This is a genomic window from Staphylococcus sp. ACRSN (genome assembly GCF_022346615.1).
GTDB lineage: Bacteria > Bacillota > Bacilli > Staphylococcales > Staphylococcaceae > Staphylococcus.
Map to the genome: position 1 here is coordinate 1 of NZ_JAKRNS010000009.1, position 115343 is coordinate 115343.

At 31.7% G+C, this 115343-nt stretch carries 100 protein-coding genes and 6 pseudogenes (1 of these 106 running past the window's edge); 20 read left to right on the forward strand and 86 right to left on the reverse strand.

Annotated elements, in window-relative coordinates; translation table 11 throughout:
- Positions 1–11: 11 nt before the first annotated feature.
- From MHZ36_RS09400 to MHZ36_RS09445, 10 genes are all read right to left on the reverse strand, one after another.
- Entirely contained in the window at positions 12–194 is a 183-nt protein-coding gene (locus tag MHZ36_RS09400; RefSeq protein ID WP_239231234.1) for a hypothetical protein, read from the reverse strand.
- 662 nt (positions 195–856) lie between these two features.
- Positions 857–1009: a hypothetical protein gene (locus MHZ36_RS09405; RefSeq protein WP_239231235.1), complete on the reverse strand. Its 153-nt coding sequence runs from the start codon at positions 1007–1009 to the stop codon at positions 857–859.
- 225 nt (positions 1010–1234) lie between these two features.
- Positions 1235–1471 (reverse strand): hypothetical protein, encoded by a 237-nt coding sequence (locus MHZ36_RS09410; protein ID WP_239231236.1) that lies wholly within the window; start codon positions 1469–1471, stop codon positions 1235–1237.
- A 701-nt stretch (positions 1472–2172) separates the two neighbouring features.
- Positions 2173–2370, reverse strand: a complete 198-nt coding sequence (locus tag MHZ36_RS09415) for an ABC transporter permease family protein (protein WP_239231237.1) — start codon at positions 2368–2370, stop codon at positions 2173–2175.
- Positions 2371–2415: 45 nt separating this feature from the next.
- Positions 2416–2691 carry a hypothetical protein gene (locus MHZ36_RS09420; protein ID WP_239231238.1) on the reverse strand — a complete coding sequence of 92 codons (276 nt, stop codon included), beginning with the start codon at positions 2689–2691 and terminating at the stop codon, positions 2416–2418.
- Positions 2692–2827: 136 nt separating this feature from the next.
- The gene (locus tag MHZ36_RS09425) at positions 2828–3001 is read right to left on the reverse strand and encodes a VraH family peptide resistance protein (RefSeq protein WP_239231239.1); all 174 of its coding nucleotides are present in this window, start codon (positions 2999–3001) and stop codon (positions 2828–2830) included.
- A 442-nt stretch (positions 3002–3443) separates the two neighbouring features.
- Positions 3444–4472 carry a M42 family metallopeptidase gene (locus MHZ36_RS09430; RefSeq protein WP_239231240.1) on the reverse strand — a complete coding sequence of 343 codons (1029 nt, stop codon included), beginning with the start codon at positions 4470–4472 and terminating at the stop codon, positions 3444–3446.
- A 20-nt stretch (positions 4473–4492) separates the two neighbouring features.
- The gene (locus MHZ36_RS09435; RefSeq protein ID WP_239231241.1) at positions 4493–4807 is read right to left on the reverse strand and encodes an SdpI family protein; all 315 of its coding nucleotides are present in this window, start codon (positions 4805–4807) and stop codon (positions 4493–4495) included.
- A 260-nt stretch (positions 4808–5067) separates the two neighbouring features.
- Entirely contained in the window at positions 5068–5886 is an 819-nt protein-coding gene (locus MHZ36_RS09440) for a squalene/phytoene synthase family protein (protein ID WP_239231242.1), read from the reverse strand.
- A gap of 176 nt (positions 5887–6062) precedes the next feature.
- A complete protein-coding gene (locus MHZ36_RS09445) occupies positions 6063–6995 on the reverse strand; it encodes a D-2-hydroxyacid dehydrogenase (RefSeq protein WP_239231243.1) in 933 nt (310 codons plus the stop codon).
- 176 nt (positions 6996–7171) lie between these two features.
- On the opposite strand from MHZ36_RS09445, the gene MHZ36_RS09450 reads away from it, so the two are divergent.
- Positions 7172–8263 (forward strand): prephenate dehydrogenase, encoded by a 1092-nt coding sequence (locus MHZ36_RS09450; RefSeq protein ID WP_239231244.1) that lies wholly within the window; start codon positions 7172–7174, stop codon positions 8261–8263.
- A gap of 78 nt (positions 8264–8341) precedes the next feature.
- Here the strand turns inward: MHZ36_RS09450 and MHZ36_RS09455 are convergent, their stop codons facing one another.
- From MHZ36_RS09455 to MHZ36_RS09465, 3 genes are all read right to left on the reverse strand, one after another.
- Positions 8342–9367, reverse strand: coding sequence for a threonine aldolase family protein (locus MHZ36_RS09455; protein ID WP_239231245.1), 1026 nt, complete (start codon positions 9365–9367; stop codon positions 8342–8344).
- A complete protein-coding gene (locus MHZ36_RS09460) occupies positions 9368–9814 on the reverse strand; it encodes a MarR family winged helix-turn-helix transcriptional regulator (RefSeq protein WP_239231246.1) in 447 nt (148 codons plus the stop codon).
- A 97-nt stretch (positions 9815–9911) separates the two neighbouring features.
- Complete coding sequence (locus MHZ36_RS09465; protein ID WP_239231349.1) at positions 9912–11174, reverse strand: Y-family DNA polymerase; 1263 nt, start codon at positions 11172–11174, stop codon at positions 9912–9914.
- A 164-nt stretch (positions 11175–11338) separates the two neighbouring features.
- Between MHZ36_RS09465 and MHZ36_RS09470 the strand changes: the two genes are divergently transcribed.
- Positions 11339–11524: a 2-hydroxymuconate tautomerase gene (locus MHZ36_RS09470; protein ID WP_239231247.1), complete on the forward strand. Its 186-nt coding sequence runs from the start codon at positions 11339–11341 to the stop codon at positions 11522–11524.
- Positions 11525–11739: 215 nt separating this feature from the next.
- Here MHZ36_RS09470 and MHZ36_RS09475 read toward each other — a convergent pair whose 3' ends face one another.
- Positions 11740–12720, reverse strand: coding sequence for an LCP family protein (locus MHZ36_RS09475; protein WP_239231248.1), 981 nt, complete (start codon positions 12718–12720; stop codon positions 11740–11742).
- A 138-nt stretch (positions 12721–12858) separates the two neighbouring features.
- Here MHZ36_RS09475 and msrA point away from each other — a divergent pair, with 138 nt between their 5' ends.
- Positions 12859–13374, forward strand: coding sequence for a peptide-methionine (S)-S-oxide reductase MsrA (gene msrA, locus MHZ36_RS09480; RefSeq protein WP_239231249.1), 516 nt, complete (start codon positions 12859–12861; stop codon positions 13372–13374).
- Between the two features lie 151 nt (positions 13375–13525).
- On the opposite strand, the gene MHZ36_RS09485 is transcribed toward msrA, so the two are convergent.
- The 8 genes and pseudogenes from MHZ36_RS09485 to MHZ36_RS14430 form a co-directional block, all read right to left on the reverse strand.
- Positions 13526–14440 carry a D-ribose ABC transporter substrate-binding protein gene (locus tag MHZ36_RS09485; RefSeq protein WP_239231250.1) on the reverse strand — a complete coding sequence of 305 codons (915 nt, stop codon included), beginning with the start codon at positions 14438–14440 and terminating at the stop codon, positions 13526–13528.
- Between the two features lie 15 nt (positions 14441–14455).
- A complete protein-coding gene (locus MHZ36_RS09490; RefSeq protein WP_239231251.1) occupies positions 14456–15397 on the reverse strand; it encodes an ABC transporter permease subunit in 942 nt (313 codons plus the stop codon).
- The gene (locus MHZ36_RS09495) at positions 15384–16874 is read right to left on the reverse strand and encodes a sugar ABC transporter ATP-binding protein (RefSeq protein ID WP_239231252.1); all 1491 of its coding nucleotides are present in this window, start codon (positions 16872–16874) and stop codon (positions 15384–15386) included. Before MHZ36_RS09495 ends, MHZ36_RS09490 begins: the two co-directional genes overlap by 14 nt.
- An 11-nt stretch (positions 16875–16885) precedes the next feature.
- Complete coding sequence (gene rbsD, locus MHZ36_RS09500; RefSeq protein WP_239231253.1) at positions 16886–17275, reverse strand: D-ribose pyranase; 390 nt, start codon at positions 17273–17275, stop codon at positions 16886–16888.
- 54 nt (positions 17276–17329) lie between these two features.
- Positions 17330–18283, reverse strand: coding sequence for a LacI family DNA-binding transcriptional regulator (locus MHZ36_RS09505; protein ID WP_239231254.1), 954 nt, complete (start codon positions 18281–18283; stop codon positions 17330–17332).
- Positions 18284–18799: 516 nt separating this feature from the next.
- Complete coding sequence (gene mprF / locus MHZ36_RS09510; protein WP_239231255.1) at positions 18800–21325, reverse strand: bifunctional lysylphosphatidylglycerol flippase/synthetase MprF; 2526 nt, start codon at positions 21323–21325, stop codon at positions 18800–18802.
- 452 nt (positions 21326–21777) lie between these two features.
- Complete coding sequence (locus tag MHZ36_RS09515; protein ID WP_239231256.1) at positions 21778–23007, reverse strand: AI-2E family transporter; 1230 nt, start codon at positions 23005–23007, stop codon at positions 21778–21780.
- Between the two features lie 306 nt (positions 23008–23313).
- Positions 23314–23578 (reverse strand): annotated as a pseudogene (locus MHZ36_RS14430) (recombinase family protein); the annotation flags it as partial.
- Between the two features lie 294 nt (positions 23579–23872).
- Between MHZ36_RS14430 and MHZ36_RS09520 the strand changes: the two are divergent.
- The 4 genes and pseudogenes from MHZ36_RS09520 (at position 23873) to MHZ36_RS09535 (ending at position 27404) form a co-directional block, all read left to right on the forward strand.
- Positions 23873–24343, forward strand: a complete 471-nt coding sequence (locus MHZ36_RS09520) for a MarR family winged helix-turn-helix transcriptional regulator (RefSeq protein ID WP_107591404.1) — start codon at positions 23873–23875, stop codon at positions 24341–24343.
- The gene (locus tag MHZ36_RS09525; RefSeq protein ID WP_239231257.1) at positions 24333–25718 is read left to right on the forward strand and encodes an alpha/beta hydrolase; all 1386 of its coding nucleotides are present in this window, start codon (positions 24333–24335) and stop codon (positions 25716–25718) included. The genes MHZ36_RS09520 and MHZ36_RS09525 overlap by 11 nt, the downstream gene beginning before the upstream one ends.
- Before the next feature lie 293 nt (positions 25719–26011).
- Positions 26012–26887: an NmrA family NAD(P)-binding protein gene (locus MHZ36_RS09530; protein WP_239231258.1), complete on the forward strand. Its 876-nt coding sequence runs from the start codon at positions 26012–26014 to the stop codon at positions 26885–26887.
- Between the two features lie 148 nt (positions 26888–27035).
- A pseudogene (locus MHZ36_RS09535) lies at positions 27036–27404 on the forward strand (winged helix-turn-helix transcriptional regulator).
- A gap of 178 nt (positions 27405–27582) precedes the next feature.
- On the opposite strand, the gene glcT reads toward MHZ36_RS09535, so the two are convergent.
- The 4 genes from glcT to parE all read right to left on the reverse strand — a co-directional run bounded on the left by glcT (position 27583) and on the right by parE (position 34643).
- A complete protein-coding gene (glcT, locus tag MHZ36_RS09540) occupies positions 27583–28425 on the reverse strand; it encodes a glucose PTS transporter transcription antiterminator GlcT (protein WP_239231259.1) in 843 nt (280 codons plus the stop codon).
- A 136-nt stretch (positions 28426–28561) separates the two neighbouring features.
- On the reverse strand, positions 28562–30004 hold the full coding sequence (alsT, locus tag MHZ36_RS09545) for a glutamine transporter AlsT (protein WP_239231260.1): 1443 nt from the start codon (positions 30002–30004) through the stop codon (positions 28562–28564).
- 245 nt (positions 30005–30249) lie between these two features.
- A complete protein-coding gene (parC, locus tag MHZ36_RS09550; RefSeq protein WP_239231261.1) occupies positions 30250–32652 on the reverse strand; it encodes a DNA topoisomerase IV subunit A in 2403 nt (800 codons plus the stop codon).
- Entirely contained in the window at positions 32649–34643 is a 1995-nt protein-coding gene (gene parE, locus MHZ36_RS09555) for a DNA topoisomerase IV subunit B (protein ID WP_239231350.1), read from the reverse strand. The genes parC and parE overlap by 4 nt, the downstream gene beginning before the upstream one ends.
- 202 nt (positions 34644–34845) lie before the next feature.
- On the opposite strand from parE, the gene plsY reads away from it, so the two are divergent.
- Both plsY and MHZ36_RS09565 read left to right on the forward strand, forming a co-directional pair.
- Positions 34846–35454, forward strand: coding sequence for a glycerol-3-phosphate 1-O-acyltransferase PlsY (gene plsY / locus MHZ36_RS09560; RefSeq protein ID WP_239231358.1), 609 nt, complete (start codon positions 34846–34848; stop codon positions 35452–35454).
- A 453-nt stretch (positions 35455–35907) separates the two neighbouring features.
- Complete coding sequence (locus MHZ36_RS09565) at positions 35908–36204, forward strand: HesB/YadR/YfhF family protein (RefSeq protein ID WP_239231262.1); 297 nt, start codon at positions 35908–35910, stop codon at positions 36202–36204.
- Positions 36205–36448: 244 nt separating this feature from the next.
- Here MHZ36_RS09565 and menI read toward each other — a convergent pair whose 3' ends face one another.
- From menI to MHZ36_RS09580, 3 genes are all read right to left on the reverse strand, one after another.
- A complete protein-coding gene (menI, locus tag MHZ36_RS09570) occupies positions 36449–36895 on the reverse strand; it encodes a 1,4-dihydroxy-2-naphthoyl-CoA hydrolase MenI (RefSeq protein WP_239231263.1) in 447 nt (148 codons plus the stop codon).
- Positions 36896–37014: 119 nt separating this feature from the next.
- Positions 37015–39717, reverse strand: coding sequence for an aconitate hydratase AcnA (gene acnA, locus MHZ36_RS09575; RefSeq protein WP_239231264.1), 2703 nt, complete (start codon positions 39715–39717; stop codon positions 37015–37017).
- A gap of 354 nt (positions 39718–40071) precedes the next feature.
- The gene (locus tag MHZ36_RS09580) at positions 40072–41715 is read right to left on the reverse strand and encodes a glycine betaine uptake BCCT transporter (RefSeq protein WP_239231265.1); all 1644 of its coding nucleotides are present in this window, start codon (positions 41713–41715) and stop codon (positions 40072–40074) included.
- A 207-nt stretch (positions 41716–41922) separates the two neighbouring features.
- On the opposite strand from MHZ36_RS09580, the gene mscL reads away from it, so the two are divergent.
- A complete protein-coding gene (gene mscL / locus MHZ36_RS09585) occupies positions 41923–42276 on the forward strand; it encodes a large conductance mechanosensitive channel protein MscL (RefSeq protein ID WP_239231266.1) in 354 nt (117 codons plus the stop codon).
- A 288-nt stretch (positions 42277–42564) separates the two neighbouring features.
- Here the strand turns inward: mscL and sbcC are convergent, their stop codons facing one another.
- The 8 genes from sbcC to sosA all read right to left on the reverse strand — a co-directional run bounded on the left by sbcC (position 42565) and on the right by sosA (position 51231).
- Positions 42565–45594, reverse strand: coding sequence for an exonuclease subunit SbcC (gene sbcC, locus MHZ36_RS09590; protein ID WP_239231267.1), 3030 nt, complete (start codon positions 45592–45594; stop codon positions 42565–42567).
- Positions 45591–46727 (reverse strand): exonuclease subunit SbcD, encoded by a 1137-nt coding sequence (gene sbcD / locus MHZ36_RS09595; protein ID WP_239231268.1) that lies wholly within the window; start codon positions 46725–46727, stop codon positions 45591–45593. The genes sbcC and sbcD overlap by 4 nt, the downstream gene beginning before the upstream one ends.
- Before the next feature lie 109 nt (positions 46728–46836).
- Positions 46837–47304, reverse strand: coding sequence for a CcdC family protein (locus MHZ36_RS09600; protein WP_239231269.1), 468 nt, complete (start codon positions 47302–47304; stop codon positions 46837–46839).
- A gap of 255 nt (positions 47305–47559) precedes the next feature.
- Positions 47560–47745, reverse strand: a complete 186-nt coding sequence (locus MHZ36_RS09605; RefSeq protein WP_239231270.1) for a hypothetical protein — start codon at positions 47743–47745, stop codon at positions 47560–47562.
- Between the two features lie 351 nt (positions 47746–48096).
- On the reverse strand, positions 48097–48336 hold the full coding sequence (locus MHZ36_RS09610) for a YneF family protein (protein WP_042738778.1): 240 nt from the start codon (positions 48334–48336) through the stop codon (positions 48097–48099).
- Between the two features lie 215 nt (positions 48337–48551).
- Positions 48552–50540, reverse strand: a complete 1989-nt coding sequence (gene tkt, locus MHZ36_RS09615) for a transketolase (RefSeq protein WP_239231271.1) — start codon at positions 50538–50540, stop codon at positions 48552–48554.
- Between the two features lie 78 nt (positions 50541–50618).
- Positions 50619–50867 carry a DUF896 domain-containing protein gene (locus MHZ36_RS09620; protein ID WP_239231272.1) on the reverse strand — a complete coding sequence of 83 codons (249 nt, stop codon included), beginning with the start codon at positions 50865–50867 and terminating at the stop codon, positions 50619–50621.
- 121 nt (positions 50868–50988) lie between these two features.
- Positions 50989–51231 (reverse strand): DNA damage-induced cell division inhibitor SosA, encoded by a 243-nt coding sequence (sosA, locus tag MHZ36_RS09625; RefSeq protein ID WP_239231273.1) that lies wholly within the window; start codon positions 51229–51231, stop codon positions 50989–50991.
- A 144-nt stretch (positions 51232–51375) separates the two neighbouring features.
- Between sosA and lexA the strand changes: the two genes are divergently transcribed.
- The gene (gene lexA / locus MHZ36_RS09630; protein WP_239231274.1) at positions 51376–51999 is read left to right on the forward strand and encodes a transcriptional repressor LexA; all 624 of its coding nucleotides are present in this window, start codon (positions 51376–51378) and stop codon (positions 51997–51999) included.
- Between the two features lie 196 nt (positions 52000–52195).
- On the opposite strand, the gene MHZ36_RS09635 is transcribed toward lexA, so the two are convergent.
- The 3 genes from MHZ36_RS09635 to rpsN all read right to left on the reverse strand — a co-directional run bounded on the left by MHZ36_RS09635 (position 52196) and on the right by rpsN (position 54676).
- Positions 52196–53218, reverse strand: a complete 1023-nt coding sequence (locus MHZ36_RS09635) for a CAP domain-containing protein (protein WP_239231275.1) — start codon at positions 53216–53218, stop codon at positions 52196–52198.
- Positions 53219–53230: 12 nt separating this feature from the next.
- Positions 53231–54208: a GMP reductase gene (guaC, locus tag MHZ36_RS09640; RefSeq protein ID WP_239231276.1), complete on the reverse strand. Its 978-nt coding sequence runs from the start codon at positions 54206–54208 to the stop codon at positions 53231–53233.
- Between the two features lie 198 nt (positions 54209–54406).
- Positions 54407–54676, reverse strand: a complete 270-nt coding sequence (gene rpsN / locus MHZ36_RS09645; protein ID WP_239231277.1) for a 30S ribosomal protein S14 — start codon at positions 54674–54676, stop codon at positions 54407–54409.
- Positions 54677–54912: 236 nt separating this feature from the next.
- Between rpsN and rpmG the strand changes: the two genes are divergently transcribed.
- Positions 54913–55062, forward strand: a complete 150-nt coding sequence (rpmG, locus tag MHZ36_RS09650) for a 50S ribosomal protein L33 (protein ID WP_119485786.1) — start codon at positions 54913–54915, stop codon at positions 55060–55062.
- A 545-nt stretch (positions 55063–55607) separates the two neighbouring features.
- On the opposite strand, the gene MHZ36_RS09655 is transcribed toward rpmG, so the two are convergent.
- On the reverse strand, positions 55608–57095 hold the full coding sequence (locus tag MHZ36_RS09655) for a catalase (RefSeq protein WP_239231278.1): 1488 nt from the start codon (positions 57093–57095) through the stop codon (positions 55608–55610).
- A 222-nt stretch (positions 57096–57317) separates the two neighbouring features.
- Between MHZ36_RS09655 and MHZ36_RS09660 the strand changes: the two genes are divergently transcribed.
- Positions 57318–58763 carry an amino acid permease gene (locus tag MHZ36_RS09660; protein WP_239231279.1) on the forward strand — a complete coding sequence of 482 codons (1446 nt, stop codon included), beginning with the start codon at positions 57318–57320 and terminating at the stop codon, positions 58761–58763.
- 394 nt (positions 58764–59157) lie between these two features.
- Here MHZ36_RS09660 and MHZ36_RS09665 read toward each other — a convergent pair whose 3' ends face one another.
- On the reverse strand, positions 59158–59568 hold the full coding sequence (locus tag MHZ36_RS09665; protein WP_239231280.1) for an Lrp/AsnC family transcriptional regulator: 411 nt from the start codon (positions 59566–59568) through the stop codon (positions 59158–59160).
- A gap of 102 nt (positions 59569–59670) precedes the next feature.
- Here MHZ36_RS09665 and MHZ36_RS09670 point away from each other — a divergent pair, with 102 nt between their 5' ends.
- Positions 59671–60009 (forward strand): carboxymuconolactone decarboxylase family protein, encoded by a 339-nt coding sequence (locus MHZ36_RS09670; protein WP_239231281.1) that lies wholly within the window; start codon positions 59671–59673, stop codon positions 60007–60009.
- Positions 60010–60178: 169 nt separating this feature from the next.
- Positions 60179–60493: a hypothetical protein gene (locus MHZ36_RS09675; RefSeq protein WP_239231282.1), complete on the forward strand. Its 315-nt coding sequence runs from the start codon at positions 60179–60181 to the stop codon at positions 60491–60493.
- A 37-nt stretch (positions 60494–60530) separates the two neighbouring features.
- Here MHZ36_RS09675 and MHZ36_RS09680 read toward each other — a convergent pair.
- The 5 genes and pseudogenes from MHZ36_RS09680 to MHZ36_RS09700 form a co-directional block, all read right to left on the reverse strand.
- Positions 60531–60719, reverse strand: a pseudogene (locus MHZ36_RS09680) (transposase); the annotation flags it as partial.
- A 254-nt stretch (positions 60720–60973) separates the two neighbouring features.
- On the reverse strand, positions 60974–61777 hold the full coding sequence (locus MHZ36_RS09685; protein ID WP_239231283.1) for a Cof-type HAD-IIB family hydrolase: 804 nt from the start codon (positions 61775–61777) through the stop codon (positions 60974–60976).
- Between the two features lie 43 nt (positions 61778–61820).
- Positions 61821–62741, reverse strand: a complete 921-nt coding sequence (gene thrB, locus MHZ36_RS09690; protein WP_239231284.1) for a homoserine kinase — start codon at positions 62739–62741, stop codon at positions 61821–61823.
- A 1-nt stretch (position 62742) separates the two neighbouring features.
- On the reverse strand, positions 62743–63804 hold the full coding sequence (thrC, locus tag MHZ36_RS09695; protein WP_239231285.1) for a threonine synthase: 1062 nt from the start codon (positions 63802–63804) through the stop codon (positions 62743–62745).
- 5 nt (positions 63805–63809) lie between these two features.
- The gene (locus MHZ36_RS09700) at positions 63810–65090 is read right to left on the reverse strand and encodes a homoserine dehydrogenase (protein WP_239231359.1); all 1281 of its coding nucleotides are present in this window, start codon (positions 65088–65090) and stop codon (positions 63810–63812) included.
- A 190-nt stretch (positions 65091–65280) separates the two neighbouring features.
- Here MHZ36_RS09700 and MHZ36_RS09705 point away from each other — a divergent pair, with 190 nt between their 5' ends.
- Entirely contained in the window at positions 65281–66648 is a 1368-nt protein-coding gene (locus tag MHZ36_RS09705) for an aspartate kinase (protein ID WP_239231286.1), read from the forward strand.
- Positions 66649–66706: 58 nt separating this feature from the next.
- Here MHZ36_RS09705 and MHZ36_RS09710 read toward each other — a convergent pair whose 3' ends face one another.
- Both MHZ36_RS09710 and MHZ36_RS09715 read right to left on the reverse strand, forming a co-directional pair.
- Positions 66707–67288 carry a hypothetical protein gene (locus MHZ36_RS09710; RefSeq protein ID WP_239231287.1) on the reverse strand — a complete coding sequence of 194 codons (582 nt, stop codon included), beginning with the start codon at positions 67286–67288 and terminating at the stop codon, positions 66707–66709.
- Between the two features lie 108 nt (positions 67289–67396).
- The gene (locus tag MHZ36_RS09715) at positions 67397–67852 is read right to left on the reverse strand and encodes a sugar phosphate isomerase family (protein ID WP_239231288.1); all 456 of its coding nucleotides are present in this window, start codon (positions 67850–67852) and stop codon (positions 67397–67399) included.
- 486 nt (positions 67853–68338) lie between these two features.
- Here MHZ36_RS09715 and MHZ36_RS09720 point away from each other — a divergent pair, with 486 nt between their 5' ends.
- On the forward strand, positions 68339–69202 hold the full coding sequence (locus MHZ36_RS09720; protein ID WP_239231289.1) for a hypothetical protein: 864 nt from the start codon (positions 68339–68341) through the stop codon (positions 69200–69202).
- A gap of 105 nt (positions 69203–69307) precedes the next feature.
- On the opposite strand, the gene nucI is transcribed toward MHZ36_RS09720, so the two are convergent.
- Positions 69308–69838 carry a thermonuclease NucI gene (gene nucI, locus MHZ36_RS09725; protein WP_239231290.1) on the reverse strand — a complete coding sequence of 177 codons (531 nt, stop codon included), beginning with the start codon at positions 69836–69838 and terminating at the stop codon, positions 69308–69310.
- A gap of 210 nt (positions 69839–70048) precedes the next feature.
- On the opposite strand from nucI, the gene MHZ36_RS09730 reads away from it, so the two are divergent.
- Positions 70049–70243 (forward strand): LapA family protein, encoded by a 195-nt coding sequence (locus MHZ36_RS09730; RefSeq protein ID WP_239231291.1) that lies wholly within the window; start codon positions 70049–70051, stop codon positions 70241–70243.
- A gap of 251 nt (positions 70244–70494) precedes the next feature.
- Here MHZ36_RS09730 and glnA read toward each other — a convergent pair whose 3' ends face one another.
- From glnA to hflX, 4 genes are all read right to left on the reverse strand, one after another.
- Complete coding sequence (glnA, locus tag MHZ36_RS09735) at positions 70495–71835, reverse strand: type I glutamate--ammonia ligase (protein ID WP_239231292.1); 1341 nt, start codon at positions 71833–71835, stop codon at positions 70495–70497.
- Between the two features lie 21 nt (positions 71836–71856).
- On the reverse strand, positions 71857–72225 hold the full coding sequence (locus MHZ36_RS09740) for a MerR family transcriptional regulator (protein ID WP_239231293.1): 369 nt from the start codon (positions 72223–72225) through the stop codon (positions 71857–71859).
- A 244-nt stretch (positions 72226–72469) separates the two neighbouring features.
- Positions 72470–73708 (reverse strand): methionine gamma-lyase family protein, encoded by a 1239-nt coding sequence (locus MHZ36_RS09745; protein WP_239231294.1) that lies wholly within the window; start codon positions 73706–73708, stop codon positions 72470–72472.
- A 15-nt stretch (positions 73709–73723) separates the two neighbouring features.
- Positions 73724–74959, reverse strand: coding sequence for a GTPase HflX (gene hflX, locus MHZ36_RS09750; RefSeq protein WP_239231295.1), 1236 nt, complete (start codon positions 74957–74959; stop codon positions 73724–73726).
- Positions 74960–75063: 104 nt separating this feature from the next.
- Here hflX and MHZ36_RS09755 point away from each other — a divergent pair, with 104 nt between their 5' ends.
- The gene (locus tag MHZ36_RS09755) at positions 75064–75537 is read left to right on the forward strand and encodes a glutathione peroxidase (protein WP_239231296.1); all 474 of its coding nucleotides are present in this window, start codon (positions 75064–75066) and stop codon (positions 75535–75537) included.
- A gap of 620 nt (positions 75538–76157) precedes the next feature.
- On the opposite strand, the gene hfq is transcribed toward MHZ36_RS09755, so the two are convergent.
- The 18 genes and pseudogenes from hfq to MHZ36_RS09845 form a co-directional block, all read right to left on the reverse strand.
- Entirely contained in the window at positions 76158–76370 is a 213-nt protein-coding gene (gene hfq / locus MHZ36_RS09760; protein WP_239231297.1) for an RNA chaperone Hfq, read from the reverse strand.
- 1 nt (position 76371) lies between these two features.
- Positions 76372–77322 (reverse strand): tRNA (adenosine(37)-N6)-dimethylallyltransferase MiaA, encoded by a 951-nt coding sequence (gene miaA / locus MHZ36_RS09765; RefSeq protein ID WP_239231298.1) that lies wholly within the window; start codon positions 77320–77322, stop codon positions 76372–76374.
- Positions 77323–77348: 26 nt separating this feature from the next.
- On the reverse strand, positions 77349–78281 hold the full coding sequence (locus tag MHZ36_RS09770; RefSeq protein WP_239231299.1) for an alpha/beta fold hydrolase: 933 nt from the start codon (positions 78279–78281) through the stop codon (positions 77349–77351).
- A 400-nt stretch (positions 78282–78681) separates the two neighbouring features.
- On the reverse strand, positions 78682–80355 hold the full coding sequence (locus tag MHZ36_RS09775) for a glycerol-3-phosphate dehydrogenase/oxidase (RefSeq protein WP_239231300.1): 1674 nt from the start codon (positions 80353–80355) through the stop codon (positions 78682–78684).
- A 146-nt stretch (positions 80356–80501) separates the two neighbouring features.
- Positions 80502–82004 (reverse strand): glycerol kinase GlpK, encoded by a 1503-nt coding sequence (gene glpK, locus MHZ36_RS09780; protein WP_239231301.1) that lies wholly within the window; start codon positions 82002–82004, stop codon positions 80502–80504.
- 181 nt (positions 82005–82185) lie between these two features.
- On the reverse strand, positions 82186–83004 hold the full coding sequence (locus MHZ36_RS09785; protein ID WP_239231302.1) for an MIP/aquaporin family protein: 819 nt from the start codon (positions 83002–83004) through the stop codon (positions 82186–82188).
- A gap of 172 nt (positions 83005–83176) precedes the next feature.
- Positions 83177–84211 (reverse strand): S66 family peptidase, encoded by a 1035-nt coding sequence (locus tag MHZ36_RS09790; RefSeq protein ID WP_239231303.1) that lies wholly within the window; start codon positions 84209–84211, stop codon positions 83177–83179.
- 140 nt (positions 84212–84351) lie between these two features.
- A complete protein-coding gene (locus MHZ36_RS09795) occupies positions 84352–84885 on the reverse strand; it encodes a glycerol-3-phosphate responsive antiterminator (RefSeq protein ID WP_239231304.1) in 534 nt (177 codons plus the stop codon).
- 12 nt (positions 84886–84897) lie between these two features.
- Positions 84898–86940 (reverse strand): DNA mismatch repair endonuclease MutL, encoded by a 2043-nt coding sequence (gene mutL / locus MHZ36_RS09800; RefSeq protein WP_239231305.1) that lies wholly within the window; start codon positions 86938–86940, stop codon positions 84898–84900.
- A gap of 347 nt (positions 86941–87287) precedes the next feature.
- Positions 87288–89646: pseudogene (gene mutS / locus MHZ36_RS09805) on the reverse strand (DNA mismatch repair protein MutS); the annotation flags it as partial.
- Positions 89647–90053: 407 nt separating this feature from the next.
- Positions 90054–90551: an energy coupling factor transporter S component ThiW gene (thiW, locus tag MHZ36_RS09810; RefSeq protein ID WP_239231307.1), complete on the reverse strand. Its 498-nt coding sequence runs from the start codon at positions 90549–90551 to the stop codon at positions 90054–90056.
- Positions 90552–90578: 27 nt separating this feature from the next.
- Positions 90579–90935, reverse strand: a complete 357-nt coding sequence (locus tag MHZ36_RS09815; protein ID WP_239231308.1) for a YlbF/YmcA family competence regulator — start codon at positions 90933–90935, stop codon at positions 90579–90581.
- Complete coding sequence (miaB, locus tag MHZ36_RS09820) at positions 90935–92476, reverse strand: tRNA (N6-isopentenyl adenosine(37)-C2)-methylthiotransferase MiaB (protein ID WP_239231309.1); 1542 nt, start codon at positions 92474–92476, stop codon at positions 90935–90937. Before miaB ends, MHZ36_RS09815 begins: the two co-directional genes overlap by 1 nt.
- A gap of 194 nt (positions 92477–92670) precedes the next feature.
- The gene (locus MHZ36_RS09825) at positions 92671–92967 is read right to left on the reverse strand and encodes a thiamine-binding protein (RefSeq protein ID WP_239231310.1); all 297 of its coding nucleotides are present in this window, start codon (positions 92965–92967) and stop codon (positions 92671–92673) included.
- A gap of 144 nt (positions 92968–93111) precedes the next feature.
- Positions 93112–93732 (reverse strand): poly-gamma-glutamate hydrolase family protein, encoded by a 621-nt coding sequence (locus MHZ36_RS09830; protein ID WP_239231312.1) that lies wholly within the window; start codon positions 93730–93732, stop codon positions 93112–93114.
- 118 nt (positions 93733–93850) lie between these two features.
- The gene (locus MHZ36_RS09835; RefSeq protein ID WP_239231313.1) at positions 93851–94717 is read right to left on the reverse strand and encodes a 2-oxoacid:ferredoxin oxidoreductase subunit beta; all 867 of its coding nucleotides are present in this window, start codon (positions 94715–94717) and stop codon (positions 93851–93853) included.
- Entirely contained in the window at positions 94718–96478 is a 1761-nt protein-coding gene (locus MHZ36_RS09840; RefSeq protein ID WP_239231315.1) for a 2-oxoacid:acceptor oxidoreductase subunit alpha, read from the reverse strand.
- Positions 96479–96593: 115 nt separating this feature from the next.
- On the reverse strand, positions 96594–97382 hold the full coding sequence (locus MHZ36_RS09845; RefSeq protein WP_239231316.1) for a TIGR00282 family metallophosphoesterase: 789 nt from the start codon (positions 97380–97382) through the stop codon (positions 96594–96596).
- Positions 97383–97543: 161 nt separating this feature from the next.
- Between MHZ36_RS09845 and MHZ36_RS09850 the strand changes: the two genes are divergently transcribed.
- Complete coding sequence (locus MHZ36_RS09850; RefSeq protein WP_239231317.1) at positions 97544–97759, forward strand: hypothetical protein; 216 nt, start codon at positions 97544–97546, stop codon at positions 97757–97759.
- Positions 97760–97933: 174 nt separating this feature from the next.
- On the opposite strand, the gene rny is transcribed toward MHZ36_RS09850, so the two are convergent.
- The 14 genes and pseudogenes from rny to pnp all read right to left on the reverse strand — a co-directional run.
- On the reverse strand, positions 97934–99493 hold the full coding sequence (rny, locus tag MHZ36_RS09855; RefSeq protein WP_239231319.1) for a ribonuclease Y: 1560 nt from the start codon (positions 99491–99493) through the stop codon (positions 97934–97936).
- A 382-nt stretch (positions 99494–99875) separates the two neighbouring features.
- Positions 99876–100922: a recombinase RecA gene (recA, locus tag MHZ36_RS09860; protein WP_239231321.1), complete on the reverse strand. Its 1047-nt coding sequence runs from the start codon at positions 100920–100922 to the stop codon at positions 99876–99878.
- Between the two features lie 168 nt (positions 100923–101090).
- Entirely contained in the window at positions 101091–102239 is a 1149-nt protein-coding gene (locus tag MHZ36_RS09865; protein ID WP_239231322.1) for a CinA family nicotinamide mononucleotide deamidase-related protein, read from the reverse strand.
- An 882-nt stretch (positions 102240–103121) separates the two neighbouring features.
- The gene (pgsA, locus tag MHZ36_RS09870) at positions 103122–103700 is read right to left on the reverse strand and encodes a CDP-diacylglycerol--glycerol-3-phosphate 3-phosphatidyltransferase (RefSeq protein WP_239231323.1); all 579 of its coding nucleotides are present in this window, start codon (positions 103698–103700) and stop codon (positions 103122–103124) included.
- Positions 103701–103737: 37 nt separating this feature from the next.
- Complete coding sequence (locus tag MHZ36_RS09875) at positions 103738–104130, reverse strand: helix-turn-helix domain-containing protein (RefSeq protein ID WP_239231325.1); 393 nt, start codon at positions 104128–104130, stop codon at positions 103738–103740.
- 39 nt (positions 104131–104169) lie between these two features.
- Positions 104170–105000 carry a DUF3388 domain-containing protein gene (locus MHZ36_RS09880; protein WP_239231327.1) on the reverse strand — a complete coding sequence of 277 codons (831 nt, stop codon included), beginning with the start codon at positions 104998–105000 and terminating at the stop codon, positions 104170–104172.
- Between the two features lie 187 nt (positions 105001–105187).
- Positions 105188–105892 (reverse strand): elongation factor P 5-aminopentanone reductase, encoded by a 705-nt coding sequence (gene ymfI / locus MHZ36_RS09885; protein ID WP_239231328.1) that lies wholly within the window; start codon positions 105890–105892, stop codon positions 105188–105190.
- 3 nt (positions 105893–105895) lie between these two features.
- Positions 105896–107182, reverse strand: coding sequence for an EF-P 5-aminopentanol modification-associated protein YfmH (gene yfmH, locus MHZ36_RS09890; RefSeq protein WP_239231333.1), 1287 nt, complete (start codon positions 107180–107182; stop codon positions 105896–105898).
- Positions 107179–108450: an EF-P 5-aminopentanol modification-associated protein YfmF gene (gene yfmF, locus MHZ36_RS09895; RefSeq protein ID WP_481867133.1), complete on the reverse strand. Its 1272-nt coding sequence runs from the start codon at positions 108448–108450 to the stop codon at positions 107179–107181. Before yfmF ends, yfmH begins: the two co-directional genes overlap by 4 nt.
- A gap of 28 nt (positions 108451–108478) precedes the next feature.
- Positions 108479–109195 (reverse strand): GntR family transcriptional regulator, encoded by a 717-nt coding sequence (locus tag MHZ36_RS09900; protein ID WP_239231336.1) that lies wholly within the window; start codon positions 109193–109195, stop codon positions 108479–108481.
- A gap of 2 nt (positions 109196–109197) precedes the next feature.
- Positions 109198–110649: pseudogene (locus MHZ36_RS14435) on the reverse strand (DNA translocase FtsK); the annotation flags it as partial.
- 113 nt (positions 110650–110762) lie between these two features.
- Positions 110763–111633 (reverse strand): annotated as a pseudogene (locus MHZ36_RS14440) (DNA translocase FtsK 4TM domain-containing protein); the annotation flags it as partial.
- 307 nt (positions 111634–111940) lie between these two features.
- A complete protein-coding gene (rnjB, locus tag MHZ36_RS09910; protein WP_239231338.1) occupies positions 111941–113614 on the reverse strand; it encodes a ribonuclease J2 in 1674 nt (557 codons plus the stop codon).
- 331 nt (positions 113615–113945) lie between these two features.
- Positions 113946–115343, reverse strand: partial view of a polyribonucleotide nucleotidyltransferase gene (gene pnp, locus MHZ36_RS09915; RefSeq protein WP_239231340.1) — the 3' portion only. It continues 708 nt past the right edge of the window; 1398 of the gene's 2106 nt are visible here — the last part of the coding sequence; its start codon lies off the right edge, out of view — the gene reads right to left on this strand; the stop codon is at positions 113946–113948.

The following is a 115343-nucleotide window of genomic DNA, read 5'->3' on the forward strand; positions in this document are numbered from 1 at the left end:
TCATAAAATTACTATGAGTCATTTTTCTTAATTTTTAGAACTTTAACTATATAAGTAACAATTAAAATTACAGGTAATGCTGATGTTACTACTGTTATATAATTACCATTATTAAATAAAAACGGAACACAAAGTATTGTTACTACAATATAGATGAGTGCAACAAGAAATAAAAGTATTGTCGAATTTTTCATTTCACTCCACTCCTACGTTTCATTATTATGTAAAAGTTAATATAATTTCACTTGTTTCTAAAGGAAATAATAACACGTTGCTTAATATAAATTTATTGTACTTTCGCACAAGCAATATTTTGTAAATAAATTTTATATTTTTTAATATAAAAACATTTTGACATTTATGCATTATTATATCATATTGGTAAGTGTGTTTATTAGATTCTTATTAAGAATGAAAGCGTGGATAATTATGAAAGATGTGAGAAATCAGAAAAGTACAGTGAAATTTTTCTTATTGATAATATGTTTGCTTTTCTATTCATTGACAGAAATGTATGAAAAATATAACTTAGTTTTATTGATCATATTAGCTGGTATTGCTGGTATAGCGATACATTATGTTGTTGAATTCATATTTTATATATTTTTGAAATTAAAGCATAAAGGCAATAAATAATCTTATAAAAGTTACTTTTGTTATTTTTTCAAATCTATTACTAGTGTATTTATAAAGATATAAAAATTAACAAGTACTAATTATTAATATAACAATGCCCCCATTCCAATGTTGATGGGGGCATTGTTATAAAATAGGTGTTTTATTACTACCTTGTTGCCAATATTGAATGATTTACTAATAAATTGATATGAAATTATGTATTAAAAGTAAGAAGAAACTAATTATCTTGATATATAACGGTAGCTGTAATAAACAACCACGTACTATTAGCTTGAATCTCTAAAACCTCAACGCTCGATTGGGAACAAAATTCATTAACTACTTTGTCCAAACCACCACAAGTAATTCTTGCAAAGGTTTTTATCTTCATAATTTTCACTCCTTATTTTTAAATTACAGAAACAATAATTACTTTATTGACGTTGAGCCTGGGAACCCTTAACTTCAATAAAATTTATCAGCATATATACTTGGTCTATTTTTTATTTTTCTCTTTAAACTTAGCTAATAATTTAGCTGTTTCTTCTTGAAAAATGGAAACTATTCCCACACTTCCAAATTATAAATACTCCTTTGAGCTTATAAATAATTTAAATTAAATATTAATAATTCCGTTTCTAATATAAGCTTTCACACTTTCTTCTATTGTTTCTTTAGTAGTATGTTTGGGTTTATAATTAATTAATTTTTTTGCATTTTCTATACTATAATGACCACTTCTAGCTATATGGTAATAAGTATGAGAAACTTCCTCATCATTATCGATATACTTTTTCCATTCTTCCCATTGTAAAAAACCAATATTCGGTTCATGATTAAATAATTCATACATAAATTTGGCATAACCATAAAGAGTTAAGGACTCCTCAGCTACAGCATGAAATATTCCACCTAAACATTGGTTACGATTGACAATAGATAAATAAAACATATTATCACTAAAAATTTAGTGTTCTTTAAATAATAATTTTATTTTTCAAACTCCCAAATTGTATTAAATGAATATGTTTTTCTTTTTAGTCAGTTGTTTTATCGTCCTTGAATGATTAAAAAATAAGGCATCGTAAAACTAAATAATAATAAAGCAATAACCATAGTTACCCAAAAGGAATCTAAATAATATTTACCAAAGTTCAAAACAAACTCTCCTTTTTATTATATTATATAACTAATGAATCATCGCATTTATGATTATAAATATACTTGTAATCATCATTATGAATTGAACTGATATAATTACAAAACTATCTTGAAATTTACTTGTGACTTTTCCATTTTCTACTTTTGGTAATAAGCATAATATGTATATTAAGAATGCAATTATAATTGATATGAATGCTGCAATAAATTTATAAAAAGTATAAGAAGTAGTTCCATCTTCCCTTTTTTTACATCACGATATCATTAGGTAAAAAGAATAACATGATTAACCATATTAAAATATGTAATATAAACAGTCCTGTTGCTACTTTTTCTTCTCTTAAACGCTTCTTTAAAATAGTTGAAATTCACCCTTTTCTTATCCATTTATATTTATATATCATTCTTAGATTTCCAGTTTTTACTTGTTTTAACAACTAAATAAATAGCGTTTATCACCATCAAAATGACATAAGCTATTAATAGAAATAAATTTCCTGTTTGAAAAATAAAAGTCAGTCCAATTAAGAATAAAATATTTAGTATAGTTGATATAAAAAATCCTTTGTCCAACTCAGTTTTAGTATTCAAGGTTTCACCTCCTATTTTGATCATGTTTAATATGACGTTTTATACTTAGTATTTAACTAAAAAAAATAAGAATATTATTATAGAAATAAACAGCAACTCTACTATCAAACGCTTATAATTCTTTTCTAAAATAGTTGGTATAGTACCAATCACTAAGCTCAGTATAAATATTACTGACAAAATAGCATTTATGTAATCCAAAAAAGCCCAACTAAAAATAACTTTTACAATTAAATTTAATATTAAACATGTTATTGATGTAACCATGATGACCAATGATAATGTATCACATTTTTTGTAATTTTTAAGTGCAGTCAACACAAATATGCCTCCTAGAAACCTATGTTTAGTCTTAAGATGATATGTAATTATTTAGATTTCCTTTTATAATAAATAATTATGTATATAAACTACAAATTAAGATAAATAGAAATATAGCTATATTCTTATCAACTCTTTAATCATTATCTCCATCAAAGAATAGATAGAAATATGCTATTATGCCTATAGGTACACCAATAAATGGCGTTGTAAAAATGCACCCTAAAACAATACATAACACTAGATACATGACATCTGTAGAATCCCATCGGTAATTCATTAACATTTCTTTTATCTCTTTAAAATTCATCTGTGCACCTCCTCTATTGAATTTTCAAAATATAAATAGTATCTTCCAAAACATTACAATTATTAATTAAATATTTACTAGAAATTTATAAGCAGACACAATATTAAACACCTAAATTTTATTGTATTATATTTATAAATGTTTTCCAATATAATAATATAAATAATGTGACAAAATTAATTTAACTATGTTTTATATTTTAGTAGGATTAATTGTTATTTTGAGGTGTGAATACTTATAAGAAGAATTTCTATTTTAAATCATGAACTAGCTTTGTATTCTATAACTACATAAAAAAACTAGAGTTCTAAAATACTTTGAGGGTATTTTCAACTCTAGTCATCTCTTTTTCAACTCTGATTAAGATGGAAAACATTTACTATTTTAAGTTTTTTTATAATTCATAATGAAGTAGCTTCATATTATACAGCCATTTCATCATTTACAAAGCTGTTAAGCAATATGCCTTTAATAGTGTCGCAGTGGCAACTAATGAGTCTACATGCGTTCTTTCAAGTGCATGTGACGATTCTATGCCGGCACCAAATAGACCATGTCGCACATCGGCACCAGCCTTAAGTGCTGCTGATGCATCAGAGCTATAATAAGGATATATATCAATTTTGTATGGTATTTTGTTTATCTTACAAAGATTTACGAGTTGCTCTTTTAATTCTTTGTGATATGGACCTGATGCATCTTTCGCGCAAATTGAAACTGTATATTCGTCGGAAGATTGCCCATCACCTAAGGCTCCCATATCTAAAGCAATATATTCAACAACTTTCGGTGATATAGAAGCGTTAGCGCCATAACCAATTTCTTCATTATTTGAAATATAAAATTGTGTTGTTTGAGGCAAGGTTAATTGTTTGTCTTTAATATCTTTTAACAACTCAATAATGATTGCAACACTTGCTTTATCATCTAAATGACGTGATTTGATAAATCCTGATTTCGTTATTTGTGTTCTAGGATCAAAACTTATAAAATCTCCTACTTCGATACCTAAACTCTCTGTATCTGCTTTGGACATTACTTTTTCATCTAAACGGACTTCCATGTGGTCTATATCCCTAGGAAGTTGATGATTATCACGATATACGTGTACACTTGTTTCATGCATACAAATTGTACCACTATATATTTGTCCCGATGCAGTTTCTATTTCACAGTATTCGCCTTCGATTGCATTATAATGAAAACCACCTATTAACGTTAGAGCTAAGCGTCCATCTTCCTTGATTTCTTTCACCATTGCACCTAATGTATCAACATGTGCAGTTATACATTTATATTGTGTCTGCTTTTGCCCCTCTACTGTAATTAATAAAGCACCTTTATTTGTGATTTCAGTATCATATCCTAATTGCTTTGCTTGTTGCTCAACGTATTCTATCGCACGTGTTGTATGCCCTGAAGGGCTATTAATTTCTGTAAGTTCTTTAATTGTTTTAAATATAGGTTCCATTTATCGTTACCCCACTTATCTTATTTTAGATTCGATTTTACTTTTATACATATTTCTGTTTTGATGATTAGATATAACATTCCAATAAAAAATATTATTGCTTGAATTATTAAAGATAATGGAATTATCCATGTGACGATATCAAAAACGAGCCATAATACACCTATAGTAATCTCTTTTTTATTTACCTGTTCACTGTTTTTTAAAAACATCTGTTGTGCAAAAATCCATATATCATCATTTTTTAAAGCATTAAAACTTCTATAGCCCATAAATAAATTTGGTTTGTCTGCCACATTTTGACCTATAGATTTCTTGAAAGATTTTATTATCATATAATGTAAAAATCCCAAAATAAGTAAAAGCATATTGTCACCTGTTTTCTACTCATATTACTTATAACAAAACCACCTATTTTACTAGGTGGTTTTAGTGTAAAAAGCCGTTATCTATAACCAATAACCTTTAATATTCTTTAAGCCATTCAACTTAATCATAGCAATGTATTTCATCAATTGTTCAATTAGAATTTTTGAATCATTTTAATACATTGCTTTGCTTTTTCGTTGCAATTACTTATATAAGATTATCTTTGTTAATCCTTCTGGATTTCTTCTACTGTTTCTTCTACTTCTTTACGTGAAATTTTTTCTCGCCCATTTTTCATTGCTTTTAAACTTTTATGTGCAAGTGCAAGAGGTAGACGACAGAATAATAAAATTGTTTTTTTATTTATATCTTTCATATATTCGTCTGCTTTTGCTAAATTTTCTTCAGCATATTCAAATAAATCATCGCGCGTCCAATCATCTGGTACAAAGCTTACACCACGTTCTTTTAGATCTTCATCTTCATTTCGTAATATATTAACAGCTTGTAAACCACGACCATAACCAATTGCTAAATCGCGATCCGTTTTAACATCTGCGCAAATATACCAAATATCTGATAGCATTACACCAACGAGTCCCGCAACATAATATGTATAATCATCTAAGTCTTCACGTGTATGGATATTCCAATTTGCTTTTGCCCATTTTGCCATACCAAATGCCATTTCACTTGATGATTCCATCACAACATTTAAAGTTTTTTCAGGGCAAGCTTGTAACCAATCACCTAAACGACGTGTAACCTCTGGCATATCGTTATGCACAGGTTCTAATATTTGAAAATATTTAGCTTCGTCAAATGGTTGTTTTAACAGTTCGCTCACTTGCATTAATAGTGAATATTTTAAATCATTATCAATTGTTTCATGATCCTCAATTTCATCTATTGCTCTCATCACTAAATAAGCAGACGCAACTGTATATTTAATTTCCTTATCTAAAAACGTAATTGGTATATAGAAAGTACGGCTTGTTTCTTTTAAGACACGCATTGCATCTTTTGGGAAATTCTTTTCTGTCATTTTCATGTTACCTCCCTTTTGTAAAATACTATCATATTATTGCGAAATAAAACATTATTCAAAAGTAATTAAGCTAGCTACTATCAATTTATTAGTGTATTTAATACTTTCCTTAGCTACTTTAGCACCCATCCGTCATTTGAATTCACATAATTTTTCACTTTTGTCATTGATTATTAGTAACCCTTTGAGAAATCAACTTTATTATCTAGTTGATATCCTCGTTCTATTTTTTGCAAAGTTTCATAAAAACATGCGATTGCATCATCAATATCTGTTAAAGCCGATATATGTGGTGTAATAGTTACATCATCTCTCTCCCATAATTTTGAATTTATGGATAACGGTTCGCTTTCAAATACATCTAATATCGCATGTCGAACATGTTTATTATTTAATGCAGTTATCAAACTCTCTGTGTCAACAACCTTTCCTCTTCCAAGATTTATAAACACAGTGTTGTTCATCTTCTCGAATAGTGTGTAATTAAATAAATATTCGCTGGATTTGGTTAAGGGTAATGTGCTAATAACATAATCTGCATCGGCAATTTTACTTTCCGAATGCGTAACATTAGTTACACTATGAAAAAATGGTTTTTTCATTCCACTATTGGATACACCATGTACTGTAATTCCAAATACGGAAAATATTTCTGCCATTTTTTGGCCAATTGCACCTGTTCCAAATAAAGTGATTGTAATATCTTTTAATGGCTTTGGAGAAATAGCTTTCCATTGCTTGTTTTTTTGTTGCTCATTAAATGCTGTATGTTGTTGTGTATCCCTCAATATATAGCTTAAACAATATTCAGCCATCTTCACACCAAAATCAGTTACGGTTCTCGTCATTAAAGTCTGTGATGTCTGCCAACCCTCTATTTCTAAATAATTATTTACACCAGCATTAAATGTATGCACCCACTTTACTTTGTTAGGATGAAATTGCTCACAAGGTTCAAAACCTACATAGGCATCTGCCCAGTTTAAATCATCTTCTGTAATATGCGCTAATTTTTTAATTAATATATGGTATTGTTCTAATTTAGATAAATCTTTCTTAATTGATGCTTTATAGTCTCCTACTATCAATATGTTTTGAATATGCATTATTTTCCCCTTTTTTATATATTTAATACGTATATACTTATTAAATTCTTTATTGAAACTTTTATTTTGCCTAAGACATTTATTCAGTATGAAATACTCGTATACATATTGCTTAATACTAGTTGCTACTATACAATATTACTATTCTGAAAATTTTGATAGAGGTGATTCGCTTTATGAAACAAATTCTTTTCGTCGGATTAGGTTTAATTGGCGGAAGTTTAGCAAGTAATCTTCGGTACTATCATGATGATATTGAAATAACGGCATTTGATGCTGATTCATCACAACTTGAAAAGGCGTATTCTATCGGCATTATTGATTATAAATCTACTGATTATCAATCTAGTGTCGAAAATGCAGATATCATCATTTATGCCACGCCTGTACAACAAACAATTAAATATTTACAAGAATTACCTAACTATCATACCAAAAAACACGTCATTGTTTCTGATACTGGTAGTACAAAATCAACGATTCAACAATACGAAAGTAATTTATTAGAACATGATATTCACTTAATTGGTGGTCATCCAATGGCAGGCAGCCATAAATCTGGTGTCTTAAATGCTAAGAAACATTTATTTGAAAATGCATTTTACATTCTGGTCCATAATGAAACTGCTAATGATAATGCATTCGAAACAATTCAATCTTTATTGAAAACAACAGATGCTAAATTTATTTCTACTACAGCTAAAGAACATGATTTTGTGACAGGTATTGTTAGTCATGTGCCGCATATCATTGCTTCTAGTTTAGTGCATTTAAATTCAGATCACGTCAAAGATTCTTCTTTAGTTAAAACATTAGCTGCAGGAGGCTTTAGAGATATTACTCGTATCGCTAGTAGTAACCCGGTTATGTGGAGAGATATTACATTAGAGAATAAAGATACCATTTTAAATATCTTGAAAGAATGGAAACATCAAATGTCTGATGTAATTGATTTAATTGAAAGTAATAATCCCGAAGACCTTTATGATTTTTTCAATGACGCAAAGGTTTATCGTGATAAGCTTCCCCTTAAATCACAAGGTGCACTATCTGTCGAGTATGATCTTTACGTGGATATTCCGGATAAACCAGGTATGATAAGCAAAGTTACTCACATACTAAGTTTACATAACATTTCTATAAGTAACTTAAGAATACTCGAAGTACGTGAAGATATTTATGGTGCTTTACGTATCAGTTTTAAAAATCCTGAAGATCGTAAACATGGTGCTGAAGTTTTAAGTGATTTCGATACATATATTGACTAACTATGTTTCACTTACTTTTAATTGCTTTTTACATAAAAACAGCCCTTTCTTAATTTACAGAAAGAGCTGTTTTTATATTTATATTAAAGATTCTAATTGTTCTATATTTTCTTCCAATGTGGCCCAATTTGTTACAAAACGTACAATTGTATGTGTATCGTCATATTTTTCCCATAATGAAAATTTCACTTTTCCTTGAAGCGTTTGTACTGTGTCATTGTCTATTATGAAAAATTGTTGGTTTGTCGGTGAATCTATATAGAGTTGATAACCTTTTTCTATAAATACTGTTTTAAGCCTTTCAGCCATTTGAATGGCATGTGTACTGATTTCGAAATACAAATCATTTGTAAACAACTCTAGAAACTGTACTCCTAATAATCGGCCTTTTGCTAGCAATGCCCCATGTTGTTTCACTTGTGTTGTAAAATGCTTTGGCATATTAGATTTTGTGAAAACAACCGCTTCACCACACAATGCACCTATTTTTGTTCCTCCAATGTAAAATACATCACACAATGTAGCAATATCTTTAATTGTCACATCTGATTGTGGACTTGCCAAACCATAACCGAGTCTTGCACCATCTATAAATAATGGTATCTGATATGCTTTACATACGATTGAAAGTTGCTCTAACTCTGCTTTAGAATATAGTGTTCCGTATTCTGTTGGGAATGAAATATAAACCATCCCAGGAAAGACCATATGCTCATGGTTGGCATCCTTATAAAATGTTTCAATATATGCCTTTACTGACTTAGCAGATAGTTTCCCATCATTTGTAGGTAATGCTAATATCTTTTTCCCTGTATATTCTATAGCTCCCGCTTCATGCGTACTAATATGCCCTGTATCAGCAGCAATTACACCTTCATATGCTGTTAATATAGTATCAACAATGATTTGATTCGTCTGTGTACCACCTGTTAAGAATCGCACTTCTGCTGTTGGCATATCAATTACTTCTTTAATTCGTTCTTCAGCTTGTTTTGTAAATGAATCATTGCCATATCCCGACTCCTGGATCATATTTGTTTCAATAAGACGTGATAACACTTTACTATGCGCACCTTCTAAGTAATCATTCTCAAACGAAATCATTTATTGTTCCTCCTCTAAGTCAGTATTTACAACTTTACCTAATATGGTTTCAATTGTATTCATCGCTTCTGTTAAATCCTTTACTTCTTCAGGTGACATATCAGTAAGCAACCTTTCCACCTTCTTATCAGAGGCAACCTCTACATATTCATTTAACTTTTGACCCTCATCTGTTAAATAAATATGCAACTTTCTACTATCCGTTTGATCTTTTTCTCGATAAATATAATTTGCTTTTAATAATTTATCAAGAATCCTACTTAAGTAACTCTTATCAATATCTAAATATTGCGTTAATGCATTAGCCGTAACACCTTTATATCTACCTATTTCTCCTAATATTCTCATTTCTAGCATAGAATAGTTTAAGTTAAAAACACTTTTATCAAATACGCCTAGTATCCTTGTATAATACCTATTGAATCTTCTGATTGCTTGTATGCTCAAAATCCACACCTCGTTAGTTTACTTTGTCAACTAAATTAAATATACATTTGATAGTTGATTTAGTCAACTAAATATCATTTAGGTTATTCTAAGCACACTATAGCTTATGCCCCGCCATTAATCCTAAGCGTCCATTTTTAGTTCCCGCTGTAGTATATGACACTGCTCTAGAAACAACTCCCCTGCCATATTTCCTTTGTAATTCATCAATTGCCTTTGCTAACCGTTCTTGACGCTTTCTCTCATATTCATCGACGAATAAATTCAATTGTCGCTCTCTTTCATTAATAAACTGTGTTAGTGAGACACTTAATGTACGATATCGTGCTGATGGATCACATAATTTATCTGCAAAGTGTTCAATAACTTGGAAAATTTGGTTATCTAAATTGGTTGGATTATCTAAAGTATATTGTTTGCTCACACCACCTTCATCACTATAACCGAATGAAAAGTGAATTGTCTTAGCTAACTTATTTCTCGCTCTTACACGACTCGCTACATCTTCTATTAATTCACGCATAACTACTTTTGTTTCTTCGTACCGATAATCTCGCATCAATATTTGACTCTTACAAATAGATGGATTCATAACTTCATATTTATCTCTCACTCTACTCATATCTATGCCATTAGCATGTAGATGTAAATCTACGCCAATAATCCCTAGGTCCCTTTTTAAATATTGATAAGGATACTTTGCTAAGTCACCAATCGAAAAAATGCCTCGTTTATTCAATTTAACTTCGGTACGTTTACTAATCCCCCAAAATTTATTCAATGGTTTAATTGGCCATAGCTTTTGAGGTATATCATGATAACGCCACTCAGCTATTAAACTTGGACTATGTTTAGCTTCGATATCCATAGCCACTTTACTTAGTAACATATTGGATCCAATCCCTATACTACAATCAATTCCTGTTTCTTCTTTAATTTCACATTGCAATCTTTCACAAAACGAATGTAATGTCGCGCTAAATCTATGATAACTGTCTGTAACATCCATAAAGAATTCATCTACACTATATTGATGTATATCTTCTGGAGCAACATAACGCAATGCAATTTTAGAAATAGCTATAGATACTTCTAAATATTTACGCATACTTGGATTAATAATGTATATGTCATTTCTATGTGGTATTTCAAATAACCTAGATCCTGTCTTAATTCCTAAATCTTTTAATGGCCCTGTTGCAGCTAATACGACAGAGCCTTGTCTTTTAGTATCTGCGACGACTGCCAGTTTAACCTCATTTGGATCTAACCCCTTCTGTATACAAGAGACACTCGCGAAAAAGCTCTTTTGATCTATACATAGTACATCTCTTTCTTCCACTAGATTATAATCATACAATATATCCATATTACATAACCTCCTTCATAAAACATTATATACGAACAAATGTTCCCTTTCAATGTTTTACGAACAAATGTTCCCCAACACTAAAATTTATAATTTTTGGAATTTTCATGTTATAATTAATTCAATTAATATATTTAAATAGTAGGAGGAACATCATGCCAATTGTAAACGTAAAACTATTAGAAGGCCGTACAGATGACCAACTAAAAGCCCTTGTGTCTGAAGTTACACAAGCTGTGGAAAAAACTACAGGTGCTAATAAAGAAGCCATTCAAGTAGTCATTGAAGAAATGAACCCTGCACACTATGGTGTTGCTGGCGTAAGAAAATCTGATCAATAGTCATTCAAATAGATATGGCTTAGGTATATCTATTTGAATAGAACAAAAAACAGGTTGAGACGTTACTTATGTCTCAACCTGTTTTTTAGTTTTCACAACAACTAACTCCATTGAGCAAGCATTTTAATTTAAAACACTTTTAATTCTAGTCATTGTGGCTAATATTAACCAACAAAATCTTTTTAAATACATGTTTTGTTGACCAACTTTTAAACTTATTCATTTAAAAACTTTTTGACTTCTTCTTTGTTCTTAGCTTTATCTATTTGTAATGCACTACCATCTACAGGTGTTTGAAGATCTTGATATGTACCTTTAATAGGTAAAGTTACAGAATCAATATTCTTATCACCACGTAGACCAAAGTTAAGACCACTTTGAATCAACGCTGAGTCTGGCATGTTCGTATTTAAGTATCCTCTTAAAATACCAGCTACTTTTGGTAATTTAGGTAATGTATCTAAACTCACTAATTCTTTCTTAAGTGATTGCATCACTTGTTGCTGTCTTCTCACACGTCCGAAGTCACCTTCTGCGTCATGTCTGAATCGTGCATAGCCTAAAAGTTCCTTACCATTCAATCGATGATTACCTTTTTTAAGTGAAACACCAATATTTGCAGACATATCTTTTTCAACATCAATTGGGACACCATCCGGTTCTAATTCATCAATCATTTTTTCAAAACCAGTAAAATCTAAAATTGCGTAATATTCAGGATCAATATCCAGGTTTTTCTTCAAGGTCTGTCTCAATAATTCTGGACCACCGATAGAATATGCTGAATTAATCTTATGTTGTCCATTGCCCGGAATATCAGCATATATATCACGCATGACGGACATCATTTTCATCTTCTTATGAATGTAATCATATTGAGCAATCATAATTGAATCGGTACGAGATATACCACCTTGTTCTTTATCTGCTCCTAATACCATGATGGTGATTTTCCCATCGTTCTTAGAAGCACCATTAAACTTATGAGCTTTAAGTGTCTTACCATGATCTTTTGCGTAATCTATTCCTGAATTATAACCATGCACACAATAGCCGATTAAAATTGCCAAAATAACTACAAAAATCAAAATAATAAATGGTAATTTTCTTATTTTCTTTTTTTTCACTCTTCGCATAGAACCTTCTGCTGTTCTTTTTTCTGTAAATTCATTGTTGCTTTGTTTGTCTTCAGTCATTAGTATCAACCTTATATCTTCAAAATTGCACATTTATGTACTATAATTAATATATACTAACTTATATAAAAAGTGTATAAAAATCAAGGAAAAACTTAATAAATGGTACTAAGGTCTAATACAGAAAGGATGTTAATCATGAATATAAACAAAGCATACTTCGCTGGAGGTTGCTTTTGGTGCATGGTCAAACCATTTGACACATTTGAAGGAATCGAAAAAGTAACCTCAGGTTATATGGGAGGTCATGTAGATAATCCAACTTATGAGCAGGTGAAGACCGGCGAAACTGGACATCTTGAAACTGTTGAAATTGAATATGATGTAGCATTATTTTCATATAATAAATTATTAGAGATTTTCTTTTCTGTAATAGATCCAACAGATGCAGGTGGCCAATTCCAAGACAGAGGCACGCAATATCAAACTGCTATATTCTATACAAATGAAGACCAAAAGGAATTGGCAGAAGATTATATAGAAAAATTAAAAAATACAATCGACAAAGAGAAAGCTGTCGCAACACAAATCCTACCCGCTTCAACATTCTATGAAGCAGAAGAAGAGCATCAAGATTTCTACAAAAAGAATCCTGAGCGTTATAACAAAGAACAACAAGAGCGCAATCAATATAAGTCAACTTTTGAAAGCTAAATTCGCAATTCTCTCAAAGGAAACATAACGCTTAACATAATAGCCCTGAAATGAATTCAAAAGTTCATCTCAGGGCTTCTTTGTTTAATTTCCAAATATACTATATCTTCTTTGCTAAAAGCTTCATGCTACTAAAAAGTTCTTACAATCGTTATTTTTGTTTTTTCATTTTCAACGGGATTTTATGCTTTGCGTCTACCTTTTTACCCTCATATAATTTCATAACTGTCTTGATACTCTCTTCTCCCATCAAACTTGGTTGTTGTGCAACAGTCGCAAACAATTTTTTATTATCCACCGATTTTAATGCATCTTCATTGCCATCAAATCCTACAACTTTAATATCTTTATTACCAACCGCTTCAACTGCACCTAATGCCATTTCATCATTTTGTGCAAAAATTGCTTTAATATCTGGATGTGCTTGAATGATATTTTGCGTAACATTCAATCCTTCAGTTCTATTAAATTTAGCACTTTGTTTAGAAACAACATCTAAAGATTTGTCAGCAATGTTATGGAATCCTTTTCCACGTTCTCTGGTTGCACTCGCACCTGGAATTCCTTCCAATTCTGCCACTTTTGCATCTTTTCCTAATTCATCAACAAGTAGTTGACCACCCATTTCTCCACCTTTAACATTGTCAGAGGCAATAAACGATGCCACTTTACCTTTAGACACTTCACGGTCTAAAGTAATGACTGGAATATTTTGATCGTTAGCAATTTGTATACTACCAGAAATAGCATCTGAATCAGTAGGGTTTACAATTAAATAATCTACATTTTGTTGAATTAAATCATCTATATCATTCGCTTGTTTTGCAGCATCATCTTGAGCATCTGCAAATTTAACTTTAACACCTTGTTTTTTTGCTTCATCTTCAATACCTTGTTTTATCTTAACGAAAAATGGATTATTTAACGTAGAAATACTGACACCTATAACAATATCAGACTTTTTCTTATCCGATTTCTGAGTACTTTTATTTTCTAATGGTGATTCAAGAGAACAACCTGTTAAAAACAATAGTATTGCAATTAAACTTATTAGTAATTTTTTCATTCTGACACCATCCCCTTACTTATTCTTTCTATCAATGAGTACTGCAATAATAATAACGACACCTTTGACAACCTGTTGATAGAAAGAGGAAACGCCCAATAAATTTAAACCGTTATTCAATACACCGATAATTAAGACACCAATAAGTGTACCGATGATTCTACCTTTGCCACCTGTTAATGAAGTACCACCTAATACAACAGCAGCAATGGCATCTAACTCATACGACATACCTGCAGTGGGCTGAGCAGAATTTAGTCTTGATGTTAATATTGCTCCTGCCAATGCTGACATTAAACCTGCTAATCCATAAATGAACACCTTTAGTTTATTAACTTTGATACCTGAGATAAATGCAGCTTTCTCATTACCACCCATAGCATATGTTTGTCTACCAAATACTGTTTTGTGTAAAATTATATATAAAATAATAAATGTGATAAACATAGTAATTGCTGGTACTGGTATACCTAAAAAATATCCTCTTCCAAATAACTGAAATGCATAACTTCCATTTAGATTTGTGATTGGGTTCCCATCCGTTATAACTAATGTTACGCCTCTAAATACAGTCATTGTAGCTAAAGTTGCAATAAAGGGAGCCATTTTCCCTAAAGTAATCAAGAATCCATTAATCGCACCTAATACTGCTCCAAAAATACATCCAATAATAATTGCGATAATACCATCAACGCCTGAAACCATCAGTATAGCAACCAGCGCGCTGGATAAAGCTAAGGTCGAACCGACCGACAAATCGATACCACCCGTTAAAATTACAAAAGTCATACCAAAGGCAATCAAACCATTAATTGACACTTGTCTTAATAAGTTAAATAGGTTAGAAGGCTCCAAAAAAGCGCTATTCAAAACGCTTATAATAATTACAAGTAATATTAATCCAATAAATGGAATGACCTTTTCTAAATAGGATAATGATATCTTAGATTGCTTCATTTAAATTCCCTCCTGTAGCTAGCGTCATAATATTTTCTTCAGTTAATTCTGTCTTATCTAATACGCCTGATATATGTCCTTCGTGAACAACAACAACTCGGTCGCTCATACCAATGACTTCAGGAAGTTCAGATGAAATCATAATAATCGACATACCACGCTCCGTTAATTCATTCATTAAGTGATAAATTTCTCTTTTAGCACCTACATCAATACCTCTTGTAGGCTCGTCTAAAATTAGAACTTTGGGCGCAGTTGCAATCCACTTTGCCAATACAACCTTCTGTTGATTTCCACCAGAAAGATCAATACAACTATCCTCTTTACGTCCTTTAATGTTTAACCTCTGTATCATTTGTTCAGTGTAATCATTCATCGATGATTGAGTTAACATTCCAGCTTTGGAAAAACTTTTGAGTGCTGGAAGCGCAGTATTCTCAACAATACTATCTTGTAACACTAATCCTTCATCTTTTCTGTTCTCAGTTATAAAAGCCAATCCCTGTTGAATTGCTTGATAAGGGTTTTTAATTTGAAGCGGTTGGTTATTCATCATAACTTGCATTTGACCTTTATCTAACCCAAATAGGACTCTCATGATTTCTGAACGTCCTGCCCCCATCAAACCACTAAAACCTAATATTTCACCTTTATGTAAATCAAAGTTGACATTTTCAATCCCCTGATCTTTACTACTCAAATTTTTAACAGATAACAAAATCTCATTTTTTGTATAATTTCGATCTGGATATTGATTATTAAGATCTCTACCAATCATTGCTTTAATAATTTGCTGTTGTGTCGTTTCATTTGTTTTAGCCGTCAATATTGAACTACCGTCACGCATAACTGTAATCCGATCAGCAATTTCAAATATTTCCTCCATTCGATGTGAAATATATACAAATGAAACCCCTTCATGTTTTAATTGGTTGATTTGTTCAAACAACACATCAATCTCACTATTTGTTAATGCTGCAGTGGGTTCATCCATAATAATCACTTTTGCATCTTGCATTAATGCTTTGCTAATTTCAAGCATCTGTTGCATACCAACTGATAGATTTCCTGCTAATTCATTTAATTCCAGGTTTAAATTTAATTTTTCAAAAAGTGCTAACGCTTCTTTACGCATTGATTTATTATCAATAATACCGAATTTTTTCAATTTTTCTTTTCCTAAAAATAAATTTTCAAGCACTGTTAGATTTGGCCAAATATTCAATTCTTGTTGTATAAATGCAACACCATTTTGTTCTGCATCTTTTGTATTTTTATATTGTATCTCTTTATCGTTTTCTAAAATTTCTCCACGATCAGCTTTATATACGCCAGTCAATATTTTCATCAAAGTACTTTTTCCAGCGCCATTTTCTCCCATTAATGCAAGGACTTCTGATTCACGAATTTCTATATCAACACCTAATAACACATCATTCTGTCCAAAAGACTTAAAAATTTGCTTCATGCTAATCATGACTTCACCTCCTAAAATATAACACCACTCGTTAAAATCACATTGGCATAAGGTGTTGCTTCACCTGTCCTTATAACCGCTTTGACATCGTTACTCAATACTTTTAATCTTTCATGGCTTACTGTTTCAATTGCTATATTTGTTGCTTTTAACTTATCTAGCAATATTTCATTATCATTTTCAATTTCATGTGCCACAGTCATCGTTTCAATAACCATATGTTGTTGTATTACATTGAAAACATCTAAAAATGAAGGTTGACCTAGTGTAAGTGCAATATCTATTTTTTTAACATATTCTGGAATTGGCAGACCACAATCTGCAATTATAATTTTATCTGTATGACCCAAATCACTTAAAATCTTTGAAACTTCACTATTCAAAACACCTGTTTTATACATCCTTTTAACTCCTTTCTCCTAATCGCCAATATGTAACCCGTTACATAATATGCATTAATTTCTAGTACTTTGTCTTTTTTTTATAATTAATTCAATTTCTTCAAATGGTTTATCATCTATATTTAATAATTTGGAAACAGCTTTTGTACCTAAATGGTACGCTGATTGATCAATTGTTGTTATTTGTGGAAACGTCATTTCTGAAAATGGAATGTTATCGTATCCAACTATTTGAATATCATTAGGTACGTTATAATTTAATTGTTGTACCATTCCTAATACTTTAATTGCCAAAACATCGTTACTACAAATAATCGTATCTATACTACTACCACTTATCATGCGTTCAAACTGAGTTTCATCTTCAATCTGTGTAGCTAAACAACTATGAAAAGATATATGTTCTTGAGTTAGCATGTTTTTAGTTCCTTCATATCTTAGTTTAAATGCTTCGATACTCAAATCCTCATGTATAATGAGTACATGTTTCGCATTACCTTTAATCACTATATTGGCTTGCAATTGTCCACCTTGATAATGATTCGTCGAAACCCCATGTTGTTTCTCACTTAGCCTATCAACATATACAAAAGGGATATGTTGATAGGCTATCAATTCAGTTATTGTATGATGATCAAATGCAGTAGAAATGACACCAATACAATTATGAGAATTAAAAATACTAATATAATCCTTAGCTTTATCTAATGTGTTGTCGCTATTCCCAATCAATACTTGATAACCATGCTTTAATGCAATATCTTCTACGCCACGCGCAATTAACATAAAAAATGGATTGCTAATATCAGGTAATAGTAAGCCTATAATTTTTGATTTCTTCTTAAAAAGCGTTCTTGCTGCTTCGTTCGGCATATAATTCAATTGTTTAATTACTTCTTCTATATGCTTTTTAGTAGATTCTTTTACATAGCCATTGTCATTAATCACCCTAGATACAGTTGCCACAGAAACGCCTGCCATTTTAGCAACTTCTTTAATTGTAGTCATTGTTCAGTCACTCCTGCCTTTATATGTAACCGTTTTCATAATAGCATATTTATTATTCATTGAATAGATATTACATAAAATTTTTATATCCTGCTCTGCTCCCTTTCCTATAAATGTATAAATCTAAAAAGAACAAAATTAAAAGCATAAATTGTAAAATGATACTATGAAATTAATTTGATTTAATGAGAGTATAATGTAAACTTTAATTTTTAATAATATCTAGCTCAATATTGAAAGCGCTTACTAATGATGTTATATTATATACATACCTTCGGCAAAGGGGTAATGAACGTCATATAGAGTTAGAATAAAATGACATTTTTAGTATTCAAGTTAGTTTATTAAGTAGCTAATTACTTCTCCAATTATTAGCTATACAAACCATTAAGCACTACACTTAAACTCCTAAAAGCTTAAAGTGCTAGACTTTTAAGCTATAAAAAAGGACAAATCTTCAATTGAAGATTTGTCCTTTTTTTGTGTGCACTTTGTTATATATAAAGCGTATTTGTATTACTTTTTCTTTCTAATAACGCGCATGACCTTAATCATGCTTAGCCAAAGTGAATGGTGTTTTCTATAAACAAGAAATCGCGGTTCCCAATCCGGTTTGAATTTTTCCTTGTACCTTCTTAGACCTTGAAATCTATAAAGACCATTAAAATGCTCGAACACTCTACCTGCAATACGTTCACCATAAAATGAAAACTGTACTTGTCCTACATTTGATAATGTTGCCATACCCATATTAAATTTGTGGTAACCACATGTTTTTGCCCACAATAAAATTTTTAGATAAAGTCCATCCATTAAAGGTAATTCACTATCTAACTTCCAACGGATTAAATCAACTGAGATGATTTCCTTATCAACAACTGGCATAATTGAAGAAAATGCAATAACCTGTTCATCCTTATCCTTTATCAATGCAATCGGTGCTTGGTTAAGATAAAAAGTGTCAAATTGACCTACAGAAAAATGCATTTCATTTTTATCACCTAACCATTCATCGCTTACATCTTTCAATTCTTTTAAAAGTGAATCAGAAAAAGGCGGTTGTATAACTTCAAATGTCATACCACTCTCTTCAAGTTTATTGAGTGTCGCTCTTAGACCACGTTTCTTTTTCCCAGAAGTTGTAAAATTGTCTAAGTCTATTACCGCTTCTTCACCCAGTTTGAAAAATTGATTTCCAAAATTATGGTATAAAGACATATATTTATCAGTGACTTGATAGAAAATAATATCGTATCCTAAAAATTTGGCTTCTGTATAAAATTCTTCTAATAAATTGTTAAACGAATTAGAATTACCAACTGGATCTCCTAATACAATGTAGGCATTATTTTTATATCTATACATGATAAACGCATCGTGTTGTTTATTTACGAAAAACTTTTTATCACCACTATACATTAAATGACTTAAGAAATGGCCTCCATATTCACTAACAATATCCTGACAAATTTCTAATGCTTCATCCGTTCTTAATACACGATAACGATGTTCAAACCACCATACAATAAAACCAACAACTACTGCTACCAATATGATTGTAATCCAAAAATAGTACCGTAATATAGAAGTATCTACTTCTACATGAAATATATCTAATGTTCTAAAAGTACTCGTAATAATGATATGATTAATTAATAATATCATTGCACCAATTACGATACTAACTAACAATTTGCTTAACCTAAATGGCCTTTTAATAATTGTAGCTCTTCGATAAAATATACCAAGTAATATTATAATGATAATTAACCATCCTAATAATATATACGAGACATACGTATACGCTGTCACACCAAAAATTAAAATGACAGAAGTAATTGAAAATAAAATAGCTCTTTTTGAGCCACAATAAACACCATATGCATTTAATAGTAATAGTAAGCAAGCACACGTATGTATCGCCACTATGACGTAATACAAATTGTGATTTGGTGCATATAGTCCATCATAAATAATTGTTATATTATTTAAGAAAAAGACAAGACTCGTGAATATTAATAGCATAGCAATAGAAAATGAAGGGATTCTACCTAAAACATCCTTTTGATATGATGCTAATAATGACGACATATCTTTCATTGGCACACTGAACTTTGAATCTTCCCAATAACGTTTTGCTGTACCTTTAAATTCAAAAGTAGATAAAATAAGTGCCACAAGAAGTGGAAATAAATAATATGCAAAACGATATAATAAAACTGCTAAAACAATTTTCTCTTCAGGTATATTTAAACCTTTCATACCTAAAATTACCACTAAATCAAATGATCCGAAACCACCTGGAATAAAGCTAATTAATCCTGATAGTGCAGCAATGATAAAGATGCCTATAAATGTCGGAAATGCAATATGAATACCAACAATATAAGCAGCTAGATATAATACCAAGGCTGCTACAAACCATTCCACAGCCGATACAAGTGTACAATATACACCAAGATATTTCGCACTTTGTTGAACAGGTTTTACAATGGTAATTATAATAAAAATAGGTAAAAACAATGCAACACCATATAATAACCATTTAATCCAAGGAAATGGACTAAAGATATGTGAAACATCAAACACATGTAACACAACTAAAATAGACAATAAACTTAATCCCGTTAACATTGAAATTAAAACAATAGATATTGTATGCACTAAAGCCTTCTTATCATTAGTGGTATCTTTATAAAATAAAAATCTTACACTCGCTCCAATAAATCCACCAAAACCAACGACTGAATTAAGCGCATTTACGATATATCCAATACGTACAGTTCTCAAAATGGATATACGTAGTTTTAATGTTTTTGCTAATATCACATCATATAAAGACATGACAACAATTGAAGCCCCTCCACTTAAGAACAATCCCACTAACCATAAACTATTGATTTTACCAAAAGACTTGATTGTTTCCTTTAGATTGATATGAGAAAGCTCACGATACAACGTAAATATTACAAAAATTAATAAAGCAACTGCAAATACTATTTTTAAGGTTGATAGCAGCTTACTTCTTAGTTCTTTCGACATTTTTCCACTTCATTTCTCCTAGTTTCATATATTCATAAAAAATATACCACAATATAAATCTCAAAGAAATATAATTTAACAAACATGAACTAACAATAATGTCATATCAATTATTGATAAAAACTATAGTTGTAAATGTAATTTCATTCGTTTTACTATACTCTTTCTAATTCAAATTATTTTTTCAAGTTAAATTTTTACATAATTTTTATTTCAACATATATGAATAATATACTTTCAAAATTGTTAATAAACCAACTATCACTATTCAAATTCAAATGATCTATCATCACCTTACACAATTAAAATACACAGCAAAAAAAGCGTTAATTTCTAATATAAATTAGTAGAAATTAACGCTTTTATACAACAACTATTTTAAACTTATCTAGTTAACAAACTTAAAACTCTATATTTTCAAATAAAACCAAAGACGTCCGCTTCAAGCACGATTAACGATTGAGTTCTTCATCTTTAATTTCATATTTACCGGCATCATCGCCATAATATTTATTGTATCTACGTTTATATAAGTAAAATAAATGTGATACTAATACTTTTAATATAGCATAAGCTGGTATACCTAAAATCACACCAACGACACCAAGTAAATTACCTGCACTTAATAAAATGAAAATAATTGTCAATGGGTGAATTTTCAATGTTTTACCCATAATATTAGGTGAAATAAAGTGACCTTCAATAAACTGTACAGCAGTCCAGACTACAATTAATTTTAATAACATAATCGGCGAAGTGATTAAAGCAATGATAATTGCTGGCGATATTGCAATTGTCGGACCGATATATGGAACAACACTTGTCACCGCTGCGATACAGGCAAGAATTAAACTATAGTCCAACCCAATAATGCTATAACCGATAAATAATAATATACCAATACAGAATGAAACAATAATTTGACCTTGGATATAAGAACCAACTTGTTCACTCATTTTATCTAATAAATCATGGAAGTCTTTTCTAAATTTTGGAGCCATCAAATTAGTTGAAAATTCTTTGAAGCGATGACCGTCCTTTAACATAAAGAATAAGACAAATGGCGTTGTCGCAATCACTACACCAACATTAACTAAAGCTTCTGCTACATTTTTTACTTTTGTACCAAAACCGTTAAAGTAATCAGAAATCATAGAAGGAATTTTCTTAGATAATGTATCAAGTTGGTCTTGGATTTGACTATACGAATTAGATATCAATGAATACTTGGTTATGCTATCAATTAAACCATTTACTTTATCAACATAATTTGGGAAATTATGTCCAAAACTTTTTATTTGTGTGCCTATTACAGGAATTAATAAGTTAATTGCTAAAGAAATAACCCCTACAATAAGTAAAAAGAGGATAATAACGCCCCAAGCACGTCCAATATTATATCGCTCCATTAAATTAACTAATGGATTTAATAGGTAATATAAAATAATAGAAACTATGATTGGTGCTGCTATTGTATTAAACACAATAATAAATGGCTTAAATATATACGATACTTGATCAAAAATAAATATAGAAAAACCAACCAAAATAAGTACAATGAGTCCAAAAATTAAATCTTTACCACCAAAAAATTTCATAAAGCGTGTCTCAGGAAAACTTAATCTGAGCCTGTCTTTTTTTTGCTTCGTTGTTTCTTGCTTAGTGTTTGTTTCTTGATTCATTTACTTCACCATACCTTAATTTAATTCTTAAAGCAGTCTTAATAGCAATGTTTATGTAGAATGAGCAACTTCAGATAATAATATAAAACATTACATATTTGCTTTAGCTCATATTATACTTTATAAACTGTATAATAATTTAATTAAGACCTTTTCATACGAAGTAATAACATACATTTATCAGTCAATCTCATAAATGCTTGGTTATTAAATTCATAATAACATATAAGCATTGCTCTAAACATATATTTCACTACATTATGTTTATTAAGTATAAATTTTAAAATTTATACACTAACCATATATTCAGATGTAACGATAAATTGTTGTGTTTGAAATTGCCATTTTTTCATTTGTCTTAATTGGTGTGCCATTATCATAAAGCGTTTTGAGTAGACTCAAATCTTACTTATTCAATTCTTCAAATCCCCTATCATACTGTATCATGAACTACCATTCAATCAGCTGAAGAATGCTCTAAAATTATATTAAGTTCAAATTCTGCAAACGTTGTGAATAAATGTAATACTAATTGTCCTGTAGCACATAATTTATCTATAATTATATTTTCTTATAATCCTATGTAACATCACAAATCGTTCGTTAACTCATGTGATTAACTCCTCCTTGCTTCGTACCAGGCTACTTGATTTTCAAACAACAATGGTCTCTTCTGATTCTCAAATTTTATTGTTTATTAATACCAAGATTTTCACTTTTTGAACTACTGATGGACAATTTCGACTGGTAAAGTTATAAGCACTATTTGGTTTGTCTATTATTGACACTTTTAAATATATAGATTAAACTAGTTTCATAGTCTAATAGTTAGACAATGAAACTATTTTATAAAAGGAGTTCTCAAATGGATATAAAAACTTTAGAACAATACATTGATAAGTATAGTCAAATTTCACAATCAATGATGAATAGCATGTACGTTATTCAAAAAGATGCCTTTGCCAATAGTCCTATTACATCAGATCAATTCAATTTAATGAACGCAATAAATTCAAGAGAAGATTGTACTTCTAGTTTATTGGCAAAAGAGTTTAATGTTAAAAAAAGTTCTATCACAGCTATTGTCAGTAGATTAGTAGATAAAGGATATATTGAGCGAATATATAATAAAAAAGATCGTAGAGTTGTTTTTATTAAATTAACAAAATATGGTCATGAACTGTTAAATACTAAGAGAAATGAATTAATAAATACATTAATGCCCATTGGACACGGCTTCGATGGTAAAGATTGGGATAAAGTTATCGAAAGTTTAACAACAATAGCAAAACAACTTAAAATTATCGAAAAGGAAATATTAGAAAATGAGAAATAAATTCAAAATATACAGTAGTATCATGGGTTTGCTTTTTATTTTGTTAAATTGGTCACAGGCATTTTTTATCAATTATCTTATACCACTAGGTGTCATATCAATTATTGCACTCATAATTAATATGGTAATCACAAAACAGCTTACTCATAGAAAAATATTTGCTGTAATTATGTTATTGTCAACATTTTTCATTTTAATTGAAATTACTTGCATGTTATTTAATAAAATAGCCCTATTTTTAGCCGCTCAAGTCACACTATCTATTACAGGATTTATCTTATTAAGTATTGGTTTAGGAATTAGAAGGAAATTCAAGCATGCTATATTGACTATATTAGTTACAGGGCTAAAACTGATTACACTATTAGTTTTAACATTCATTACAATACTATTAATCATCTGTATAATTTCACCTAAACCAGTTACTTTATTTTTACAAAATTCTACAGGTGCTAAAAACAGCTATAATGCTCCTCCATCTAAAACTATGATAATCGATAAAAAATACCAATTAACTACAAATATTAAATATGGTGATAAATATCCAAGAAGTTATTTAAATATCATTACACCAACTGGACATTTTGATAAAAATCGACCAACGTATTTTTATGTTCATGGGGGAGGCTTTATCCAAGGCGACTCTATGGGTGGTGATCCTAACGCAAGCACATCTCAAAATACAACTTTAAAGCAATATGAAAAAATGATAGACCATGGGTATAATGTAGTAACAATAAACTATGCATTGGCACCTCAATATGTACATCCGACCCCAGTTAATCAATTATCAGAAGCTGTAAATTTCATGAAAAAAAATGATGAGAAGTATAAAATAAACATGGATTCAGTAGTTTTTGCAGGTGGGAGCTCAGGTGGATTTATAGCTGCCGATTTTACAACAATTCAAACAAATCCACAGTATTCCAAAGAATCAGGTATTAAGCCTGTCATTAAATCTAAAAACATAAAAGCTTTAGTTTTAGAGTCCCCAGCACTTGATGCATCACGTGGTCACAAGACAAAAAAAGAAAATTTAATAACAGATTATATCTTTGGTCAAAGTATGGCTGCTTATTTCGATATGCCTGTTGTAAGTGGAAATGAAAATAAAATCAATAAAATAAATTTGATAAAAAAAGTTACTAGTGAATCTCCACCTACTTATATTAGTGACGGGAACACAGGTACATTCGCAGATCAAGCTAGAGATTATTATCATATATTAAAAGAACACAATGTTAAATCAGAATTGTATATACCAGATATAAAGAAAAGTGAACAAGGTCATGGATTCATGTTCCATAATATGGGTTCAAAAGCTTCTCATATTTATTTGGAAAAGAAATTTGAGTTCTTAAAAAGTTTAAATTAATATTTCTAAAGTTATACGAATTACTATATTTTACTCATTATTTTAGATTTAAGAAAAGAAGTCGTCATTTTATATGTAAAACCAACAAAAGTAATAATATTTAAAATCCTAATTAATGATTATTTATAAAACCAATTTATACTCATAATTCTTTATATGTCACAATAGTACTTTTTTTAGTACTATCTCTATTTTTATTGCCTACTTTTAAAATTGTAGTGAAATTTATATAATTAGTGATTAAGAAATAGTTTTCAACTGAATATTAGAATTATAAAGAAAGGAAGTTATATATGGATGAAAGAATATTGGTTATTGGTGCCTCGGGAAGAGTCGGTTCAAAAGTAGTTAAATATTTGGACAAAAATAATGAAGGAATCATAATTCGTCTTGCAACAAGTCGCCTAGAAACAGCTGAAAGATGGAGTAATGAAGGTAGAGAGGCCGTTATACTCGATCTTAATAAATCAGAAACATTTCCAAAAGCATTAGAAAATGTTGATCGTGTATTTTTATTAACAGGCTATACTTCTGATATGTTACATCAAAGTAAAAGATTAGTAGACGCCGCAGTGGAAGCAGGAGTAAACCATATCGTTCATTTAGGTGTGTTTACTTCTCGTCGTGATATGATACCGCATTTTAATTGGCATGACCTTGTAGAAACTTATATAGAAGCAAGTGGTATTAATTGGACACATATTCACCCAAATGTCATTGCTGATACTACTTTAATTATAGACCCTCCATTAACAGAAACAAAATCATTTACAGTCAATTGGGGTAATGCCTCACAGGGTTGGGTATTTGCAGATGATATAGGTGCTGTAAGTGCTAAAGTTTTAAAAGAAGGTCCTGATAAACATGGGAGTGCTAATTATTGGTTGAGTACTGAAGTACTTACAAGCTTAGAAGTTGCAGATATTTTATCTGAAGTATCTGGCCAAAATATAGAAGTCAATATAGGCAGTCCAGAAACTTTAGAAGCCTATATTTCTCAAATTGAATCACCTTCAATTCGGGCTTATATGGAAAGTGCTGTTATTACTATGAAATTAGGTTCAGAAAACAAAATATGGAACCAAAATATAGTTCATGACGATGTAAAAACAGTAGTTGGACGTCCAGGTATTACTATGAAAGAATGGGCAAAAGATTATTTTAAATAGCAATTAGTACTAACTAAAGAACAACAAGGATTAACAATTAAAAAAGCTGTTAATCCTATTTTTAATTTTAGCTAGTATATGATGGAATAGATAATCGAGATGTATTGAACAATACAGAAAGCACGCTGTTTTATATTGGAGGAATTTTATGGTTAAAATTTGTAATTATGGTTTTGACAGAAGACTTATAGAAGAAGGACGAGATATCTATGGTATTGCCTATACTCAAAACATTTTGTCAGGTCGTTATAAAAATTTAATTATATGGTATTTGAAAGAAAAAGATAGACGTTATAATCAAATCAAAAAATTTTTGGAAAGTATTTCTCAAGGGTCATTAACTAAGTAACTTAGAGAGTTAGAAGCGGATAACATTATAAGTAGAACTGTTTATCCAGAGGTTCCTCCAAAAGTTATATATGCTTTAACAGATAAAGGAAAAGACTTAGTTCCTATCATAGATATGATGGAAAATTACGGAAAAAAATATGGAGAGCAGTTAAACAAAGATGATTAAATGAAAAGCAACGTACACCTTTATCACAGTACGTTGCTTTTTCTCATTTATTGATTAAATTCATTTTCATATATCAAGTAAAGTGACTCCCTTCAAAGATTTCACTTTTTAAGTGCCTACTTTAAAGGAAGCATATAATATAATGCAACAATTGTTATTAAAAAATAGCAACCGTCACTTATTTCTTATTTGCCATAAAGTGATATACATGTAATGTAAGATAAGTAATTTCCGCCTCATATATTTCAACTTTCAATTCTTGTTGTAACATCTTCATAATCTTTAAAGCGATATTATAGCATAATGGGTATTGCGCTTTTAAAAGTGCTTCAAAGGCTTCATTAGGTTGAAGGTTCTCTCCATGACTCAACCTTTTAATTAAAAATTGAATATGTCTAATAAAACGTTGATAATGTACAGATTCTTTATCTATATTATTTTTTAAATCATGTTCTAATATAAAAATACATTTATTTATAAGGCGATTAATAAATTTCATCTCGTCTATCGATACAGTTTCGGTATTTGATGCAATGTGAAGTGCAATAAATCCAATTTCATCTTCAGGAAAGTTCGCATCCAATACATGATTAAGTTTGTGAATAACTTTTTCCGCAATGATATAAGCTCTATTATACAATTGCTTTGTTTCTACAACGAATGGATTATTGATAATTTGACCTTGTTTCAGACGTTTATATGCAAATATAATATGATCTGTAACCGAAACTACAAGTTGCTGATTATCGATTTTTAATTCAGAATTGGTAATGATATTAACCGCATCAATAACCGCTTGGATAAGTTGGTCATCGGCATATGCAATGATTGATTTATAATATTCTTGTTGAGATTTTTGATCCAAAATATATACTTTTTCAATCGTTTGATTTTTTTGCAATGTCATACCTGCTTTTTTATTAAAACCAATCCCTTTAGCAATCAGAACATATTCATGCGTATCTTTTGTGCAAATGATGACATTATTATTTAAAACTTTCGTAACTAAGTAATCATTCATTTTTTTCATCCTTATTTATATGTCAATAAAATTATATATTGAAAACAAAAAAATGGGAAGTAATAGATCGAAAAATTACATATTAAAAAAGCTATGTAACAATTATAATGAATTGCACGTAGCTTTTTATAAATACTTATTTTTTCATGCCCCAACTTTCAATACCGAATAAATTTATTTCTAATTGTTCTGGCCTGAAAACTGGTTTTCTACCTGCTTTGCGTTGTTTTTGATAGTCATTCATTACTGCAAACGCAATATTTGAAAGACCAATGATAGCTACTAAGTTTACAATTGCCATTAAGCCCATAAATAGATCAGCGGTACTCCAAACAACATCCGTCTTAGCGACAGCACCAACAAATACTAATACCACAACTAGACATCTGAAAATAAATAAAATAACCTTGTTTTTAGATAAAAATTCAATGTTGGATTGGCCATAGTAATAATTACCTACAACAGATGAAAATGCAAAAAGCCCAATAGCGACCGTAAGGAAAATACCACCAATACTGCCAATATGCTCATTTAATGCTGCTTGTGTAACTGCAACACCCTGTGGTGCATTTTCGCCAAATTTTAAACCTGAATATAGCAAAATCATAATTGCTGTCGAAGTACAAACGAGCATTGTATCAAAGAACACTCCTAGAGACTGAATAAGTCCTTGCTTTACAGGATGAGGCGCAGCAGCTGTGGCAGCAGCATTAGGTGCAGAACCCATACCTGCTTCATTTGAGAACAGTCCACGTTTTACACCTTGTAGAATAGTTGCACCAATTGTTCCACCAGTGACTTGCTCAAGACCAAATGCACTTTTAATGATCGTTGTAATCATCGGTATAATTTGATCAAAATTCATAATTAAAATTATTACAACAGTTAAAATATATAAAATTGCCATAATTGGTACGATTACAGATGACATTGTTGCAATACTACGTACACCACCAAAAATAATAATTGCTGTTAAAATTGCTAATACAATCCCTGTAATTACAGGACTTACATTGTATTGTGTTTTTAAAGATTCTGCGATTGTATTAGACTGCACAGTATTAAATACAAATGCAAATGTTACCGTTATTAATATCGCAAAAAGAATACCTAGCCATTTTTGGTTTAGACCTTTAGTTATGTAATAAGCTGGACCGCCACGATATCCACCTTCTTTATCTGGCACCTTATATACTTGTGCAAGTGTTGCTTCTATAAATGCACTTGCTGCACCGATGAATGCGATAATCCACATCCAAAATACTGCACCTGGTCCACCAAGAACGATAGCTGTGGCTACACCTGCGATATTTCCTGTACCAACACGTGATGCTGCACTAATGGCAAATGCTTGGAATGGTGCGATACCCTTCTTACCATTGTCTAATGTTTCTGGTTTTTCACCAATTGCTCGAAACATTTCTGGTATCCAACGTAATTGAACAAATTTGGACCCAATCGTAAAGAAAATACCGGCTGTTATGAGTAGTCCAATTAAATATTGAGACCATATCAAATCATTACCAACTTGTACGAAATCTTTGAACCAATCTGGTATTAAACCATCAAAATCTCTCACTTTCATCCCTCAAATCTAATAAGTTAAATTTCATAATAAAATCAAGAGACCCATAGTATTATCGCAATAACTTACTCAATAACTAAAATATTGAGCGAGCATTTACGAAGTTAAAGATCATAAACTATAAACGCATTGTTATATTTATAATCTTCAACTAACTACAAATCCCTTGAGTTCAATTATATTGTACATATTATTATTTTATCAATATATAGACAATTTTACTAATAAATTTTAAAAATTTAATCTAAATCTAGTGCGATAACCTCACCAAATTCATTAATATCTACGATAAAGCTTCCGTTAGTATACTGTTCTGAAAGATGTATATCTTTAATACTTCCTAACTCTTGTTGGCTTTCTGAATAAATCGTATATTGTGTTTGGTTTGGTTGTACAATTTGAGCATCCACAATTCGATGTGGTGTCTTTTTAAGCTCTTTCAACAATGTAATACCACGTTGTGCACGCTTCGCTTCTTGTAATATCTTGAAGCTAATTCGTTTCAATGAACCACGTTGTGTTGCCATTAAAATTGTATTTTCCTCAGAAATCGTTTGCGTCAATACTACAAAGTCTTCAGGTTTCAAATTGATAGATTTTACACCTGCAGCTCTTAAGCCAGTATCTGATAATTCCTCACTATTATAAGTTAATGACATACCTTTATTAGTGATAACCGTTAATAACTGATCTTTCGTTATACGCATTACGTCAATAATTTGATCGTTATCTCTTAATTTCATTGATACGAGTGGCTTGTTATAACGTGATGTTTTAAACATCGATACATTACTTTTCTTAACCATACCATGCTTGGTAGCTAATATATAATAAGCATCCGGTTTAAAATCACTCTCACCAAAGGCATCGATGATGTATTCACCTTCGTCAATTGGTACAATTTGCGACACATGTTGACCTAAATCTTTCCACTTAATGTCAGATAATTTATGAACTGGAATAAACAAATAGCGTCCTTTATTAGTGAAAGCTAACACGGTATCTAACGTATTCATCTCTTGTTGTTTCAAGAGCGCATCGCCATCTTTGACGCCAATCTCATCTACGCCACTTGCATTAAAACTACGTAGCGAAGTACGTTTAATATAACCATGTTTCGTAATACTCATCACTACTGTTTCACTTGGAATCATTACTTCTTTGTCTATTTTAATTTCTGTAATTTCCGCTTCAATTTTAGAAAGTCGTTCTTGCTTAAATCGTTTACGAATATCTGTAAGTTCTTCTTTAATCACATTCAATAATGCATCATGATTATCTAAAATATTAGTCAATTTATTAATCAGTGCCTTTAACTCATCATGTTCTTCTTGCAATTGCACAATATCTGTATTTGTTAATCTATATAATTGCAGTGTAACAATAGCTTCTGCTTGAGCTTCAGTAAATGCATATTTTTCAACAAGATTTTCTTTAGCATCTTTTTTATTCTTAGAATTACGAATTAATTGAATAACCTCATCCAATATTGACAGTGCTTTCATTAAACCTTCAACAATATGCATACGACTCTCAGCATGATTTAATTCAAAACGTGTTCGCTTGGTAACAACATCGATTTGATGGTTTAAATAGCTATCAATAATTTCACGGATTCCCATCAATTTAGGTCTACCTTCACTAATTGCTACCATATTAAAATTATAAGCAACTTGTAAATCTGTATTTTTATATAGGTAGTTAGCTACAGCTTCACTATTTACATCTTTTTTTAATTCAATAGCAATACGCAATCCTGTTCTATCGGTTTCATCTCGAACTTCAACAATACCATCAACTTTTTTATCTGCGCGCAGTTCGTCCATCTTTTTCACTAATGCACTTTTATTTACTTCATATGGCACTTCAGTAACAATAAGTTCCTTTCGACCGTTTCTAAGTTCTTCAACATCAACTTTAGAACGCACGATAATTTTACCTTTACCTGATTCATATGCTTTTTTAATTCCATCAACACCCTGAATGATGCCACCTGTTGGAAAGTCCGGTCCTTTTATATATTTCATAAGTTGACTCACAGTGATATCAGGATTATCAATATATTTTAATGTTGCTTGAATCACTTCACCTAAATTGTGTGGTGGAATGTCCGTTGCATATCCAGAAGAAATTCCTGTACTACCATTAATTAATAAGTTTGGCAACCTAGCCGGTAATACCATTGGTTCTGTTGTTGTATCATCATAGTTTGGCATAAATGGTACGGTTTCTTTATTAATATCTCTGAGTAACTCTTCAGAAATACGACTTAACTTTGCTTCTGTATAACGCATTGCTGCTGCAGGATCGTTGTCTATACTACCATTATTACCTTGCATTTCAATCAATACATGACGCAGTTTCCAATCTTGACTCAAACGTACCATCGCATCATAAACAGATGTATCACCGTGTGGGTGAAACTGTCCAATTACATCACCGACTGTTTTAGCACTCTTACGGAAATTTTTATCATAAGTATTTCCACTAGAATACATTGCATATAATATACGTCTTTGAACAGGTTTAAGTCCATCTCGAACGTCTGGCAAAGCACGCTCTTGAATGATGTATTTACTGTATCTACCGAAGCGATCCCCAATAACATCTTCAAGTGATAAATCTTGGATTATTTCACTCAATTTACTTCCTCCTCATTAGGATTTTCCTGTTCTAGAATTTGGATTTCATTATTATCTAATATACTTTGATCTTCTTGTAATCCAAACTCAACATGTTTTTCTATCCATTCTCGACGTGGTGCTACTTTGTCACCCATTAATGTTGTGACACGTTTTGATGAACGTAATTCATCTTCAACTTGTACTCTAATTAATGTTCGCGTTTCTGGATTCATTGTTGTTTCCCAAAGTTGATCAGCATTCATTTCACCAAGACCTTTATATCGTTGCAACATAAAACCTTTTCCAAGTTTCTTTTGTAACTTTTCAAGTTCTTCGTCTGTCCACGCATATTCTACTTTCTTAGATGCGCCTTTACCTTTTTCTAATTTATATAATGGTGGTAATGCGATAAATACTTTACCAGCTTCTACTAATGGCTTCATATATTTGAAGAAGAATGTCAATAATAAGACTTGAATATGTGCGCCATCGGTATCAGCATCAGTCATGATAATGACACGATTATAGTTACTGTCTTCTATTTTAAATTCAGTACCAACACCTGCACCGATTGTATGGATGATTGTGTTGATTTCCTCATTTTTAAAGATGTCTTCTAATCTTGCCTTCTCAGTATTGATTACTTTCCCTCTCAGAGGTAAAATTGCTTGATACTTTCGGTCTCTACCTAATTTAGCTGAACCTCCAGCAGAATCACCCTCAACAAGATACAGTTCTTTTTTCTCTGTATTTTTGCTTTGCGCAGGTGTTAATTTACCTGATAACAATGTGTCTTTACGCTTATTTTTCTTACCTGAACGCGCATCTTCTCTCGCTTTACGTGCAGCTTCACGCGCTTGTTGCGCTTTAACTGCTTTTTTAACTAAAGCTTTTGAAAGTTGGCCTTTTTCTTCTAAATAATAAGGTAGTTTTTCTGCAACAACTGAATCTACAGCACTTCTCGCTTCATTTGTACCTAATTTAGACTTAGTTTGTCCTTCAAATTGTAATAATTCTTCTGGAATACGAATTGAAATAATCGCTGTTAAGCCTTCTCTGATATCATTTCCATCTAAATTTTTATCTTTAGCTTTTAATTCATTGATTCTACGTGCATATTCATTAAAAACGCGTGTCATAGCAGTTTTGAATCCTACTTCATGTGTTCCGCCATCTTTTGTACGCACATTGTTTACAAAGCTCAAGATACTTTCTGAATATTGATCATTATATTGAAACGCAACTTCAACTTCAATATTGTTAGCAACACCACTAAATAGCGTAACATCATGTAAGATTTCTTTTCCTTCGTTGACATAGGCAACAAATTCTTTAATACCTTCTTCGTAATGATAGAAATCTTCACGTTCTTTACCCACACGCATATCTTTGAGATGTATTCTTAAATTTTTCAACAAGAATGCAGATTCTTGTAAACGTTCACTCAACACATCGTAATTAAATGAAGTAGATGCTTTGAAAATTTCTGGATCTGGTTTAAACGTTACCTTCGTACCCGTTTTTTTTGTTTTCCCTTTTTTGACTAATCCAGATGCTGGTATGCCACCATTTTTAAAACTTTGTTGGTAAATCATGCCATCTCTATGAATTTCAACCTCTAACCATTCACTTAATGCATTTACAACAGATGCACCTACACCATGCAAACCACCTGAAGTTTTATATCCGCCTTGTCCAAATTTACCGCCTGCATGAAGTACCGTGAAAATAACTTCAACTGTCGGTTTGCCTGATGCATGAATCCCAGTAGGCATTCCTCTACCGTCATCTTCAATTGTAATACTTTCGTCTTTGTTTATCGTAACAGCGATTTCATTACCAAAACCGTTTAATACTTCATCGACGGAATTATCGACAACTTCATACACCAAATGATGTAAACCACGTTTATCGGTAGAACCAATATACATCCCAGGTCTTTTTCTAACGGCCTCTAATCCCTCAAGCACCTGAATGGAATCATCCGAGTAATTATTTTGTTTGTTCATTGCCAATCGTTTCGCCCTCCTACAAACGTACGTTCGTTATTAAAACTATACAATAGTTATTTTTATATAAATCTTGATAAAATGCAAGCACCAAATAAATTTTTAAATGTTAATTCATTTCTTTTTAATTTTTATTCGTCTTATTGTCCCCTTATGTGATAAAATGTTTTTAATGTCATTAAAGGATGTGTAATTGAATATGATAATGATAATAATCATGTTAATTCTAAGTTACCTTATCGGTGCTTTTCCAAGTGGCTATGTAATAGGAAAATTATTTTTCAAAAAAGATATTAGACAATTTGGTAGTGGTAACACTGGCGCGACAAATAGTTTTAGAGTTTTAGGAAAGCCAGCTGGATTTTTAGTTACTTTCTTAGATATTTTCAAGGGATTTATTGTCGTTTTCTTTCCATTGTGGTTACCAGTACATGCAGATGGTGCAATTAGCACATTCTTCACAAACGGTCTAATTGTTGGTGCTTTTGCAATTTTGGGTCATGTATATCCAATATATTTAGGATTTAAGGGTGGAAAAGCAGTTGCCACGAGCGCAGGTGTTATACTTGGTATCAATCCCGTCTTATTATTAATATTAGCAGCAATATTCTTCGGAATCTTGTATTTAACAAAATATGTTTCGCTATCAAGTATAATCGCATCAATTTGTTGTATTATTGGCGCCTTAGTCATTCGAGACTATATCTTGCTTGTCGTAAGCATAGGTGTTGGCGTTCTACTGATTATAAGACACCGTTCAAACATTGTACGCATATTTAAAGGTGAAGAACCTAAGATAAAATGGATGTAACTATTACAAAACCACATGAATTTTAAAAACTGAATTAATTTTTATTGACAGGCTGAGGCATTTTTAATGTTTTAGCCTGTTTTATTATTTATTTAACAACGCGCTGTATTAAAATGGCTTGTTCCTTGCTTTTCTTAAAGTACGTTATCATAGCCACCTATCTGTATGAAGTACTTTTAGAAAAATAAGGTATTGCCCTGATTCATTTTTCAATATTACAACTACAACATCTTTTTCCTCATTAATCTATTATACTATTAATATAGGTCAATAGCATGATTTTTGAAAAATTAAGTGAAACGAGCAGTATTATAGGATATTTTATTAAAAAATTATGTTATACTGCTTTTAACATTATCCAAAATGGGTAATGAATATAATACTAATTTAAAAATAAATTAGTAATAAATTGTCATAAGTGAACCACTTGTGAACCGAAAGGGGACTTTAATTATGGGTATAGAACTTTCAGACAATGCTGTATCTTGGTTTAAAGAAGAACTAGATTTACCAGAAGATGATAAAGTCTTACAATTCTTCGTTCGTTACGGTGGAGAATTCCAATTGAAACAAGGATTTAGTCCTGCATTTAGTGTTGATCGAAAGAATGACTTAGAAATTGGTTATGAAAATAATTACCAAGGTTTAAATGTCGTTATAGCCGAGAAAGACTTATGGTATTTCCAAGATGATAATTTATTCATCGATGTAAATGACGGTATTGATGAAATCTCTTATACAAAACAATAAGAGGCTAATGAAATACATTTGCGCACTGTGTAATAGTTCAATACATTATAACTAGATAGATGTTTTAATGTACCTACTCAAACAAGTGATATTCATTTTTTACCTTACATTGATTGCAATTTTTATTAATATCTCATTCAAGTACAATAATTAATGCAAATTTATTTGCAAAACACATAAAAGATGGTCGTTCATTGAAATAATGAACGACCATCTCTTAATTGGAATATAAATAATACGCAGTTTATATTTCCAAGGCTTCCCCTGCTTTATTTCTTTCTTCAACATTTTGGTATGTTTGATGCCATTCTGGAAATGCTCTGTCTAAACGAACAGGTTTAAAATCCTCTTTCGTGATACAAGTTAAAACGGTTGAACCCGTTGTCGCTAATTCACCTAATTCATTATAAATTTCATAACGATAAAGCGAACGCAACCTTGTGTATTTTTCTACCCATGTTTTAATTGTTACCTTTTCCGGATAAAATATCGACTTAATATACTTAATTTCAATATCGGTTACAGGTGATATCACACCAGCGTCTTCCATTTCCTTATAACTAAACCCTAATTTATTAATATAATCAGTACGCGCTACTTCAAACCATGTCGGATAGTTTCCATGATAAATCACGCCCATTTGATCCGTTTCTTGATATCGTGATTCTATTTCAGTTAAACTGTAAATCATCTTTAAATAGCCTCTTTTCAATTGTTCATATAATTTAATGTTAACATAAATAAGCCGTACTAGCATATTGCTAATACAGCTTATTCTAACGTATTCAATACTTTGAATATGTTGTTATTTTATTGTGCTAATTTGTTTCTTAATACAAGTTGTAAGATACCACCGTTACGGTAGTAGTCTAGTTCAACATTAGAATCGAAACGAGCAATAGCTTCAAATTCGATTACTTTACCATTTTCTTTTTTAGCTTGAACTTTAACTAAATCATGTGGTTTTACATCTTCATTTACTTCTACAGAAATAATTTCAGTACCATCGATACCTAAACTATCAGCAGATTCGCCTTCTTGGAATTGTAGAGGTAATACACCCATCATAACTAAGTTTGAACGGTGAATTCTTTCATAACTTTGTGCAATAACAGTTTTAACGCCTAATAGGTTTGTACCTTTTGCCGCCCAGTCACGAGAAGAACCCATACCATAGTCACTACCTGCTAATACAACTAATCCTGTACCATCTTCACGGTATTTCATTGCTGCATCAAAGATTGACATTTGTTCACCAGTTGGCCAATAAGTTGTATAACCGCCTTCAGTTCCTGGTGCTAATTGGTTTTTAATTCGAATATTTGCGAATGTACCACGAACCATTACCTCATGGTTACCACGACGAGAACCATATGAGTTAAATTCGCGAATAGGAACATTATGTTCAAGTAAATATCTACCTGCTGGTGTATCTTTACCAATCGCACCTGCTGGAGAAATATGGTCAGTAGTTACTGAATCACCAAATTTACCCATTACTCTTAATTGATTTAATGGTTCAATTTTTCCTGGTTCTTTAGATAAGTTTTGGAAGAATGATGGATTTTGAATATATGTTGAATCAGGATTAAAGTCATATAACGGTTGATCTGTTACATCAATTTCATTCCACATTTCATTGTTGTTATAAACCGTTTCATATTCTTCTTTAAACAATGCCGGTGTAACAACACTATCAACAGTATCTGCAACTTCTTTAATTGTTGGCCAGATATCATTTAAATATACATCTTCGCCATCTTTACCTTTACCTAATGGTTCGTTTTGTAAGTCGATATCCACTGTACCTGCTAATGCATATGCCACTACAAGTTGAGGAGATGCCAAATAGTTCGCCTTAACTAATGGATGAATACGACCTTCAAAGTTACGGTTACCAGAAAGCACTGAAGTTACCAATAAGTCTTCTTCAGCAATTGCTTTTTCAATTTCTTCAAGTAATGGACCTGAGTTACCAATACATGTTGTACAACCGTAACCTACCAAATTGAAGCCTAACTCGTCTAAATAAGATTGTAATCCTGCATCTCTTAGATAACCTGTTACAACTTTAGAACCTGGAGCTAGTGATGTTTTTACAAAATCAGGTACTTTCAAACCTTTTTCAATTGCTTTTTTAGCAACCAAACCAGCACCCAACATTACATATGGATTAGACGTATTTGTACATGATGTAATTGCAGCAATTGCAATATCACCTGTTTTCATTTCTGAAGTAGTACCATCATTGAAGTTGATAGTCGCCTTCTTATCAAATTCGCTTTCATCAAATCCGTGACCTTGGTTACCAGCAGGAGCAGTAACTGATTTTTCAAATTCTTTTTTCATATCACTTAAGAAAATTAAATCTTGTGGTCGTTTAGGGCCTGATAATGATGCTTCAACAGTTGATAAATCTAATTCTACAACTTCTGTATATTCTGGTTCATCTTTATCAACAGTAAAGAACATGCTGTTTTCTTCTAAATATTTTTTAACTAAATCAATTTGATCATCAGCGCGCCCTGTCAATCTTAAATATTTCAATGCTTCTTCATCAACTGGGAAGAAACCACAAGTCGCACCATACTCAGGTGCCATGTTTGCAATTGTTGCACGGTCAGCTAATGGTAAATGTTGTACCCCTGGTCCGAAGAACTCAACAAATTTACCAACCACACCTTTTTTACGTAGTTCTTGAGTAACACGTAATGCTAAGTCAGTTGCAGTTGAACCTTGTGGTAATGCATTTGAAAGTCTAACACCAACTACTTCTGGAATAGGGAAATATGATGGTTGACCAAGCATACCAGCTTCGGCTTCTATACCACCTACACCCCAACCTAATACGCCAAGTCCATTAATCATTGTCGTATGTGAGTCAGTACCAACTAATGTATCTGGGAATGTAACTGTTTCTCCATCAATTTCACGTGCATGTACTACATTTGCCAAGTACTCTAAGTTAACTTGGTGTACGATACCAGTTGCTGGTGGTACAGCACTGTAGTTATTAAACGCTTTTGTAGCCCAATTTAAGAATTGATAACGCTCGTAGTTACGTTCAAATTCTAATTTCATATTACGTTCTAATGCATCTGGATTGGCATAACTATCTACTTGTACTGAGTGGTCGATAACTAAATCAACCGGTACTTCTGGATTAATTTTGTTTAAATCTCCACCTACGTCATTCATCGCTTTACGTAATGAAGCCAAGTCAACAACAGCAGGAACACCTGTGAAGTCTTGTAAGATAACACGAGACGGTTTGAATGGAACTTCACCATCAGCACCTTCTGTAAATTCAGATAATGCTTTAATGTGTTCGTCTGTAATAACAAATCCATCTTCTTGTCTCAATACTGATTCTAATAATACTCTAATTGAATATGGCAATTTCGATACTTTAGTAAAACCTTGTTCTTCTAAAGTGTTCAAATCATAGTACGTATACGTTTTCCCATTAAGATCAAACGATTTTTTAGCTTGTTGCTTAATATTTGAAGCCATATAAATCCCCCCTGAAAGTTTTTTAATATATGCCGTTACTTAAATTGTATAATTATATGTAATTTAAAACAACTGGATAAAGGTAGAAAACCTTATAAATTAGTTTTGAATTTTCAATCAGTATGTATAAGTTATACTTATGATAAAGTGCTAGTGTAATAAGTTATTTTTATCAATTGAGAATCATTATCACTTTTTATTACATATATTCTCTCTTTTTTAATAGTTTATCTAGCATACAAATAAAACAAAAAACCCTCGTTTTAAGGTGTCGAAAAAGCTAACAAAATTCTGTCTAGTTTTTCAACGTACCTCAACGAGGGATAGTTGTTATTTTATATAATTAACTTACAATTATTGTTCTGTTTTTTCAGCTTCTCTCAATGAACTTCTACGATTTATAATATCATCTTCGAAATCATCTTGTTGATGTTGAACATATTCTTGCAAACGATGTTTATTAGGCGTTAAAGTTAAGCCTAAGAATTTACGTTCTTTGTTTGCATCTTTGTAGAATGAGATCATCATCATTATAACTACAAAGGAGAATGGTAGCGCACTAATTATGGCAGCACTTTGTATCGCATTTAATGCTTCTGCACCATTTCCTCCACCAGCAAATAATAATACGAATGCGATAAGTGATTGGGCAACACCCCATGTCACTTTAACTACATTAGATGGTTCTAATGAACCGTATGTTGTTTGCATACCTAACACGAAAGTTGCTGAGTCGGCTGAAGTAATAAAGAATGAAGCAATTAAAACAAGTGCTATTATTGATAAAATCATTCCTAACGGTAAATGATTAAACACTCCGAATAGTTGTGTTTCGGCAGACATTTTAAATAATTCTTCATGTTTCTTACCAGTTTCAATACCTAAAACACCAAATACACTAAACCATACGAAACTTACAATTGCTGGAACTAATAAAACACCTGCAATGAATTCTCGGATTGAACGTCCTTTTGATACACGAGCTATAAATATACCTACGAAAGGACTCCAACTCAACCACCAACCCCAATAGTATAATGTCCAACTTGACATCCATTCACGCTTTTGTGGATTTTGAGCTGCAGTATCAAATGAATTTAATAAAAATGAGTTTAACAAGCTACCAGTTGAGCTTGTCATCATATTTAAAATTAAAACTGTAGGCCCTATAATTAACACTACAATCATTAATAATGCACCAAGAGATATATTTAAATTACTCAAATATTGAATACCTTTACTTAATCCAGACCAAGCACTCATAATAAATAAAATTGTAACAACTATAATAATAACTGCTTGAACCCAAACGTTATTTGGTATTCCAAACAAGTAGTTAAGTCCTCCATTGATTTGTAGTGCACCCATACCTAATGACACGGCTACACCAACAACTGTAGCAAATACAGCCAATACATCAATGATTGTCCCAATAGGACCTTCCACTTTATTACCCAATAAAGGACGTAATGTTCTAGAAATTAGCCCAGGCTCACCTTTTCTAAATTGTGCATATGCTAAAGCTAATGCCACTACGCCATAAATCGCCCATGCATGAAATCCCCAATGGAAAAATGTAGACCGTAATGCTTCTGTGTAAGCAGCATTCGTTTTAGGATCTGCATTAGGTGGGGAAGCAAAATCAGCCATAGGTTCAGCTGCACCATAGAATACTAAACCAATTCCCATACCAGCACTAAATAACATCGCAAACCATGAAACAGTATTGAATTCAGGTTTATCATTTGGTTTGCCCAGTTTCAATTTTCCAATAGGACTGAAAATCAAGAAAATACAAAAGAAGACGATAAACGTTGTAAGAATGAGATAGTACCAACCTAGCTTTTCAGTTATCCATAGTTTAATGCCATTCGTAACCGTATCAAATTGTTCAGGCAAAATAGCACCAATGAGCACAACTATCGCAACAAGAATTGCACTATAGATAAAAACTGGAGAAATCTTCCTACCATTTGCATGTTTTTCAGAAGAATTCATAAATAATTACTCCCTTTCTAGTCAAATTTAAATACAAAAACTAACGTAGAATTTTAAACAACTTAATAAATCTACATTAGTTTCATCATTTATTAGAATAACAAACACATGTATTATTATCAAATTCAACTAAAAAAAGTATGTTCTATTTATAAATTATCTTGTATAATAATTTTTATGTTTTAAAAAATAAGTGAGGTTAATTAAATGTTAAAAGAATTTAAGGAATTTGCTTTAAAAGGTAATGTATTAGATTTAGCTGTTGCAGTAGTAATGGGGGCAGCATTTAATAAAATCGTAACTGCTTTAGTTACATTTATTATTATGCCATTAATCGGTTTAATCTTTGGTACAGTTGATTTCGCTAAGAGTTGGTCGTTCATGGGTATTAAATATGGTATGTTCGTACAATCTATTATCGACTTTATCATTATCGCTTTTGCTTTATTCATTTTTGTAAAAATCGCTAACACTTTGTTGAGAAATGAAGAAGAAGAAGAAATAGAAGAAAATACCGTATTACTAACTGAAATCCGTGATTTATTACGTGAAAAAAATTAAAATTATTTAATGCTACTAATTATGAGTTAGGGTGTAAACGCCCATTCTCAATTAAAAAGAGCTAATCCAATAGGATTAGCTCTTTTTAATTTAATAATTAGCTAAGGTTTGAGTTGAGAACGTTTTCGTCCATTTATCTTAACAACACTGTATTTACATGGAATTGAAGTTAACGTTATATAAATCAAAGCCATTGTTTAATCCAGTAATACATTTTATATATCATGATATAGCCCCAAACCTATTAATCTGCTGACTTAAAACGAATTCACTGTTGAGTCAACCTGATTATTGTCTTTTAAAATTAGTCGTACTTTGATATGAATCTGATTGAATTTCTAGTATAAGTGGTATACGCTGTTTTAATTCACTAACATGAGAAATTATACCTACCATTCGTCCTGTTGATTTTAAGCTCATCAAGGTATCAAGTGCTGTTTCTAAGGTTTCTTGATCTAACGTTCCAAATCCTTCATCAACAAACATAGATTCTAATGTAATACCACCAGATTCTTCTTGAACGACCTCGCTTAACCCTAAAGCCAGAGCAAGAGAAGCTTGGAAAGTTTCACCACCTGACAAGGATGTAATATGCCTTGTTTGATTGGAATGAGTATCGAAGACTTCTATTTCTAAACCACTATATCCTTTTGATACTTGTTGTCTTCTTGATAGTTGATAACGCTGCCCAGTCATTAAAGCTAGTCGTTGATTTGCTTGTGTTAGTATTCTTTCTAAATAATAAATTAACACATAATTTTCTAACGTTAATTTTAAATTATTTTGACCAGAAAGGATTTCAGAAAGTTGAAATATTTCTTGTTGTTCTTTCAATTCTTCTTCTAATTGGTCTATTGTTTCAATAATTTCGTTTATTTTCTTTTGATTAAATTCCATTTTGTATTCATGTTTACTTAATTCACTAGCTATGTTTTCATAATTTAATTGTTCCAATTTAGATTGTTCACGAATAGTTGGAATATCTTCAAGTACACGATCTTGAGTCTGTTCAATATATTGAGCAATAGCCAATTCAATTGCTTGTTTATCTTTATTATATTTTGTGATTTCATCTTCTAATTGCTCTTTATCTGAAATTTTAGCTACTATTTCTTGTACCTCGTTTATTGTTGAAAAACCGAGGTTAGACATTTCTTCATCTATTTTTAGGCTTAATAATCTAGCTTCATTAATTAATTCATCTAAGCTATTTTGTAAATATTGAATGCTATTTTTTTCGACAGAAATTTTGTTTTTATCATTTTGTATATTATTTTCTAATTGATAAATTCTTTTATCAAATGCTTCAATTTCATGCATCATACGCTGATAGTCTGAAACAAAAGTTTCAACGGATTGATATGCAGTAGTAGATTCAAAATCATTGATTGCAACTTCATCAGTTTTCACTTGATGTTCTATCTTATTTTGCTCTAACTCCAAGCGATGTAAGTCAGATTGCTTTTTATTCAGTTGTTCTAGTAAATTTTCAATTTGTTTATTCTCTTCTGAGATTGATTGTTTTTCTTTTTCTTTATCGCTTAATTCCTGTTCAAATAATTCATAGTTTGTTTGTTTTAATTTGTCAGTATCAAATTTCCCTATTTGTTCTTCAATTGCACGTAAGTCACTCTCTAAATTAATTCTTATTTCATTTTGTTTATTTTTTTCTTGTTCAATTTCTGTTAATTGCTTGTGTCTAAACGTAATTTCGTCAAAATCAAGGTGCTCATCTAGAACATCTATTTCGTGGCCGCATACTGGACAAGTGTCACCTTTTTGTAATGCTGCTTGTATAGTAGCTATAATATTTTGTTTATCTTTTAAATCAATATTAGACTTATCTATATCCTGATACTTCTTTTCAAGTAATTGAAACGCTTCTTTAACACCTTTTAATTTATTAGTAACATTACTTTTTTTATCTAAAAGTTGATTATATTCAACCTTATTCAGTTCATTGCTTTTTAGTTCTTTGATTTTCATATTAAGTTCAAATATTGATGCAGTAACTTCATCTAATTTCGAATAATTTGGTTTTCGTTGATTAAGTTGTTTCTTTATTTCTTCAACTTCAGATTGTTGCATTTCAAATTGCTTTGATATTTGATTTAATTTTTCTTTAGAATTAGTAAATTGATTATAAGCCTTCTGATACTTCTCTTTCTTTTCAAAAAACAAATTACATTTTTCAACAAATTTACGTTTGCTATCTATAGCTTGTTGATTTTCATTATAGTTAGACAGTTGATTTTCAAAGTCGACTACACTTTTATTAATTTTATCTAATAAAATCTCTTTCTCTGCAATATCCGATTCTATATTTGCTTTTTTGCTATGTAAGCCTTCTTGAGTTTCAATTAAATTTAATAAAGGTTTTACTTCATTGAGTTCTTTTAAAAATTGGACTTTACGATTAATTTCAGGCTCATTTTCCTTTAATATTTCTAATTCTTTTTGTTTGTTTTTTAAAATGGCTAAATCATTTTCTAATTTAATGTTTGTTTCTAGTTTATCTTTTAATTTTTTTGTGACAATATCTTGCTTCTCTTTTTTAGATTTTAATTCCTGAAGAATTACTTTTCCTTTATCTCTAAATACATCTAAAATTTCAGACAATCTGCTGGTTTGTCTCGTGCTAATCTCTTTATATTGACTTAATTCATCATCTTCAAAAGTGTTAATATCTTGCCAATTATTCTCTAATGTATTATATCTCTGCTCTATTATATTTCTTACTTCTGATACATCATCATTTAACCGTTTTTGAATATTTTCAAATCGCTCACTATTAAACAACGTTCTTAGTATTGACTGTTTTTCTTTACTTTTAGATAGTAAAAAACGTTTAAATTCACCTTGCGGTAAAATAAACAACTGTCTAAATTGTTCTGCATTAACTCCCAATATACTTTCAAGGTAATGATTACCTTGTGTTATCTTACTTTCTCTTAAAGTAAATTCATCATTTTCCAATTGATATATCGCCAATTGACCAAGTGTTTTATTTTTATTACCTTCTTTAATAAATGCACCTTGTCGTACAATTTTAAAAATTGATTCCCTAAGTTTGAATTCAAATTCCACAGACATTGGTAATTTGCCATCAGCAAAGTGACTTCTCAAATCCCCTTCTTGCCTATCTTTCGTTGAAGCTTCTCCAAACAAGGCATACACCATAGCATCGAAAATCATTGTCTTGCCAGATCCAGTCTTTCCACTAATTAGAAATAATTGATTTTCATTTATATTATCAAAATTAATTGTTTCATTTAAGAAAGGTCCAAAATTATTTAATTTTAAAGTTAAAGGTCTCATTTTTCCGAACCTCCTTGTAACATGTCGTTTAATATTGAATTGAGTTTACTATTTTGAGTTTCAGACAAGGATTCATCTGTAATATATTCATAAAAATGTGATATTATTTCTTCATCATTCATTTTTTGAATTTCTTCATTTCGTTCATGTAATGGCGTCTCAAAGTCAAATGTTTGATTAGTTAATGCTAGTGTATTTGGATAAATTTGTTTTAAATGCATCATTGGATCGCTCACATGTGACATGTGTTTCAATTTGAAATGCAAGTAATTTTCCTTGCTTTCAATATCTATTTTTTCTTGTATTGCTGCTTCATAATCCCCATTTACAACTTCTAATTTTCTAAGAGGCTGCATTGGTATGAACTTTTCTTTTATAATCTCTCCCGATTCAATTTCAATACATTTATAGCCTTTAGGTTGCTTCGTTTCTGAGAAAGAATATTGTAACAACGATCCACTATAACTAATATAATCTGATTGAATACTAAAAGGATGATGCAAATGACCTAACAGCACTCTATCAAATTGCTTAAAACTTTCAGCCTCAACAGATTCTACTGTTCCTATTGTTAATGGTCGTTCAGAATCCGATCTCAAACCACCTTGTACAGTTAAATGACCAATCAAAATATTAAGTTTTTCTTTATCTAATGCCTTATTGATATACGACAATGACTTAGAAAGGCATTGTTGATGTGTTTCAAGACGCTCATCATTAAAAAATTGTTGCGTTTCATTTATCGTTGCAAAAGGTAAAGTATAAAAATCCACATCCCCAATTGTAATCGCTTCGTTGATATTATCCAAATGTGTTCTAATATATAAATTTGATCTTTCAAACCATGTTGCACCGTATTGCAAACGTTCTTTACTATCATGATTTCCACTAATCATGATAATCGCAATACCCATTTCTAAATTCAGTCGTTTAATCGTATGTTCTAATAATAATATTGCCTCTTTATTAGGGTAACTTGTGTCATATAAATCACCTGCTATTACTATTACATCTGGATGTTGCTGTTCCATTTCTCTTATAAATTGCTCTAATATATATGCTTGATCTTCCAATAAAGATTTCCCATTAATAATTCTACCGAGATGCCAATCGGCTGTATGTATTATTTTCATGATTACACTCCTAACAAGAACATTTGTTCGTAAATATAGTAATATATTTTTAAATTTAAAGCAACTCCATAAAAAAACCGTTTATCTCTAGAGATAAACGGCACTCAAATTATTGAATTAACGTTTGTTTAACCTTCTTATATTTATATAGCATTGCTAAACGCCAAGGTACAATCATACAAAAAGCTAATAAGAAAAACATACCTGCAATTTCTCCAGGATCAATTTTATTACTTATAAAAATTTTGATTACCGTACGAATCAATAACAAAGAAATTAATATAATTGGAAAAGCTTTCGAACGCTTCATATATATTTCACTACCATGTGTTTCAAATCTAGAAGTCCACATCAGTATTGTTGAAAAAATAGCGCCTAACACAATACATTCAATAATTTCTAATCCAGTTAATCTAAAATAAGGCACAATATACATCAATGCACCTGTTGCCATAAAAAATGGCGGCAATATTATCTTCTTTTCATTTACTGGAAACTGTTGTGCCTTCATTCTAATAATGATGACAGCAACTCCCATTAAAAAAGCAAATAAAATTGAAAAGATTAAATATAACACGTTGACACCTTCTTTAAGTTTCTACAAGATGATAATTACTTGCACAGTATATCATTAAATTTAATTTTTAGCAGTTTTTTTAACTAAATTCAAAATACTGACAAATTCAAATAAATTAAAATATATTCTTTAAGCAAACATAATAATAAACGCTCAAAGTTAAGGCTAAATTTATGACAACACTAAAAAACAAACCAAATGCTATTAAAGCACTTGATTTGTTTAATATTAGCTATTTAGGCTTCTCGCTTTTATCTACAATACTTGTGATTTGTCACAAGCAGAGTATGCGTTATTCAATGTAAATCTTAAATAATTCATATCTTGAATTTGCATGGCATTATGATATTTCTTAAATGCTTGCTCATCAGGAAAGTTAATATGCACATTGGCAAGACGGTCTAATACTTCCTTATCTTCCATTTCATAGGCATCTTTCACTTATTACTACCTCCCTTATGTTTAAACATTATATCAAAAAGAAGACCTGAAGCATAATATTTTCTGAATATTTAAAAAACATTTCCAAATTGGCATAGAACTTAATTTAATCTATTCTTATTTATTATCGGTGAAAAGTAATGCGAGATTATATATGGTATAACTGATATCTATTATTTGTTTTATTACTTTCAAATAATTTTAAATACAAGATTTTAAAATATACGGTACATCACTTCCACTTCTTTTACTAACCTAAAATATTTCACCCTGCCAACAAACCCTACCACAGACAAAAATAAGGGCTGATAACTACTTTTAATAAGTAGCTGTCAGCCCTTTAATGACGCGCTATTTCTTTTTCTTCATAGCGTCTTCTTGATTTTTATTCATCATTGTCATCATTTGATTTATTTTCTTTTGAGATGGTTTTTGACCCATTTGCATCATCATCATTCGTAGCATTTCTTCATTAATTGGTGGGTTCTTTTTAAGATAATCCATCATATATTTTCTTGCAAGGAAAAATCCACCCACTAAACCAAGTATAAGTGCTAACACGATTAATAAAATTGCTAACCAAGTTACCATTGTTTCACCCACTTTCCTATCCTAATGCATTTTACTAAAATTAATACTCTATTTCAAGAGCACCTCAATTTTATAATAATCCTAACCTAAAATATTATATCAATTTAAGAATGATTTTGTAAACAAAGGTATGAGATACTTTAGAAACTAAAAAGTGGTATGGGAACTAAAGCTCCCATACCACTTCATGTTTGTAAAATATAATCTGATAATTATTAAAGTGATTGAACTTGGTTAAGAACGTTTTCTTTAGTAAAACCATATTTTTCAATTACTAAATCGCCAGGTGCACTTGCACCAAAACCATCAATACCGATTACTTTTCCTTCAGTACCAACATATTTATGCCAACCAAGTGATGAGCCCATTTCAATAGCTACACGCTTAGTAATCGATGCTGGTAATACTGATTCTTTGTATTCAGCTGATTGTTGATCAAATGCATTCCAGTTAGGCATTGAAACAACACGAACACCTTTACCTTGCGCTTCTAAATCTTTAGCTGCTTCAATTGCTAAATTCACTTCTGAGCCAGTTGCTATTAATAAGTACTCTGCATCTTTATCAGATTCAAATACAACATAACCACCTTTACGTACCCCTTCTTCAACTGTATCTTTAGATAAGTCCATAGTTGTAAGGTTTTGACGTGTAAGTACTAATGATGTTGGTGTACCTTCAGATTCTAATGCTACTTCCCATGCAACACGCGTTTCGTTACCATCTGCTGGACGAATTACATTCATGTTAGGAATAGCACGTAAACCTGCTAATTGTTCGATAGGTTCATGTGTAGGACCATCTTCACCAACTGCGATTGAATCATGTGTAAAGATAAATGTAGAATTTAATCCCATGATAGATGATAATCTAAGTGCTGGTTTTAAGTAATCACTGAATACGAAGAATGTTGCACCATATGGATGTAAACCACCATGAGCAGCCATACCATTTACTGCTGCACCCATTGCAAATTCACGTACACCAAACCAAATATTTTTACCTTCAGGAGTTTCTTTATTAAAGTCACTTGCATCTTTTACATTTGATTTATTTGAACCAGCTAAGTCTGCAGAACCACCAAAGAAAGAAGGTACTGATTTACTGATTGCTTGAATTACTTCACCAGAGTCAGCACGTGAAGCACCACTATGTCCTGCTTCAAATTCAGGTAGAACTTCTTTATAGTCAACTGGTAATTTACCACTTATAGCTAACTTAAATTCTTCCGCTAGTTCAGGGTATTTACTTGCATAATCTTCTACTAATTTTTCCCATGCTTCTTCTTTTTCATTAGCACGTTTCAACATACTATGTTGGAAGATTTCATAAACTTCTTGAGGTACATTAAAACGTTGTTCTGGGTCTAAACCATAGTTTTCGAAAGTTAATTTTCTTTCGTCTTCACCTAATGGTGCACCGTGAACGCCATGTGAAGCTTGTTTATTTGGAGAACCGTAACCAATGATTGTCTTAATTTCAATAATTGTAGGAACATCTTGGGCTTTCGCCTCTTCGATTGCTTTATCGATTGCATCGATGTCATTTCCCTCTTCTACTAAAATATGTTTCCAACCATAAGCTTCAAATCTACCTTTAACATCTTCAGAAAATGCTTTATTTAAATCTCCATCAAGTGAGATATCATTTGAATCATATAAAACAATCAATTTATCTAATTGATTATGACCTGCTAATGAAGCTGCTTCATGTGAAATACCTTCCATTAAGTCTCCATCTGATGCAAGTACATAAGTATAATGATCAACAACTTTAGCGTCTTCTTTATTGAATTTACCTGCTAGATGTTTTTCAGCCATTGCAAAGCCTACTGACATTGCAAACCCTTGTCCTAATGGACCCGTTGTTACTTCTACACCATCTGTATGTCTGAATTCTGGATGTCCTGGTGTTTTTGAACCCCATTGTCTAAATTGTTTCAATTCTTCTAATTCTAAACTACCAGATACATGTAATAAACTATACAATAATGCAGAGCCATGACCTGCTGATAATACAAAACGATCTCTATCAAAGAAATCTTTTGATTGGGGATTAAAGTTCAAGTGACGCGTCCAAAGCGTATATGCCATTGGCGCTGCGCCCATTGGTAAACCTGGGTGACCTGAGTTTGCTTGTTCAACAGCATCGATACTTAATGCTCTAATTGTATCAATAGCTAATTGGTCTTTTTGATTATTCATCTTAAAATGACTTCCTTTCTTCTAGCTAGTTTAATTCTTATTATACATGATTTAACAGAAAATTAACAAAAAATTGAATTACTTTTTGTCTTGGTTATTTTTTGAATCTAAAATGTTTTTTACTTTTTCAGGAGTAACATCATTACCTTCAGGGTCAATGACACGCGTACTTTCCAACTGTTGTTTAAATTTTTCTCTAAACGAATCTAAATACGCTTTTCTAAGTTTCGATTGTTCTTTTGCTTCCGCTTCAGTAAGGCCTTCTGCCTTTTTCTTTCTTGCCAGTTCATTAATTCGATCCAAGTCTACACCATCTATCTTCGCCATGGTTTCCCTCCATTGATTATTAATATAAAAGAATATAACAAAAAAATAAGCGAAACTAAATAGTTTCGCTTATTTTATCCCAATTAAACAATTAAGTTGTTATCCCTAAAATATAAATGTCTTAATTAACTGAAGCAACTAAAGGCGTAACTTGATGTTCGCTTTGTTCGGTATCCACATCCTTAACATCATTATTATCTTTCTGATGTTGCACATGCTTTGCAACTTGATGGTCAGTCATTTCGTACGTTTGTTCCGCTCCACTGTTATGATTTGCAGTTAAAATAAATAACGAACATAGCACCATTGTCGCTATTAACACTGTTAAATAAGTCTTTATATGTGATTTATATATTTTTATCATTTATACCCACTCCTAGAACGTTTGTTTGTATCAATAATTTAACAGAACATCTGTTCTTAGTCAACACCAAAACGAACAAACGTTTGTAAAAAATGCAAACGCATGCTATAATGTAACTAAATTAAAGCTAGGGAGTGCCTAAATATGAGAGAATTAACGAAACGACAAAATGAAATTTTTGAATATATCAAGCAAACTGTTCAATCAAAAGGCTATCCACCAAGTGTACGTGAGATAGGTGAAGCTGTAGGTCTAGCATCTAGTTCGACTGTACATGGCCACTTATCACGCCTCGAAGAAAAAGGCTATATCAAGAGAGACCCTACAAAACCAAGAGCAATAGAAATTGTGAGCGAGTCTCTAGGTGAACCCGTTAATATGGAGGAAACAATACATGTTCCCGTTATAGGTAAAGTAACTGCTGGTATTCCAATAACTGCAGTAGAAAATGTCGAAGAATATTTTCCACTTCCAGAACATTTCACTTCTACTCATAATAGCGATATATTCATTCTTAATGTCGTTGGCGATAGTATGATTGAAGCTGGTATTTTAGACGGTGATAAAGTTATCGTACGTAGCCAAACAATTGCTGAAAATGGTGATATTATTGTTGCAATGACAGAAGAAAACGAAGCAACTGTTAAACGTTTCTACAAAGAAAAGGCACGCTATCGATTACAACCTGAAAACAGCACAATGGCTCCAATTTATCTAGAACAAGTTTCCGTTCTCGGTAAAGTTGTTGGTTTATTCCGAGAAATGTAGTGTTTTTTGAAAATACTTGTCGCAATAAAAATAAGAGGCTAAGCAATATTGCTTAGCCTCTTATTTTTCGTCTTTTTTCTCTAAGACTTCTTTAATTTTCTCTAGTATATCTTCTGTTTTATCTGCTTTATTTGTTGTCATTTCTAACTCATCCTCTACAAGTTAAAGGATACCCTTTAAACAAGAAAATTAAACATTAACCTGTATAATTTTCCGTCCAATAAGGTTGTCTATTATGATTGAAATCAACACCGACTCCAAGTGTTTTAAAATCGCGTTTCAAAATATTTTTTCTATGGCCTAACGAGTTCATTAAACCTTGATGTGCATAAATACTACTTGTTTGACCATATGCCAAGTTTTCACCTGCAGCATTAAAATCATGACCGTCAGATTCTAATCTATCAAATGGTGAATTACCGGCTAAATCTGTATGATCAAAATATTCTTTTTCTGCCATATCTGAACTATGTTTCCTTGCTGTTCCAGATATATCTTTCGAATATTTTAAAGTGGGTAAATCATGTTGTACTCGCTCAGCATTAACAAGGTCATAGTTTTGTAATTCAAAGCTATTGGCTAGGTCATCTGAAGGCGCACCGTATTGTTGTTGTAATCTTGACTCCATTTGATCACTAACCTGTAAAATTGCCGTTAAATTATTACTACTATGCTTGTCGTAAAACGCTGTAGTATAGATTCGATTATCATGAAACGTATCATATTCGTCATCTTTGATTTCATAATTCGTATGACCTTTTCTTATTTCAGTAATCGGATCACCAAGTCTTTCACGAACTTTAGGCTTTGGTGTACCGTATTTCACTTTACTTTTTGACGAAATTACATTTTGATTACTGTACAACGCATTGACCTTATTATCAATATAGCTAACCATTACAAATGATTGATAATCACGTGCATAGTATGTGTACCATTGTGTGCCATATTCATTCGATGTTATACGTTTTGGATTTCCCAATTTATTATTCACTTCAGATTTTTCCATATTCATTTGAATATTATTTACAGCAAAGGCTTGTTTATTAGGTACTTTTAGTTGTTTATCTGAAAGCGACGAATTAGATGTCCAGCTTGCTACTTTTGATTTAAATTGCGTTTCTAGTCCAAGTACAGGTTTAAATTCTTTTACTGGAACAATTAACACAATTAATAAGATAACAACGATATATCCAATTAATTTTCTAATTTTATACACCTACTATATGATTTAATCACGGTCTCCATTGAAAATTGAATTACGTACAATTACATAATCAACTTTTCTAAGCGAATTAATGTCTTTACCACCAGCGTAAGAAATCGAACTTTGTAAGTCCTGTTGCATTTCTACTAATGTGTCTAATAACGCACCTTTGTGTTCGACAAACATCTTTTTACCTTCAACATTTTTATGTTCACCTTTTTGGAATTCAGATGCACTACCAAAATATTCTTTATATAATTTACCATCTAATTCTACTGTTTCACCTGGTGATTCTTCATGTGCAGCAAATAACGAACCAATCATTACCATTGATGCACCGAAACGCATTGATTTTGCAATATCACCATGTGTACGAATACCACCATCTGCAATGATCGGTTTTCTAGCTGCTTTACTACATTGATTTAATGCAGCAAGCTGCCAACCACCAGTACCGAAACCAGTCTTAATTTTAGTAATACAAACTCTACCAGGACCAATGCCTACTTTTGTAGCATCTGCACCTGCATTTTCTAATTCACGAACACCTTCAGGAGTACCAACATTACCAGCGATAACAAATGATTGAGGTAAATATGACTTAATATGCTTTATCATTTTGATAACTGATTCTGAGTGACCATGTGCAATATCAATTGTAATATACTCTGGAATAATTTGCTCGTTTGCCAAATGCTTTACAAAATCAAATTCTGTAGATTTTACACCAACAGAAATTGATGCAAATAAGTCTTGATCTTGCATTTTTTTAATAAACGGTATTCTCGCAGCTTCATCAAAACGGTGCATAATATAGAAATAATCATTTTTTGCAAACCATTCTGCTAATGTTTCATTCATAACCGTTTGCATATTGGCTGGAACTACAGGTAATTTAAATTTTCTAGGTCCAAATTCAATCGCTGTATCACATTCAGAACGACTTTCCACAATACATTTATTTGGTATAAGCTGTATATCTTCATAATCAAATATTTTCATAATAAAACAAACCCCTAACATTTTTTATATAACACGTGTATATTGGTAAGATTTTCACAACAATTATGTCCAGTTCAATCATATTTTCATACTTACTATAATTAATTCCCGAACAATCACTTTTTATTCATCTTAACCATTAGATAATATACAATGTTTTATTCCAAATGTAAATGGACTATAGTCGGAGTTTAAAAATTACCAGCTAGATTTTTTCACACCTGGTATCTGACCTTTATATGCATGCTCTCTAAAAGCTATACGGGACATTTCAAATTTTCTATAAACACCTCGGGGTCTGCCTGTTACTTTACAACGTCTTGTTAAACGTGTTGGAGAACTGTCTCTCGGTAATTTTCTTAATGCCTCATAATCTCCTTTAGCTTTTAATTCTTTTCTTAATTCATAATATTGATTTACTAATTGCTCTCTTTTTTGCTCTTTTGCTATTTTTGACTTTTTCGCCATATATATCCTACCTTTCTAACCAAATCGTAATCATTACGTTTTATATACTAACACATTCTATCTTTTTCGCAAATCATTTATTTTAATTTTCTTATTGCAAATTTTGTGTCATGTATTGATTTTCTCCTTAATTAACGCACCTATTGTCATAATTGATTAATTTGATTTGAAAAAATAAAATTAATATGCTAAAATTTTAAAACGTAACAATTCCTATTAAGAAAGAGGTGTCTATTTTGCGCGTAAATATTACATTAGCATGTACAGAATGTGGCGATCGTAATTACATTACTACAAAAAACAAACGTACAAATCCAGAACGTATTGAATTAAAAAAATACTGCCCTAGATTAAACAAGTATACTGTACATCGTGAAACTAAATAACATTCTGCCTTTCAAATTACTATTTTTAATACGACAATGTAACTAGGAAATAACCCCTAGAAAAAACCAGTAAATGAATTTTATATTCATTTACTGGTTTTTCATTTACTATATTTCGTATTGTTGGCTCAGTTTACTAGGATGCCGCTTCAACCTTAATCTTCGACTAACACTGTTTACTCTAGTGTTTTGCCAAATTTATTCACAAGCTAATGTGTTTTTACATTAAAACAAAACAATACATAAAATATTACATTTTAAATTTGTGTAATAATCAATTTATTATATAATTTCCTCTTATTTCTTCAATATTAATAAGTATATTCACCTATTTTGTAAAGTGTTAACATACGGATTAATAATATGCGTAAGTTAATACAGGTTCTAACCAAACTATAGGCAGACAAACCTACATGTACAATTAAAAAAAGAGCGCTAATCTATTACAGATTAACACTCTTTTTTAAGGATATTGATTTTCTTATTTACTTAATATATTTTCCAACATCTTATGCTACATTTTTATTTAGCTAAAATATAAATAACTAATCTGCTACTTCTAAATCAACATCATTAATATCAATGCCTAATGCATTTGCTACACCTTTACCATATTCAGTATCCGCTTTATAACAATGACGAATATGACGATGTTGTACCTCTAACGTTGTACCTTGCATTTCATTGGCAGTGTTTTCAAAAATACGTTGTTGTTGTTCTTTCGATTGTAGTCTGAAAAGTCTACCAGGTTGTTCGAAATAATTATCGTCATCTTCACGATAATTATATTCATAAGCTTCCCCTTCAACTTCTAGGCCAGGCTTTTTATATTCGGGTTGGTCTTCAAAACTACCATCACTATTAGGGTAATAATGAGTGCCACCACCTTGATTATTATCTAAAATACGCATTTGACCATCACGACTAAATGGACAAATGTTTTCTACACCAACACCTTTTGGCTGGTTTACTGGAATTTGCCAGTGGTTTACACCAAGTCTGTAACGTTGCGCATCCCCATATGAGAAAAGGCGACCTTGCAACATTTTGTCTGGTGAAAAATCAAGCCCTGGTACAATGTTTGTTGGTGCAAATGCAGCTTGTTCTACATCTTGGAAATAATTATCAGGGTTACGATTTAATTCAAATTCACCCACTTCAATCAATGGGTAATCCCCTTTATACCAAACTTTAGTTAAATCAAATGGATTATCTTTATGATTTCTAGCTTGTTCTTCTGTCATTACTTGTATATACATTTTCCATTTTGGGAAATCTTTATTTTCAATTGCTTCGAACAAATCACGTTGAGATGATTCTCGATCATCTGCAATAATATTCGCTGCTTCATCAGGTTGTAAATTTTCAATGCCTTGTTGTGTTCTATGATGAAATTTAACCCAAACACGCTCACCCTTATCATTGTACATTGAATACGTATGTGAACCAAATCCATGCATATTTCTAAAGCCTTTTGGAATGCCTCTATCTGACATTAAAATAGTAACTTGATGTAATGCCTCTGGTAATGAAGTCCAAAAGTCCCAGTTATTTTGAGCGCTGCGCATATTAGTTCTTGGGTCTCTTTTTACAGCATGATTTAAACTTGCAAATAATTTAGGATCTCTAAAGAAAAATACTGGCGTATTATTACCTACTAAATCCCAGTTTCCTTCATCTGTATAGAATTTCAAAGCGAAACCTCTAATATCACGTTCTGCATCTGCAGCGCCACGTTCACCTGCAACTGTTGAAAAACGCGCAAACATTTCAGTTTGTTTACCCACTTCTGAAAAAATACTTGCTGATGTATATTGTGTAATATCATTTGTTACTGTAAATGTACCAAAAGCTCCGGAACCTTTTGCATGCATTCTTCTTTCCGGAATTACTTCTCTGTCAAAATGAGCCATCTGTTCTAAAAAATACCAATCTTGCATTAATAGTGGTCCTCTAGGTCCAGCAGTCATACTATTCTCTCTATCTGAAACCGGTGCACCAAAAAGACTAGTTAAATTTCTTTTGTTGCTCATAATGTTTCCCCCTCACATTTAGTAAATAATAATAATTATTACCTAGCATTAATTTTAAAGTATCCACATTTGAAAATCAATTAAGTTACTTCCTTTAACACTAAATATTTCAGAATATTAAGAATTTAATTGGTTAAACCCTAAAAAAATGCATTGCTTGTAGGTGTTAAAAGCATTAAAATGTAATGTATATAAATTTTTATAGATTATAGGAGACTTATTATGGGACAAAATAATATGAAACGTGGTCTCAATTCTCGACACATTTCAATGATTGCTATAGGTGGCGCAATTGGTACTGGTTTATTTGTTGCAACAGGAAATGTTGTATCTCAGGCTGGACCTGGTGGCGCGATTCTCGCTTATTTAATCATTGGCGTCATGCTTTATTTCTTAATGTCATCAATAGGAGAACTAGCTACATTTTATCCGGTTTCAGGATCTTTTAGTTCATATGCAACCCGTTTTGTAGATAGCTCATTAGGCTTTACGATGGGATGGTTATATTGGGTGATGTGGGTATTGGTAACGAGTGTTGATATCATTATTGCATCAAGTGTATTAGATTACTGGGAAGTATTTCATTTTTTCAGCCCTGTCACATGGAGTATTTTATTTCTTTGTTTGCTTTTTCTTTTAAATATTTTTACTGTTAAAGCATTTGGAGAAACAGAATTTTGGCTATCATTAATCAAAGTTCTTACAATTATTATTTTTATTATTGTTGGTGTTTTAACTATTGTCGGTATATTAGGTGGAAAATTTTATGGTTTTGAACACTATACTACAGGCGAAGCACCTTTTGTTGGTGGTGTATCTGGTTTCTTAGCAGTATTACTTATCGCAGGATTTTCAGTTGGTGGTACCGAGATGGTTGCAGTAACTGCAGGTGAATCATCAAACCCACACAAATCAATGCCTAAAGCAATTCGACAAGTATTTTGGAGAATTTTATTATTTTATGTGTTATCTATCGCTGTAATCGCTGCAATTATTCCTTACAGTGATCCACTTTTACTTAATAAACATGAATCGGTTACACAAAGTCCATTTACAATAGTATTTGACCGTGTTGGTATCGCATTTGCCGCTTCAGTTATTAATGCAGTTATACTTACATCGCTATTATCAGCTGCAAATTCAGGTATTTATACAACAAGTCGTATGCTATTTTCAATGGCAGAAGACAAGCAAGCTCCAAAACTATTTGCAAAACTAAATAAAACAACTAAGTTACCAATTATTTCAATATGCACCACTTTTATCATCGTATTAGTTGTAATTATTTTAGCGCAATTCAAGTCTGATATCGTTTTTTCATTATTAAATATCATTGGCTCATTAGTTATTGTGGTTTGGGCATCCAGCATTGTAGCACAAATCAGACTTCGCTCAGCAATTAAAAAACAAAATAAGCGCGCCGAAGATGTATTACCTTATAAAGCCGCTTTATATCCCTTGGGCCCAATTGTGGTAATCATTGCACTTTTATTCCTATTCTTTGGCAATTCATTCGGTGCTTTGATATCTGGAGACTATGTATCTGTAATTAGAAACATTGCACCAATTATCATATTAGCAATCGTATATTTCACACATAAATTGGTGAGAAAATCTAAAATTGTAAAGCTAGAGCATATTAAATTAGACAATCATAATGTAGATTAAATTAGAGTCTGAGACATAAAGTTTTTGGACAATTATTAAGAAGGCAATTTCTATTGAAATAATATAGAAATTGCCTTTTTCAATATTATTTTGATTATATTTAGCTCATTGAGCTACTACTTTTCTTATATTATGTGCCATTCATATTTACAATCAGAGCATACAGATTATAATTAGGCATATAGAATAATTTTCAATTTCCTTTTGAGATAATATGATGTAGGATCACGATGATATTTGAATTAATCGAATTCATTTTCTAGCATTGTTTCAATCATTGCCTTAATAAATCGTGACATATCATTTAAGGGAACGGGACAAGATGAGTACTACAGTCTGAAGCTGTCCCCTAAAAAAATGATCGTACAATACAAAGTGTTGTAAATATCATTAATTAAACTGTTCTTGAAAATACAAAGTGAGTTTTAGTATGTCCATAGTATTGTACCTCATCAATAAATTCTTCTACTTTTTGCATCTCCTCAAAATGAGCTTTTAAAATAAAACAACTTTCACCAGATACCCTATAACAAAATTCTATATTGTTTTGGCGTTTTATAAATTCTTTAAAGTCACTGTATAGATTGTTTTTAATTATAATATCAATAATTACATCTATATCAAATCCAAGCGCACCATAGTTTATATCAATAGAATATTTTTTTATAATTCCACTATCTTTCATTTTATTTATTCTTTCACGTACGGATGGCACTGATAAATTTACTTTATCACTAATTTTATTTAAAGAAACTTTACTATCCTGCATTAAAATATTCAATATATTTTCATCTGTAACGTCCATTTTAAAATTCTCCTTATTTTTTATGTTTTTTTCCTATTATTACAATAAATAAATCATTCCATACAAAAAATCAATATTATAAAATCAATATATCAATTATTGATGAAAGACTGGACTAATTTAAGTAAAACACTCGAAAAAGATGCTTATTTATCTAAAGAATTGAAAGAAGAAATACGAAAGATGTTAGCACAAAAAAATGGATGCTTATATTGTAAAGCCAAAGGTATGCCCAATCACCATTTAACTGATGAAATTTCATTGCTTTGTATCGGTTTCGCTGAAGTATATTTAAAGTTAGGTACAAACATACCAAACTATATACTTGAATTATTAAAAGAAACATTATCGGATTGTGAAATAAGCGAATTATTTGCCTTTATCTCATTTACGACTTGCCAACAATACTTCGGAGCGTTAATGCAATTAAAACCTGAATAATAGCTATATTTAAATTTGTCACCTTATAGATAAGTTTTATAACAGTTATATTATTATGCGTGTGACATAAATAAAATTCTTATCAGCTACTTGATACATGTATATTTTCAGTGTATAAAAAATATAGTATAATAACATTAATACTAAATGTCACATTGAGGTGAATATTATGATTGGACAAACGAATCTATTCGACGATATTTTAGAAACTGAAGAACGTTTCGTTATCGTTGTGCAATCACTTGAGGAAAAGAATAATCAATTGCTTAAACGCACTTTGAGAGAATATGGCAGCTTGGAGCATGCACAAATGGAGAGCCTTTTTAATCACCTTAAAGATTTATTTTTAGATGAACCATTCGAAGAGAATCAATCTGCTTTTTCAATCACTGTGTATACTAATTTAGATTATGCTGCCGACAACGTATATGCACATGTTAAACGACATCGTGGCAAACATGAGTGGACACACACAGCAAAATAATTAATTTTTGATTCATTTTCTATCAGGGTAAACTCTGGTAGATTTTTTTAGTTTCTGGTTCTAAAAGATTTTGGTTAACTTGAGATTTGAAATATTCCCAATTATAATTATCCATTAACTTTTTATTTATTTTCGAATGCAATTTCATACATTTGCTTTTCAAAGAACAATTTGAACAATCATCGCACTCATACAATTTAAAGTCTCTTTGAAATCCATATCTATCTTTTTGTAAATGCTTATTAAATTATATAAAAGGGCTTTATTTTTTGAATAACAAACTATATGGGAAATAGTACGAGTGGGAGACTACAGGATCGAACCATACCCCCAGCAATCATACACGGTCAAAATCGTAAGATTTTAAATTTAAAGAGGGCTAATCCTTTATGAATTAGCCCTCTTTTTTGAGATTGGGTATTTATGTCCCAGACTCTTAAATCTTGCACAAAAGTCATATATATTATATATGCATACAGATTAAAGGATTGCTGCTAGGGTGTGAGGGATACCATTGTCACCGTTACTTAATGTTATTTCGTCCGCAACAGCTTTAACTGCTTCGTTCGCATTACCCATTGCAACTGCATGACCTACGACATTAAGCATCGAAATATCATTCGAACTATCACCAAATGCTATAACTTCAGAAAGATTGATATTTATTTTTTCACAAAATGCCGTTAATGCGTTCCCCTTCGAAACATCTTTAGCCATAAATTCTAAGAAGAAAGGTTTGCTTGTTGTAACATCAACTTCTTCATTAAAATGACCAGAAAGTTCGATGTTTAGTGAAGTAATTTTAGGTACGTAATCCACACCCATGACTTTTGGTACATCTGATTGTATAAATGCCTTAATATCTTCGACACGTTTCATCGGTAAACCAGTTAATTCAGATTCGATATTCATATATTCATGATCACCTTCATAAATAATAAAACCTTCGTGATATGTCAGTACAAATAACTCATGTTCCCGACAGAAATCAACAATTGTATCAAAGTTCTCTTTTGAAACAGATTTACTTACCTCTACATGTTCATCTTTAACAGCAATCGTCTTACCACCATTATAGCTAATCACATAGCTTTCATATTGATCCAATTTCAGTTGCCTTGCAACAGGTAACATACCTTCAGTTGGACGTCCTGAAGCTAATACAACATGATAGCCACGTTGTTGAATATCAATTAAATAGCGTTCAGTTTCTGGACTAACCTCATTATCAGGATTCATCAACGTATCATCCATGTCCATAACAATCATTTTATATTTACTCATGTATGTATCTCCTTTCAACACCTTTATACTATATTACAATAATTTACTGGCGTTGGTACAGTACTTTTGAGACAACTCCACTTTCATTGATTGTCACTAACTCTGATCGGCAGTCTATAAATGTGCCTTTTAATTCTCTGACTAATTCTCCACTACGTTCAGGTGCTATTAGTGTTAATACAGTTGGTCCAGCACCACTAATTACAGTTGCATAAGCTTTATGTTGCTTTGCAATAGCTTTGATTTCTTGAAATTCAGGAATCAAATGCTGACGGAACGGTTCATGAAAACCATCTTGCTCCATCATCTTTCCTGCTAATTCGTAATTATGTTGAATCAAAGCACTAATCATCGTATTACTAATCGCACTATTTTGCACTGCTTTTTTATGTGAAAAAGTTTCAGGTAATGTATCCCTAGAATCATCAGTACGTAATTCATAAGAAGGAATAGTAATAATGATATCAGCTTTTGGTGTATCAATGTATGACACATCCGTTACTTTTGTATCAGGATTAAAATAGCCTAGAACTAGTCCTCCATATATTGTTGGTGCTACGTTATCAGGATGACCTTCAATTTCAGTTGCTAATTGCAATAATTCATATTTTGATAATTCAATATCACCAAAATAATTTGCAATATACAATGCACCGACTAACGCTGATGCAGAACTACCCAGACCTCTTGCCAATGGTATTTCACTGCGCATTTCAATATCTAAGCCAGGCAAAGTAACATCATATTTGCGTGCAACACTTTGGGCAATTTGATAAATATAATGTCTATTATCAGTCGGAAGATCCTCAACATTTGGACCCACATGATTAAAAGTCCAAACATCACTATTATTTTTTTTAACATCCAAATACAAAAACTTATTTAATGCCATACCGATAGAATCAAAACCAACACCTAAATTTGCAGTAGATGCTGGAATTTTCAAATGTAACATGTCACTCATGTTAGAGCGCTCCTTTGATATATTCTAAGATGCTTTCTCTATCATTTGGCAATGGTTGAATCGGATTATCTAATAAAGAAATCGCAGTATCCGGATCTTTTAAGCCATTGCCGGTAAGTACAGCAACCACTTTTTTACCTTGAGGTAATTTACCTGCACGATGCAATTTAATAAGTCCAGCAATAGATGCATTACTCGCTGGTTCACTAAATACGCCTTCTTTGCTGGCCATAAGTTTGTATGCCTCTAAAATTTCTTCATCAGTTACACTATCGATTAAACCTTCTGATTCACTTAATGCATTATTAGCTTTTTCCCAACTTGCTGGATTACCAATGCGGATTGCTGTAGCCACAGTGTCTGGATTCTTAACCACTTTATTTTGTACTATTGGTGATGCACCTTCAGCTTGGAAACCAAACATATGTGGTAATTGCGTATTATTTTTATCACTATATTCTTTAAAACCTTTCCAATATGCAGTAATATTTCCAGCATTACCTACAGGAATTGACAAAATGTCAGGTGCGTTTCCGCCCAATTGTTGAATAACTTCAAACGCACTTGTTTTTTGTCCTTCGATTCTATATGGATTTACAGAGTTTACTAATGCAATTTCACCATTTTCAGCTACTTCTTTAACAATTTCTAACGCCTCATCAAAATTTCCTTCAATCGAAACGATTTCTGCTCCATACATCACAGCTTGAGATAATTTACCTAGAGCGATTTTCCCTTCTGGAATAACAACAATTGCCTTTAATCCAGCACGCGCTGCATAAGCTGCAGCAGAGGCCGAAGTATTACCTGTAGATGCACAAATAACAATTTTTTTACCCTCTTCTTTGGCTTTCGCCATTGCCATTACCATACCTCTATCTTTAAATGAACCAGTCGGGTTGGCACCTTCATATTTTACATGCAATTCAATACCTAGCATTTCAGATAAATTTTCGCAATATATTAATGGTGTGTGACCTTCGTTTAAAGTTAAACGTGGTGTTTTTTCGTTTACAGGTAAAAACTCTTCAAATTCTTTTACTAAACCTTGCCATTTTTCCATTTCTATTAAACCCCTTCTACTGGATAAATTTTATTTACAACATATCCTGCTTCTGTAATTGCTGATTCTGGTGATTCATCTAATCCCACTACAATCAAACCAACTGTTTTAGCGTCACGCTCAGTAATAGCTAGGGACTTGTGGAACGGTAATTCAGCTTTGATTAGTGCTTCGACTTTTGTCGGCTCTTCACCATCTGTTTGAATCACAACATAGTAACTTTCTTTTTCTTTAAATGTAATCGTATCTTCACTATCCATTAATTCTTTAGTTTGCTCTGTTTTTAGCTCAAAATGTGGTGGTAACGTATGTAAATTCGATTCAAAATGTAACGTTACATTTAATAAATCACTTACAACAGCACTACCTGTTGCCAAGCTACCAGCACCTTTACCATAGAACATTGTTTCCCCAACAGCATCACCAATGACATAGATTGCATTGAATTCATCTTCAACTGCTGATAATTGATGTGCTTTATTAATTAAAGTAGGCGCAACTGATGCATTCACCTTACCTTGTTCATAAGTTCCTTTACCAATCAATTTGATCTTGTAACCAAGTGCTTCTGCAGCTTTGATATCAGACAACTCAACGTCACTAATACCATGTCTATCTACATCAGATAAATTAATCACTTGATTAAATGTTAAATATGACGTAATAACAACCTTCCTTGCTGCATCTACACCTTCAACATCATCCGTTGGATCTGCTTCAGCAAACCCTAATCTTTGAGCTTCATCTAAAGCATCTTCAAATGATGTATTCTCTCTAGTCATCTTACTTAAGATAAAATTAGACGTTCCATTTAAAATACCCATAAATTTTGTAATGTTATTTGCGTTCAATCCATTATTAATTGCATTAACGATTGGAATACCGCCCGCAACACTCGCTTCATATTTTAAAGCTACATCATTTTCTTGTGCTAAATCCTCTAAAACATTTAAATGAACTGCCAATAAATCTTTGTTTGCTGTAATGACATGTTTCTTCTGACTTAAAGCACGTTTTAACCAATCGACAGTCGGTTCAACACCGCCCATTACCTCAACAATAATATCGATTGAATCATCATTTAAAATTTCATCTACATCTTCTGTTAAGTGATAATTAGATACATTGATTGGTCTCGTTCTTGACTTGTCGCGAACTAAAATATGTCTGATATTAATATCTTTGTCCATCGTTTCTTTTATTTGTTCTTTGTTCTCTTCAATTATTTTAACTACACCTGAACCTACAGTACCTAAACCGAGCAGGGCTACATTTAATTCCTTCATCATTTCATTCCTCCGATTGTTCATTCAAAAAATACAATTGTACAGTTGAAAAATACTAGAATATGGTATAGTATAAATTCATTCATTATTTTTGTAAAGGTTGAAAATAAAAACCGTATATCTATACTATCACTCTCGTGATAAAAACTAAACAAAATTTTCTGATTTTTTAGAAAGGTTGTAATTCATTATGAAAGTAGCGAAATTTGGAGGAAGTTCTGTATCTAATGCAGAACAGATAAAAAAAGTTTTAAATATAGTAAATGCTGATTCAGATAGAAAAATCATCGTTGTTTCAGCGCCTGGAAAGAGACATGGTGATGATGTAAAAACTACAGATTTATTAATTCGACTTTACGAAAAAGTAATTGCAGGATTAGATTATCAAGCAAAGAAAAATGAAATAATTCAACGGTATGCAGATATCATAGTTGAATTAGACATGAGCGATTCATTGTTATCTACTATTAATCAAACACTTGAAAATTATATTGCCACATTAAAAGAAAAACCTGCACGTTTATTAGATGCATTACTTTCATGTGGGGAAAATTTTAATGCCCAACTAATCGCTGAATACAATAATAGCCAAGGTATTCCTACACGTTATATATCTCCTGGCGAAGCGGGTATTACTGTTACAGATTTACCACAAAACGCACAAATATTAGATCAATCTTATGAGGCAATATATAATTTAAGAAATTATAATGAAAAATTAATTGTTCCTGGATTCTTTGGTATTTCACGACAAGGTTATGTCGTTACTTTTCCACGTGGTGGTTCAGATATTACTGGTGCTATAGTAGCAAGAGGTGTTCGTGCAGATTTATATGAAAACTTCACAGATGTTTCAGGTATCTTTAGAGCCAATCCAACAATAGTAAAAAATCCAGAAGTCATTGATGAAATTACTTATCGTGAAATGCGAGAATTGTCATATGCAGGTTTTGGTGTCTTTCATGACGAAGCCTTACAACCTTTACACAAAGATCGCATACCTGTCGTTATCAAGAATACAAACCGTCCAAATGATACAGGTACATATATCCGTCACGATCGAGAAATCAATTCTTCTAATATCGTTAGTGGTATAAGCTGTGATAAAGATTTCACGGTATTAAATATTAAAAAATATCTAATGAACAGACAAATTGGCTTTACAAGAAAAATTTTAGGTGTGCTTGAAGATTATGGCATTTCTTTCGACCATATGCCTTCAGGTATTGATAGTATCAGTATAATTATGCGCTCCAAAGAAATTCAAAATAGAGAAGAACAAGTTTTAAATGACATCAGAGAAAAATGCGATGTGGACGAACTAAACGTTGAACACAATTTAGCAATACTGATGATTGTAGGAGAAGGCATGCATCGAATTGTAGGTACTGCAAATACTATAACTCATGCTTTAGCTGAAGCGGAAATCAATTTAAAAATGATGAACCAAGGCGCATCTGAAATTTCAATTATGTTTGGTATTGATGTTGCCGATGCAGAAAAAGCTGTAAAATCGACTTATGAATATTGTTATAATGGCGAATATTTAAAAATATAAAACAAACCCACAAATCATTATGGTCAACATTACGTTGATTTCCATTGATTTGTGGGTTTTACATTGCTGATTTCTCTGAAATTAAAGCTTGATTGATACGTTCATCTCCTACTACTAATCGTAACATTACAAATTGATAGTAGCTTAATGAATCAATAACGCTTCTATAGTTAGGTATCTGCTGATAATCAATCGGATCGAGCAACTCGTACATCAAAACGATTTCAGGCTTTATGTAATCTACATCCCACCTAATTGAATGGAAATAGATATTTTTTTCAGGTAATCTAATATTATGATTCCATCTAAACATCCAATCATCTTGCTCTACATCATATACAATTAATGTCATGATTAAATCAGTATCATAATATACATTCGCATGTGTAACTTCTGAAAATTGAATATCTGTAAAATTCGTTGTTACATGTTTATCATCATATAATTTTATAGTATACAAGTTTGGAATATATTTTAATACTTCAGCAAGAAATTTTCGTTCAACACTTATATCTACTTTACAGTTTAAGTTAAACTCATCTCTCATAAAAAGTTGCTTTGCAACTTCTCCATTATATTTAATTAAGTTACCAACATTGGTATTAATTTGACTTACTAAAGTTTGTATATGATTGTCCAAAATAGACACCTCCTCAAAAAGTAAGCGTTTCCATTAAAATACATTATATAATTTGTCCGATCATTTTTCAATGTATTCTACTTCAAATATTAAAACTATTCTACATTTCTAAAATCCACCAACTTTAATATATTGATTACCAGGCAAATTTTCTAAAAATGTCGGCCTATTTATAATAAGTTGATGCTCACTATTTTGATTTAATGTTTTTTGCATATCTGCAATCTCCGGTATATCCTGATAAAAATCGTCCTTATAAATATACGGAACCCTGATAAAAAAATAGTTAATATGATATTTAGAAAACGATTCTATCACTTCTGGACCTGAAATCACATGAAAAGCACTATTTACAGCACCATTTGGTAAAATGATATTAAAATCTGTATATTTTGAAACATATTTAATAATGTCAGTTGAATAAGAAATAACTGTGATTTTTTTACCAGCTTTAAATAATTGATCTATGATTTTAAAAGAAACGGGATGATTATCAAACGCAATTATTTCATTTTTATTAATACATTCAATAAGCTCGTTCAAATAGTTTTTCAAAGCACTCAAGTAATAATCCCCCATATTAATTAATAAATTCACATATACACTATTATATCTATTTAAGTACAATTATGTAAACTATACGATTACTAAAGACAGTTATAAATAAATACTATATTGCTTTGAAATAGCTGAATTAATACCATTATTTATATTGGTTTCGTAATTTAAGTTAAAAGAAACAATCAGAATGTATATTTACTTTAAGAAATATCGCATAAATATAATTAGTTCACGTCTTTATTACAAAATCCATCATTAGTATTATTGGTTAAAATACTTAAAAAATATAAAATGACATTCTTGTTATAAATTCTCCATTAAATTACAGTTTAAGTTAAGTTAAATTTATCAATTCCGTTGATAAACACATAATAATGAGAATATAATCAATATGTAGTTACAGTTTAAACAAACAGATTTGTACAAAGGTTCATAAAGGAGTAGAATAAACTGTAATATCAAATTTTTATAGAGATTAGGATGATAATCATGCTACTAACATTCATTTTATTAGTAATTGTTATTTTGCTCATTATTGTGATGATTATAAATCAAAGAAATATGCAACAAAAATTAGAATCTGAAAAGTATTCTAAAGAACAATTAGTTACTAAAATTAGTTTTGTTACACGCGAAAATACACAATTGAAAAATCAGATGCTGCATTTTGACGGAAACAACGATACTAACCATCATGGTTTACGTAAAGCAAAACAAAATTTAAATGATATTCTTGAACAGTATAAAACTTCAGGTGTTATTAATGCATTTGATATTATTGCAACAGGAAATCTTGCAGTTAAACATCCATTATTTGAATATGCAAGAGCATTTGATTATATTGTTATAACTGACAAAGGTGTTTTTAACATCAATGTAAAAAACTGGAAACAAAAAACTTTTTACCACTTTGATGTAAATTCTGAAAACGAAGTTTCAAATAGTAACGAAACATCATTAAACCAAACAGTAGGTCGTTATATTGCACAACAATATCACAGTCAATTTAATACGACACGTACAGGTTCGTATACTTTTATAGAACGCGTGAAAAATAATTCTGTAATTTATGATTTTTACAGTTATGATCCATTTGAACAAACTGCAAAAAACACTAAAGAATTAGAAGCGGCTATTGCTGAAAAATCAAATCACAAAATCAGTAATATTGGTTTGGTTTACTTTACAGATGGTAGTGTAAATATTATTGACGGCCCAAATGTTCGTGAAGATTATACAGAAACGGTTTCTTCTAAGTCTTCATTAAAAGAAGTCATTGGTGATACATTAACAAATGCAAATGAATCCCTTTCAGAAGAACAATACAATAAATTAGTAGAAAGATTCCACTAATTTAGCAATATTTTAGAGAGTTATGAACAAGTTTATAATGTTCATAACTCTCTTTTTATAAAAAAAGAACCAACATAAGTTGGTCCAAATTACTAATAACGTATATTAACTCCAAATATTCAATTTATCATTTTTTGCTTCTTCTTCAGCTTTTTCAAAGTCAGTTCTATATTTACCGTTTGGAGCAAAATACTTTTCTCTCGCCAGCCCTTTTCTTACTAGTATTTCATTAAACATTGTTTTTTTGTCTAACCAAACGTATGCTAATTTTCTACCATATTGATCCTCAGCTTCCTTATCATATTCTAAATATACATCTTTATTTGATAACTCTTTCTTAGAATAGTCTGAAGCTTCTTTACCATATGGTTGTACAGGTGTGTTCGGTTTAACTGTTTCAGGTGTATCAATACCAATTAGTCTTATTTTAATATTTTGTTCTTTATTGTTACTACCAATTAAAGTATCCCCATCTACCACTCGATCAACATGAACTTTTTCAGTTTCACTAGGTCCTGAAGCACTTTTTGATCCACCATTTTGAAACGGTCCACTATGATTTATAAATTGAAAAAATAATACCCCGATAATTATTACGGCAGCTACTATACCTGTTAACGCTTTAGTTGATTTCATTGTTGCACCTACTTCTTAGTCTTTATTCAAATCATCATATATAAATTATCCATTACAGTCAAGATGCGCTTTTAACATATGTTTAATATCCATCTATTTAGTGGTTTTTATCAAATCATAAATCAGGCTACAATACGTCTAACTTTCGTTAATTTAATTTAACTCAAAGTATAATACGTGCTATAATGTGCATGTTAGGAGTGAACGTTTTTGAGTATATTCAAAGAAAATATGATTTCATCAATCACCATTATCATAGCGATAGTCATCGGTTTAATCTTGCAATTTCAATTCGATTTACCGCCAATTGTATCAGTAGTTTTAGCTATTTTCATGGGAATCTTCGTTGGGTTTATTATCGTCATTATCCAAGGAATAGTCAATAAGCGAAACAAAAAGAAATAAATCCTTTTGAATTATTAACATAATTGGTCACGACAAACATGTCGTGCCTTTTTTATATCACTTTAATTTACATAATATTTTTATTGTATCTATATTTTTATAAGCTAATTCTGAACAAAACCCAATTTTCACCCAATTTTCACCCAAACCATTAAAAAAATATAAATGTGTGCAAAAAAAGCAACCCAAATTATTCGTAAAGAATAACTGGGTTGCTTATATACCTAGTGTTATACCCCTTTGTCTAGCACCTAGTATTGTTTAATATACTGTTCTCTTTCCCACTCAGAAACTTGTGTTCTGTAGTAGTCCCATTCAATAGATTTAGAGTTAATGAATTGGTTATAAATGTGATTACCTAATGCATCTTTAATAGGTTGATTTTCTTTCATTGCTTTAATTGCTGTATAAAGCGTTGAAGGTAAATCTTGGATACCTACAGCTTCACGTTCATCACGATTCATTTCGTAAATATTTTGGTTAACTGGTTCTGGTACTTCTAATTTGTTTTCAATACCATCTAAACCAGCTTTTAAGATTGCTGCTAAAGCTAAGTATGGATTTGCTGCTGGGTCTACTGAACGTACCTCAACACGTGTAGATAAACCACGAGAAGATGGTACACGGATTAATGGTGAACGGTTTTTACCACTCCATGCAATGTAACATGGTGCTTCATAACCTGGCACTAATCGTTTGTATGAGTTAACTAATGGGTTACATACGCCAGTAAATCCACGCGCATTTTTAAGAATACCTGCAACAAAGTGGAATGCGTCTTTTGTCATTTGCATATCACCATTTGGATCATAGAATGCATTTTCTTTACCTTTAAATAAAGATACGTTAAAGTGCATACCACTACCATTTACACCAAATAATGGTTTTGGCATGAATGTTGCATGTAAGTTATGTTGGCGAGCAATTGTTTTAACAACAAGTTTGAATGTTTGGATATTATCACATGCTGTAATTGCATCTGCATATTTAAAGTCAATTTCGTGTTGACCTGGTGCAACTTCGTGGTGACTTGCTTCGATATCAAAGCCCATGTCTTCTAATTCTAATACGATATCACGGCGACAATTTTCACCTAAATCAGTAGGTGCAAGGTCGAAATATCCACCATCATCATTTAATTCTAATGTTGGTTCACCTTTTTCATCTAATTTGAATAGGAAAAACTCTGGTTCAGGTCCTAAGTTAATGTCAGTGAATCCTAAATCTTCCATGTCTTTTAATACACGTTTTAAGTTAGCACGTGGGTCACCTTCAAATGGTGTTCCGTCTGTTTTATATACATCACAAATTAGTCGAGCTACTTTACCTTGACCTGCTGTCCATGGGAAAATTACCCAAGTATCTAAATCAGGATATAAGTACATATCAGATTCTTCAATACGTACGAAACCTTCGATTGATGATCCGTCAAACATCATCTCGTTATCTAATACTTTTTCTAATTGACTAACAGGTACTTCAACGTTTTTGATTACACCTAAAATATCTGTGAATTGTAAACGTAAGTATCTTACATTTTCTTCCTTGGCAAACTTATGAATGTCTTCTTTAGTAAATGAACGTTTTGGCATTGTTAATGTCCTCCAGTAAAATTATTTGATAAAACGTGATAAATCGCCACGGTTTATCGGAATCGCTTCTCGTTGCGGTTTCTGTGTAGCATCAACTATCATTTGTTTTCTAGTTTCTTGTTCTTCATTAGAAAGGTGCGCTTGATCATCATGAATTATTTGTTTAATCCCTTTAATATTAAAACCTTTTTCTATCAGACTTTTAATTTCAAGTAATCGCTCCAAATCATTCAGTGAAAATAATCGCTTATTCCCTTCTGTCCGTTGTGGTTTAATCAGTTCATGTGTTTCATAATAGCGAATTTGTCTTGCGGTTAATTCACTCAACTTCGTAACAACACTCATAGAGAAGACAGGCATATTGCGTCGTAAAGTATCGTTTGACTTCAATCCAATCACCTCTATTTTTGAACTTGTTATTAATTTAGCACAATTATCAGACAAATTCAAAGGTATGTTAGGTTTTCTAACATGAAACGCTGACATGTTGATATGACTGGATTTACAGTTAATATTTTATTAAAATCCAAAAACTTTTCTGAATATTCTTTAAAAATTTTTAGATATTTTTTATAAAAAAACGTTAAATCATTCCATTTTAGAAATCATTTAACGTCATTTAAGATTATTCAATTTAAATTAATTGATTGGCCTTCAAAGATTGTGCAGCACGTGTTACTGCTAATTTAACATGTTCATATGTTAAACCACCTTGTACATACGCTTCATATGGTGGTCTAATTGGTCCATCTGCAGATAATTCGATTGAAGAACCTTGAATAAATGTCCCTGCTGCCATAATAACATCATCTTCATAACCTGGCATATATGCCGGTTCAGGACTAAAGTGGGCGTTAATTGGGGATGCATGCTGAATACTTTGACAAAACTGGATCATTTGTTCTTTACTATCAAATTCAACAGTTTGAATTAAATCAGTTCTTGGCTCATGATATGCAGGTTTTGTACGCATATTTAACTTTTCTAGTAATAGGCTTGTAAATAATGCACCTTTTAAGCTTTGGCTCACTACATGTGGCGCTAAAAAGAAACCTTGGTACATTTCTTGTAACGAGTATAATGAAGCGCCTGCTTCTTTACCAATACCCGGAGCTGTTAAACGATAGCCACAGCGTTCAATCAAATCTTTTCTACCAGCAATATAACCACCTATTTTCGCAAGACCACCGCCAGGATTTTTAATTAATGATCCTGCAATTAAATCTGCCCCACATTCAATTGGTTCCTTTAACTCTACAAACTCACCATAACAATTATCAACAAATACAATGATATCAGGATGCTCAGCTTTAATTGCTGAAATAGCTCGTTCGATTGCGTCTAAATTGATTGAAGGTCTTTGGTCATACCCTTTAGAACGCTGTATTGCAATCACTTTAGTATTTGGCTTAATCGATTGCAACACAACATCAATATCAATTTCACTATTCACTAAATCTACTTTGCTATAACTCACTCCATGCTCTTTTAAACTTTCAATACCATTTCCATTGATACCAATTACTTCAAGTAAAGTATCATATGGATTACCAGTAATGTAAAGTAACTCATCCCCATATTTCAACATACTTTGTAGTACAAGTGTAATTGCATGTGTACCAGAGATAATTTGTGGTCTAACTAATGCATCTTCAGCTTTAAAAGTTTGTGCATAAATTTCTTCTAAATGGTCTCTACCGATATCATCATAACCATATCCAGTCGTTCCTTGTAAGTCACTCTCAGATGCTTTAACAGCATGAAATGCGTCTAATACTTTTTCCTGATTAAGGTAAGCTCTTTGTTCAATTTCTTTAAAATAAGGTAGAAGTACTGCTTCAACTTCATTCACGACTTGTTTGATTTCGTCCATGTATAATTACTTCCTTTATTCTTTTTTATAACCTTTAACTTCATATTTGGCAGACGTTTCATTAAATTGTAATTCAGTAATCAACGTATGTTGTTTAAGAAAATACAAGCGATCCGCATTTGTACTGTCAACTTCTTCTTCATAATAATTTAATATATTTTTAATTTGCTCAAATAATAATTGTCTTACTTTACCAACATCCTCAGAAAATTGTGTTGATACATTAACTGAGGGTAAATTAGTTGTTGGGATTACATCTTGATTAAGATCTCTCTTATTAAATATGATGGCTTGCGGAATGTGGTCCATATCTAAATCATTTATAATATGATTGACAGTATCCATTTGTCCCCGATATTCTGGATGGCTACTATCAACGACATGTAATAATAAATCGGCATCCTTTGCTTCTTCTAAAGTTGATTTAAAAGCAGCAATTAATGTTGTAGGTAATTTTTGAATAAAACCAACTGTATCTGAAATGATTAAATTGAAACCCTCATTAATTTTAATTTGTCTTGTTTTTGGATCTAATGTAGCAAATAACAAATCTTTTTCGTACGTTGACTCATTAGCTAATTTGTTAAACCATGAAGACTTTCCTGCATTTGTATAGCCGACCAATGCCACTTGAAATACAGCGTTTTGCTCACGCTTATTTCTGTATCTTTCACGATGTTCGACTACTGTATTAAGTTGATGTTTAATTTCATTCATACGAGTTCTAATATGACGTCTATCCATTTCTAACTTTGTTTCACCAGGGCCTCTTGTCCCAATTCCGCCACCTAATCTGGATAAACTGCGCCCATGCCCTTGTAATCTTGGCATTAAATAATCTAATTGAGCTAATTCTACTTGTAACTTACCTTCTTTACTACGCGCTCTTAAAGCAAATATCTCTAGTATCAATTGTGTACGGTCAATGATTTTGACATTAAGTTGGCCGTTTAATGATTTTGATTGAGCGGTAGTTAACTCATCATTAGTCACAACAACATCTATATCATGAAATTCTACATATGCTTTAACTTCTTCCAATTTCCCTTTTCCAACATAGTATTTGTTATCAAAGTGCTGTTTATTTTGTGTGAACTGTGCTTTCACATCAAGTTGACATGTCTCGGATAATGATGCTAATTCCTCCATCGTTGACTCAAAATTAAATTCGTCTTCCGATTGAGCATGTACTCCAACTAACACTGCTGTTTCTAATTTTTTCGCCGTCTTGTGTAACGATTGTTGTGACATATCATACACCTCTTTTCAAAGTTTTCTTAGCTATTCTATCATAGAGTGTTTATAAAGACTATAGAGGCAAATTGTGTTAAATTAATACCAAGAGGTGAATGAATATGACTATCTATGATATTGAAGTACAAAAACCTAATGGTGAATCATATAAATTGGAAGATTATAAAGGAACGGTAATGTTAATCGTAAACACAGCTAGTGAATGTGGTTTCACGCCTCAATTTGAAGGTTTAGAAGCATTATACCAAAAATACAACGACCAACCTTTTGAAGTACTTGGTTTCCCATGTAATCAATTTGGTGGCCAAGAACCTGGAACTGGTGAAGAAGCTACTCAATTCTGTAAAATTAATTACGGCGTATCATTTCCAATGCATGAAAAATTAGACGTTAAAGGTGAAAATCAACATCCACTATTTAAATATTTAACTTCTGAACAAAATGGCTTTTTAAATGAAAAAATCAAATGGAATTTCACTAAATTTCTAGTTGATAAAGAGGGTAACGTTGTTAAACGTTTTTCTCCACAAAAGAAACCTGATCAAATTGAAGCTGATATAGAAAAATTATTATAAGCTGTGATAATTTTTTAGCAATTTATTCTTAAATACAAAAAGAGCCTGGGACATGAACATCTCTGACTAATGAATAAACGTCAATTTCTATTGAAATTATATAGAAATTGACGTTTTCTTTGTTTTTATAAAATTATACGAAAAGACCTTATTTTTTGAATAACAAACTATATATTGTACCGATTTTCTACCGTGCTGACGCCTAGGGAAATCGTATGAGTGAGAGACTATAGGCTCGAACCATACCCCATGCAAGCATGCACGGTCAAAATCGTAAGATTATAAATATAAAGAGGACAAATCCATAAGGATTTGTCCTCTTTTTTAAGATTGGGTATTTATGTCCCAGATGTTTTTTGTATTTATTTTTACATAAATGAATTTAATTATATCTATGAAATCAATTCTCACTAAAAATTCAGTCGTTCTATTGTTAGAAATCCTTATTAAGTGAATTTGTAAATAGACAATGACTTATCTGTAATTTATCACAAAAAACTTGCTGACAAAGACAGGTTTTATCAGCAAGTTTAAAAGCTTATTCAAAATGATTATGTATAGGATATAATATATCAATAATTTGAAGATATCATTATCCCAAACTTACAGTTATTGATTCACTATTCTTCTGAATCATCAATTGTGAAAGTACTAATTGCATGTTTGTATATCATATGTTCTTTACCTTGCGATAGTAAACATACAAGATATTTGTCGTAATCTACAATAGTACCTTTCATTTGGAATCCATTTACTAAAAAAACAATTACTTTTGTTTCTTCAGCTTTAAATTGCCCTAGGAATTTGTCTTGGATGTTTTCTGTTGTATTCATGTTATGTACTCCTTTTATTTATTTGGGCTGAAACCTCATGTAACATTGATGAAAGTGTGAGTTTTTCCTTGTCTAACCAGACAACATCGAGTTTATTTTTAAACCATGTCATTTGGCGTTTCGCATAATTTCTAGAATGTTGCTTTAATTTTTCAGTTGCCATTTCTATGGTCATTTCATTATGAATTACTGGAATCATTTCTTTATATCCAATTGCTTGCATGCTTTGACACGATTCGTATCCTTGTTCGACAAGATACTTCACTTCATCTATTAACCCGCGTTCCAACATTATATCTACTCTGTTATTAATCCTATTATATAATGTTTCACGCGACATTTCTATCCCTAATAATAATGTATCATAATTTTCTGTATATTGCGCAACTTTCTTACGTGAACTCAAAACTTTTTTTGTTTTCAAATAATATTCTATTGCTCTGATAACTCTTTTGCGATTATTTGGGTGTATTGCAACTGCTGAATCAACATCAAATGTTGCTAAATATTCATGCAACTCATCATTTGATAGTTCTTGTAGCTCACTCATTTTTTGTTGAACTTCAATAATTTTTTCATCTGAAACAGTTTCTTCATCTTCAAATGCATAATTGTGTATTAAAGATTGAATATATAAGCCCGTTCCTCCAGCAATTATCGGCGTTTTACCACGCTCAGTTATTTCTTTAATTAATTTTTCCGCCCTAACTTTAAATTCATATGCTGAAAATGAATCATCTGGATTTAAAATATCAATCATATGATGCGGAATGCCTTCCATTTCATCATTTGTTATTTTAGCAGTACCAATATCCATATACTTATATACTTGCATTGAATCACCGCTAATGATTTCACCATTAAATTGCTTTGCCAATTCAATGCTAAATTCAGTCTTACCAACAGCAGTTGGACCAACTATTACGATGATAAATGGTTTGCTATTTTCCATTTATATCAACTCTCTTTTTTAATTTACTATTTACTTTCATATTTTTTTAAAATTTGTTTTTCTATCCATTCATACATATGTTGCCATATTTGCACATAATCATCTTCAAACAAGATTTCGTTTCGCTTAAATTTATATAGCTGTACGGTAACATGATCAATACCGCCCTTTTTAAAATATTTACCTAATAAACGAATCCCTTCACCATAATTACCTAACGCATCTTCTTTCCCAGAAATAAGTAGTATTGGTAAACTATGATGCATCATTTTTATATTTTTTATCTTGCTAGTTAATCTCGCTTGGCGCATTGTATCATATATAACTTGATTTGATACTAAAAATCCTGCATTTGAATCATTTATATATGCTTCAACTTCTGACTTAGTGCTGGATATCCAATCATGTTCAGTCATTTGTGAATCGATTTTCTTATTAAATGTACGATTCATCATTTTATTCAACCATTTTAGTTTTCTTTTTTTACCAAAGAACAATGTGATCATCTTTAAAATAATAGATAAAATAAATCCTGATACTTTCTTATGTTGTAACGTACCTGTTAGTATCAATCCTTGTAAAGATTGTGGATATTTTTCAGCAAATACCCTTGCCACAATTGACCCCATAGAGTGGCCAATGACTATATAGGGTATATTAGTATAATTGATACAGACCGTTTGTGCAATTTCATATGCATCATCTACAAGTTGATTGATGGAATCAAAATGACCACGTGTGCCATTGTCATTTTGTGTACCGTGTCCTCTATGATTATGCCTTAAAACGTCATAACCTTGTTGATTTAAAGAAGTGACTAAACGGTCATATCTATCCATGTGATCAGCCATTCCATGAAATAGATGTATCACACCTATAGTTTGTTGCTTTGCTTTATCTAACTTCACATCAATCATTTTCCCATCAGAAACTGTGACTTTAAATTCATTTAAATTCATAATCTGCCTCCAAACCATGAAAGTTTTCAATAACCTTTATTAAATAATATACCTTCAAATGACATCACTATCAAATAGCAAACAATATTAATTTTAAATAAATATAAAATGCGTCTTATTAGTTAACATAATAATGTTATCGTTAATTTTAAATTGTGTTAGTAGTTACTATTAACTGACATCTCACTACCATTTATATTTTTATTATATTGCAACTTTTCCATTTTACTAATTAAAATCAAATTATACCTTTATCTTAACATTTAGCTATATTAATGAATAAAATTTAACAATAAGAGGCCTATCAGACAGTAATGTCATTTTGATAGGCCTCTTTTTTATAAATGATATTTATGCTTATTATTTAATAATGTTAATATCATGAAATTATTTTTTTATATTATTCTTTTACAGCAGGTTGTTCATTACCAGTTTGCGCTTCTTCTAGAGCAACATTCAACTCTTTTGTATATAGTTGTTGTTGTACTGTAGAATAGCCTAATAATCCAGCCATAACACTAATAACTTGGTCTTTATAATTAATTACATCGTCAATTTTGAAGTAAAGTTTTCCTGTACGACGTACGAAGAAATCAGTTGGACGATATACCATTTCATTTTGAATTGAGTAAATTAATTCTGTATAGATATCTAATGGTAAACCTGATTCTTGATATTGTGCTGTTTGAGCAATTTTAAATAATTCTTCTGCATTTGAACCGTATTTTGAAGCGAAATGGCGTGCTGTCGCTTCGTCAATTTGATAAGCTTTCGCTTCTTCAACTTTTTTATTAATGAAGTTATCGAAGTTTTTGCTGCCACCAACATCTCCACCAGAAATAGTTAAATTTTTAGTTGCACATGCTTTGAATTTCAAACCATATTCTGATTTCAAACGTTTAGATAATAAATCTACAATTTCAAGTGCCATATGACGATAACCTGTCAATTTACCACCAGCAATTGTTAATAAGCCTGATTTACCTTCCCATACTTCATCTTTTCTTGAAATTTCTGAAGGATCTTTACCTTCTTCTAAGATTAACGGACGTATACCAGCCCATGATGATTCAATATCTTCATCTTTAACATCTACATCAGGGAACATATAGTTAATTGCTTCGATTAAATAATCTCTATCCTCTTGTGTTGCTAATGGTGTTGTTTTGTCATTATCGTAGAAAGTATCTGTTGTTCCAACATATGCTTTACCTTCACGTGGAATAGCAAAAATCATACGACCATCTTTTTCTGTGTCAAAATAAACAGCTTGTCCTAATGGGAATTTAGATTGGTCAATTACAATGTGCACACCTTTAGTTAAGCGTAATTGTTTATTGTTACGTGCATAGTCTCCACTACGAACTTCGTCTACCCATGGACCACTTGCATTAATTACTTTTTTAGCTTTAATTGGGTAAGTTTCACCAGTAATTTGGTCTTCAACATGAATTCCATTTACTTTTTCATTTGAATCATAAGTAAAATGTACAGATTTTGTATGGTTAATTACTGTAGCACCTTTTTCAACTGCACGTTTCATAACTTCAATTGTCAAACGTGCATCGTCTGTTCTATATTCAACGTAAGTTCCGCCACCTTTTAGACCATCTTTTTTAACAAGTGGTTCTTTTTCAAGTGTAGCTTTAGCATTTAACATTTTTTTACGTTCTGCTTTTTTTACGCCTGCTAATGTATCGTACATTGTTAATCCGATTGAAGTTGAAAACTTACCGAATGTACCACCTTTATGCATTGGTAATAACATACGCTCTGGAGTTGTTACATGTGGACCATTTTCATAAACAATTGCACGTTCACGACCAGTTTCTGCAACAACACCAACTTGTAATTGTTTTAAGTAACGTAGACCACCGTGCACTAATTTAGTTGAACGTGAACTTGTACCTTGTGCAAAGTCTTGCATTTCTACAAGTGCCACTTTCATACCTCTTTGGCTTGCGTCTAATGCTATTCCAGCTCCTGTGATACCGCCACCGATGATGACTACATCATAAGCATCATTTTTCAAATCTTTTTTAATCTGTTCTCTTTTCAATGTTGATAAACTCATAAACCTAGCGCCTCCTATAAATAATAAAAAAAGAGAGACCTATCCCATACATATATAAATTGTACGAACAGAATCTCTCATTTCTCATCTTGATATTATTAACTTACCCACATTGTAGCATAAATAACTACAATCCGTCTAATTTTTTATTCTTCTTCTAATTTAAATACTTGTGTCGCTTCTACAGCTTTTTTCCAACCTTTATAAAGCTTTTCTCGCTCTTTTTCTTCCATATCTGGTTTGAATTCTTTTTCAAGTTTCCAACGATTTGCAATTTCATCTTTGCTATCCCAGAATCCAACAGCTAGTCCTGCTAAATATGCAGCACCTAGTGCAGTCGTTTCATTAATTTCTGGACGTTCAACACCAACGTTAAGTAAATCAGATTGGAATTGCATAATGAAGTTATTTTTAACTGCGCCACCATCAACACGTAAATTGTTAACTTCTATATCTGAATCTTTTTCCATAGCTTCTAAAACATCACGTGTTTGATAGCAAAGAGATTCTAATGTCGCACGAATAAAATGTTCTTTTTCAGTACCGCGTGTTAAACCAAAGATTGCACCACGTGCATCTGCATCCCAATATGGTGTACCTAGACCAACAAATGCTGGCACTACGTAAACACCTTCTGATGATTCTACTCGTTCAGCATAATTTTCAGATTGAGGTGCAGAGTTAATCATTCTCAAACCATCTCTCAACCATTGAATTGCTGAGCCGGAAACAAAAATTGATCCTTCTAATGCATAGTTAACTTTACCATCTAAACCATATGCAATCGTTGTTAACAAACCACTTTCAGATGCTACAGCTTCTTCTCCAGTGTTCATTAACATGAAGCCACCTGTACCGTAAGTATTTTTTACGTCACCACGGTTGAAACATGCTTGTCCGAATAATGCTGCTTGTTGGTCTCCTGCAATTCCAGCAATTGGTACTTCTTGACCGAAGAAATGATAATCAATTGTATTAGCATAAACATCACTTGAAGCTTTAACTTCAGGTAACATTGTTTCAGGAATTTCAAGAATATCAAGTAACTCTTTATCCCATTCTAGGTCATGAATATTATAGATTAATGTTCTACTCGCATTCGTGTAATCTGTAATATGTGCTTTACCACCAGATAATTTCCATACTAACCATGAGTCGATTGTACCGAATAATAAATCACCATTATCTGCTTTTTCTCTAGCACCTTCTACATTATCTAAAATCCATTTAACTTTCGTACCTGCAAAATATGGATCAAGTAATAAACCAGTTTTTTCACGGAATTTACTTTCTAAACCTTGTTCTTTTAGTTGTTGGCAAATCCCTTGTGTTTGACGTGACTGCCATACGATGGCATGGTAAATAGGACGCGCAGTCTTTTTATCCCAAACTACTGTTGTTTCACGTTGGTTGGTGATACCAATTCCAGCAATTTGATCTGCACCTACATTTTGTTCGTTTAATACTTCTGCCATTACTGCTAATACAGATGTCCAAATTTCATTAGCATCATGTTCAACCCAACCTGATTTTGGAAAATGTTGTTTAAACTCTCTTTGTGCAACGCCTTTAATTTCTCCATCTTTATTAAAAAGAATTGCTCGTGAACTAGTAGTTCCTTGGTCAATTGATAAAATATATTTTTCCATAATATAACGCTCCCTTGTTCATCTTTTTGTTGTCTGAATATATGCTCAAAATGTCTATGATTTAAATTAAAATTTACACATTATTACCCAATACCCACAACGGTTTAGCTCAAACTTATTTAAAATTTTGCAACACAAGACCTGTCTATATCATTAAATATAAACAGGACAAGTTTAACACTTAATAAATGGATTCTATGCCTTTAGCATTTTTTCCTTTATTTAATAAAAGTCCAAGAACAATTGTAACAATTAATAATACAATTGCAACAACAGACATAACATCAAATGCACCTTTATAGAATAATCTATAAATGACAGCTCCTATCATACCACCTGTAATAGGTCCAAGAACAGGAACAATTGCATATCCCCAATTCGATTTCCCTTTGCCAGCTATAGGTAAAATGGCATGTGCAATACGCGGACCTAAGTCACGAGCGGGATTGATTGCATAACCAGTAGGACCACCTAAACTTAAACCGATTGCAATAATTAAACCACCCACGATTAATGGGTTTAAACCATCAGCAATTTTGTTCATACCAATGTACAATAAGCCTAAAGTTAAAATTGCAGTACCAATAATTTCACTAATGAAGTTTGCTAAATAGTTTTTAATTGCTGGCGCAGTTGAAAATACACCTAACTTGGCGCCTTTATCTTCTGTAGCTTTCCAATGAGCCAAATAAGCAAGCCATACTAGTAATCCACCAAAAGTACCACCAAGTATTTGACAAACAATATAACCAGGCACCATAGACCAGCTAATTGCACCATCCATTGCAAATGCGAGCGTCACAGCTGGATTAAGATGTGCACCTGAAATATTTCCAACTGCATATGCACCCATCGTTACTGCAAGTCCCCAACCTGCAGCAATGACTATCCAATCTGCACCATTACCGTTACTTCTCTTTAAGTTAACGTTTGCACAAACGCCGCCCCCAAATAAGATAAGTATTGCTGTTCCCAAAAATTCAGCAAAATATACATTCATTGAGATTCCTCCTAAAAAAAGATAGAGAGATTCCTACAATAGTATCCAGTTATGAACCACCGGTCTAAGCACTGTAGAAATCTCCCATCTCTGTTCTATTTATTAACTTAACATTATATTACACTTATTTTGTAAGCGTTGTCAACTAAATTTCGTAACTAATTTGACACAATTAGTCATAGGAAGTGAATTTTTCTATAATACTAAAATTTTGTAATTTACAATTAATTTCAGCTTTTAATCCATAAGGTATAATTGCTTTAGGTTCATTATGTCCAAATGATAAATTATATAAAATTGGTATAGTACAATTGCTTGTACTTTTAAATTTATCAATGATTACTTGTTTATATTGTTCATATTTTATATTTAGATATGGTTTACCTACTATAATTCCATTTAAATTTTCGAGCATTTCATCTGTTAATAGTAAATTTAAATAGTATGTAAAATCTTCAACTGAAAGGTCAAGTTCTGATGTTTCAATAAATAAAATTGCACCTTCAAGCTCTTTAGGTTTTGGAAATAAATCACTTTGAATATGTTTAATTAATGTTTCAAGATTACCTCCAAATAATTTTCCTGTGACAGTTTGGTTTCCATTTAATAGTTCATGTCCTCCATTTATTTGTTTCCCCCTTTGCACTAAATTATTACCATTCATCCAATCTTCCCCTTCAGTTCTAATGTACTTTGACGGGGAAATTGTTAATCTTTCAGTATTTTTAAACCAACAATGTTCTATATGTTCAATTGTATATTGATCCATAGAACCGTTTTCAGCAAAATCAGTTAGTAATGTCGGCCCGTAATAACTCACTATCCCCATTTTATAAAATAATAAATGTATTGATGTCGTGTCTGAATAGCCCATGAATAATTTAGGATTACTTTTTAATAAATGCTCATCTATATAAGGTAAGATTACATGTGCATCATTGCCGCCAATACAATTTAGAATCGCTTTTACTTCCATATCTTTTAACGCTTCATTTAAGTCGTTCGCACGTGCTTGTGGATGATTCGCTAAGTATGTGCTGCCTTTTAATGCATTAGGCATAATTTTAATTTTTAAATCAAATTGACGCTTCAAATTTTTTAATCCCTGCATTGTTCTCCATAAATATGCATTATCACCCGCGATTCCTGATGATAACGAAACAATTGCTACAGTGTCACCCTTATGTAATCGACTTGGTTTTTTCATATTAATCACCTATATCATTTATCAAACTTATTGTATTTTTAAAATCAATAAAAAAACTAACGCTTATTATAATAATTACACAAATACTTCATAATTACTATTAACGTTAGTTTTTATCTATATATTGTTTTATATTTCCTTTACCATAATGCCCGATCACTTGTTGTGATATATTTAGCTCCATTATCAACTGCAATGTTCACTTCATCTACATCGTTTATAAGCCCTCCAGCTATAACTGATGTATTCGTTTGTTCATTTATAATTTTAATGGCTTTAGTTGCCACACCTGGCAATACTTCAACAAAATCTGGTTCAACACGTTTTATGAGTTCAATACTTCTTGTCAAAGCATGACTATCAAGTATAAAGACTCTAAATACAGTAGTAGTATTTAATGCTTTTGCTTTATTAATTACCTTCGTTTTTGTAGATACGATACCTTTTGGCTTGTAGTTTTGAATTAAATATTCACAGGCGAATTCATCATGGCTCATACCTTTAATTAAATCAATATGCATATATGTTTCAATTTTATTTTTCTTTAATAAATCCATAATACTTTTAATATGGCCAATATGAGTATCTAATAATACACATTCTTTATAATCTGTTTGTGTCAGTTTCTCTAAATCTTTCATTGAACGAATTGCCGGTAAAATATGTGGTTTCAAGCCACTAACCCCCTACATGATTCTTTTAAATAAACGTTCTATTTCATAGTTTGAAAAGTTAATAATAATTGGTCTACCGTGCGGGCAGGTAAATGGATCCTCTGCTTCTCTTAATTGATTAACTAAATCCGCCATTTCGCTATTTTTCAAATAATGATTTGCTTTAATTGATTTTTTACAGCTCATCATGATAGCAGCTTCTTCTCGGATTTTTTTTACTGCAACGGTTTTATGTTCTAAAACATATTCAATCATATCTTTTATAATTTCTTCAGCTTCTTCTGGTGGGAACCATACAGGATAACTATCTACAATATAATCGTGCCCACCAAATGGTTCTAAATGCACGCCAACTTTTTCTAATTCATCTTTATGTTGTTCAATTATCATTAACTCGTCTTTTGAAAAATGAAATGTTAACGGAATCAATAAATTTTGTACTTCATTCGAAACTTCTCCAATTTTGTCTCTGAAGTATTCATATTTTATACGTTCTTGTGCAGCATGTTGATCAATCATAAACATGCCAGTTTCATTTTGAGCAATAATATACGTACCGTGAACTTGTCCTACAATTTCCATATATGGCACACGTCGACTTGGATTGTCACTCACAGAACCTTTAATATCATCTTCATCTTTTTCATCATCATTTATTTCACTACCATAAATATCGTTTTGTGACATTTCATTTATGACATCTCTTTGATTTTGCCAATAACCTGTATCTTTTTCTATCTGTGTCGATTGATCAGCTATATTATCTAAATATTGTTGTGTTTCTCCTGAATTTGAATAATCTATTTTATCTCCGTGTGAATCATTGACTATATGGTTGTCTTGTACTTCTTCACTTGTATGATTCTGATTGTGATATTGATTTCCTTGTTGTATATCATCCGACGATGGAAGATTGGTAGATTCTGGTTGAGCATTTGCACTGTGCGATTGATTTTCGGATTCCATTTTTCGTAATTTCCGCTGTTCAAAATCCATTTTCTGTTGTTCGAACTGCGCGAGGACTTTGTTCTTTTTATTGAGTTTACTCATATCGTTTTTAGGAATTAAAATTCTATCTTTAAATGCTTCTTGTATTTTTTCAACAATTAAAGCAAATAATTGATCTTCTTTAGATAATCGTACTTCTAATTTAGTTGGATGTACGTTGACATCTACCAGTATAGGATCCATTTCAATATTTATATAACAAATTGGATAGCGACCAATTGTCAGTAACGTATGATACCCTTCTACTATTGCTTTGTTTAATAAGAAGTTTTTGATATATCTGCCATTGATAAATATAGATATATAATGTTTATTACTTCTAGAATGTTCAGGTTTAGCTACAAATCCTTCAATATGATAGTCACTTGTATCACCAGAAATTTGAACTAAATCTTTAGCTACTTTCATACCATATATTTCAGCCATTACTTCATTGGTACGACCTGATCCATTTGTTTTAATTATTGTCTTACCATCGGAAACAAGAGAAATTCTAATATCTGGATGACTCATCGCCATTCTATTTACAATATCTGTAATTTTACCTAATTCAGTATATAAACTTTTAATATACTTTAATCTTGCTGGCGTATTATAAAAAAGGGATTCTACTAAAATATCCGTACCTCTTTTTGCTTTTGCAGGCTTTTGTTCTAAAATAGATCCATTTTCTACGTATATTTCTTGACCTTGTGCATTATCTGTACATGATTTCAACGTCACTTTTGCAACAGATGAAATACTTGCTAATGCCTCTCCTCTAAATCCTAATGTTCTAATATGAAATAAATCTTCATCATCATCTAATTTACTAGTAGCATGTCGGTGAAATACAAGTCCTAAATCATCCGCTTCAATACCTGTACCATTGTCAACGACACGAATCGATGCAACACCGGATTGTTCTACTTCAATATTGATTTCAGTCGCTTGGGCATCGATAGCATTCTCCAATAATTCCTTTACAACAGAACCTGGACGTTCAACTACTTCTCCAGCAGCAATTTTATTTGCTAGTGATGTCTGTAATTCCTTTATTTTACCCATTTGACTTCACCTCTACTTCAATTGTTTTTGTAATTCACTTAATTTCACTAAAGCTTCGATTGGCGTCATGCTAGAAATATTAAGTGCTTTAATTTCATTTTCTATTTCACTTTTTTCTACTGGAGATTCAAATAAATCAAATGCAGCTTGTTCAAATTGGTTATCGCTTATTTCACTAACATTTTTCGGATTGATTGCTGCTATATCAGTTTCTCTCGATTGATTACTATGATTATCTTGCCCGTAATCAAACTCTGCTGTTTCCATAATCGACGTATTTTCACTATTTGTATTATTAGACAGTTCGACTTTATTAATTGCAACTTGGTTATCTTTAAGTTGATCATTTTTTTCAAAGGCATCTAATATGACTTGTGCTCGTGAAATAACCTCATTCGGTAGATTAGCTAACTTTGCTACTTGTATGCCATAGCTATCATCCACTGCACCTTCTTTTACTTTGTGTAAAAAGATAAGTTCACCGTTATATTCATTCGCCGCAACATGCACATTTTTCAAACATGATAATGTTTGGTCAAGTGCTGTCAGTTCATGATAATGTGTTGAAAATAACGTTTTAGCATGCGATGTATTTGCTACATATTCAATCATAGCTTGCGCTAATGCTAATCCATCATACGTTGATGTACCTCTACCAATTTCATCGAAAATAATTAAACTGTCCTGTGTTGCATGTTCGAGTGCTTTTTGTGCTTCTAACATTTCAACCATAAATGTACTCTTTCCAGAAACTAAATCGTCTGCAGCACCAATTCGCGTGAAAATCTGATCAAAAATTGGTAACACTGCTTGATCACAAGGAACATAAGCGCCCATTTGTGCCATTATACTAATAATCGCAACTTGTCTCATATAAGTTGATTTACCTGACATATTTGGCCCTGTAATTAGATAAATATAGGCATCATCATTCAACTCACAATCATTTGGGACATAATCATTATAATCCATTACACGTTCTACAACTGGATGTCGTGAATTTGTCAGTTCAAGTGCTCTATCCTCACTAAAATGCGGTCTTGTATAATTGTATTTTTGTGCAATTTCAGCAAAACTTTGTAGACAGTCAATTTCTGAGATAACTTTAGCTTGCTTTTGAAGCTTTTCTGTATAATGCTTCACTTGTTCTCTCAATTGAACAAAAAGTTGATATTCTAATTCAATCGCTTTATCCTCAGCACCAAGAATAATATCTTCCTTTTCTTTCAATTCATCTGTGATAAATCTCTCAGCATTTGATAACGTTTGTTTTCTTTGATATCCAAATGCATTCGGATCAAAACCTTGTAAATTGGCTCTAGTTATTTCAATAAAATATCCAAACACTTTATTAAAACTAATTTTTAGTGATTTTATCCCTGTACGTTGTCTTTCCTTTGTCTGTAATTCAGCTAACCACGACTTACCATTCTTTGATGCTTCCTGATACTGATCTAAATCATCATTAAATCCTGATTTAAACAAACCACCATCTTTAATTGAAATTGGAGGTTCTTCTATCAAACTTTCTTCAAGCAATTCTAATAAATCATCTAATGGTTCTAAAGCTTGAAATTGCGTTGATAAGTTCGTATCCAAATCACTAACTAACTTTTTAATATTAGGAATTTCAGATATTGAATGTTTAAGCTGAATTAAATCTCTCGCATTAACATTTCCGTAACTCACACGACCAACTAAACGTTCAATGTCATAAACTTGATTTAAATAATTTCTGAGTGTATCTCGCTCAATGAAATGATCAATAAATTGTTCTACAATATTTAATCTACTTTCAATATTTTGTTTGTGTATTAATGGTCTGTCAATCCACTGCTTTAATCGTCTCGCACCCATAGGTGTTTTAGTTTCATCCATTAACCAAAGTAAAGTGCCTTTTTTAGTTTTTAATCGAATACTTTCTGTTAATTCCAAATTCCTTTTTGCATAAAAGTCCATTTTCATAAAATCTACTGCTTCATATTTAATCACTGTTTCGATATGTGATAAATCTCTTCTTTGTGTATGATGAATATAATCTAGTAACAATTGCGTTGCAATATAAAGTGGTTTGTCAGTTAGTTTATTCACATCATACATTGCATCTGACACTTCTGTTCTTATTGTTATCGTTTCAGTAGTTAAACTTATTTGACGTCTTAAGGAATCGTCAATTTCAGAAACGACAACAATTTCATTAGGATTAATGGTAGTTATCTCATTGATTAAGGTTGCTTCATCTTCAAAATGTGTAACTCTCAGTTCACCGGTTGAAACATCGCAATAACTTAATGCATATGTACCATCTATTTTCACAAAACTTAAAATGTAGTTATTTTGTTTTTCATCGACTCCGCCTTTATCCATAACGGTACCGGGTGTCACGATTCTTACTACATCTCTATGGACCATACCTTTGGATTGTTTTGGATCTTCCATTTGCTCACATATAGCGACCTTATAACCATTATTTATTAATGTTTCAATATAACCATCGGCAGAATGATAAGGTACACCACACATTGGTATAGGATTGTCCTTTTTAGCATCTCTTTTAGTTAATGTTATTTCTAATACTCTTGAAGCTTCTTTTGCATCTTCAAAGAACATTTCATAGAAATCACCTAATCTAAAAAATAATAAACAATCTTGATATTCAGATTTTATTTTTAAATATTGTTGCATCATTGGCGTCTGATTCGTCATTTTGTTACTTCACTATCCTTCTACTATTTTCTTTTTGCTGAATTAAAATATAATTCATTTGTTTTCATAACTTTTACTAGACATATCCAAAAGTTTATATTACTTTGATTTGCAATTTTAAGTGAAAACATGCTTTTTCATTTACTAAACAAAGTCATAGCACACTAAATCCTATTCAGGATTTCACGATTTATCCATTTTAACTCTTAAATTTTAACATAAGTTTTAAAAGTACGCCCATATAATAAAAAATTGCTTTGCTTCTTAAAATAAATCTTTGACGATAGCTTAATATTATTAAAAAATAAAAAAGATTGAGATAACACCCCCTACTATCCACATCAGTCATTACAAATCAAACACTTATGTGTAACAGGGGTTACGTTAATCTCAATCTAACTCAACCATTAATCTTTATTAAAAAATTTCTTTAGTATACCTTTTCGCTTTAATACCATCAAAATAATGTAACTTATAACAGCTCCGATAATACTTGATACTAAAAACATGAGCATCAATGGTTTTACAGCAAAATCTGAAAATCCTAATATAGCTGCTAGCGGAATACACATCACACTACCAATGATGCCAGTACCAATAACTTCACCAACTGCTGCCATAAAAATATGTTTTCGATAATGATAAAAGGCACTTGCTAATAGCACACCAATCATACTTCCAGGAAAGGCAAAGAAACTACCCGTACCAAAAATGATGCGTATTATTGATGAAATAACTGCTTGTGCTAAGCCAAACCACGGCCCGACTAAAACTGCGCATAATACATTTACTAGATGTTGCATAGGCGCCGCTTTTACTGGGCCTAACGGAATGACTATAATACTGCTTAATACCACATTGAGTGCAATCAATATTGCTGTTAACGTCATTTTGTTGGACTTCATCAATTGATCCCCTTCCTGAAAATACAACTATGAATTATTATTATGTTCATTGAGTCGATCAGACATTGTGCTTATGAGCATTTGTAATAAATCATTAGCTTCTGCCTGTGACTCTTTAAACTCTTCGACAATTGGTAAAACATTGATATTATGTTCAATTTCTTGAATCTTATCCTCTGATTGTTTAAATGCTTCTGTTTTGCCATAATTTTGTAAATTAACGGACTGCTTTTGATTCTTTTTTAGATCTTTCATTTTTTGTTCAATTTGTTTATTATTGTGAATTTGTTGTTCTACTCGGTGATATTCTTGAACAATGTCTAACGATTTTATATGTTCACTTATTTTATCCGCTTCAGCTAAAATTTCATCCTTTTCATACATTACGGCATCACCACTGCTTTTTTACTTTCACAGACAAATGTGCCGTTTAAAGAATATTGTTTTGCCTCATCGATATATACATCAACAAGTTGACCAATCATCTCTTTTGGTGCCTTGAAATTGACAAGTTTATTTTTATTTGTATAACCAGCTAATACATTATCATCTTTCTTGCTTATACCTTCACAAAGCACTTGTACTGTTTGGCCTTCATAAGGTTGCATAGCGTGTTCTGAATAATATGATACTTTTTTATTTAAACGCTGTAATCTATCTTTTTTAACATCCATCGGTACATTATCTTTCATTTTTGCAGCAGGTGTACCATCTCTTTGAGAATAGATATAAGTATAAGCATGTTCAAACGCTACTTCATCATAGAGAGAAAGTGTTTCCTCAAATTGCGCTTCAGTTTCATTTGGATAACCAACAATAATATCAGTAGTTAATGCTACATTTGGTATGCGCGCTTTAATTCTTTGTACTAAATCAAGATAACTTTCACGTGTATATTTACGACCCATAATTTTTAATACAGCATTATTACCAGATTGCACAGGTAAATGAATATGCGGTACGATATTACCACCATTTGCAATTACTTCAATCATACGATCTGTGAAATCCCAGGGATGACTTGTCGTAAATCTAACTCTTGGAATATCAATACGTGAAATATCTTCTAACAAATCACCTAGACCATACTCTAAACCTTCAATATCTTTTCCATATGAATTTACATTTTGACCAAGTAAGGTAATCTCTTGATAACCTTCTCTAGCTAAACCACGTACTTCTTCAATAATATCTTCAGGTCGTCTACTTCGCTCTTTCCCACGTGTAAAAGGTACGATACAATAGGTACAGAATTTATCACATCCATACATAATATTAACCCACGCTTTGATATTTCCCTCTCGAACTTTAGGTAAATTTTCAATTACGTCGCCTTCTTTAGACCAAACTTCAACAACCATCGCTTTTGATAAATAGGCCTCTTCTAATATTTCAGGTAATCTGTGTATATTATGTGTTCCAAAAATCATATCTACATTTTGATACGATTTTAATATTTTATTTACAACTGATTCTTCTTGAGACATGCAACCACAAACACCAATAACTGTTTCTGGCTTTTCTTTCTTCAGATGTTTTAAATTACCAATTTCACTAAATACTCTGTTCTCAGCATTTTCACGAATCGCACATGTATTGATTAATATAACATCTGCTTCATTCATTTCCTCAGTAGCTTGGTAACCTAACGCTTCCAAAATACCTGCCATGACTTCTGTATCATGTGCATTCATTTGACAACCATATGTTTTTATAAGAAACGTTTTACCTTGACCCATATTACGGTATTTATCATCAATTTGAAAATCTCTATTGTAATTAATTTCTTCCTTACCGCGTTTACGAGCCTCTTTTAAACTTGGCGGCTGATAAACATGCTCGAAATACTTGCTATAATCTTTAGTTTTTTTATCACGTTCGGCTAAAATATCGATAGAAGTATTCTTTCTTTGTTCTTCATTCACTTTACAAAATCCTCTCTATATCATATAAACTAAGAACAAATTAAAATCAACTAGCAATGTAGCTCAAATGGATTACCGTTCTAAGTTCATTTACATAATCATTATTTCATTATATTAAATTTAACCTTAAAGTGCAAAAGGTCTTAAAGTAATAACAAACCGACTCAACATTTCTGTGTTGAACCGGTTTGTTATTATACTTCATCGTATTTCCCAGTTAACGTTTCAATCGTCACACCTTCAGGTACATGGTAAAACTTGACTTGGCTTATAGTACTTGGTACTTCTAATTCGACCATTCGTTCGTTCAATTTCTGAATCAATATTAAGCACTCATTCATTTCACCTTGTACCGTAGTTTCAAGTGGTCCAACACGATATGTTAACCCAGAATCATCAATAACTTGAATCGCTTCATCAACATATGGAATAACATCTTCACCTTTAGGCGTTTTTGGAATAATTTGTATACTCATTAATGTATCATTCATTTAAACCACTGCTCCTTTAATTGGAAAATCGTACAGCATATCATTTCATTCTATTTTACCAAATAAACAAATCAATATATAGTAATTATCCTATATACTATAATTCAAATAAATGAAAATTTCACTTAGGATTACATATATAAATTATGAAAATTGAATTGATCTCATTATCGCATTTGAAAATTGGTACATAAAGTCATCCCAATTTGACTTGTCTTCACGATCTTTAAGTGCGTATTTCCTGTTTTTGAAAAATCTTTTTCTTAGTGCCACTGTTAATTCAAGTTGTACACCTTCTCCATTTGTACAACAATTAACAAAATTGTCGGCATGTAATCCAGAAATATGTCTAGGAGCATCTTTTACAATTACATTAATGCGGTTAAGTTCGGTTTTTATTGCCTGTATTAAGTTTTTATCCCTACCACCTATATACACTTCAGGATAATCACCCATACAACCATGAATTGAAATAGCCTGTTGACTTGATTGAATCATTTCTACTAAGACAGGTTCATTAAAATGTCTAGAAGTTACGTGCAATTCATTATTCTTATTTTTTCTAACACCTTTAAAAGTATAGTATTTAAAATTGCCTAATTCACTTAAACACGCAGCGAGTTCTGAAGTTCCTCTTTCTATCGCACCACCATGAACAGCTGTTACAATAATTGGGTTCGACCTATTTTTTGTAATAATTTCCCAATCGATACCTTTTGTCGTTTTACTGATTAACTCTGTCATTGAGTTGAATTTATCTACCATCACGCGAACTCCTTTATTTTTGGATACCAATTTTCCCCATAAAAAATAGCTGATACAAAACAGTTATCTATGACACTTGAATTATATCAACTATTGAAATATTTTAAAGTTTTAATTATTAGACAAATTGCTTAGTCAATTCATTGAATTGCGTTTCATCAATATGGATATCTTGTTTTGCTAGGGCTTCTCCCGACATTTCATCAATTTGTGATTCAAATGATGGTGTTGTTGTATCTTGATATACGATGCCTTTTACAAGTGAGTTGTATTCTAACACCTTTTGAGTAGCTATAGATTTATCCGTTAAATCATAATTTTCTATATCTTCAATATCTGTTAGGTTTTCTTTAAACCAATCATACGTATTAACCTTATTGTATGTGACACATGGTGAAAAGACATTAACAAATGAAAAACCATCGTGATTAATTGCATCTTCAATCATTTTTGTTAAAGCTTTAATATCACTAGAAAATCCTTGTGCTACAAATGTAGCACCTGATGATAATGCGAGTTCCAACGGTGCAACATTTTGTTCAATATTACCTTTTGGTGTAGATTTTGTTACAAAACCTTGTGCGGATGATGGAGAAGTTTGTCCTTTAGTTAAACCATAGATTTGGTTATCCATCACAATATATGTCATATTCATATTTCTACGCAACGCATGAATTGTGTGACCCATACCAATCGCGTATCCATCTCCGTCACCACCAGAGGCAATTACTGTCAAATCTTTATTGGCCATTTTAACGCCTTGAGCTAGTGGTAATGCTCTACCATGTATACCATGCACACCGTATGAATTAATATAACCCGATAACCTACCTGAGCAACCGATGCCTGTAATGATTGCTACCTCTTCTGGTTCTAATCCAACATTTGCAGCGGCTTTTTGTATTGCAGCTTGTACTGAAAAATCTCCACAACCAGGGCACCAATTGGGTTTAACATTATTTCTAAAGTCTTTAAATGTTGCCACTTACACCAACTCCTTTAAGTCTTCGGCAATTTCTAGTCCTTTTTGTTCAATTTCATTAGGTAAAAATGGTGTGCCATCATACTTAACCTGATTTACTAATTTATTACCTAAATTTACATTCATTTTTATAATATTAGCAAGTTGACCTTGATAATTGTGTTCGACGACTACTACTTTTGTCGCCTTATCAATTTCTTTTTGCAGCGTTTCTGTAGGGAATGGATGTAGTTGTCTTATTTGAACATGATTTACTTTGATACCGTTTTGTTCTAAACGTTCTTTACCTTCTTGAATGGCACCTTTTGTTGAAATAAAGCCTATATATAATATATCTGCTACATCATTTGTAACATTTGCTTCAATTGGCTCATCAATTAATAAATGTTCTACTTTACGCATACGTTTTTCCATCTGTTGATTACGATTATCCGCGCCTTCGCTAGGTTTACCTTCTTCATTGTGTTCGACACCCGTCACATGATGAATTCCACCTTTAACACCAGGTAAAGGTCTAGGTGATACACCTGAGCCAGTTAACGTATAACGTTTAAAATAAGACTTATCATCTTCTTCTCTTTCAATATCAGATTGGATTATTTCACCACGTTTAATTTCAATTCGATTATAATCAAGTTGATCGACCGTCTGTTTCCCTAATGATAATTGTAAGTCACTTAAAACAATGACTGGACATTGATACATTTCTGCTAAATTAAATGCTTCCATTGTCAGATAGAAAGCATCTTCAGCATCTGTTGGTGCTACAACTATCTTAGGTATATCCCCATGTGTACCATATATCATTTGCATTAAATCTGACTGTTCTTGTTTAGTTGGCAATCCTGTAGAAGGACCACCACGTTGAGTATTAATTACAACAAATGGTGTTTCAGTCATACCTGACAATCCAATGGCTTCCATCATTAAAGAAAGGCCTGGACCCGCACTTGCAGTAAACGCTCGAACGCCAGCATAATTTGAACCAATCGCCATATTTGCAGCGGCAATTTCATCTTCAGTTTGAACGACAGTGCCGCCAACTTTCGGTAAATTTTCAATCATATATTCCATTATTTCTGAAGCTGGGGTAATTGGGTAGGCCGCCATAAATCTTGATCCCGCAGATAATGCGCCTAAACCTATTGCATCATTACCTATCATGTATAAATGTGGTTGTTGATTTGAAGTTTCCAATATATAGTCACCTTCTACATGTGACAATTGCTCAGTCATTAATCGATAACCTTCTTTTAAAGCTTCGATATTCATAGCTACAACTTTTTCGCCTTTTTTGGTAAACATATTAGTAATTAAACTTTCAAAATCACTTAATTCTAAATGCATCACTGCACATGTTGCACCTATCGCAACCATATTTTTCATCAATGCTGTGCCAAGTTCTTTGGCAGTTGCTGTTAATGGTAAATCGATGATTTCAGCACGACAACCTTCTGGTTTTTGTGGTTTTGCTTTACTATCAGCAATAATTACACTGTCTGATCTCATCTCGTGATGATTTAATTCAATCGTTTCCTGATCAAATGCAACTAAAATATCCAAATCATCACTGATTGCGTGTACAGGTGATGTTGATACTCTTATTTTATTATTTGTGTGGCCGCCTTTAATTCTACTTGAAAAATGACGATAGCCATATAAGTAGTATCCTTTACGGTTCATCGCAGTGGCAAAGATTTCACCGGTTGATTCAATACCTTCACCTTGTTGACCGCCCACTTTCCATGATACTTGTGATTTCATATCATCTTGCCTCCTAGTGGTATTAATAATTCATATTTAATCATAACAAAATGAACCACCCTTTTACTATGTAAAGAATGGAACATTTTAAAATTCATACTAATGGACGATAAGCTTAAAATGGATGATCATCATTAATTAGTACGCGTTCGATATGTGTTGTTCTGCCTTCTTTATTAATGTCGATTATGACACCAGAAAGTACGCTTCTACCTTCATCTGGTACGACATGGCGTTGTGGTAAGCTAGTTAAGAATCTATTTATCACTTCCGAACGATTGATACCTAAAATACCATCATAATAGCCAGTCATTCCTACATCCGTAATATAACCAGTTCCACCAGGCAAAATTCTTTCATCTGAAGTTTGAATGTGTGTATGTGTACCAACAACTGCACTTACTCTATTATCTAAATACCAACCCATCGCATTTTTTTCAGAAGTTGTTTCGGCATGAAAATCTACAAAAATATAGTCTGTTTCTTTTTTTGCTTCTGCTATAAGTGCATCAGCCTTCGTAAATGGATCGTCTATATCTTGCATAAAAGCGCGTCCCTGTAAATTGATAATCGCAAGCTTAATGTCATTCACTTGTATAAAGCGCATACCTACACCTGGCGCGGCATCAGGGAAATTAGCTGGTCTAACCATACGTTTAGCATCATCAATAAAATCATAAATCTGTCTTTGACCATAAGTATGGTTGCCCATTGTCATAAAATCTACGCCTTCTCTTAATAGCTCTTTATATATTTTCTCAGTTAATCCTTTACCGTGTGCAGCATTTTCAGCATTTACTATTGTCACAGTTGGACGATGTGTTTGTTTTAGCTTGGGTAAGTATGTTTGAATAGCCTCTCTACCAACTTTACCTACGATATCCCCAATAAAAAGTATTCTCATTAAATGTTCATCCTCTCTTAATGTTAGTTTAATGTAATTTTTTTATTATGAAAAGTATATGTGAAAAATATCTTTAAATTTCTAAGTTTCAAGTATAAGCAATGTGGTAAACAATATACTGTAAGATTATTTTAATTAGATATAGGAGTTGTAATTCATACATGTCAATAAATATTGATCCACAAAAATTTGCTGACCTCGTAGTTACAGCAAATCCATCAAAAAGTAACAATCCAGAAGATATTGCGAAAGATAGTTTAGAACTCTATGTGAATGCTTATCGTCTAGCAGAACGACACTCAAATATTGCTACTAATTGTTATGATACTGCAGAGGTGTTAAAAGAAATTAAAGCAGCAGATTTAGAATTAAGTTAAGTTGTTAATTATAATTACTTAAATAATGTATAAGCATAACTTAAACAATAAAAGCTATCCTCAACTGTTTGAGGATAGCTTTTATTGTTTATACATATATTAAAAAGTTAAAGTCTATCCACTAAAATGATATGGATAGACTTTAACTATATTCTAGACTATACTCTAGAAAAATTATTTTGCATATTCAATTGCTCTAGTCTCTCGAACAACTGTCACTTTTATATGACCAGGATATTGAAGTTCATCTTCAATTTGGTTTTTAATATCTCTTGCTAAGCGGTGTGATTTTAAGTCGTCGATAGAATCTGGTGATACAATAACTCGAATCTCTCTACCAGCTTGGATTGCAAATGCTTTTTCAACACCATCATAACCTTCAGATAATGTTTCAAGTCTTTCAAGTCTTCTAATATAATTTTCTAACGTCTCTTTTCGAGCACCTGGTCTAGCTGCAGATAATGCATCAGCAGCTGCTACCAAAATAGAAATTATTGAAGTAGGTTCTACATCACCATGGTGTGAGTGAATCGCATTAATTACTGTTTCATTTTCAGCGTATTTTTTAGCTAACTCAACTCCGATTTCAACATGGCTACCTTCAACTTCATGGTCGATTGCTTTACCAACATCATGAAGTAGACCAGCACGTTTAGCTAATGTTACATCTTCACCCAATTCTGCGGCTAGCATACCTGCTAAATGCGCAACTTCAACTGAATGTTTAAGTACATTTTGTCCATAGCTTGTACGATACTGTAAACGACCTAAGATTTTAACTAAATCCGGATGCATATTATGTACATTTATTTCAAATGTAGCTTGTTCCCCTGCATCTCTTATAATATCGTCTACTTCTTTTCGAGCTTTATCTACCATATCTTCAATTCTTCCAGGATGGATTCGTCCATCTGAAACAAGATTTACTAATGCCGTTCTAGCAATTTCACGTCTAATTGGGTCAAAACCAGAAAGTATTACTGCTTCTGGTGTATCATCTATAATTAAGTCTATACCAGTCAATGTTTCCAGTGTTCTGATATTCCTTCCTTCACGACCAATGATTCGACCTTTCATTTCATCATTCGGTAAATTAACAACTGAAACCGTAGACTCCGAAGTATGTTCCGCAGCTAACCTTTGTACAGTTGTTGCTAATAATTCCTTAGCATTTTTATCGACTGCTTCTTTTGCTTCTTTCTCTTTTTCCTTAACAAGTATTGCAATATCTTGTGACAATTCATCTTCTACTCTTTGAAGTTGTTCTTGTGCTGCTTCTTCTTGAGAGAGACCAGAGATGCGTTCTAATTCTTGTTCATGCTTATTTATTAACGTTTGAACACTACTCTCTTTTGCATCTACTTGTTGTTGTCTTTCTTCAAGTTTAGATTCTTTTTGCTCTAAAATCTCATCTTTTTTATCTAACAGATCAGATTTTCGCTCTAAGTTTTCTTCTTTTTGAAGAAGTCGGGCTTCTTGCCTTTGAAGATCACCACGTCTTTCACGAAGTTCATTTTCACTTTGTTCTTTTAAGATTTGATTTTCTTCTTTAGCTTCAAGGAGCTTTTCCTTCTTGATATTATCTGCTTCTTTTTTACCTTGTTCGATAATATCTTCGGCAGTTTGTCTTGCTTGTAATTGCTTTTGATGCAATAAATTACGGGCTATAATATACCCTACAACAACTCCGAGAATAATACCTAGCAAAACGAGTAGGAGGCCTAATAAATTCACACAAACACCCCCTTTATTCTAGGATTTTGCTCTGTATATCAAATTCAATATGATTATATGAAGTTATATAAGAATCATACAATGTAATTGTACGGTTTAAAGACAAGAAGTGTCAAGGTTTCCAACTACATAAATTCAATATTAGAGACCCCTCTTTTACACTTTATCTATTATAAATGTTGTTAGCGCAATGTTTCTTTTATTTTATGGAATTATACATTAATATATTTAAGATAAATTTCACCGATTATTATACATTTAAAATTATTTTATAACACCATTTTCATTGAAATTTCATTATATTAATTCAAAAGACACCCTAGAAATAACAAATATTTCTAGGGTGTCAATAAATATACGATTTAAAATAATAACTAATTATTTATTCTTCATCGAATAAATTTGTTGATTCCTTTTCTTCCTTTTCTTCTACATCACCGTCAAAGATACCTAATGTTTCACGTAATTTTTGGTTAATTTCATTCTTAATTTCTGGATTCTCCATAAGATATGATTTGACGTTCTCTTTACCTTGACCCATACGCTCACCATTATATGAGTACCATGCACCTGATTTATCAACAATTTCGTTTTCAACACCTAAGTCGATTAACTCGCCTTCTTTAGAAATACCTTTACCATACATAATGTCTACTTCTGCAATTCGGAAAGGTGGTGCTACTTTATTTTTCACTACTTTAATCTTAGTTCTATTACCGACAATTTCTTGACCTTGTTTCAATTGCTCTGCACGTCTAACTTCTAAACGTACTGAACTGTAGAACTTCAATGCTCTACCCCCTGGAGTAACTTCAGGGTTACCAAACATAACTCCGACCTTTTCACGAATTTGGTTAATGAAAATAGCCGTTGTATTTGATTTAGAAATTGCACCTGAAAGTTTACGCAATGCTTGTGACATTAGTCTTGCTTGTAAACCAACATGCGTATCCCCCATTTCACCTTCGATTTCAGCTTTAGGTGTTAAAGCAGCTACTGAATCGACAACAACAACGTCAACTGCACCACTACGTACAAAAGCTTCTGCAATTTCTAAACCTTGTTCACCATGGTCAGGTTGTGATAAATAAAGATTTTGAATGTCTACGCCTAATGCTTCTGCGTATACAGGATCAAGTGCGTGTTCCGCATCAATAAACGCAGCTACGCCGCCATTTTTTTGAACTTCAGCAATAGCATGCAATGCGACAGTTGTTTTACCAGAACTTTCTGGTCCATAAATCTCAACTATTCTACCTTTAGGGTAACCACCTACTCCTAAAGCATTATCTAATGTGACAGAACCACTTGAAACACTAGAAACTCTGCGTGCTTTATTATCTCCAAGTTTCATCACTGCGCCTTTACCAAATGATTTCTCCATATTTTTAATTACTGTATCTAAAGCTTTTTGACGATCGTTATCCAAAATGCTGGACCTCCTAAATGAGATTTATCTCTGAAAAATATCTTACCCATACTATACAGGTATTTTAAATTCAACGCAAGTATTTTGCGAATATTTGTTCGGTCAAAAGAACGACTTATTTCAAAATATAGAACACACGTACTATAAAAATATTAATTAATGAGCCATTTACTGTGGTTTCAAACGATTTAGCAGCCTTATTAATACATAATTTTGTGTTCTGTGTTTTAGCATATTACTTTGTTGTATCATTTTAAAGCTTTGTATCTCTAGTTTTTCACCATTTAAAATTCCCAGATAGACTGACTCATTTTCATACAATAAAGTAATAGCCACGTCAGTTTGATATAAATCTTTAACGATGTTAGCAGTAATTGTTAATTGTCGTTCTATTGGAAGTGTTTTATCGACAAATTGTTGGTGATGTGGCAACATACCTTGTAAATATTGGTGATCATCGAAATCTTTCATTCTCGAATAAAGTTCACCATCTGTCACTCCATCATAAACAGCAAATGTTCGTTTAACATTTTGCATTAAAGCTTGTTCCAACTTAATATCGTCGGACCCATAATAATATTCACCAATTCTACTTAAAATTTCACTTTTTATTGGATCTATCAACGCTTGACATATAGTCTCAGATTCACCATTCGCAGTCAATCTTATATTCACTTCGTGTGTGCCTGCTAACGGAGCAATTGTAGGATTTGACTGTTTATCTATTAAATCCATCAATACTGTTTCTACTTTTGATTCACCTATACCTGCAAATCGCAATAATTCTGAATATATGATTTGTTCTCCATCTAAAAGATGCGGTAATAATTCATTTTTAGCCATTGGTTGCATTTCTTTTGGTGGACCTGGTAATAAAATAATGCGCTTTTCATTATGATTGACTAACATACCTGGTGCCATCCCAAATTTATTTTCTAACACTTCAGATCCTTCAATAACTAGAGCTTGTTGACGGTTATTTGGTGTCATTTCAACATTTTGCTTTTGAAAATAATGCTCTATATCGTCTAACGCCGCTTGATCTATAACGAGCTCACGACCTAATATTTCTGCTACAGTGTGTTTAGTTAGATCATCCTTTGTTGGACCTAGTCCACCTGTAAGTATGACTGTATCATTTTTATCAAGCGTTGTGTTGATTACTCTTTTTAAACGTTCCGGATTATCACCGACAACTGCATGTTCAACTACATTATGTCCAATACCATTAAGTAGCTTCGATAAGTATTGTCCGTTTGTATTCGCAATCTGGCCTAATAATAATTCAGAACCAACTGCAATAATAGATATATTCAAGAATATTCCTCCTCTATACAAGCTGCACTATATATAAATTATAAAACGAATTACCATTAAAAACGAAATGATTCGTTTCACTAATAGTTAAATTATATCTCAACAGAGTATTAAAATAAAAAAGACTTACTTGCTAAAATAATAATATCAATTACAAATATGATATGCCTACGAAATATATAACCTTACTATTCAGTGCCAATTGCCTACATTAATCTTTATTTATATTCAACATTACTGACCTCAAACAATTACCTTAATTTGACTGAAAATGAGGTTTTGAATATGTTAATTTATGAAGTTGATTATAATATCATCTGTAGTCGTATAACTAAACTAAAGGCTCAAGTATAATTTAGTACGATGTTAAGCTTGAAAAAGATGAGACTTGAGCATTAATTTCCATTCTCAATAAGAGAGCGCTAATCATTAATAGATTAACACTCTCTTATATTAAAATTTTATGATTTTGAACATGCATGATTGCCTGCCTATGTGTGCTATGGTACAAGTCTGAATTCTCTCACTCAAATTACCTTTGTCCTTATCACGCTATAAATCCTTATTAATACAGAACAAATACAGCACTTTCTTATAATAAAATGATTGCTACACAAATTAAAAATGATTTGCCAATAATTTTGGCGAGAAGACTCTTGAGGAAACAATATCCACTACAAGCAAAGGCTGAAGCGACATCTTAGGAAAATGATGCAACAATATGAAATATTGTAATTAAAAAACCGGTAAATGAATTTTAAAATTCATTTACCGGTTTTTTCTTCTAATATTTATGCCCTAGATATTTCTTTAATTTCTGCTACATAGATAATAATACCTAAAATTCTAATTACTTTATTTATAATTATGTTTAAAATACTATTATTTCGCTTTGAAAACGTCTCTACCTTTATAGAAATATTCTATTCCTGATAAAATTGTAAAGAATACACCGATATAAAGTAAAATTCGGCCTAGTGAGATTCCAATCCAAGTTGCAAGCGGATCTCCTAATAATATCCAGACAATTGCAAGCATAGTTACTGCTGTTTTAATTTTACCTAACTGACCTGCAGCACTAACGAAGCCTTGTTCAATTTGTAGTAACCTCAATCCAGTAACAGCGAATTCACGTGCAATAATAATAATTGCAACTACAGAATTAGTTAAATCTATTTGTACAAGTGCTATTAATGCACTAGATACAAGTAATTTATCAGCTAAAGGATCTAAAAATTTCCCCATATTAGTAACTAATTGCCACTTTCTTGCAAGGTAACCATCTACAAAGTCGCTCAATGACGCAATGATAAAAATAATGCCACTAATTAAAAGTTCAATTCTAATATCATTTCCACCGATAAAAGAAACTTTACCAAAACCAAAATCTACTAATGCAAATACCATAAAAACTGGAATTAGTATAACTCTAAAAACTGTTATCCAATTCGGTATATTCATATAAAATGCCTCATTTCTATTTATAACTTAATCTCTTCTATAAAAACAACACTGCCAACACCCACAAAACAGCTGTTAGTATAACAACAAAACTAATAACTACTGCGAGTTGTAAAGGTTCTTTATCTTTACTTCTATATGTAGGCTTATTTTCACTTGAAAATGCATCAATCACTTGTTCCAAATCATTTTCATTACTAGGTATTTCTTCTTTGTGTGATGCTATTAACTGATCTGAATCGATATTAACAGCCTTAGCATATTTAATGATAAAACCTTCAGCATAATTTTCATTGTTTAATGAAGCAAAATCATTATTTTCGATAAGTGTTAATATTTTTCTTTTGATTTGTGTACGAGACTCTAATTCATTTAATGTCATCCCTAAACGCTCTCTGCGCCCTTTTAAAGTTTGACCTATTGAATTCACAATTGTTAAGCCTCCTTTATAAAAATTTATATAGTTTTTCTATTCAAAAAATCCAAATCCGCCACCAAAACCATCATCGCTAAAATCAAGGTTATTTTTACTTTTAACTGTTTGTTTTTTCATTTCTTCATAATGAATTTCTTGATTTTTATTTTCTCTAAGTTCAATAATATAATCAAAATCTTTCATCTCATAATCACTTGTTTCAACAAATAAGTCTGGATGTTCAACCACTTTAATCGCAGGTAGACTCATAACTTCTTTAACTAAATCTTGGTGTTTTTGACTAGACTCACGTGCTGTCACAGCACCATCGATAATATAGACATGATTAGAATCATATTCGCCTTTAATCAACGAACTTCTAACCGTTTGTTTAATCAAGGTTGAGCTAATGAACAACCATTTCTTATGGGCACAAACACTTGCTGCAACAATAGACTCAGTTTTACCTACTCTCGGCATGCCTCGAATGCCAATTAATTTATGACCATCTTCTTTAAATAATTCAGCCATAAAATCAACTAGCAAACCTAAATCTTCACGCTCAAATCGAAATGTTTTTTTATCATCAGCATCTTGTTCTATGTAACGACCATGACGTACAGCTAAGCGATCTCGCAATTCTGGTTTTCTTAGCTTTGTGATAGAAATATCATCAATTTCCATAACAATATTTTCAAAACGATTTACTTTTTCAAGACTATCAGTCTTAATGAGCAAACCCCTTCTACTCTCTTCTATACCATTTATCGTGACAATGCTAATGCCCATCATACCTAACAAACTAGAGATATCCCCTAATAATCCTGCTCGGTTCATTGTTATCTCATACTCTAAATACCATTCTTTTCTAGTAGCTACTGCCATGAAATAAACACCCCTTCGTTTAAAAACAACGGATATATTTTATAATAGCTTTGATAAAAATAATCGTCTAGTAATAACAATATATTATAAATATAGCGCTATTTATTTGTCACCTTATCATTTAATATAATCACATTATAGCACTGATTAAACTTGAGTTGGATTGTTTTTTAATCACTTTCTAAAATTAAAGATACCAAGCTCCATTAACCTTTTGTACAGTACCTGTAATACTTTTTGCATAAGGATGACAAAGATAACTACAAGTATGAGCAATTTCTTGAGGATCAATTAAACGCTGTTGTGGTAATTCTTGAATTATTTCCGATAAAGTTTCTTCATCAAATGTCTGAGTCATACGACCACTAACAATGCCAGGTGCTATCGCATTGACCGTTACAGTACTAAGGGCTAACTCTTGACTCAATGCTTTGACAAAGCCAATTTGCCCTGCCTTCATAGCGGAGTATACGGTTTCCAAACTCGCACCTGTTTCTCCCCAAATAGATGAAACTACAACGATTCTTCCATTTTGACTTTGTCTTAATTGGTCAATGAAAAGGCGACAAACGCGCATGAGTTGTCGAAGATGTAATGTATAACTCTCATCTAACATTACATCAGTCATGTCTTGTAATAATCCATACAAAGCATTACCGCTTGTATAAATCAAACAATCTAAATTTTCAATAAAGCCAAAATGTTCATTTAAATCTTTAGCTTTTTTCAAATCACATTGTACAAATTGTACAGGTTGCCCATGAAATTGATTGCTTAGTGCACCAATATCTGCTTGATTATAATGCACAACAACCTCAAACCCATCGGCTAATAAACGTTCTGTTATAGCCATTCCTATTGTTCCAGATCCGCCAATGACTAATGCCTTCATTTATTATTTCATCTCCAGTCGACTGTCGACCATTTGACTTAAATCCAAACATAAATTTGCCGTTTTATTAACACTTTCTAACGTAATGCTTTCAACAATATCTAATAAGTCGAATAAACTTACACCTTCAAAATGTAATTTAGTATATTGATTTGCTATATATTCTGGAGAATTCAATCCAGATATAAACTCACCTATAAACTGTTTTTTTAATAATTCAAATGCATCAGCATCTTCAAGATTTCCTATTTTATGTTTTAGTTCTTCTAACAACAATGCCTTTAATTCATCTGGCTTTTGAGTTGAACTTGTAACAAGTGAGAAACTATATGTTGGTTCTAATACAAATTGATAGCCAAACGTTTCATCAATTAAGTCTTGATTTAACAATGTTTGGTAAAAATCTGTTTCTTCACCAAATACCATTTCAAAGAATAAAGTCATTTCCAAGTCATGTTTTACGTATGCTTTCGAAGGTGCATCTTGTAATACTTTATTTTTAAAACCAAGCATCAGACGTGGTGATTGTAATTTCATTGATTCAGTGATTTGAGCCTCACTAACCTCAACTTGTTCAACTAAAGGATTTCTCACAATTTGTGGTTGATTAACCTTATCTCTCATATCTTCATGTTCTGCTATAACACGATAAATATGTTCAGGATCAACATCGCCAACCACAAACAATACCATATTTGACGGATGATAGAACGTTTCATAACAAAGATATAAATCATCTTTTGTAATTTCATAAATACTCTCTACGCTACCAGCAATATCTACACGAATAGGATGTGTTTGATACATAGCTTTCAGTGTATTAAACATTAATTTATAACCTGGTTGTTCTTGATACATCTTAATTTCTTCAGCTATGATTCCTTTTTCTTTATCAACAGTCTCTTTTGTAAAATAAGGTGTTTCAACCATCGTTAACAAGCGTTTGATATTTCTTTCTATATTATCAGTTGCACTGAACAGATAGCTTGTACGATCAAAACTTGTAAATGCATTAACTTGCGCATTATCCTCTGCAAAAGCAGTAAATAAATCTTCTTCTTCATTTTCAAATAATTTGTGTTCCAAAAAATGTGCAACACCATCTGGTACTGTTACGTATGTATCACTGCCATGAGGTTTGAATTTATTGTCTAATGAACCAAATTGAGTAGTGTAAGTGACAAATGTTTTTTGAAAACCAGGTTTCGGAATTACAAATAATTTTAGTCCGTTATCTAGCTCCGTTTCATAAACACGCTCGTCAATTTGTTTATAGTATGTTTCTTTCACGATTCACTACCTCCTTTAGTCAAAATATATATCGTATCTAATATAGTTGCTTGTGCGACTTTCACTACATCTTGCCTCGTAACTTTATTAATGCCTTTAATATACATCGCCTCTGTTAAATCTTCTTCTAATAAAATATTATTATTTAAAATTTCAATAATGCTTTTTGCTCTATCTTGAGATTCTTGTCTCTGAGAAATAATAACTTTTTTCGCTAACGCTAATTTACTATCATCAAAATTGCCTTCTTGAATTTTTTTAAATTCATTGATAATTGTATCTTTTGCTACATCATATTTATCACTTGAAACACCACTTAGCACAAACATATAGCCATTTTTCCCATCAATTTGAGAGTGAATAGAGTATGCTAAACTTTGTTTTTCACGAACTTCGTTAAATAATACCGAAGAAGGATCTCCGCCAAACATAATATTAAATACTACTACTGCAAAATAATCTGGTTGTCCATAAACTGTAGGCAGTTTAAAGCCCATATTTAACTTAGCTTGATCTACTTCATCAAATTCAACTATGGTCTGTGGTAATTCATGTTTAGATTGCAACGGCGTCACAGTTGAAAGTTCAAATGGTGAAGGTTGTATATTAAAATATGTGTGAATCTGTGATTTCACTTCTGTTTCGTCTACATTTCCGACTACGTATACTGCACAAAAGTCATCATGTAGCATAGATTGATATGTATGATATAAACTTTTCGGAGTGATATCTTCTATATAATTGACTTGCCCTGTTGCGAGATGTCTATATGGATGATTTCCGAACATATGTTTTAATAAATTCAAAAATGCAATTTGCGATTTATTATCTACCATTGCTTCTAATTTTTTAGATAGTAATGTCTTTTCTTGTGTTACAAAATTTGAATTAAATGCACCATCTGTAACGAGTGGATTCCAAATAATTTCATTTAATAACTGCAGTCCCTTTTCAAATAGAGGTGTTTGATCACTTAAATAACGTTCATTTACTAATTCTAAAGATATGGTAATTACATGTTTATCTTTAAATTTAGTAACAAAGCTATTAACGTAAGCACCATACAAGTTAGACAAATGACGATTGAATGCTTTATCAGTTGGCCATTTTTTTGTTGCTCTTACTAATAGTTTACTTAACACAGATCTTGCCGTCATTGTTTCATTATCTAAAGGTGCCATAAATTTCAATGTAATGGTAGTCGTTTTAAATTTTGATGTTGGCATTACTTCAATATGTAAATCGTTGCGTTGTGTCTCTTTTTTCAAATTGTCATACCTCACTTTCATAATTTTGTTATTCTAATCTATTTCTAACCGTTTTAAATTTAACTAAACTACTTTTGAAATAATTAAAAGAATAAAATATTGGTTTCTCATCTTTATTATAATGCACTAATTTAAGTAACATTAATCCTTCATGTGGAGAAGCATCTAGCACATCAGAGATATGAGGCTCATAACTAATCGATTCAATCTCTGTTTCAGCATAAGCAATCTCTGTTGACGAATTTTGTTCAATCGCTTCTAATAATGATTCATTGCTATTTTGATATTGTGCACAAGTTAAATAACGCGTTGGTACCTTATCCAAGCAATAAACTACAGGCTGTTTATCTGCTGTTCGAATGCGTTCTATTATAGTTACATAATCTTTTTCTGGTAACGCTAAAGTCAATGCATCTAATGTTGTCGATGGCTTTTCGTCAAAACTAATAAACTCAGTGCCAGGTTCATAACCTTTTGCTTTAATCATTTTACTTATGCTAACTAACTCGCCTAATGGATAAAGGAAAGGGTGCTGTGACTTAACACTCGCACCTTCCTCTAAATTATTAGATAATACTTGTTCTGTAATCAGTTCATCAATTGCGTCGTATACATCATCTGTCTTTACATTCAACTTTCTTGCTATAGCAAGGTGACTAGGTAATTGCTCACCATGTTGAAAATCACCTGCTTTAATTTGTTGTATTAACCATTCTTTCACTTTATAAACTGAAGTAAGTTCCATATTTACACCTCATCATTATCTAAATCCACAAGAATTTGTCTTGGTTTACTACCCTTTTGTGGTCCAATAACTTGATTACGCTCTAAATCATCCATCAATCTAGATGCGCGATTATATCCAATTCTAAACTGTCTTTGAAGTAAAGAAGTACTTGCCTTTTGCTGTTCAATAACGAATAAGTAAGCTTCATCATATAAAGCATCTTCACTCTTCATTTCTGATTTATCAACTGGTGCATCTGGTTCCATTTCTTTTACATAGTTTGCTTTTTGTTGTTCTACTACGTAATTTACTACTTCTTGAACTTCTTGATCACTCAAAAATGCACCTTGTACACGTGTTCTTGTTGAACCACCATTTGCAACGTACAGCATGTCACCTTTACCTAAAAGTTTATCGGCACCGCCACTATCTATAATCGTTCTAGAATCTGTTTGAGAACTAACCGCAAATGCTATTCGTGTTGGAATATTATTTTTTATCAATCCTGTAATAACATCAACAGATGGTCTTTGTGTTGCAATGATAAGATGAATCCCTGCTGCACGTGCCATTTGTGTAATACGTTGAATTGCATTTTCTACTTCTTTACCTGCTACCATCATTAAATCTGCCAATTCATCTACAATTACAACGATATAAGGTAACTCTGCCTGCTTTTCATCTAATTCTTTATTTTGTCTTCTAATCGTTTCATTATAACCCTCAATATTTCTTGTAGAACTGTGTTGGAATAAGTCATAACGGCGTTCCATTTCTGCTACAACTTTTTCTAATGCTTGTGATGCCTTATGCGGATTAGTCACTACCGGAATTAATAAATGTGGAATACCATTATATACATTTAATTCTACCATTTTTGGGTCAATTAACATAAGCTTAACTTCATGTGGCTTTGCATTTAATAAAATACTCGTAATAATACCATTGATACATACAGATTTACCACTACCTGTTGAACCTGCCACTAGTAAATGAGGCATTTTATTTAATTCGACTGTTATCGGACTTCCGGATATATCTCTACCTAACCCCACTTCTAATTTATTCTTTGCAGGGAATTTCTCATCTAATACTTCTTTTAGTGATACGAGAGAAATTTTATCGTTTGGCACTTCAATACCTACTGCTGAACGTCCAGGAATAGGCGCTTCGATTCTTACATCTTTTGCTGCTAAAGCAAGTGCAATATCATTATGTAAATTAACAATTTTACTTACTTTAACACCTTGTGCAGGTTGAATCTCATATTGAGTCACGGCTGGTCCAATTTTGATTTGTGTCACTCTAGCATCAACACCAAAGTTCTTCAAAGTTGTTTCTAATAATTGTCCCTTTTTCTGAACCTCTGTTTTTGAAGTTGATTGCTGTTTCGCTGGTTGATTTAATAACGTCAGAGGTGGAATCTTATAGGATTCATTTTCAACTTCACCTGCTTCAGATATTGATCCAGCACCTTCACCTTCAGAGTCATTCGATTCATTTCCATCAAAATCAATACTTTCTTGTTGCATATCTTGCTGGTGACTTACTGTATTATTACTTGTATTCGCTTGTGCCCCGTCTTGATCAAATACACGCTTAGAGCGTTTTTTTGTTCTACTTAGCGTACTTGGTTCATCATTTTCACTATGTCCATATATAGGAATGTCTTGTTGATCCTTAGTTGAATTTGAATTTTGTACTTCTGTAAAATTACTGACATCCTTAATTGGCGCTTCACTTTCAATTTGCGCTTGTTGTTCAGCCTGTTTTTCAGCTTTTACTCGTGCTTTTGCATCTTTTTTAACTTTACTTTGCTTACGTTTTTCTTTCATGCTTTCAGAAGCATCTTTACTTTTACTTTTTAATCGTTCAAACATTAGTTTAGAAACATCTCTATGTTTCTGTTTTAGTAATAATATGATGCTAGAAGCTATAAGTAATAACGTAACAATGACTACACCCACAATAGAAATTAAAGGATTAAATAATACTAATAGATAATGCCCAATTAACCCTCCTCCAAAATTGGGGAAGTGTGTTTGTTCATAAGATTTATAGACAAAAGATAATACAGGTTCTCTTTGTGCCTTAGTATGATTTACAAAATAAAAGATAATATGCGTTAGGAATAAGAGCGCAAATTGTAACACAAAAGCTCCCACTGTTCTTCTACTCTTTGGTAGTGCTTTATAATATGTAATATAAATTGTCCCAATTAATATTAAAATATAAGTAAGGTAGCGACTATTTCCAAATAAGTAATTGAAAAAACTATCTATCATTGTGCCAACAATACCTAATTGAAATGCGCCTAATAAGGTTAATACAAAGACAATAATTGCAAAAATATATCTTAATGGACTGTCTGATTGCTTCTTTTTCTGGCGACTTTTATTATTTCTTGTATTCGTTGTTTTTTTCTTTGTTGTCGTTCTTTTTTTCGTTTGTGCCAAATTCCACACCTTCTTTTCAACTCTAATTTCTTTATTAATTCGTTACTGCAATTATGTATAGAAAATATTGATTAAATTAAATAAAATAATTAATGATATTTTAGTAACGCTTTTCCATTTTATAAGAACAGATTACTTTAATATGATAACACAAAAGAGGCAAAGACTTATTTCGCTCCCGCTAGATTTAAAGAATGCAATGCGTTTGTCATTTTCAGTGATCAAATCACAACTCATAACAGCAATCGCATTTTTAAATGTTAACTTAAGCCCTTGTCTTAACCTCTTTGTGTTTAATTCAATTCTATTAAATTTCAGAAATAACTGGAATAATCATTGGACGACGTTTTGTATTTTCGAATAATAATTTACTAATCTGATCTCTCATATTTTGCTTTATGTCAGACCATTCAATTCTTTTTTCTTGTAAACCTAATTCTACAATTTCTCTCACTTTTTCTTCAGCTTCGTTTAAAAGTGCTTCACTTTCTCTAACGTATACAAAACCTCTAGATTGTATCTCAGGTCCTGCTGCAATACGTCTGTTTTTTGGATCTAGTGTCACGACCGCTATAAAGATTCCATCTTCTGCAAGTAAATGACGATCTCTCAATACAATATTTCCAACATCGCCAACACCTATTCCATCTATGAGAACATTTCCAGAATTAACTTTCTCATTTAGAATCATTTCTTCACCATTGAAGTTAACTACATCGCCTTTTTCAACTAAGAAAATCTTTTCAGGTTGAACTCCTGCTTCATTAGCCAATTTAGCATGTGCTATTTGCATTTTAAATTCGCCATTCACTGGTATGAAATATTCTGGTTTCATCATATTTATCATCATTTTTAATTCTTCCATACAACCATGACTTGATGCATGAATTTTTTTGTTATTTGGAATAATTTCAGCACCGGCACGCACTAATTCATTAAGTGTATTACCTATAATCACTTCCATGTTGGCAGAAGCTGTGATTGCTAAAAAGACTGAATCTCCAGGTTCGATATTCATAATTTTATGTTTTTTCAAAGCCATTTGATTCAACGCTTCAACAGGTTCACCTTGCATACCTGTAGCGATGATAATCACTTCATTTTTAGGATAATTTTCAACCTCATTGATTGGTATTAGCATTTCTTTAGGAATATCGAAATATCCCATTTTTCTAGCGATGTTGAAAGAACTTTCCAACGAACGGCCTAAGAAAGACACCTTTTTATTCAATTTACTTGCAATGTTTAGTACTTGTTGAATTCTAATGAAATTTGACGCATAACAAGATACAATTAATCTACCTTTAACTTTTGTAAATGCATCATACATATGTGATTCAATTACATTCTCAGGCGTATTATAACCTGGCTTTTCTGCTTCAGTTGAATCACTGATTAGTGCAAAAACGCCGGACTCACCAATTTCAGTCATCTTTTTCAAGTCTGGTGCATAATGACCATGCAAGCTTTGATCAAATTTAAATTCACCTGTATAAACAATTGCACCATACGAAGTATGAATACAAACGCCTAAACTGTCAGGAATACTATGTGTTGTATTGAAGAAAGTAATATTAACACCTTTAAAACGCATTATCGATTCATTATTTACAGTATAATATCTTACCTTCTTGTTTACATTTCTAGCTTTCATATTCTCTTTAATTAGTCCGATAGTTAACTTCGAACCATAAACAGGTGCATCTACTTGCTCAAGTACATATGTAACTGCACCAATTGCATGTTCATGACCATGAGTCAAGAAAATCCCTTTTAACTTTTCTTTATTTTCTATAACATATTGTATGTCAGGAATTACAATGTCGACACCCAGCATTTCATCTTCTGGGAACATCAATCCTGCATCTAACATAAACATCTCATCGTCTACTTCAACGATATACATATTCTTCGCTATTTCTCCGACTCCGCCTAGAGGAATAATACGAATATTATTATTTTTTTTCTTTATTAAACTCAAAATGTTACCTCCTATTTGAATATCCCCGACCATATATAAACTCATAATATATTATAAGTTAAATCAAGCGCTATGTACACTATTAAAGTAATCTTAAAAAGCTAAATTGCAAAGTGCTTCTGCATATAAAGTGTATAATGTTTTTTACTCATTACAAAAATTGTTACCCAACTATTATAATTTCCCATCTATATTTATATAAATCTGAAAGAAATTCATTTTGTAAATAAAAAAAGAAACTAGTATGTAAGCTAAGATACATATCAGAGTATTGTAATACTCATTATATGACTCGACCATACTAGTTTCCAAAACTTGCAATTATATTTTTTTATGACTCTTCAGATAACAACGCTTTATGAGATGCGTTGACACGACCCTGTTTGTCAATTTCAGTAACTTTAATTTTAAATGTGTCTCCAACTTTCAAGACATCTTCAACTTTATCAATGCGTTCATTTGCAATTTGTGAAATGTGTACTAATGCGTCTTTACCAGGGAACAATTCAACAAATGCACCATATTTTTCTATACGTTTGACCTTACCATTATAAACTTGGCCAACTTCAGCTTCACGTGTAATATCTTCTATAATACTACGCGCTTTATCAATCGCTTCTTTATCGACAGCACCAATCACAATAGAACCATCTTGTTCGATATCAAGTTTAACACCAGTAGCATCAATAATTTCGTTGATTTTCTTACCGCCAGGCCCAATTACATCTCTAATTTTTTCAGGTTTGATTTGCATTGTCACAACTTTAGGTGCGTAATTACTCAATTCGTTACGTGGTACATCAATCGTCTGTAGCATGTGATCTAAAATCGCTAATCGACCTGCTTTAGCCTGAGCTAATGCTTCTTGAATGATTTCTTTTGTCAACCCATCTATCTTGATATCCATTTGAATAGCAGTAATACCTTCTGCTGTTCCTGCCACTTTAAAGTCCATGTCACCCAAAGCATCTTCCATACCTTGAATATCAGTAAGTATTGTATAACTATCTTCACGTGTCACTAATCCCATAGCAATACCAGCAACTGGTGCTTTAATTGGAACACCCGCATCCATAAGCGCAAGTGTTGAACCACAAATAGATGCCTGTGAAGATGAACCATTTGATTCCAACACTTCACTCACAACACGAACTGTGTAAGGAAATTCTTGAGTATCAGGTATGATATGACTTAACGCTCTTTCACCTAGTGCACCATGACCAATTTCACGACGCCCTGGAGAACGGACTGGGCCAGTTTCTCCAACAGAATAATTAGGGAAGTTATAGTGATGCATAAAGCGTTTTTGTTCTTCTTCACCTAAACCATCCAGTATTTGATACTCACTTAATGAACCTAAAGTAACAACAGATAACGCTTGAGTTTGACCTCTTGTAAATAAACCTGAACCATGTGTTCTTGGCAATAAACCAACTTCTGAATCAAGCGGTCTAATCTCATCTGTTTTACGTCCATCTGGGCGGATTTTTTCATCTGCAATTAATCTTCTGACTTCTTCTTTAACTAAATCATTCAAGATGCCATATACTTCTTTGATTAATGCTTCGTTATCTGGATTTTCTTCATCGACAAATTCATTAGCAACGTTTTCTTTTAATGCATCCAAATTAATGTCACGTTGTTGTTTGTCAAAGGTTAATACAGCTTCTTTTAAACCATTTGCTTCTGTTAATTGTTTTACTTTTTCAATAAGTGCTTCATCTTTTTC

Excerpts from the sequence above, each read along its gene's own strand:
- MHZ36_RS09745 (WP_239231294.1), bottom strand. The coding sequence starts at position 73,708 with ATGGACGAAATCAAACAAGTCGTGAATGAAGTTGAAGCAGTACTTCTA.
- glcT (WP_239231259.1), bottom strand. The coding sequence starts at position 28,425 with ATGAATGATTACTTAGTTACGAAAGTTTTAAATAATAATGTCATCATT.
- MHZ36_RS09425 (WP_239231239.1), bottom strand. The coding sequence starts at position 3,001 with ATGAATTTTAAAGAGATAAAAGAAATGTTAATGAATTACCGATGGGAT.
- MHZ36_RS09815 (WP_239231308.1), bottom strand. The coding sequence starts at position 90,935 with ATGTATGAAAAGGATGAAATTTTAGCTGAAGCGGATAAAATAAGTGAA.
- MHZ36_RS09410 (WP_239231236.1), bottom strand. The coding sequence starts at position 1,471 with ATGTATGAATTATTTAATCATGAACCGAATATTGGTTTTTTACAATGG.
- rpsN (WP_239231277.1), bottom strand. The coding sequence starts at position 54,676 with ATGGCGAAAAAGTCAAAAATAGCAAAAGAGCAAAAAAGAGAGCAATTA.
- MHZ36_RS09450 (WP_239231244.1), top strand. The coding sequence starts at position 7,172 with ATGAAACAAATTCTTTTCGTCGGATTAGGTTTAATTGGCGGAAGTTTA.
- MHZ36_RS09405 (WP_239231235.1), bottom strand. The coding sequence starts at position 1,009 with ATGAAGATAAAAACCTTTGCAAGAATTACTTGTGGTGGTTTGGACAAA.
- MHZ36_RS09790 (WP_239231303.1), bottom strand. The coding sequence starts at position 84,211 with ATGAAAAAACCAAGTCGATTACATAAGGGTGACACTGTAGCAATTGTT.
- MHZ36_RS09705 (WP_239231286.1), top strand. The coding sequence starts at position 65,281 with ATGAAAGTAGCGAAATTTGGAGGAAGTTCTGTATCTAATGCAGAACAG.
- MHZ36_RS09675 (WP_239231282.1), top strand. The coding sequence starts at position 60,179 with ATGATTGGACAAACGAATCTATTCGACGATATTTTAGAAACTGAAGAA.
- mscL (WP_239231266.1), top strand. The coding sequence starts at position 41,923 with ATGTTAAAAGAATTTAAGGAATTTGCTTTAAAAGGTAATGTATTAGAT.
- MHZ36_RS09685 (WP_239231283.1), bottom strand. The coding sequence starts at position 61,777 with ATGAGTAAATATAAAATGATTGTTATGGACATGGATGATACGTTGATG.
- thrB (WP_239231284.1), bottom strand. The coding sequence starts at position 62,741 with ATGAGTGACATGTTACATTTGAAAATTCCAGCATCTACTGCAAATTTA.
- MHZ36_RS09515 (WP_239231256.1), bottom strand. The coding sequence starts at position 23,007 with ATGAATCAAGAAACAAACACTAAGCAAGAAACAACGAAGCAAAAAAAA.
- MHZ36_RS09435 (WP_239231241.1), bottom strand. The coding sequence starts at position 4,807 with ATGATAATAAAATCTTTCAAGAAATCTATAGGTCAAAATGTGGCAGAC.
- ymfI (WP_239231328.1), bottom strand. The coding sequence starts at position 105,892 with ATGAAGGCATTAGTCATTGGCGGATCTGGAACAATAGGAATGGCTATA.
- MHZ36_RS09475 (WP_239231248.1), bottom strand. The coding sequence starts at position 12,720 with ATGACTGAAGACAAACAAAGCAACAATGAATTTACAGAAAAAAGAACA.
- MHZ36_RS09700 (WP_239231359.1), bottom strand. The coding sequence starts at position 65,090 with ATGAAGGAATTAAATGTAGCCCTGCTCGGTTTAGGTACTGTAGGTTCA.
- acnA (WP_239231264.1), bottom strand. The coding sequence starts at position 39,717 with ATGGCTTCAAATATTAAGCAACAAGCTAAAAAATCGTTTGATCTTAAT.
- MHZ36_RS09490 (WP_239231251.1), bottom strand. The coding sequence starts at position 15,397 with ATGAAGCAATCTAAGATATCATTATCCTATTTAGAAAAGGTCATTCCA.
- MHZ36_RS09830 (WP_239231312.1), bottom strand. The coding sequence starts at position 93,732 with ATGGTAGATAAATTCAACTCAATGACAGAGTTAATCAGTAAAACGACA.
- MHZ36_RS09720 (WP_239231289.1), top strand. The coding sequence starts at position 68,339 with ATGCTACTAACATTCATTTTATTAGTAATTGTTATTTTGCTCATTATT.
- MHZ36_RS09785 (WP_239231302.1), bottom strand. The coding sequence starts at position 83,004 with ATGAATGTATATTTTGCTGAATTTTTGGGAACAGCAATACTTATCTTA.
- MHZ36_RS09775 (WP_239231300.1), bottom strand. The coding sequence starts at position 80,355 with ATGAGTTTATCAACATTGAAAAGAGAACAGATTAAAAAAGATTTGAAA.
- mprF (WP_239231255.1), bottom strand. The coding sequence starts at position 21,325 with ATGTCGAAAGAACTAAGAAGTAAGCTGCTATCAACCTTAAAAATAGTA.
- MHZ36_RS09505 (WP_239231254.1), bottom strand. The coding sequence starts at position 18,283 with ATGACTACAATTAAAGAAGTTGCTAAAATGGCAGGCGTTTCTGTGGCA.
- mutL (WP_239231305.1), bottom strand. The coding sequence starts at position 86,940 with ATGGGTAAAATAAAGGAATTACAGACATCACTAGCAAATAAAATTGCT.
- MHZ36_RS09845 (WP_239231316.1), bottom strand. The coding sequence starts at position 97,382 with ATGAGAATACTTTTTATTGGGGATATCGTAGGTAAAGTTGGTAGAGAG.
- rbsD (WP_239231253.1), bottom strand. The coding sequence starts at position 17,275 with ATGTATAAAACAGGTGTTTTGAATAGTGAAGTTTCAAAGATTTTAAGT.
- MHZ36_RS09430 (WP_239231240.1), bottom strand. The coding sequence starts at position 4,472 with ATGGAACCTATATTTAAAACAATTAAAGAACTTACAGAAATTAATAGC.
- MHZ36_RS09525 (WP_239231257.1), top strand. The coding sequence starts at position 24,333 with ATGAGAAATAAATTCAAAATATACAGTAGTATCATGGGTTTGCTTTTT.
- hfq (WP_239231297.1), bottom strand. The coding sequence starts at position 76,370 with ATGAATACAACAGAAAACATCCAAGACAAATTCCTAGGGCAATTTAAA.
- sosA (WP_239231273.1), bottom strand. The coding sequence starts at position 51,231 with ATGATAAAAATATATAAATCACATATAAAGACTTATTTAACAGTGTTA.
- MHZ36_RS09660 (WP_239231279.1), top strand. The coding sequence starts at position 57,318 with ATGGGACAAAATAATATGAAACGTGGTCTCAATTCTCGACACATTTCA.
- MHZ36_RS09900 (WP_239231336.1), bottom strand. The coding sequence starts at position 109,195 with ATGGAACTTACTTCAGTTTATAAAGTGAAAGAATGGTTAATACAACAA.
- msrA (WP_239231249.1), top strand. The coding sequence starts at position 12,859 with ATGAATATAAACAAAGCATACTTCGCTGGAGGTTGCTTTTGGTGCATG.
- MHZ36_RS09755 (WP_239231296.1), top strand. The coding sequence starts at position 75,064 with ATGACTATCTATGATATTGAAGTACAAAAACCTAATGGTGAATCATAT.
- MHZ36_RS09485 (WP_239231250.1), bottom strand. The coding sequence starts at position 14,440 with ATGAAAAAATTACTAATAAGTTTAATTGCAATACTATTGTTTTTAACA.
- MHZ36_RS09530 (WP_239231258.1), top strand. The coding sequence starts at position 26,012 with ATGGATGAAAGAATATTGGTTATTGGTGCCTCGGGAAGAGTCGGTTCA.
- MHZ36_RS09840 (WP_239231315.1), bottom strand. The coding sequence starts at position 96,478 with ATGAAATCACAAGTATCATGGAAAGTGGGCGGTCAACAAGGTGAAGGT.
- hflX (WP_239231295.1), bottom strand. The coding sequence starts at position 74,959 with ATGTCACAACAATCGTTACACAAGACGGCGAAAAAATTAGAAACAGCA.
- MHZ36_RS09565 (WP_239231262.1), top strand. The coding sequence starts at position 35,908 with ATGGGTATAGAACTTTCAGACAATGCTGTATCTTGGTTTAAAGAAGAA.
- MHZ36_RS09580 (WP_239231265.1), bottom strand. The coding sequence starts at position 41,715 with ATGAATTCTTCTGAAAAACATGCAAATGGTAGGAAGATTTCTCCAGTT.
- MHZ36_RS09455 (WP_239231245.1), bottom strand. The coding sequence starts at position 9,367 with ATGATTTCGTTTGAGAATGATTACTTAGAAGGTGCGCATAGTAAAGTG.
- MHZ36_RS09665 (WP_239231280.1), bottom strand. The coding sequence starts at position 59,568 with ATGGACGTTACAGATGAAAATATATTGAATATTTTAATGCAGGATAGT.
- MHZ36_RS09610 (WP_042738778.1), bottom strand. The coding sequence starts at position 48,336 with ATGGTAACTTGGTTAGCAATTTTATTAATCGTGTTAGCACTTATACTT.
- pgsA (WP_239231323.1), bottom strand. The coding sequence starts at position 103,700 with ATGAATATACCGAATTGGATAACAGTTTTTAGAGTTATACTAATTCCA.
- nucI (WP_239231290.1), bottom strand. The coding sequence starts at position 69,838 with ATGAAATCAACTAAAGCGTTAACAGGTATAGTAGCTGCCGTAATAATT.
- MHZ36_RS09495 (WP_239231252.1), bottom strand. The coding sequence starts at position 16,874 with ATGATTAGCATGAAGCAAATTTTTAAGTCTTTTGGACAGAATGATGTG.
- guaC (WP_239231276.1), bottom strand. The coding sequence starts at position 54,208 with ATGAAAATATTTGATTATGAAGATATACAGCTTATACCAAATAAATGT.
- MHZ36_RS09770 (WP_239231299.1), bottom strand. The coding sequence starts at position 78,281 with ATGAATTTAAATGAATTTAAAGTCACAGTTTCTGATGGGAAAATGATT.
- glpK (WP_239231301.1), bottom strand. The coding sequence starts at position 82,004 with ATGGAAAAATATATTTTATCAATTGACCAAGGAACTACTAGTTCACGA.
- MHZ36_RS09880 (WP_239231327.1), bottom strand. The coding sequence starts at position 105,000 with ATGGCAGTAGCTACTAGAAAAGAATGGTATTTAGAGTATGAGATAACA.
- parE (WP_239231350.1), bottom strand. The coding sequence starts at position 34,643 with ATGAACAAACAAAATAATTACTCGGATGATTCCATTCAGGTGCTTGAG.
- MHZ36_RS09440 (WP_239231242.1), bottom strand. The coding sequence starts at position 5,886 with ATGACAGAAAAGAATTTCCCAAAAGATGCAATGCGTGTCTTAAAAGAA.
- sbcC (WP_239231267.1), bottom strand. The coding sequence starts at position 45,594 with ATGAGACCTTTAACTTTAAAATTAAATAATTTTGGACCTTTCTTAAAT.
- tkt (WP_239231271.1), bottom strand. The coding sequence starts at position 50,540 with ATGAATAATCAAAAAGACCAATTAGCTATTGATACAATTAGAGCATTA.
- MHZ36_RS09670 (WP_239231281.1), top strand. The coding sequence starts at position 59,671 with ATGAAAGACTGGACTAATTTAAGTAAAACACTCGAAAAAGATGCTTAT.
- thrC (WP_239231285.1), bottom strand. The coding sequence starts at position 63,804 with ATGGAAAAATGGCAAGGTTTAGTAAAAGAATTTGAAGAGTTTTTACCT.
- MHZ36_RS09400 (WP_239231234.1), bottom strand. The coding sequence starts at position 194 with ATGAAAAATTCGACAATACTTTTATTTCTTGTTGCACTCATCTATATT.
- menI (WP_239231263.1), bottom strand. The coding sequence starts at position 36,895 with ATGATTTACAGTTTAACTGAAATAGAATCACGATATCAAGAAACGGAT.
- MHZ36_RS09620 (WP_239231272.1), bottom strand. The coding sequence starts at position 50,867 with ATGGCGAAGATAGATGGTGTAGACTTGGATCGAATTAATGAACTGGCA.
- MHZ36_RS09470 (WP_239231247.1), top strand. The coding sequence starts at position 11,339 with ATGCCAATTGTAAACGTAAAACTATTAGAAGGCCGTACAGATGACCAA.
- miaA (WP_239231298.1), bottom strand. The coding sequence starts at position 77,322 with ATGGAAAATAGCAAACCATTTATCATCGTAATAGTTGGTCCAACTGCT.
- MHZ36_RS09520 (WP_107591404.1), top strand. The coding sequence starts at position 23,873 with ATGGATATAAAAACTTTAGAACAATACATTGATAAGTATAGTCAAATT.
- MHZ36_RS09445 (WP_239231243.1), bottom strand. The coding sequence starts at position 6,995 with ATGCATATTCAAAACATATTGATAGTAGGAGACTATAAAGCATCAATT.
- glnA (WP_239231292.1), bottom strand. The coding sequence starts at position 71,835 with ATGCCAAAACGTTCATTTACTAAAGAAGACATTCATAAGTTTGCCAAG.
- sbcD (WP_239231268.1), bottom strand. The coding sequence starts at position 46,727 with ATGAAAATAATACATACAGCCGATTGGCATCTCGGTAGAATTATTAAT.
- MHZ36_RS09825 (WP_239231310.1), bottom strand. The coding sequence starts at position 92,967 with ATGAATGATACATTAATGAGTATACAAATTATTCCAAAAACGCCTAAA.
- MHZ36_RS09850 (WP_239231317.1), top strand. The coding sequence starts at position 97,544 with ATGTCAATAAATATTGATCCACAAAAATTTGCTGACCTCGTAGTTACA.
- thiW (WP_239231307.1), bottom strand. The coding sequence starts at position 90,551 with ATGAAGTCCAACAAAATGACGTTAACAGCAATATTGATTGCACTCAAT.
- lexA (WP_239231274.1), top strand. The coding sequence starts at position 51,376 with ATGAGAGAATTAACGAAACGACAAAATGAAATTTTTGAATATATCAAG.
- MHZ36_RS09655 (WP_239231278.1), bottom strand. The coding sequence starts at position 57,095 with ATGAGCAACAAAAGAAATTTAACTAGTCTTTTTGGTGCACCGGTTTCA.